We start from the raw sequence: 115343 nt of genomic DNA, 5'->3' as shown, positions 1-115343 counted from the left end.
ATCTATGGGCCTCACCTCAGAGCATACCTTGTCTTTTTCAGTTCTGTAATTTTCTAATAAAATACCGGAGATTAAATCGTTACTTTCTGTTAACCAGGTTTGGCCCAACAGGGTACGATACAATCTCCGGCAGGAGTCTACTCAGTGCTTATTCTTTCCGTCGGAATGTCAGAGTCGTTTACGTCCGGTAAACAGGCTGATCAGGAACAGAATGATACCCACTACGAAGACGATTTTTGCAGCCCAGGCAGCTGTACCAGCCAGACCACCAAAACCCAGTGCCGCCGCGATTAACGCGATGATTAGAAATATAATGCCCCAACGAAACATAAGCTTCTCCTTTACCCTATTTAACTTTTGCCCAATTCACATGGTGTACCCAATATCCCGGGCCTCACTCAGTTTTAAACCTTTCTATTTTGGCTTTTTAAAACCCGATGTGGCCGGATAATAAAAATGCTTACCTTTTAAAGATAGCTGCAAAAATGAAAGTGTCAGAAAAACCGGTCATTTTCTTAAGCCGGAAGGCCCCATGTGTTCTGTTTTATAGTGTGTTGATGCTGACTTCATAAGAGCAGGTTGCCCGCCTCGTGACAGGCAACCTTTACTCACGACGTTGTGACCACTCAACGATGCGTTACTGCGCACCTGAGAGCTTATGGTGCAATTTTCAGGTCGTTTTTGACGCTTTTCACACCATCAACGGTTTTAGCAACGCTCTCTGCGCGGTCAGACTGAGCCTGATCTTTTACAGAACCGGACAGCTGAACTACGCCATCGGTAGTTTCAACTTTCACCATACGTGAAGGGACAATATCGTCAGCCAGCAGTTTCGCTTTCACCGAGGTGGTGGTGGCAGTATCACCGGCATAACCTTTCACAGACTGGTCTTTGCTATCTTTGGTATGCAGTTTATCGCTGACGGATTTCACACCCTCAACTTTAGTCGCCAAAGCCACAGCCTGTTCAGCTTCTGACTGGGAACCCACAAAACCGCTCAGCGTTACAACGCCGTTATCCGTTTTTACCGAGATATCGTTGCTTTTGATCGCTTTATCGTCGACCAGGGCACTTTTCACTTTTGCTGTGATGGCGCTATCGCCCATGTAGTTATCAACTTTCTTCATGGAACTATCGATTTTTGCACCTGCGCTATCAGTTGTGGTTGCAGCGAATGCACTACCGCTCATCAGTGCGGTACCCAGAACAACAGCCATCATGGAATAGGCAAATTTAGAGTTTTTCATCGATTTTTTTCCTTTCAGTTTATAAGCCCTAATTGCGGGCTCTGTACGTCACATTCTTGGTGACGCCTTCTAGCCAAATGTATTGCTGAGCATTTCCGTTCTGCATAGCAGAGTACTTCGTTTTATGCTGACTTTTAATCGCCTTTCGATATAACACTCTGCATCGTGACTTCAAACCAGTGCTTTAAGCCACTATTTGCTGACACACATTCAATATAGTCAAGAATGGGCAAAACAGTAGGAAGATCGTTGTTAACAGGCCCGAATGCAGATAAGTCTTAGGGTTTGGCGGAAAAACAGACGATTTTTTGGGCAGGACGCGGGGAAAATGAACAGCGGAAATGGGCGGAGAAATCAAAACATCCGTCACAATGCATAAAAAAAGACGGCGCAAGGGCCGTCTTCAACGTTAAAAATCGACGATAACGCGCATTAATGCTCGCGGGTTTTACGGAATTTCACTTCAGGATAACGCTCAGACGCCAAATTCAGGTTCACCATCGTCGGCGCGATGTAGGCTAAATTATCGCCGCCATCCAGCGCCAGGTTGGTTTCGTTTTTACGTTTGAATTCTTCGAATTTCTTCACGTCGTCGCACTCAACCCAACGGGCGGTCGTCACGTTGACCGATTCATAAATCGCTTCGACGTTATATTCACTTTTCAGACGCGCCACCACCACTTCAAACTGCAGTACACCGACGGCACCCACGATCAAATCGTTATTGGAGATGGGACGGAATACCTGAACCGCGCCCTCTTCAGAAAGCTGAACCAGCCCTTTAAGCAGCTGTTTCTGTTTCAGTGGGTCACGCAAGCGGATACGACGGAACATTTCCGGGGCGAAGTTCGGAATACCGGTGAACTTCATGTTTTCACCCTGCGTGAAGGTATCGCCAATCTGAATGGTGCCGTGGTTATGCAAACCAATAATGTCGCCTGGGAAAGCTTCTTCTACATGAGAACGATCGCCGGCCATAAAGGTCAGGGCATCAGAAATCACCACGTCTTTACCGGTACGCACCTGACGCAGCTTCATGCCTTTTTCATACCGGCCGGAAACCACACGCATGAACGCCACGCGGTCGCGGTGTTTCGGATCCATATTGGCCTGAATTTTGAAGATGAAACCGGTGAATTTCTCATCGTCGGCTTTGACTTCACGCAGATCGGTTTTACGCGGCATCGGCGCTGGCGCCCACTCCATTAAGCCGTCCAGCATGTGATCCACGCCGAAGTTGCCGAGAGCGGTACCAAAGAAGACCGGGGTTAAGTCGCCGCTGATAAACGCATCGTGATCAAACTCGTGCGAAGCACCCTGCACCAGTTCCAGCTCTTCGCGCAGTTGCTTAGCCAGATCTTCGCCGACGGCGATATCGAGATCGGGGTTACTTAACCCTTTAACAATGCGGACTTCCTGAATAATGCTGCCTTTACCGGTCTGATACAGATACGTTTCATCCTTATAAAGGTGGTAAACGCCTTTGAACAACTTACCGCAACCGATAGGCCAGGTGATTGGCGAGCACGCAATTTTCAGCTCCCGTTCCACTTCATCCATCACTTCCATGGGGTCTCGGATGTCACGGTCGAGTTTGTTCATAAACGTCAGGATCGGCGTATCGCGCAGACGGGTGACTTCCATCAGCTTACGGGTCCGGTCTTCAACGCCTTTCGCGGCGTCGATCACCATCAGACAGCAGTCCACGGCGGTCAATGTGCGGTAAGTATCTTCGGAGAAATCTTCGTGCCCAGGGGTATCGAGCAGATTGACCAGGCACTTTTTATACGGGAATTGCATCACCGAGGTGGTGATAGAAATACCACGTTGTTTTTCCATTTCCATCCAGTCGGATTTGGCGTGATGGCTTGAGCCACGGCCTTTAACCGTCCCGGCGGTCTGAATCGCGTTGCCGAATAACAACACTTTTTCAGTAATGGTGGTTTTACCCGCATCGGGGTGAGAGATAATGGCAAAGGTACGACGCTTAGCCACTTCGAGGGCGAATTCACTTGGAGACATGTTTTTCACGTTTCTTCGGTTGGCCGCCCTGCATCATTGTTCATCACGTCAGAGGACGTCAGGCAAAGCGGTATAAAAGTTATAGCCGGCTATTTTCACTGATTTAGCCGGGATGGGCAATCAATGGTTTTAAGCCGGGCCAGAGGTTTCTTAGCCCAGTATCAGCGCCATCATAATGGCGTCTTCTCGGCCTTGTGCGGAAGGGTAGTAATTGCGGCGGACTGAGACTTCATTGAAGCCGAGGCTTTCATAAAGCGCGATGGCCGTGCTGTTCGAGGCGCGAACTTCGAGCCAAAGCGTCACAACATCGCGTTGTTCGAGTTGCCGGATAACCTCTTCGAGCAGCGTACGCCCCAACCCCTGGCGCTGAAAGGCCGGATCGATGGCGATATTAAACAGTGTCGCTTCGTCGAGAACAATTTGAGTGATGGCGAAACCGGCCATCTCGTCGCTCTGCATCATTTTCAGGTTGAGATAGCGCTCCCCCTGATTGCTGGCGAATGTTTTCTCCGTCCACGGAAAAGCATGGCTGGCGTTTTCAATCTGAAAAGCGCGGGTTAAATCAGCGGGCGTCAGGATAGAAATGCTGTTCATTTTCACAAATCTGCTGCCAGAGCGCGCGTTTGGCCCCGGCGTTTTGATAAAGCTCGGACAGCGCCGGGCTGGATAACTGCGTGCCTTCGACCCTTAACGGTTCGTTGATGCCCAGTCGCCAAGTGTTGCAGTGAGTGCCTTCAGGCAGCATCGCGACCTGTTCGGGCGTCAGGTGGTAAACTTGTTGCGCCGCCAGTGCCAGCGCGCGCAGCACATCGGCGAACAGAGGGTCATCGCCAGCAGGCGGTACGTCGGCGACAATCAGCAGCCTTGTGTCGTCAGGCAGGCTGACGGCCACTTCACCTTGTAAAACAGCCGGTTTGCGCAGCGTCCACTGCGTAATCCCCATCTGTTGTAACAGCCAGTCTCGTCTTGATGCCATGCCCATTCCTGTCTGTTGGCGACCCGTTACTCTGAAGATTTGCGCCCGTTAATTCACGATAATGCCGCGCTATGCTAGCAAACCCATCGAACGTGCGCCAATAAACCTCTATAATGCCGGACTATATTCCTGAGGAGCCACAACCTGATGTCTGCATTAACCCCGGCAAGTGAAGTAATACTGCGCCACAGTGATGAATTTACAGGGCGCCGCGTGCTGTTTGCCGGTGACTTGCAAGATGATTTACCCGCTAATTTCGCTGAAGAGACCGGTGCCGAAGAGGTCCGCGTTCACACCAACCAATATCACCACGGGCAAATGCTCGGTGGCGCACTGCAAGACAACGTGCAGTTCAGCCTGCTGGCTGACGCTGAATTTATCGCGCCAACCGACCTGCTGATCTACTACTGGCCGAAGAGCAAGCAAGAAGCCAAATTCCAACTGTTTAATCTGCTATCGCAATTGCCAGTCGGCATTGATGTTTTTGTGGTCGGTGAAAACCGTTGCGGCGTCCGTAGCGTTGACACCGTGCTGGAAGAGATTTGCGCAGTGAACAAAATCGACAGTGCGCGCCGCTGCGGTTTGTATCACGGCCGTCTGGAAAAACAACCTGAGTTTAACGCCGAAGAGTGGTGGGATACTTACATGGTTGAAGAAGTGACCATCAAAACGCTGCCAGGCGTATTCAGCCGCGAAGGGCTCGACAGCGGCAGTTTGCTGCTGATCAACAGTTTCGACCAGCCGGTAAAAGGTAAAGTACTGGATATCGCCTGCGGTTCCGGCGTTCTGGCCGCCGTGCTTGCCACCTATTCACCAAAAATGAAAATCACGCTGAGCGACGTCAGCGCCGCTGCCATCGAAGCCAGCCGTGCCACGCTTGCTGCGAATGAGCTGCAGGGCGAAGTGATCGCCAGCAACGTCTATTCCGACATCGCCGGGCGGTATGACATGATCATCTCCAACCCGCCGTTCCACGAAGGGTTGCAAACCAGCCTGCACGCCGCAGAACAGCTGATCCGCGGCGCGGCCAAGCACCTGAATGTCGGTGGCCATCTGCGCATTGTGGCTAACTCATTCCTGCCGTATGCCGCCCTGCTGGACGCCACTTTTGGCAGCCACGAAGTGCTGGCGCAGAATGCCCGCTTCAAGGTGTATCAGGCAACGTTAGGCCGCACACCGCGCGACAGTAAAAAGAAAAAACGTTAACAGGGGGCATACCCTTCCCGTGCCGCAGCCTTCATCCGCTGCGGCCATGGATAGAGCAATTCGCACGCGTAATTGAAGCGAATTGCTCTATCCATGGCGAATATGCTGCTTTTTGCGCCAAACGTCCGTAATGGGGGAAATAAGTATTGACGCCCGTGAGGAAATCTCTAGAATTCGGCCCGTAGTTGTATGACTCGCAGAGTAAATTCAAATGAATTCTTTGCTGAGAATGCGATGGTGGCGGAATTGGTAGACGCGCTAGCTTCAGGTGTTAGTGTCCTTTGGATGTGAGGGTTCGAGTCCCTCCCTTCGCACCAATACAACTACGAATAGATTTATATTGCACGGCACGGTGAGCGATGGTGGCGGAATTGGTAGACGCGCTAGCTTCAGGTGTTAGTGTCCTTTGGATGTGAGGGTTCGAGTCCCTCCCTTCGCACCAATCCGGTGATATAAATCAAGCAGTAACGATAAAGAAGAAATCATCTGTGCGATGGTGGCGGAATTGGTAGACGCGCTAGCTTCAGGTGTTAGTGTCCTTTGGATGTGAGGGTTCGAGTCCCTCCCTTCGCACCACATGATTCTCTTCGATTATCTTCCTCAGCAATATTCCTCTGCCTTTCAGGCACACAAATACCCTAAAGCAAAATGTTATCTCATTGGCAGGTAAATCCGCGTATTACAGCACCGTTATAGCAAATTGAAATTGAGTGACAATGCCGCCAGCCCACCGGCCACGGCAACAAAGGACGGCAGCAACACGTAATGCCTCAGCGTTTTGTGCAACAACATCACCAGCGTCGCCAGCATGGCTATCACCACCAGCGTGCGCAGATGTTCGAGGGAAATGTTCGCCAGCGCCAAAAATGGCAGCAGTACGCAAGGCAATAACACACCCCACCCGCTGGTCAGCCTTTTGCCCAGAAACCAGCACACCCCCCACATTCCACATGCCGTTACCATCGCTGCGATCATGATTTTGTGCCAAAATTGATAATGAGAACTAATATCATATAGCAATCTTTCTCATCACGCATCTTTTTAGCTGCCAGCTCCCCATTGAAGTGACACCCAGAGCCAAAAGTGGTAGTTTTACCATCAACTGTTTTTAATTAATTTCAATAAAAATAATCACATAACAGGATTATTAGCAGTCTTTCCATATTATCACCTCTCGCACCTGCTTGAATAAGCGAAGTACGATTGAATTCGGGTACAACATCCTTATCTATTCCGAAGACCACCCGCTAATAGAGTGAATTTTTAATGATATTTCATTCCTATAATGATTTGCTTAAAAGCAAACATCGCCTTTCGATGTTGCTATTCTTTTTTCTAAATAGTGCTTCTGCGCTATTCGCCATATTGAATCCGGCGTTAAAAACGTTGAAAACCACATTCCCTCTGGCCATGATCGGCATCTTTTGTGCACTGGGATTAATATTCACTTACTTCAACAGCAAAAATGGCCCCTTCCGTTTAAATATCTGTTCAATAATTGTGGGTGCCTTGTGGGCCTGGCATATTTCCTTACGCTTTGACCAAATTGGTCATACGGATAACAGTTTTTTGTTAGTCAGCTTACTCAGTGTTTTCTTCATCAGTGCTATCGCTTTATCGGATAATTTTCTGGCATTTTGCCTTCATGCAGCACCATCTTCTATTGCAGTCATTTTTTTAGATGATTTCAATCACACGAGTAAAATCCTGTTTACTATCGCCCTGCCGCTGATTGGTCTGTCCATGCACCATTTTATGCTCAAACGCAGTGACGCCTTTACCCGCCGGATGGTGGCCAATTTATATAGCGAAAGAGAGAAATTCAGCGATCTCAGTATGATCGATCCACTGACCGGGCTTTATAACCGGCGGGGCCTGCAAAATAAGCTGGAGACGCTGTTGAGCCAGCCTGATGACAGCCATTACGTAATGCTGCTGGATATCGACCACTTCAAAGCTTACAACGATAATTATGGTCACAGCATGGGTGATCAGGCGCTGGTCAGGGTTTCAGCTGCGATCCGTGACGCCGTCCGCTCACGGGATATCGTCGTTCGATACGGCGGAGAAGAGTTCCTGGTGGTGATGTCCAACGTTAATCAGGAGCATGCTATGCGCATGGCGGAGCGTATTCAGGACGAAGTATTAGGGTTGAATATCTCTCATCATTTCAATGTACACGTTTCAACCAACGTAACCGTCAGTGCCGGACTCGCTGCATTAATTAACGGGGATTTCGCCGAAGCCCTGAGTGCTGCCGACAAATCACTTTATCTGGCGAAAAACAGTGGGCGTAACAAAATCTTCTATGCCTGGGAACAGGCCGCCGTGAAACAGGAAAAAATCGAGTTGTACAATCCATTGCAGCGTAATAAAAATCAGTAACACAATTTAATATATAAGCCAGCCAGGCTTATTTTTTGCTAATGTATTATATATTATTATTTGACCATTCAAACAGTTGCGCTGCATAAGCATGCAGTCCTCATTTTATTTTCATGGATCAAATGTTATAAATTCAACACCATATTGCACCTGAAATGTTACCGCTGGCGATGATTTATTCCTTATTCCACAGGAGGTGGAATATATTCGAAGTTTTAATGTTTATCCTTTCATATTCCTATTCTGTGAACTTCCTCACCACCACCTTCTGATCAATGCCAATGGCCTATATGCGGTGGCACTCAGTTGAAGGTGACACCCTACCGCTGTTCCTACACTACGCTCGATGACCGTTTTGTGTGCTGTTACCTACACGACACGCCCTCGACGGCCCTCAACGATAACCTATTAAAAATCATTTCTTTTGATTCAAGCGCCCGACTACATAAAGGTTAATTGTATGAGCAGCTCTATCATTCTTGGCATCATCTGGCACTTAGTTGGTGCTGCCAGTGCCGCCTGTTTTTATGCACCACTGAAAAAAGTCAAAAAATGGTCATGGGAAACCATGTGGTCACTGGCCGGTTTGTTCTCGTGGGTCATCTTACCCTGGACGGTGAGCTACATTTTACTGCCTGATTTCTGGGCTTATTACGGCTCATTCAGCCTCTACACGCTAATGCCCGTCTTTCTGTTTGGTGCGATGTGGGGCATAGGCAATATCAACTATGGCCTGACCATGCGCTATCTTGGGATGTCGCTCGGTATCGGGATAGCCATTGGTATCACCCTGATTATTGGCACATTGATGACGCCAGTGCTGCAAGGCAAAGCCGCCCTATTGATCGGTACACCCGGCGGGAGAATGACGTTACTGGGGGTTCTGGTGGCGGTCATCGGCGTTGCCGTGGTCAGCTATGCCGGTTACCTGAAAGAGAAATCGCTGGGGATCAAAGCTGAAGAATTTAACCTGAAAAAAGGCCTGATCCTGGCTGCACTGTGCGGAATTTTCTCCGCAGGCATGTCCTTTGCAATGAGTGCCGCGACACCAATGCACGAAGCCGCCGCGCATTTAGGTCTGAACCCGTTGTACGTAGCCCTGCCAAGTTACGTGGTGATTATGGGAGGCGGTGCGATCGTCAACCTCGGTTTCTGCTTTATTCGTCTGGCCTCACGCCGCGAGATTTCCATCAAAGCGGACTTCTCCGTCGCCAAACCTTTACTGCTCACTAATGCACTGTTCGCCATCCTGGGCGGCGTGATGTGGTATCTACAATTCTTCTTCTACGCATGGGGCCACGCCAGTATTCCCCCAGAATATGACTACATGAGCTGGATGTTGCACATGAGTTTCTACGTCTTGTGTGGTGGCATCGTAGGCTTGCTGCTGAAAGAGTGGCTGGGTGTCGGCAAAAAACCGGTCGCCATTCTGACGTTGGGCTGCCTGATCATCATTCTTGCCGCCAATATCGTCGGCATGGGCATGGCGTCCTGACACCCCGTGGAGCGGCTTTTAAGATTGCGTACCACTGACTGTTGCAGTCATCTAACAGAGGGTTGGAACGGATGTACTTCTATGGAGACTACCGGCGAACCGCTGTCGGTAGTCTCGCGGAGAGACACCGCAGGCACGGTTGAATACCACCGAGAAGTAGTTACTGTCATCAAAACCACATTCGGCGGCCACTTCACCAATCGTCTGGTGGCCGTAACGCAGTAAACTCATGGCGCGACACAGGCGCAACTGACGCAAATAGTGCGTCACACTCATGCCGGTATGCTGCTTAAACAGCGCCCGTAACCCACGTGAACTGACACCGTGCTGTGCGCAAAAACTGTCGAGATGAAAAGGATCGGTGATACTGGCTCGCAGCGCCATCAGCAGTAAATCGAGCTGATGCGCATCCGGCAGCACGCCACTGTTCGGCGGATGACGGTAGCGCAATAACAACAGCGCCAGCTGCATCAGCAAGGCTTCACTCAGTTGCACCGACAGTGATTCAGACTTCATGCACTCCGTCGCCAGTTCATCCACTTTTTCCCGCAGCGCCGTCATTCCCAGAGAACTCAACCGCCAGTAGCGCTGCTCCTGGCTGACACCGTCACCCGGCAACAGTTGCGCCCAGTCGGCGGATAAGCCAAACCGTTCGCGGCAATAAAGAATATTATCCAACGCCAATGCATTCACCGACTCATAACTGTGGCGATCATTGGCATTGATATAAAACAGATCCCCGCAGGTAATAGGGTACGGGACATCATTCCAGATATGCAGACCGTTCCCGCGCCACACCACCACCAGTTCATCGAACTCGTGATCATGGCTCGGAAAATTGGCCTGAGGGTGGCGCTCGGCCACCATTACCGAGTTTTTATTGGTCAGAAAAAAATCATTTTTCATTAGTTTCAGCGGCATAGTGGCTATCCCAAACCCGTTCACACCAGGGGAATATAAGCATGTCAGCCAATTTACGCCCGCACCAAACCTCAAAAAGTAGCGGCAGCTAACGTAATTGATTACGCATCAACTTGGGTGACACCAGGAACTCACGACGAAATTGTGTCGAGAAATGATTGCTATCGCTGAAACCGCAGGCGTAGGCAATATCAGTAATACTTTGGTCATTGTGATGCAAACGGCGGCGTGCTTCAAGCAAACGCAGCCGGTTGAGATAGCGCTGCGGTGTCATACCCGTATGCTGTTTTACCTGGCGATGCAGCGTGCGTAGCGCCAGAGAGAAACGGTCTGCGGCTTCCATCCAGTTCACCTCCTCACTGTAATGCCCCTGCAGCCAGGCTAAAAGCTGGTTAACCTTATTTTCAGAGGCATCCCGCAATTGTGGTTGAAAACAGTCCTGATAAAGCAGGATAAGCAAATGCAGGAACTGACTTTCGGTGGCGGCTATCTGCTCCGCACCAACCCCAGCACTCTGATGCTCCAGCACGGCAACGCATTGCAACGCCTGCTGCATGGTGCCAGGGCTAAGCTGCCAGTGAATTTGCTGCTGGTAATGGTGTTCCTGCGGCAGGAACCGCCCGACGTCATGCAGAAAACGAAAAGCCTGAGGGGATCGAAATAACACGTTGGTCAGGCGCAGGTTGTCCACGCTCTCAAACAGATGGTGATCGCTGGCGCGCACAAAGCAGACTGTGCCGGTCGTCAATGTATAAGGGTTGTCATTAAAGATATGCACGCCAGATCCGCTTTCCACCAGCATGATTTCATGGAAATCGTGGTAATGCTCAGGAAAAGCAGCCTGGGGCGTGCGGCGCTCCACGGTCACGGTTAGCTCAGGAGCAGCAAAGTAATTCTCACCAATCAGTAACGTCATTGATCACCTCCATTGCAAAACGGGGGAAAAAGGCTCAGGAAAATCACCCTATCCTGCAAGGTCAGCGATAACCTTGAAACGAAGGCAGATAAAGCGCATTCCACAGTCATTTTTTAAAGATTCGACGCCTCATGAACGGAACTGCGGCAAAGATCACATCCTCCTGTTCTGCGCTTTCTCTCTCTATTACGTAAAGGGATCCGTCGCCTTCGCCACGTTTTGTGATCTGCCTCGCATCTACCTTTTTCATGCTGCCAGCCCGCCATAACCGGTGGCATTCAACGGAAGGTGGCAGTAAAACGCCTCCCCTACACTGCGGTCATACCTGATAAGGAATGGCCGTTATGACACTCCACCATATTGCCGCAATCGACCTTGGCGCCTCGAGTGGTCGCGTAATGCTCGCGACATTCAATACAGAGCTGGCAGGAACGTCCCCGCGTCTTCATCTAAAAGAAATTCACCGTTTTCCCAACCACCTTAAAACGGTTGACGGGCAGGACACCTGGGATCTTGACGCACTGGAACAGCACATTGTCACCGGGCTGAACCGTCTGGATGCCTCGGGCATCCAGCTTGACAGTATCGGCGTGGATACCTGGGGCGTCGATTTTGTTCTGATCGACAAACAGGGGCAACGCGTCGGCCTGCCCGTCGCTTACCGCGATAAACGCACTGATGGCGTCATGGTCAGCACCAGTCACGCACTGGGCCGCGAATCGATTTACCGCACCACCGGTATTCAGTTCCTGCCTTTCAACACCCTTTATCAGTTGAAAGCGCTCACAACCCAACGGCCCGAGATTATCGATCAAGTCGACCATTTACTGCTGATGCCGGACTACATTCATTACCGCTTAACCGGCGCGCTGAACTGGGAACACACCAACGCCAGCACCACGCAGATGGTCAATCTGCGCACCGGCGACTGGGATGAAAAGCTGCTGAAGTATGCTGGCGTGCCGCGCCGCTGGCTGGGAAAACCCTCACAACCGGGTAAAACCCTGGGCAACTGGGCTACGCCGCGGGGGCACCAGGTACCGGTGGTCAGCGTCGCCACCCATGACACCGCCAGCGCCGTTGTCGCCGCGCCGATGACCGGCAAATATTCGGCCTATCTCAGCTCCGGCACCTGGTCCCTGATGGGCATCGAAAGCCCAACCGCCTTCACCCACGCCAGCGCCCTGCACGCTAACTTCACCAATGAGGGAGGCATTAACGGCAGCGTCCGCGTGCTGAAAAACATCATGGGAATGTGGCTGTTGCAGCGCATGTCTTCAGAACTGAACGTCAACGATTTACCCGCGCTGATCGCCGCCGCCGCCGCCCTGCCGCCGTTTGTCAGCCTGATTAATCCCAACGAAGAACGCTTTATCAATCCATCGTCGATGGTGGACGCCATACGCGAAGCCTGCCGAGAACACGGGGAACCGATACCGGACAGCCCGGCTGAACTGGCGCGCTGCATCTTCGACAGTCTGGCGATGCTCTACCGCCAGACCGCGCAGCAACTGGCCGAATTACAGGGCGCGCCACTGGACGCGATCCATATCGTCGGTGGTGGCAGCCAAAATACTTTTCTTAATCAGCTCTGTGCCGACACCTGCCAGACGCCGGTCACCGCCGGGCCGGTTGAAGCCTCAACCCTCGGCAACATCGGCTGCCAGTTGATGGCGCTGAACCTGGTTAAAGACGTCACGCTTTACCGGCAAATCCTCGCTGCCAATTTTCGACAGCAACGTTATATGCCGCAACCCCAACCCGAACTTGCTATCCACTGGCGTCGTTTTCAGGCGCTGAGCCACATCAATGAGGAGCTAGCAGTATGACTTCATCAACTTCATCTATCGAAAGCGCATGGACACTCGCCAAAGAGCGCTTTTCCCAACTCGGTATCGATGCCGAGGCCGCCATGAAGAAACTCGACACGCTGCCGGTGTCCATTCACTGTTGGCAGGGCGATGACGTGGCCGGTTTTGAAAACCCGGAAGGCTCACTGACCGGCGGCATCCAGGCCACCGGTAACTACCCCGGCAAGGCCAAAAATGCGCAGCAACTCCGTGCCGATCTGGAGCAGGCCATTTCACTGATCCCCGGCCCTAACCGCCTCAACCTGCACGCCATGTATCTGGAATCTGACACGCCAGTGGCGCGCAACGAAATTGAACCTAAACACTTCAGCCAATGGGTTGAATGGGCGAAGAAAAATAAACTGGGGCTGGACTTCAACCCCTCCTGTTTCTCCCATCCCCTGAGCGCCGATGGCTTTACGTTGTCGAGCGCCAACCCTGAGATCCGCCAATTCTGGATCGAACACTGTCAGGCCAGCCGCCGCGTTTCCGCCTCGTTCGGTAAAGCGCTGAACACACCTTCAGTGATGAATATCTGGATCCCCGACGGTATGAAAGACCTCACCGTTGACCGGTTAGCGCCGCGCCAGCGTCTGATGAGTGCGCTCGATGAGGTGATTTCAGAGAAGCTCGACGCCAAACATCATATCGATGCCGTCGAAAGCAAACTGTTTGGCATCGGGTCTGAAAGCTACACCGTCGGTTCTAACGAGTTTTACCTCGGTTATGCCGCCAGCCGCCAGACCGCACTCTGTCTGGATGCAGGGCACTTCCATCCGACGGAAGTGATCTCAGACAAAATCTCCAGCGCCATGCTGTTTGTGCCACGTCTGCTGCTGCACGTCAGCCGTCCGGTGCGCTGGGACAGCGACCACGTCGTACTGCTTGACGACGAAACCCAGGCCATTGCCAACGAAATTGTGCGCCACAACCTGTTTGACCGCGTGCATATCGGCCTCGACTTCTTCGACGCTTCCATCAACCGCATTGCGGCGTGGGTCATCGGTACCCGTAACATGAAAAAAGCCCTGCTGCGCGCCCTGCTTGAACCGACCGACATGCTGAAAACACTGGAGATCGACGGTGACTACACCGCGCGCCTGGCGTTGCTGGAAGAGCAAAAATGCCTGCCATGGCAAGCCGTGTGGGACATCTATTGCCTGCGCCACGATGTCCCAGTCGGTGGCCAGTGGCTGGAAAACGTCCGCCATTACGAAAAAACCGAACTCGCGAAACGCTAAACACTCCTTTTTACAGGTAAGAAACGATGAAAACTTTACTCAATTCCTGGTTTGTACAGGGCATGATCAAAGCCACCACCGATATGTGGCTGAAGGGCTGGGACGAGCGCAACGGCGGCAATGTCAGCCTGCGCCTGCTACCGGAAGATGTCGCGCCCTATCAGACTGATTTTTATAGCGACCCGCGTACCGTTGCGCTCACCCAACCGGCACCGGAACTGGCAAATCAGTATTTTATTGTCACCGGCTCCGGCAAGTTTTTCCGCAATGTGCAACTGGCTCCGGCCGAATCGCTGGTGGTATTGCAGCTGAATAGCCAGGGGACTGCCTACAACATTCTTTGGGGCCTGACCGCCGGTGGCCTGCCAACGTCAGAACTGGCCGCGCATCTGCAATCACACACCGTACGCATCAACGTCACCCAGGGGCGCGACCGGGTGATCATGCACTGTCACGCCACCAACCTGATTGCGCTGACCTATGTGATGGAGCTGGATAACGCAAAATTCACCCGGGAAATCTGGGAATGCAGCACCGAATGTCTGGTGGTCTTCCCTGATGGGATCGGCATTGTGCCGTGGATGGTTCCGGGGACCGACGGCATCGGCGCGGCGACGGCCGACCAGATGCAACACCACAGCCTGGTGCTGTGGGCGTTTCACGGCATCTTTGGCAGCGGCCCCTCTCTGGATGATGCTTTTGGCCTGATCGACACCGCCGAGAAATCCGCCGAAATTCTGGTGAAAGTGATATCGATGGGCGGCAAGAAACAGACTATTTCTACCGAAGAGCTGATCGCCCTGGCGAAACGCTTTGAAGTCACCCCGTTTGCGGCGGCGCTGAAAGCGTAAATTGACCAGACTCAGAGAGGGAATTTTATGAGCTTTATGTTGGCATTACCCAAAATCAGCCTGCACGGAAAAGGCGCGATTGAAGACATGGTGGCCATGTTGGTACCGAAAGCACCCGGCAAAGCGCTGATTATCACGGATGGACAACTGATTGAACTCGGCCTGCTCGACGGACTGTTTGCGGCACTGAAAAGTGCCGCCCTGCCTTACGCGCTCTTCAGCGGCGTAACGCCAAATCCAACCTCGGAAGTGGTGGACGAAGGCTTCCGTTTGTATCAGCAGCATCATTGTGACTATCTGATTGCCTTCGGCGGCGGCAGCCCGATTGATACCGCTAAAGGCGTCAGGATCCTGACCGCCAATCCCGGTCCGGTGACAGCGTACTCCGGCGTCGGCAAGGTAAAAAATCCCGGTGTGTTCTTAGTGGCCATTAACACCACCGCCGGCACTGCCGCTGAGCTGACCAGCAACGCGGTGATCATCGACAGCCAGCGCCACGTAAAAGAAGTGATCATTGACGCCAATCTGATCCCAGATATCGCAGTCGATGATCCGGCAATCATGGTGGCGATCCCCGCCAGCGTGACGGCGGCAACCGGCATGGATGCCCTGACCCACGCCATCGAAGCTTATGTGTCGGTCGGCGCACATCCGCTCACTGACCCGACTGCGCTGGCGGCCATCAGCACCATCACCGAATGGCTGCCGCTGGCGGTGGCAAACGGCAACAACCTTGAAGCACGTGAGAAAATGGCGCAGGGCCAGTATCTGGCCGGCATGGCGTTCAACAGCGCCGGACTGGGTTTGGTTCACGCGCTGGCTCATCAGCCGGGTGCCACGCACAACCTGCCCCATGGCGTCTGCAATGCGATCCTGCTGCCGGTGGTGGAGGAATTTAACCGTTCCGCCTGCCCGCAGCGATTCGCTGATATCGCCCGCGCCATGGGGGTAAAAACTCACGCTATGAACCAAGAACAGGCCAGTCTTGCCGCACTGGATGCGATCCGTGTCTTGTCGGAACAGGTGAGGATCCCGTCCGGTTTCGCCGAGCTGGGTATCAAAAAAGGAGACATCGAAGACTGGCTGGATAAAGCCCTCGCCGATCCTTGTGCCTCCTGCAATCCACGCCCGGCCAGCCGCGAACAGGTGCGCGAGCTGTATCTGAGCGCAATGTGAATCTTTAACGCCCTCCCCTGTGAAGGTGGGGGCGTTAAAACAGGAGAAACCCATGATCCGCAAGGCCTTTGTTATGCAGGTAAACCCCGATGCCCATGCTGAGTACCAGCAACGGCATTCGCCCATCTGGCCTGAGCTGGCCGCAACGTTGAAAGCGCATGGCGCACATCACTACAGTATTTTTCTCGACGAAAAGCGTCATCTGCTGTTTGGCGTGGTGGAGATTGAATCAGAAGCGCGCTGGGATGCGGTAGCGAAGACGGAAATCTGCCAGAAGTGGTGGAAACATATGGCTGACGTGATGCCAGCCAATGTCGATAACAGCCCGGTCAGTGATTCACTTAAACCGGTTTTTTACCTCGAGTGACCGGTTTCTTTTTCGCCGCTGGCTGAGTAACAGCAGGTGTGCCGGTAAAACGGGTGGCCGCCGGGCGGCTGCTGAATTTCGGCCGACCGGAGAGAGTACCCCGCCCGCGATCCATCGCACTCTCGGCCGGGATCAGACAGTCTGCCCGGCTACCAATCAGATGCTTCAGCCCCAGCGTATTTAGCCCTTCGCGGATCACCGGCCAGTTGGCTTCATCATGATAGCGCAGCAGCGCTTTGTGCAGACGGCGCTGACGATCGCCTTTCGGCACCACCACATCTTCGCTTTTATAATCCACTTTATTGAGCGGATTTTTGCCGCTGTAATACATCGTAGTGGCGCTGGCGAGCGGGGATGGATAGAAGTTTTGCACCTGATCCAGCCGGAAGCGGTTCTCCTTGAGCCACAGTGCCAGATTGACCATATCCTCGTCGCGCGTCCCTGGGTGCGCTGAAATAAAGTACGGGATCAGATACTGCTTTTTCCCCGCCAGCTTCGAATAGTGATCAAATAATTTCTTGAAGCGATCATAGCTGCCCATGCCGGGTTTCATCATTTTTGACAGCGGGCCAGCCTCGGTATGCTCCGGGGCGATCTTCAGATATCCGCCGACATGATGCTCAGCCAGCTCTTTGATATACAGAGGATCCTGTACTGCCAGATCGTAACGCACCCCGGAGGCGATCAGGATCTTCTTGATGCCTTTGAGCGCCCGTGTGCGTCGGTACAGTTTGATGGTCGGCGCATGGTTAGTGTCCATGTGGCTACAGATTTCCGGGTAAACACAGGAAGCCCGGCGGCAGGTTTGTTCAGCGCGTGGCGACTGGCAGCGCAGCATATACATGTTGGCCGTCGGTCCGCCGAGATCGGAGATCACCCCGGTAAAGCCTGGCACACGGTCGCGGATCTCTTCAATCTCTTTAACAATCGACGCTTCCGAACGGCTCTGAATAATGCGCCCTTCATGTTCGGTGATAGAACAGAACGAGCAACCGCCGTAACAACCCCGCATGATGTTGACCGAAAAACGGATCATCTCATAGGCCGGAATACGCGCCTTGCCATAAGACGGATGCGGTACGCGCTGAAAAGGCAGGGCGAACACCGAATCCATTTCATCCGTCGCCAGCGGGATCGCCGGCGGGTTGATCCACACATAACGATCGCCATGCTTTTGCATCAGCGCCCGCGCACAGCCAGGATTGGTTTCATGATGCAGAATGCGCGACGCATGGGCGTACATCACTTTGTCGTTTTTGACTTTCTCAAACGACGGCAGCAGCACGTAGGTTTTCTCCCATGGTTTGGGTTTTGGCGCACGAACAGTGATGGGCTGCGGGCCGTCGGGTTCAGGCAAAGCGCCCTCTGAACAGGGTAAATCCTCGCCATAGGGGTTCATGATAGGTTCGATGCGGCCAGGCTTATCGAGACGGGTGGAGTCCACGCCGGTCCAGCCGGTCAGCGCCAGTTTGCGCATGATAGCGGTATTGCGCACATCGACGATCTCAGTGATCTTCTCACCCGCCGCCAGCCGGTGCGTCACTTCCACCAGCGGACGCTCGCCGTTACCGTAAATCAGCATGTCGGCTTTGGAATCCACCAGCACTGAACGACGTACGGTGTCTGACCAGTAATCATAATGTGCGATGCGCCGCAGACTGGCTTCGATGCCGCCCAGCACAACCGGCACGTCGCTGTACGCTTCTTTACAGCGCTGGGAATAGGCCACCGTCGCACGGTCTGGCCGTTTACCTTCTGCGTTGTCTGGCGTGTAGGCATCGTCATGGCGGAGTTTTCTGTCCGCCGTGTAGCGGTTGATCATCGAATCCATATTGCCGGCGGTGACACCAAAGAACAGGTTTGGCTTGCCGAGTTTCATGAAGTCTTTTTTGCTTGTCCAGTCGGGCTGGGCGATGATCCCGACGCGATAGCCCTGCGCCTCCAGCATCCGCCCTACGATCGCCATACCGAAACTCGGATGATCAACATAAGCATCGCCAGTCACCACGATCACATCACAGCTGTCCCAGCCAAGTTGATCCATCTCCTCGCGTGACATTGGCAAAAAAGGTGCCGTGCCAAAGCATTCGGCCCAATAAAGTGGGTAAGCAAACAGGTGACGATCGGGCTGGATCAGGCTGACAGACATGAGATCTCTTCATCGGCGACAAATAGTGGCCGCAAATTATACGGGGCCCCTATGGCGCATGCTGGTGAGAGTGGCCTGAACTTGCTCCAGATCAATTTTTGGTCCAATCCATAAAAAACGGCCTGCCGGGAGACCGGGCAGGCCGTTTGTATTTAACTGAATATCTTATTTGGCTAATGCTTCAAACACTTTTTCAACCGCGACAGCACCGGGATCTTTCACCCCTTTCAGGCTGTTGCTGCTCAAATAAGACGAGCGGCCCGCATTGGCTTTCTTCATGCTGGCCGTGTCTTTAGCGCCTTTTGCGGCAGCTTTAGCCGCCGCTTTCAGATCGCCTTTTTTGCCCAGTGCTTCCAGTGCCGGTTGCAGGGCATCGATCATCGTGCGGTCACCGAGATCAGCACCACCGTAATGCTTCATGCGCTCCAGACCAAACAGCAATGCATCGGCGACGGGTTTGCCCTCCACCACTTTCTGACCAGCAGCGGTGAAGAAAATCGACATCAGCACGCCGCTGGAACCGCCCATCACCGTCGCCAGACGATCGCCGACCACGGTAAATAAGGCAGAAAGATCATTGAGCGGCAGTTTCTTGTCTTTATTTTGCGCCTGAATATCGCGTGCACCGGAGGCAAAGGTCGAACCGGTATCGCCGTCGCCCACTTTGGCATCCAGCTTATTCAGTTCATCTTCCAGCGCCGATAACGTCTGGGTGACGGTATCAATAATTTTACCGACCCCTGCATTGACCGATGCCTTCACTTTCACCTTTTGGGTGATTTTTTTGGCTTTTTGCGTCGGCAATTTTTCCAGTTTAACCAGCGGCTGCCAGCCGGAGGCTTCAACTTGCGCCAGCAGCGCTTTTTCGATGTCATCCGTCAGGGCGATCGCTGACAGCGAGAAACCTTTCATATCCAGCGCGCTGACCAGCGCCGCAGGGCCAATCAGATAACGGATGGATTTCCCTAACGCCGAATGCACCAGTTCTTTGGTCAGTTGATTCATTTCCAGCGGGGAGACGCCGCCAAGATTGTTGATGAGCAATGCCAGCTTGTCGCTTTTCTTAAACTGTTTCTGGAGTTTTTCCACCAGCGTGGTGATCACTTTCTCACTGTTCTGGGTTTTGAGTTTTGACACACCCGGCTCGCCGTGAATACCTAAGCCCAGTTCAACATGCCCGGCCGGAATACGGCTCTCTTCATCGTCCTCACTGCTGTCGCCCGGCAAGCTACAACTGGCCATGGCCACGCCGATACTCGACGTCGCATCAATGGCTTTCTGCGCCGCCGCGGTCACCGCTTTAAGCGATTTACCCTGCTCGGCCGCGTAACCGGCAATTTTATGCACCAGCACCGTTCCGGCAATACCGCGCGGCTGCTTGTTGTCCGGCAGGGAGATGTCGTCCGACACCATCACCAGATCGACGTTAAAGCCGAGGTTTTTGGCTTTTTCTGCTGCAAGGCCGAAGTTCAGGCGGTCGCCGGTGTAATTTTTGACGATCAGCAAGCAACCGGCTTCACCGGTCACCGCCACGATGGCATTGAGCACCGCGTCCACACTTGGCGAGGCAAACACATCACCGCATACGGCGGCAGTCAACATGCCTTTGCCGACGAAACCCACGTGCGCCGGTTCATGGCCTGAGCCGCCACCGGAAATCAGCGCGACCTTTTTCTTATCCCAGTCACTGCGCACCACCACGCGGATAGCGGGATCGACGTCCAGCTTGGCCAGGTTTTTGTAGGGGGAGGTGAGAATTGCGCCTTCAATCACGTCGTTAATCAGATTTTTACGGTCATTCATGAAAAATTTAGACATGCCGATTCGTCCCTTTAACTGTTTTTAGGTGTTGTCGATTGCACATAACATCAGATTCAACATAGCACAGAGACAGCGGAGTTTCGGGTGTAAGAAAGGCGGTTTCCCGCCTTTTAAGAAAGAGATGATGAAAGCAGAATTAATTACACGCGAGAACCTTGATAGCCAATCCTCCGCGTGACGTTTCGCGGTATTTGGCGTTCATATCTTTGCCGGTCTCGTACATAGTTTCGATGACCTTATCGAGACAAACACGTGCTTCGCTGGTGCGGCGCAGCGCCATGCGCGAAGCATTGACGGCTTTCACCGCTGAAATCGCGTTACGTTCGATACACGGGACCTGCACCTGGCCGGCCAGCGGATCGCAGGTCAGACCGAGGTGATGTTCCATGGCAATTTCTGCCGCCATAAAGACCTGGACGGTGCTGCCACCGAGCAGTTCGGTTAAACCTGCCGCGGCCATCGAACAGGCCACACCAACCTCTCCCTGACAACCCACTTCTGCGCCAGAAATAGAGGCATTCATTTTAAACAGTACGCCGACGGCACCCGCTGCCAGGAAGAAACGGCTGTAGGAGTCTGGGCTGACCGGGCGGATAAACTGGTCATAATAGGTCAGCACTGCCGGGATGATGCCGCATGCACCATTGGTCGGTGCCGTGACTACGCGGCCACCGGCGGCGTTTTCTTCATTGACTGCCATGGCGTACATATTGATCCAGTCAACCACACCCATCGGGTCGACGTTATTTTTGTCCTGCGTGACCAAAATCCGGCGCAGTGCGGCGGCGCGGCGGTTGATTTTCATCGGCCCCGGCAGCAAACCTTCGGTGTGAATACCCCGGGTAATGCCTTCGCTCATCACGCTCCAGATCGCCGCAAAGTGCTCGGCAATCTCGGCACGTGAATGCCCGGCCAGCTCATTTTGTAGCATCACACCAGACAGCGACAGACCCGTGTCATTGCAGTGCTGTTGTAAATCTTTGGCTGAATGGAACGGGAACGGCATGGTAATACTGCTCTCTTCTTGCACGCCAAACCGGCTGGCTTCTACGATAAAACCGCCGCCAATAGAGTAATAAGTTTGGCTGTAGAGCAGGTTTTCACCGTTAAATGCGCTCACCGTCATGCCGTTTTCATGCAATGGCAGATTGTCGCTGTGGAAGTTCATCGACCCATTGAGCGGGAAATCCACCTCACGAGCGCCATTGGCCAGCATCAGTCGCCCGCTGCTTTCCACGGCACGGATAAAACCGGGGATGGCGTCAATATCAACGGAGTCCGGTAAATTACCCGCCAGCCCCATGATAATGGCAAGATCGGTATGGTGCCCTTTGCCGGTCAATGACAAAGAGCCGTAAATATCTACAACGACGCGGGTAGTATTATTTATATGGCCGAGGGAGATAAGTTCATCGCTGAATATTTTCCCGGCTTTCATTGGGCCGACAGTATGAGAACTGGAAGGGCCAATACCAATTTTGAAAATATCGAAGATGCTGATCACGATTGACTCCATGACTGTAAGTGTCAATAAAAGGCCGGGCGAAGAAGATGCCGGAGAATAAAAAGATAAGAATAAAGAAAGGAAGTGTAATAATGAGCAGGATTTACCCTGCTCATTAAATAATATTACTTAGTGTTTTAGCCCATCAGCGTATAAACAATCGCTGACATGGCAATCAGACCCATAATAACGATAAAGACATTACTAATATGGCCGCTGTATTTTTTCATCGCCGGTACTTTGCGAATAGCATACATTGGCATCAGGAATAACAGCATCGCAATGATCGGCCCGCCGATATTTTCAATCATACCCAAAATACTTGGATTTAATGTCGCCACCAGCCAGGTCGTTAATAACATGAAAATAGCGGTGTAGCGGTTCAGCGTGGGCAGTGCAATACTTTTTCCTTTGCTGCGCAGTGACTTAATTACCATACCGTTGAAACCTTCACGCGCACCAAGATAATGGCCGAGGAAAGATTTGGTGATAGCAATAAAGGCAATAAATGGCGCGACATAGGCAATCATTGGGTTGGAGAAGTGATTCGCCAGATAAGACAGAATAGAAATGTTCTGGGCTTTGGCTTCCATCAAGTTTTCAGGAGAGAGGCTCAGCACGCAACTGAAGACGAAGAACATCACGGTTAATACCATCATGATGTGGCTGTACGCCAGAATGCGCGAACATTTTTTCTCAGCGTCTTCGCCGTACTCTTTACGCTTGGCAACCGCAAACGAGGAGATAATAGGTGAGTGGTTAAAGGAGAACACCATCACCGGGATCACCAGCCACAGGGTCATCAGCAAGCCGCTACCTACACCGTTACCGGAAAGAGAAACGTTCTGGAACACAGACATATTCCAGTTTGGGATCAGGTATAAGGCCAGCGCCATCAATACCGCCACAAACGGGAAGACCAGAATGCTCATCGCTTTTACGATCAGGTCCTGACCGAAATGCACGATACCCATCAGACCAAGAATCAACACCAGCGACAGTAAAGCGCGCGGCGGAGCGGTCCAGTGCATCTGGTGAGTAATAAAGCTTTCTACCGTGTTGGTAATAGCAACGCTATACACCAGCAGAATAGGATAAATAGCAAAGAAATAAAGCAGGGTGATGAGCTTACCGGCTGAAATACCAAAATGTTCTTCAACGACTTCGGTAATGTCTTCACCGGCATTTTTACCGGATAATACAAAACGCGTCAGTCCACGGTGAGCAAAGAATGTCATTGGGAAAGCCAGAACGGTCATTATAAGCAGTGGAATTAAACCACCGATACCGGCGTTAATAGGCAGGAAAAGTACACCTGCGCCAATTGCTGTACCATACAGACCCAGCATCCACATGGTGTCTGTTTTACGCCAACTGGTTGCTGAACTCCGAACCTGCGTATCAATATGTGTGTTGTCCATAATCCCTCGGTGTAGAAAAATAAACTGCTATTTTAAATCGGTTTTTACGACGCCGTTTTCAGCCAGATGTTATGCCACTCACGCGTTCTTAAAAAACCGATCAAACGAATAAAACATATCATTAATGCCGGGATGATACCTACCGGCAGCATAAAAATCTGCCATTTCGGGTAGGATTGAGATCAAAGTCACGATTAATAATCATTGCTCGATAATTACGCTTTAAAATGCTGCGTTATTAACATTAATGCCCATTAGGAACAGCCATTCGTGATCATTCAGTAACAATTTATATTTGTAGCCATCGACATATTTGCGAGAATTATTTATACCGAGTGTCTGGAAAATGACCGAAGTGTCGATAATTCATACTGACCTTTCCCGAAGGCTATTTTTTCGACACCTGATAGTACCCTTTTGTGATTATTCACCCTGATCTAAATTACCTCCGGGTATCCCCCCGGCCAGGTAGCGCTGTGGCTCACCATTAACCCAAATGAACAGGGCAGAATGCTCTCAAACTGCCCGACGAGTTGCACGTTGCCCACGGCGGTAGCGGATCATCCGCGTGAGTGACTGTTCACTAATCAACCACAAGAGAGTCGGCACTCATTTTTCATTAACCGGAGAAAGGGAAATGTTGCTAAAGTTGTCAGTAATCAGAAAATTCTTATTTTTCGATCTCTTGGCTTTTAGCGCGGTATGAAAAGCACTCCTGTTTCTGTTAAGCAAGTAAGAGCCAGCATATGGGAATAACCCGACACGGTTTCCATCACACAGGCCCTCTCCGCCCTGGCCGCTTCAGGCGAGCATTACGCGCTGTTATGGCCGTGAGTTTTATCGGCCTTATTTTCCCCGCCGCTTTATGGGCACAACCTTCTGCGTTAGCGCTCAATGAGCCGTTGCCGGGACAGCAGCAGCAGGTCGCCAATACTGTGATGGGCATACTCAGTTATTCCCGCTGGCCGGCCACGACCAAACCCGATGCCATCAGATTATGTGTTATCGCGCCCGTGAAATTTGCTAATGGTCTGGTCGCGGGAAATAACAATCTGACGGGGAAGAGGCTGACGGTGCAATATCTCTCGCCCGAAAGCCCGGCCTTATTAACCGACTGCGATGCACTCTATTCCGGCCCAACTTCGGCGGATCAACAACATTCCCTGCATAACCGGCTGGCAGGCCATCCGGTATTAACCATCAGCGAAAAAGATGATGACTGCGCGCTACTGAATGCGTTTTGTCTGGATGTCGGACCCGCTCATGTTGGCTTCAAACTGAATCTGGACACTCTGGCCCGCAGCGGCGTCAGAGTGCATCCCAATGTTTTGCAGCTCGCCAGGGAAAAGGAGTAAATCATGGATCAACGCCCCTCTATTTCTGCCGATGATAATCCCGGCACCCGCCCGTCGCTCAGCCGGGAGCTGAACCGCATTCATATGATGGTGGTCCTGCTCGGGATGGGTCTGGCCGGCTTTCTGCTGACCGTACTGGCGCTGATCGCTCTGCGCTCGCAGGCTAACTTCAATCTGCACCTCACCGCGCGCGCCATCGGTTACACCAGCGAAGCTGCGGTGGTGTTCAATGACAAACCGGCAGCGCGCGACACTCTCGAACTTATCGCCACCAACGAAGACTTTTACCAGGCCAAAATTCTTACTGTCGACGGCAAAGTGCTGGCCGAGTGGCAGCGCCCGCAAACCGGAACCTGGGACAAACTCGGGCAATTAGTCGGTCATCTGGCCTTTCCAATGCCAATCACGCTGCCGATCCTGCATGCTAACCAGCAGATCGGCACGGTGTGGCTGGCGGGTGACGGTGCCAGCCTGATTGGTTTCCTGCTGAAAGTGATTATCGGCCTGCTGGCCAGCCTGCTGCTGACGGCGGTGGTGGCGTTCACACTCTCACGGCGCATGGTGAAGCGGATTGTCGGCTCACTGCAAAACATCACGGACGTGACCCACGCCGTAAGCGCCAACCGCACCTTTAATCTGCGGGCACCTTCCGCGCCGATTGCCGAGTTGCATACCCTGAGTTGTGACTTCAACAGTCTGCTGACTGAGATGGAGACCTGGCAAAATCACCTGAAAATTGAGAATGACTCCCTGGCGCACAAGGCGCAGCACGACAGCCTGACCGGCTTGCGTAACCGCGCATTTTTCATCGATACGCTTAATCAGTGTTACAACCCGCTGCGCCCGCAGACTTCTCTGGCGTTGCTGTTTATTGACGTCGATAACTTCAAAGAGATCAACGACAGCCTTGGCCATGCGGCAGGAGATAAAGTGCTCATTGACATCGGTGTACGTCTGGGAATGCATTTGCAGGAAAATGCCCTGCTGGCCCGGCTCGGGGGCGATGAATTTGCGGTGCTATTGCAGTTGCAAGACGCGGCCTTGCCGGAGAGCAGCGTAGAAGAGAAAGCCATTAGCGTGGCGCAAAACATCGTCAAAGGGATGCAGGAACCGCTCACCTTGCGCGATGGCAAAACACTGCTGGTTTCACTGAGCATCGGCATTGCACTGACCCCTGCCCAGGCGGCGAATCCTAAAGAACTGCTGGAACGTGCCGATGAAGCCATGTACCGCTCGAAAAAATTCACTGGCAGCTGCTGGCATCTCGCCGATCACGCGCCGTTAACCGCCGTAGCGGACCCCCACTGAACATCATGCAAAGAGGCTGATACTTTGAAAATAAACGATTATGTTAAGACGTTGTTCACCCCGTTTTTACTGCTTTTTTGTCTGTTGATGCTGTCCGCCTGCCAGTCAAAACCGCAGGGCTTAACCGCTGAACAAATCGCGGTATTAAAACAGCAGGGTTTTAGCCTGACCAGCGAAGGCTGGGAGCTGGGGCTGAATGCCAAAGTGTTGTTTGGTAACAATCAGGATACGTTATCGCCACAGAGCCAGAAAACGCTGGAAACGCTGTCCCGCGAGCTGATCCGCGTCGGGCTGGTGAAGGTTAATCTCGACGGATATACCGATGATTATGGCGACGACAAGTACAACGAGGATTTATCCCTGCGCCGCGCCAATACCGTCGCCACGGCATTTTCCAACGCCGGTATGCCGCGCGCCAATATTCATACCCGAGGTATGGGTAAACGTAACCCGGTCGCCAGCAACAAAACGCAGGTTGGCCGCGCCGAGAACCGCCGCGTAACCGTGATTATTGTGGTGTAATTCAGCCAGGGCTTTTACAACAACTTCAACAGATGCATCGCCGCTTTGCCGTTGTCATTGCGCCGCCACGCCAGCGCGACCTGGGTGGTGAGCGGCGGGCCGGCGAGCGGCAGGCAGGTGACATTTTCATCATCGATTTTCCCCAATGACGCAGGCACCACCGCGTAACCAAAACCGGTCGCCACCATGCTGATGGCCGACGTCACCTGCGGCGATTGCTGACCGAGCTTCGGCGTAAAACCGGCGTCATTACAGGCCGCGATCACTGAGTCATACAGACTGGGGGCCACGTCTCTCGGGAAAGTGATCAGCGTTTCCTCTTTCAGATCGCCCAGCGCGATATCGTCCTTCTGTGCCAGCGGATGCGTACTCGGCAGCGCCACCACCATCTGCTCAAAATCAATCACCCGGCAGGCAAAATCCTTACTGCGTTCACACGGCAGACGGATAAACGCCACGTCAATAGCCCCATCCGCCAGCGCGGTCATCAGCGCCGACATTTCCTTCTCCTGCGGTAATAACTCCATGCCCGGATAGCTGTCCCGAAAGCGGTGCAGCAGCGCAAATACCTGCGGATTAAAAGCGGTCGAACTGGCAAACCCAATGCGCAACGTTCCACTCACACCCCGCGCCACGCTGCGGGCACGTTCCAGCGCGGCGTCAGTCAGTTTCAGGATATGCACTGCGTCGTCGTACAGCGTTTTTCCCGCCTCGGTCAGTTCAATACTGCGCGTTAAACGCCGCAACAGCGGTGCGCCGATTTCATGCTCCAGCCGCTGTATTTGCTGGCTTAGCGGAGGTTGAGAGATACCCAGTTGTTCGGCGGCGCGGGTGAAGTTCCCGGCGGCGGCCACCGCCACAAAATAACGCAGATGACGAAGTTCCATATCAAAAACGTCTCAAAGTGAACACCCCGTCATATTGGAACTCCCTGCTAAATAGAGTCAACCTTTAGTTAACAACGCTAACCATTTTCTCACGGAGCGACAACATGACTTTCCACAACCTTCACCGCCATGACGCCCACAGCGACTGCTCCTGTGTGGCCGATATCACCCGCAGCGCAATGCAGCTTCAAAACGATCATCCTGAACGCATCATTTACCAGTCATCGATGATGAGCGCCCTGCTGAGCGGCGTGTACGAGGGCAACACCACCATGGCCGACCTGCTCGAACACGGCGACTTTGGCCTCGGTACGTTCAACCATCTCGACGGTGAACTGATCGCTTTCAACAGCAACATCTTCCAGCTGCGTGGCGATGGTACTGCACGCCGCGCCCGGCCCGAACAAAGAACCCCGTTTGCCGTGATGACATTCTTTAACCCAACTAATGAATATCACCTCGATAAACCGCACAGCCGCGATGACATTCATAAAATCATCGATGGCGTGATAGCCAGCAAAAATACCTTCTGCGCCCTGCGCATTGACGGCGTATTCAGTTGCGTGCAGACACGCACGGTACCGGAACAGCACCGCCCGTATAAGCCGATGCTGGAAGCCATTGAAGCGCAGCCGACCTTCCATATTGAACACTGCGAAGGCGTGCTGATTGGTTTTCTGACCCCTGAATATATGCAGGGCATCAACGTCGCCGGGTATCACGAGCACTTTATCAACCGCGAGCGCAGCAGCGGCGGCCACGTGCTGGACTACCGGTTGGAGAGCGGCGTACTGACCTTCGGCACCGTTGACAAACTACTGATTGATTTCCCGACCGACCGCGACTTTAAACAGGCTGATCTCAGCCCCGAGAACCTGGATGACGCCATCCGTTCTGTTGAAAGTTAACCGCCACTGAGCCAACGAAGGAGTGTGAACCATGAAAAATTCAGACAGCAGAAATACGTGGAACTGTGGCGCGGACCTGGTCGTCGCCCAGCTTGAACAACAGGGCGTGAAACACGTCTTTGGCATCCCCGGCGCGAAGATTGACCGGGTATTCGACTCACTGGTCGATTCGTCCATCATCACCATTCCGGTACGCCACGAAGCGAACGCCGCCTTTATGGCCGGTGCGGTGGGCCGCCTGACCGGCAAAGCGGGCGTGGCGCTGGTCACTTCAGGCCCCGGTTGCTCTAACCTGATCACCGGCGTGGCGACTGCCACCTCAGAAGGTGACCCGCTGGTCGCCATCGGCGGTGCGGTAAAACGCGCCGACCACGTTAAGCAGGTGCACCAGACCATGGACACCGTGGCGATGTTCCGCCCGGTCACCAAGTTTGCAGCCGAAGTGACCTCGTCGTCTGCGCTGTCTGAAGTGCTGGCCAACGGTTTTCGCGCCGCTGAGTTTGGCCGCCCCGGCGCGTCATTCATCAGCCTGCCGATGGATATCATCAACGAACCGGCACAGGGCCGTTTACTCAGCTCACAGCCGCCAACACTCGGCAGCGCGCCACAGGACGCCATCCGTCAGGTTGCGGCCTGCCTGCGAAAAGCCAAAAATCCGGTGCTGCTGCTCGGCCTGATGGCCAGCCAGCCACGCAACGCCGCAGCTATCCGTCGGTTACTCAACAAAAGCGATCTGCCAGTGACCAGTACTTATCAGGCGGCAGGCGTTATCGATCAGGCGCACTTCCATCGCTTTGCGGGCCGCGTCGGCCTGTTCAACAATCAGGCTGGTGACCGCCTGCTGCGCAATGCCGACTTAGTGATCACCGTCGGTTACAGCCCGGTGGAGTATGAACCCGCGCAGTGGAGCAACGGCCACGCCGAGCTGGTGCACATCGACGTGGTACCCGCCGAGACCGACAGCGATTACTCGCCTGATGTGGAACTGGTGGGTGACATCGCCGATACGCTGGACCTGCTGACCGAACAGGTACATCAATATTTTGATCTCAGCCCGGCGACGCTTTCGATCCTCGACGATCGCCGCCAGCAGCGCGAACTGCTGGCGCAAAAAGGCCGCAGTCTGAGCCAGTTTGCTATTCACCCGCTGCGCCTGGTGCGCGCCATGCAGGACATCGTCAACAGCGACGTGACGCTGTGCGTGGACATGGGGAGTTTTCACATCTGGATCGCCCGCTATCTTTACAGCTTCCGTGCGCGTCAGGTGCTGATCTCCAACGGCCAACAGACCATGGGCGTCGCACTGCCGTGGGCGATTGGCGCCGCGCTGGTTGAACCCGGCCGCAAAGTGGTGTCCGTCTCCGGCGACGGCGGCTTTATGCAGTCCAGCATGGAGCTGGAAACCGCGGTACGCCTGGGCGTCAACCTGCTGCACATCATCTGGGTGGATGACTGCTACAACATGGTGGCGATTCAGGAACAGAAGAAATACCAGCGCACCTCCGGCGTTAAATTCGGCCCGATAGACTTCAAAGCCTACGCCGAATCCTTCGGTGCCAAAGGCTTCGCCGTCACCTCATCCGAGACCCTCGAAAGCACCCTGCGCGCCGCCATGGACGTACAAGGCCCGGCAGTGGTCGCGGTCCCGGTCGATTACAGCGATAACGTGTTATTGATGGGGCAGTTGAATATGGGGGAGATGTTTTAGGGTTGGGGAATAATTAGATTGTTGGGAGGGCGCGAGGATTGCGCCCTTAATTATTTAGCATCGTTAACGCTTTTTCACGCGCTTCAATGGTATGCAGGCCGGTAACATTCGTGGACCCGCAAAACAAGCACTCCGTCGCATACTTTGGCTTTTGCAATTTTAGCTGGATCATCAGTTTCTGACACCCACTAATCCGTGTCCTCTGCTGCCACCGTGCCTTCACCAATTTATTACATCCCTGACAGATATAAAGGCTCATAAAATTAGATGGTACATCGCTATTAAGAAGCACAATAAAATGGCGAAGTTGATTTTCGATATACGTAAGTTTGTTTGCTTTTGTTAGAAGGGTATTGCCGTAATAGGGATCATCACTTCCCAGCATATCGAGATCATCACAAAGATCGGACCAGATAGTAAATATGCCGTAATCGTAGTTGGTCGAGGGATAGACCTCAGCGAGAAGGTCTATATTCTCTTCAAGCGCCAACTCACCTGCCAACATTTGGTGACATATATACAGCCCATAGTTTTTGATCGCAGAAAAATATTCTGGTTCAATTTCACCTAAATCATGAACTGCACGTTCGAAGTAACCTTCAACCTCATAAAATTCTTGAACTTTATCCAAACCCAGACTGGCTAGGATCAAGACATTCTCCGAGGAATTCCCCGCAATCAGCAGTTGCTCAGCCCAATCTATACAGGCTTGGTGATAAGGTTTGCTGAGGGCTTTCAAGCCCCAGATATGGTCAAGCGTCATGGAAGATCCTTTTCTCTAAAAGTAGTACAACATTTCTACAAAAATGAACCCATAAAATCTACTTGAACCAATAGTCTAAGATCAATAGCTTTAGGGATATCAATCAACGATAGAGAGATCGAGCGATGCGAAGACTTTCAATGAGTAACAAACGGCCGCGAGGAGTTCCTCGCCGCTTGCGATGGTTGTCAGAATGGAGCAAAAACTTTGGCAGCCAATATTTCACAGATATCCCACCAGATGAAAAATATTGGAACTGGAAAATCCCCGTCCTTGCAAACATGGTTCAAGGAAAACATGCCGCCCGCCAGACAAAGGCCCAATGTGCACAATATTTGATTGATGCTTGCCAGCGTCTGATTGAATCAAAACCACAGACAGATAATTTTATTCGCGTAACTTGCGCCATTATACAGCCCGATATGTTTACCAGTGAAATATGTCTTTATCTGGATGAAGACTACTTTAATAGCCACACTCTGGCACACCACAAACATATTCAACACCCGGATATTATCCAAGGGCGCAGCCTTGCTCAGCAATGGGGATTAACGCTACCAGACGGCATGACTGAACGCGGCATTATCACGGATTATCGCGATGAAAAAGAGCCAGAAAATAATTATTACAGTGAGTGTTGGTATTTTGGCGAGCTATAACACCCCTGCTAGGGTGTTTTCTTGCTAGCAGCAATCATGATTTTTAACTCATCAATCGAGAGTGTCCGATCTTTTCTGCGGTGAATGACGCCATGACAATTTGCACATACAGGAACGAGATCAGTCTTAGGATTAACGGCTTTAGATTCGCCAAATTCCGATACTGGAACGACATGATGTATGTGGATGAAGTCTTTGGCGTATTCACCGTAGAACTCCCCAAAGTTAAAGCCGCAGGCAAAACACGTGGTGCCATGAAATGCTTTTGCCTGTTTTTTTAATACAAGGTTACGTTCGTAGACGGTGACAAACTTGGAAGTCTTTTTGCCTTCCTGATAGGAAACCAGAGACTCTTCATCGGCTTCATTTTCAATGAGAGTGTCTGTGGTTTTAATATCGCCGATTATATGACGCGATTCGGTTAGCGCAGCAGCGACTAAAATATCGGCGAAAACGTCTACCGATATAGGACGAACACTTGAGCGCCAATAATTCGATTTCTTACTATCAGGAATTTCTTCATAATAATCATCATCTCTTTTGGCTATGACAGCCTGATCGAACTTTTGGAAATCAGTTAAGGTGGCATAAAGATGACCGGCTTCATCCGGCTCGATATCCCCTATGCGTCCTATCCCAAAGTAATGAGGCGAGTCGGATAATCGCTGAAGAGAGAATTGTTTATTCTTCGGATCGAGCCGCCCTTTATAATAGACGAAACGCATCCCCCGGCTTAGCCATTTTCTATACATCTTAGGAAAATGATATCGCTCACCGGTTTCATCATCCCACTTCGAAACATCATTCTCTGCAAGAACAACGCACATCTCTTCGTCCATCATCTACCGATACCTATTACTTAAATCAATAAGTTGGAAGTATAAGGCGATGAAAAAAGCGTACAACTGCTGGATGCAGTTTTTGGGAAGTTAGATCGTTTAAAAGGTGGGACTGACTTACTTCAGCGCAGAGAAGTGAAACAGTCTGAGCTGGTCATACCTGCAGACCCCAATGCACTTAACAGCACGGGCTGTATGCAAAGTGCCAACCAAAGTCAGCGTATCTACTTTTCATTACTGATAGCCGAATGCCAACGGCTGGAATGGTACGGGTTAGCTGACGAGCTGCAGAGCCTTACAACCCTCTTTTATGAGGAACCCTGGCATCTGGTACAGTTCGCTATCGCCTACTTTTACGGATTGCTTGCGAATGACTCAGAACGTTTGGCCCAGCAGGTACAGCTAAATCATGAGAACCGGCTTCAGTATCCTGAGCAGAAACATCAGCGGCTGTTATTACTGGATACCTATTTCAGGAAAATGCCAAAACTGTACGACCTAGTCGACGAATACGTGTTCTTTGCATTTTACAATATGTGGCCTCATACCCCCTGCTAAGCGATCACTCCCACCAAGCAGCAACTTTCAATAACGCCACGTGCGTAACACTCTTCCTTCAGTAAACACCCAACGGCGTCAGGCCAATGTATTAAGGTACCTTTATGCAATTTAAGAAAATTAAGCGTGCTATTACGGATGACGGCAATTGGGTCAACTACGAATACGTTGAAGTGAGAACCTGCCACCGTTGTCATAGCGGCCTGTACAGTAGGGAAATGGAAGATAGCGATACCCTAAACGTGCCACCAGACTTGACCTATAAGTTAAAACCAGCAACATGATGAAGTAAAAATAATCATCTATTCAAATAAGTAGCCCTATTAAAATTACGTAATGGCTTAAATTAGATTCCGGGCTTGTAAGCAAACTCTTAATAAACAATATGAAAATTCTGAAAATAAAACCAATATTTACATTTTAAAACATTTTGTTTTTATCGCAAACATCCTCCAAACTCGCCTACAGCCTTCTGCAGCAGGGACTTTAAAGAATCACCCGTAGCTTAAACTACGGTAATCATCATTTATTCCGTCTTATACCGTAACCTTCCCTTACAAATAACCTTTCCGTGAAAATGGTCCTTCAAGAATAGGCTCCCTGATTCAGGAATTCCTTTATTAATTTCACATACATTTCACGGATGAATCTTTCACATGACGTCTATTGATGGACTGCTTCAGGACACTTGGTTATTTGTACTGCGCCTTAAAAATGGAGGTGTATTACCCGATGACCGCGAGTTGCACCAGCAAGGTGTTGCTCTGGTGGAATACACCCAGAAGGCGCTCGCAGAACAGGGATTCAATTCGGAAAGTTGTGCTCAGGTAACCTGGGTGCAGTGCGCGCTGCTTGATGAGTCCGTGCTGTATCGCCCTAATAATCCCACACCCAATTCGGTCTGGCGTGCTGACCCTTTGCAGGTCCATTTTTTTCACTCAATGGATGCGGGTGACCAATTCTTTGAGCGCGTGTGGCAACTGCTCCGCCAGCCCGCTCCGGATATTGCTCTCCTAACGTGTTTTCACCGCGCGCTGACGTTCGGCTTTATGGGGAAATACATCAGGGATGCCAATAATCCCGAACGCGAGTCTTTAGTGACTGAACTATCAAATATGCTCCCGCACGACACCACTCCCCTGTCTGCACCTATCACCGCTTCCCAGAATGTCTCGCTACGTCATCCATGGCTGCGCTCTGCCTGGTTCATCGGTGCTTTGGGGCTGCTTGCCGTCGTTGGCCTTTCACTTGGGTTGCATGCCTATCTTCAGTCTTTGTTAAATCAGTGGTTTCCGGGATAAGTACGCGTTTTCTTTGCAGGATAATTGTTCAGGAAGAATAAATTATGAGTATTCAGGATTACGCTATCGCCGGCGAGAAAATGGGCGTTCACAACCACTACCAGCTGAAAGTCTCAGAGCTGGAAAAGCAGCGCCCCGATGTCATGCTTTCAGTGCTCAAATTCTCAGGCCAGGAAGCCATTAGCCAGCCCTGGAAATATACCATTGAGGTGACCAGCCCAACGGCGGATATTCCGGCTGAATTCCTGATCAACACCAGTGCGCTATTTCTCTTCTACCCCGATGGCCAGCCCTGGCAGACCGTAAAACCTCGCGTATTGCGTGGGGTGGTGACGGCTTTTCAGCAGTGCGGCAGCTCAGCCGATGAAACTCGCTACGTGGTGACGCTGGAGCCCCGCCTTGCGCTGTTAAATAACAGCCTGACCTACGCGGTATCCGCACTCCATCGAATAATAAGATTCGACTTGAGGACCGCAGAGGCTACGAACACATCAAGATTTCGACGGAATATGGCGGAAAGTCGCAGATCTCTTTAGGCCAAATTGTCGATGCCAAGCGTAATAAACGCGGCGAAGGTTTTGAAGTTCGTACTGATAGCTTCGGTACCGTCCGTGCCGGTAAAGGGCTATTTCTCAGCGCCGATGCGCAGCAGACCGCAGCAGGTAATGTGTTGGATATGTCCCCTGCCATCAGCCTGATCAAAGGTGCGGTCAGTCAGATGGGAGACTGGCAGACTATCACCCAGTCGCACCATAACCTTCAGCCTGACGTCAGCCCTCTCAAAACGTTTGCAGCCGGTGCCGACCAGCTTAAAAGCCCCGCGATGTTACTCAGTGCACCCAAAGGTATCACCGCCGTCAGCCCGGAAACCATATTGCTGAAAAGTGGCACCAGCCTGCATCTGCAAAGCACCGGTGAAACCCAGTTAGCGAGCGGCCAACGCCTGGCCATCAATGCAAGCCAAGCCATTTCTCTCCTCTCTCAGCAGGAAGGCGTGCGTGTGGTCTCCGGCAAAGGACCGCTGACGGTCGAGTCCCACGGCGACACCATGGGGCTGACTGCGTTGAAAGACGTCACCGTGCAGTCGGTGCAGGGCATGCTGCAACTGACCGCCAAAAACGGCATCACGCTAGCCTGTGGCGGTGCCTATATTCGCCTGTCTCCCGGCGGTGAAATCGAGATCCACGGTCCGAGCAAAATGAGCCTGAAAGGTACCCATGCGTGGGAAGCACCGGCCAGTCAGGATTTCCCGCTGCCGGAGCTGCCACAGTCGGTGTGTAAAGACTGCCTAAAGAAAGCGCAGGAAGAAGCGATGGGCTTTGTACCACGCGGATAAAGGAGAAGTGCGATGAAGGATCAACACGAACAATGGCTTACGCAGGCTGAAAATCTTTGTCTCCGCGCCGGACAAGATCATATCGACGTCTTGGTCGACCAGGCCGGCTGGCCTTCACCTTTGCTCGAGGCTTTACGCCATCTGGATCCACCGGTCAGTTGGCACTCGCTATTTGAAGGGACGCCAGAAGAAGCCCTGGCAGAACAGGCTCCGCTACTGATGCGGCTCCATTGGCCCATCTGGCAGCACAAAGCCTGGCTATCTGAATTGATGCTGCATTTTCAGGGCACGCCGCGTCTGCTGTTGGCGATCACTCCGTTGCCGTTTGAGCAACTTACCCAACATCTGCACACGTTGGCTGACGTCCAGTGGGGCGAGCAGACGGGTATTTTACGTTTTTACGATACCCGCATTTTCCCCCTGCTGTTCTCACATGTTCTGACGCCAGAACAGCAAACGGCATTTTCACATCTGGCATTGCTATGGGGCTGGAAGGATCGCGATCAGAAAATTGTCTGGAAAGCGGGCACCTATGCACCGGGAAATATGCTGCCTGAGAAACCAGAACCGCTATCGGTCGAAGATGCCCAGATTGAATTGCTGGGCTGTATTACCGATGCGCAAAACCTAATGCCACAGTTTGAACGCGGGAGCTTGGCCAGAGAACAGCATTTTAGCCGTTGTTTTGATGTGGCGCTGGATGCAAGCCGGAATGGGTATTTGGGCGAACTGGCAAATTACCCTGCCGTTAAGCGAATTACAGAATATACGGAATTGATTCAATGAAAAAACTGATATTGATCGCCCTTGTCTGTTCCTCTCTGACAGGATGTTTTTCTCTGGGGGAACATATCGATAATAGAGGATGTCCTGAAGATTATTACCAGGGAACTCAAAAAGCGGCGGAGCTGGGCATGTGGGTATATCTCCCGTGGCTTGATGTCCCTTTTTCAGCCGTGATGGATACCGTTTTATTACCTGTCGATGCTATTTGCCATCTCTAAGGAAAGACAAATGAAGAAAGCTATTCGATGTATTCAGGGAATAATGTTGCTGCTGACGTTGGCGGCTTCAGGTTGTACTCAAGCTAGTGATGATGGATTTAATGCGGGGAACTTACGAGGGTACAATCATGTTGCAGACCAAACCGTTAACTCGTTTTCGGTTAACGGTTATGGTGCAACTATGACGGGGAATACCTGCTGCGTAATGATTCCGGAAAAATGGTATCCAGGTTTAAAAGCACATGTGGAATGGGAAGTTGATCCAAATCCAAATGAGAAGATTAAAAGAAAAACAAAAGGATACGGATTCGATGAGGCCGCATTAGCAAAACATGAAGCCAATTATCGTCACTACAGTGCAGACGTTGACATTATTCAATACGATCGTACTTGCGGTTTGACCGTCCATTTTTTAACTTGCCAGAAGGTAAAAATCACAGCCGCTTGCTCAGGCTACGGCACAACAGATTATCCGGTTAAAGAACCTTTAGATATGAAGGAGCCGGCCTCATGTCCGAAGTGAATCTCCGCACTCAACCCTTATTTCGCTTACGTCTGATTATCACTGCTGATTATTCAAAGTCAGCAACGATAACCCGGCTATCAGTGCCGAATTCACGTATCAGGGAGACACAATGAATAAATTCATTAGATATGTTCAGGGAATGATGTTGCTGCTGACGTTAGCCGCTTCGGGATGTACTCAGGCTGGAGAAAATGAATCCAGCGGTGGGAATATGAGGGGATATAATGGCTTCTTCACTCCATTTATCAAGAGACGAAAGCCCGTCATTCAGGCGTAAATGACTGTATTTGAAACCACCTTCCATGTCGCGCTTATCAGCAAATGAGCGATTGCTATACTCAGAGTTATAGCCCGTCAATGTCAGGTTACCCAGCGAATGACGCCATGTTTCCCATAACGGACAAATGGTTCTACAAGCTCATCCAGGACGGCGAATTTCCTAAGCCCATTAAGCTGGGCCGCAGTTCCCGCTGGCTGCAAAGCGAAGTCGAAGCCTGGTTACAGCAACGCATTCAGCAATCCCGCCCGTAATCCTCCCCCATTACGACATATCTCTCAATGACATCAGGCCAATATAGCCTAAAGGTGCATCTATGCAATTTAAGAAAATCGAAGTGGCTATCACCGAGGACGGTACATCGGTAGCCGCAGAAATACAGCCCGTGAGAGCAACGTATCATTGTTGTCTCAATCCTCTGTATCTTCGCACCACTCACACCGAAGGCCGTTATTTTGAGCATGACATCGAACTTAGTGATGTAAAAAAACTGGAAAGTTGTCCCTATTTAATCCCTGCGTCGCAACCTGCCATACCAAAACCACCGACGGCATGGGAGATTGCCGTTCAGGAAGCGTCTCAGAAATGGAGTTCAGACCGGAGCTCTCTCAAGCCGCAGCGTTATCTGTGCGTAATGTGCAATCATGAATACGAGGGGCGGAGAATGTGCCCTCTGTGCGAGCATGATCTTTACAGCACGGAAGTCGCGAACAGGAGTACGGAAACCTTGTCGCTCAGGTTCGCTCAGTAAATCGGAACACCCTGGTCTAAAACTTGTCCAAAGTGTAATAATTACCTTACCCAGTAATAATGGGCACGCGACTAAGTGAGCAAGCTCTCAACCAGAGAGCAACGCCTTCGCCTGTTCTGAGTGCCTTGAAAGGGTCTTCATCTTTTCGCGTAACCAGCCCCCCAGCCCTTTCAGTTGTGGATTCACTTTCAATTGGTGTTAAACAAGTCACTTCTTTTTGCAAGGCTGAGACAATACCTGAACAGGCTTTCCCTATCCTATCTTTAGCCGTTCTGACGCGACCCAAGAAGCATCTGCAACGCATAAATATAGCTCTTCAAAACTGGTATAGCTGCTGGTGCCTTACCTGTTGGTAATAGTGAAAAAGTTTGTCCGCAATGTGAAGACTGGATCGATGCGATTAGTGCGCAGTTCTTACCAAATGAGCTCAGACCTGCAACTTGCAGACCTATATATCAATACCGATTATTTAAATGTGGGAGATTTGAACAATCATGACTAATGCGGTAAAACACTGATTGAGAAAGAAACAAAAAGGAGAGGTCAATGGAAAGGAAGCAACAGTCCAAGGTCTGCGTACATCTTCTTGAAAAAGATAAGCCTTATTACTTTACGCCAGAACAGCAAAAACCCACTACAGACTCCTTTTTTCAGTATGCGTTGAAACTGTCCTGGGATAATCACAATTACATTGCAACCTGCTGCTGTGATCCGGCCCAGGAACTTAAGCTATATGTAAGAAGCAACAAAGGTTCCGGTCCATTTACTCTCTGTCGTAACCCAAACACTGGCCCCAGGCACAAACCGTCTTGCTCTTACCACTCGCGTCTAAATACAGATGGTGGTGCAAAAGCATATTCCTCATCGGCTGTCATGGAAGAGGAGGACGGGACCTTGCGTATCGGACTGGATTTTTCGTTACGCGTATCGGCGGCTGACTCTGGATGCGCAACTCCTGCTGTAATGCATCCTCCAAGGGAAAAAAAACAAGTGAAGCGCCTTGGGAAGATGAAGATGCTAGGTCTACTTCATTTGCTTTGGGAGAACACGGGATTAAATGAATGGGCCCCATGGCTTGAAGGCAAAAGAAGGCTTACAACAGTCATGACCCGGTTGCAAAAAGAAGCCAGTAGCATTAAACAAGGCCGCACAGTTCTGGCAGATGTTCTATTGCTACAAGGGAACGAGCATACCAATAAGAAGGCTGTAAGTTACGCCTGCGCGAACAGTCGTCGTCTGATTGTCATCTCAGAACTTAATGAATGGTCTCCACCTCTGATTGCTAGCAATAATCTCCCTTTTGTTGGGACCACGAAGACCAGTCCCCCTGCCGGGATGCCATATCTAACCATCGATAACTCACGTTGGGAAAGTTCCTTAGCCAGATTTCCACGTGATGTAGCATGGTGGCAGCGCGGAGGTAAAATTATCGCAATTGCCGTTACAGACGTGCCAGAAGAGAGAAAATCTACCAAGTCTAACCGAGTATATTTTTCCGCATGTGTTCGTCAGGTTGTCTTAATGATGGTGAGTGAACGATGGATCCCACTCGATTCATCTTACGAAGGGATTATTGAAGAAAAGGTGGCTAAGGAACGACGCCAGTTTACCAAACCATTGATCTATGATTCAGCGGAAGATCAGTACCATCCCGATTTCCTACTAACGGATGTCAACGGTTCAGACTACGTTCCGCTCGAAGTATGGGGGCGTGATACTGAAGATTATTTACAGCACAGGGCAGTGAAAGAAGAATGGTATCAGCAGGAATTTGACGACGCCTGGTGGTCATGGGACGCTGTAAGGGATCCGAGAAGCGAAGAAATACCGCCCTTCCCACAGCGAAAGGAATACTACGAATCCAGATACCCTATCGAGAAAGTGCCTTAGGGAACTATGCAAGCTGCTGATGTTGTTCTACCCGCTCCATGGATTAACTCAATGCAGTTAGAACGCATCATCTTAGTCAAAGAAAAGCAATTTCACAGTAAAGGAAACTCACGATGGATCTTGTGGATAGTGTCGAAGCAGGCAAGCTTACGATCAGTGAATTGATTGATACCCTGGCGAAAAATAAAAATTACGCAGCTTCCAAGTGGGATCAGCGATATCGCGAATTTACGGCCTTGCTACAGCAGACCTCGACTTTTGCTGGGCCTGATACGGATGATTTGGTCAAACGGCTTTGGTATGAACGTGGCAACGGCATTGCCAGTATTCGTCAGGGTGTTCCGTCTTTAGCGGAATATCAGCAGAGCCTTCCATTGCTTAGAGAACTAACCGAGCGTATTCGTCAGCAACCGGATGAAGCAACCTACCAATACGTAGGCAGTGCTCTGCAGAAGGCCAAAGAAACCGGGCTACTGAAGCGTATGTATTGGAGCTTGAGAAATCGTGTATTTGCCGCATTTTCACCTGAAACCTGCACCAGTACTGTCGATGAGAATGCGTTTACTAAAGCGGCAGATTTTCTGAATAAGAAATTCCACCTCGGTTTGGAACTGACCGGAAATTGGTTACAGAAAAACCATGAATTGAAGCAAGCCATACACGTCCAATCTCCCAATGCAGATCCTTATTACGTGAATATGGCTGTTTGGCATCTCTATGAATTGCTCCGCGAACGCGATAATGAACAAAAACTATCCAGCACCACATCAACGACCAGCAGTGAGCTCCCCGAAATTAAGACCCTCCTACATTCACCAATAAACGTTATTTACTTTGGTCCACCTGGTACTGGCAAGACCTTCACGTTGCAGCAAAAAATGAAAGAGTACACCTCTCATTCTGTACCAGCCGATCGTGATGCCTGGCTGGATTCTCGCCTTGAATCGTTGAACTGGATGCAGGTTATAACGCTGGTGCTGCTCGATCTAGGTAAACGGGCTAAAGTTCGCCAAATGACGGAACACCAGTGGTTCCAACGCAAGGCGCTTTTGAATGGTCGAAGTAGCAACTTTTCGCAAACTACCTGGGCGACGTTGCAATCCTTCACCATACCGGGATCAACTACCGTTGCTTACAAAGGTCGCCGTGAACCTGCGATCTTCGACAAAACTGCCGATAGTGAATGGTTCCTGGTTGAATCCCAGTTAGAGCAAGTGGATGAGCTGCTTTCTCTATATGCTGAGTTAAAACACGGTCCTAAATCTGCCGAAGCCATCCAGCGATTTGCGGTGGTTACTTTCCACCAATCTTACGGCTATGAAGAATTTATTGAAGGTATACGCGCTCGCTCTGACGAAAGTGGCAATATCTCTTACCCTATTGAGCCGGGTATATTTATGCGCCTGTGTCAGCGTGCCAATGCCGATCCAGCACATCGCCACGCCATTTTCATTGATGAGATCAATCGCGGCAACATATCCAAGATCTTTGGTGAACTGATCTCGCTCATCGAAGTAGATAAGCGTGCGGGTATGTCCAATGCAATGAGCCTGCAACTGTCTTATAGCGGTGAACAATTTAGCGTTCCTGCCAATGTGGACATCATCGGAGCCATGAATACCGCGGACCGCTCTTTAGCATTAATGGATACGGCTTTGCGTCGTCGCTTTGACTTTGTCGAGATGATGCCTGATTTATCTTTGCTGAGTGGAATCAAGGTAAAGGGCATAGAACTCGAGTCGTTGTTAGAGAAACTCAATAGCCGCATCGAAGCACTTTACGATCGAGAACATACGCTAGGGCATGCGTTCTTTATGCCGGTAAAAAATGCAATCGATGCCGGTGATGAAGAGGCTGCATTTAAACAACTGAAGATCGCATTCCAGAAAAAGATCATTCCGCTTTTACAGGAATACTTTTTCGATGACTGGAACAAGATCAGGCTGGTGCTGGCTGACAACCAAAAGCAAGATGACAGCCTGCAATTCGTAATTGAGAAAACCGACGATCTGGATACGCTTTTTGGTAACAACCATGGTTTAAGACGTCATGATCAACAATCGACAGCTTACGAGCTCGAAGCATTTGATCAAGAGATCTGGAGTATGCCGCTGGCTTACCGTTCTATTTATCAGCCGCAGCAGACCACTCCTGATGAGCAGGCTGTAAACCATGGGTGAAGTTATCTCAGTTTTTGAATATGACCTGCTGGGGAGTGGAAAAGCGGCTTCAGTTGGCGCAAAGCTGGTGCCTCAACAGGTCTTTAATTATTTGGAAGCACTTAGCCTAGCAAGTATTCAAGGAAGCCAGTTTCTCAAACTCACCTCTCGCTCAGGCTTCAAATTACTTCAGGTGCAAAACTACACGGGGATACTTTCTACACCTCATGGTTTCCAGCTTGAGATACTACCCAAGGTTGGTAAAAACCTCACAGCTGTGAGTGCACGTGAAATATTGCTGACGATGCTAAGCCACCTGCCAGGGTTTCGACATATTCAAACCCAGCAGGCATCTATCCAGGCTCAGCGCATGCCTTTGCTCGAGATTTTTATCAGCCAGTTTTTGCAAAGCGTCAGCCAGTTGCTTAAACAAGGTTTACGATCCGACTATGTAAGCGAGCAAGGTAATCTGCCTTTTATGAAGGGCAAGCTGATACTTTCTGCACAGTTGCGGCATAACGCGGTGAATCGTCATAAGTTTTGTGTCGATTATGATGACTACATGCCTGATTGTGCAGCCAATCGGCTCTTACACTCCGCGCTAGATAAGATTCTTAGTCTAAAGCTGTCATCAGAGAATCAACGCTGGCTTTACGAATTGCACTTTGCCTTTGACAGTATTCCACTTAGTCGGGATATTGAGAGTGATATAAGCAGCTTGCGCCTCGAACGTGGTATGGCTCATTACAACGAGCCAATGGCCTGGGTGCAATTAATCCTGAGAGGAATGAGCCCGAGTGCCTTGCAGGGAAACACCACCGCAATATCACTCTTGTTCCCAATGGAAGCAGTATTTGAATCCTTTGTTGCACAAACCCTCCCCCACGAGCTTCCTTCTCACCTTAAAGTTCAGCCACAGGTTTCCACTTATTCCCTTGTTAAGCATGGACTTCACGATTGCTTTAAGCTTCGCCCAGACTTGTTGATTCAATCACGCCAACCAGTTCAAACCCAGATGGTGATGGATACAAAATGGAAGCTGGTAAATAGCAGCCAGCAAAAAAAATCACTCTATGGGCTGGCACAATCCGACTTCTATCAAATGTTTGCCTACGGCCAAAAATACCTTGGTGGAACAGGCGAGATGTATCTGATTTACCCTGCGCAAGATGACTTTAGCCAGCCGATACAGCAGCACTTTGCTTTCTCGGACGCCTTAAGATTGTGGGTTGTGCCATACCAAATAATGGCAAAGCGTGGGGAGAGGATGATGTGGCCGAGTGACGTGTCCTGTACAATGAGACCCAACCCAGATCGGATGGCTGCTTCAGTATCCTATAGTGGAGGCATGAGATGACCCATGAATACCAGCGACAAAGCCTGGAACAACTAATTACTCAGCAAACAGCAGCCCCCAGAAGCGCTGCCGTTGTATTTAATGAGAACCAAACTCTCTGGCAAACACTTGGCTTTAGCCAGTCTCAAGTTTCGCTATGGCTTGCCTCATTGCCTCAAAGTAATCATCTAAAAGGGTCCACAACGGCAACGTACCAGGTTACACCTGATGTTGCGGCACATTTAGTATCATTGTTACAACAAGCTGGTGGGCGCATGCCCCTGGCACAAGTACTGAAAAAGCTCCCTGCTGGTATTACGACCAGTGAACAGCAGATACGCAAACTGGCGCAGAAACACGCGCAGATAGAGATTAAAGGCCCCTTGCTGGTATTGATAAATTAGCCGGCACTTGTAGTAACCATTGGCTGTATTAAAGGAATTTAGAAAACATCATGGCAAAAGAAGCAAAAGCAAAAAAACAAGACCCGCAACAGCAGCTAGAAGTACTGTTCAATAAACTGGTCAAACAGCATACCGAGTTTACTCAACCATTGGTTGAGCTATCCGAACACGAATTCGCCAAAGCAGGACTCCTTCAAGGCTTGGTCGAGGGCAACTTAACGCCACCTGTAATGATAGTTGCGCTGGAGGAAGGCCATTGGGAATACGCGGCCGATACCGCAAAGTTTGATGATTTAGCCTATCAGTTCTTAAGTGATATTGAAGGTGACTGGCCGGTATTTGCCGTAGTGGACGATGGCATTAACCAACGCATTTTAGCCTTGTTTGGTGCAGATGGCTCCGACGGTACCCATGGTGTCGATACCCTGCCAAGTCTGGAAGAATTGCGTAGTTTTGACCGCATGGAACGCGACCAAACCTTCCGCTGGTCGATGCGTGTCTATACCCGCTTAATGCAGCGTTTTGATGCGTTTCATGAAAATGTTTATCGAGTCACCAAAGACAAGGTAAATGACAAGAACGACATCATTGAAGAAGTGGCCAAACTACTGTTTTTAGAAACTTTCCGCGTGCATCACGATGAAGACCTTACCTTTAAAGACGATGCGGGTAATACCCTGCGTTTTCGTGACGTCTATAATTGGCAATATGTGGCCAAACACGGTGATAAAGCCGTTGAGCAAATCAAAGCCGCCTTTGAGGAATTTAAAAGCCACGAAGACTACGTTGTGATTTCGGATGATGGCTCACGTAATGCCATCTTTGGTAAAGAGACCCACTTGCGTCTGTCGGTAGCAAAAAACTATCTAGACTTGCTAGAAGCCATACAAAACTTGGGGTCGGTCAAAACCAATGATGGCAGAACTGCTAAAGAATACGGCACCCTGGCTGATGTCTCAGGGGATTTACTTGGCAGAGTGTTTGATGTCTTCCTGCGCGCTAACTTTGAATCCAAAGGTGGCCTTGGTGTTTATTTAACACCGAACCCAGTAAAACAGGCCATGCTAGAAATTGCTATGCACGACATCGACGATGACGATGAGATGCGATCGCGTTTAGCCAATGGCGATTTTCGTTTCTGCGACCCAACCTGTGGCTCCTTTGGCTTTGGTTCGGTGGCACTGAGCCAGATTGATAAATGGATCGACTTTAAACTGGTGCTGGCCGACGATAAAAAAAAGGCATTAAAGCAGCAACTGCGTAAAAGTGCTTTTACCGGTGCCGATGCTGCACCACGTATGGTCATGCTGGCTCGCGTTAATATGGCATTGCAAGGCGCCCCCAAAGCACAGATTTTCTATACCGATAACTCGCTCACCACTAACGCTCTGAAACCCAATAGCTTTGACCTCATTTGCACCAACCCGCCGTTCGGTACGCCTAAATTTGATAAAGGCAAAAATGGTCAAAACTCAAAAGCTAATTACGAAGCCAATATGGAGCAAGTGCTCGGTGGTTTTCGCCCAGCTGAAAAAGTCGTCGATAGCTACAACGCTTGGTACGACCACGTAAAAATGAAGTGGCAGGATACCGGTGATTTAGAGCTGGATAACAACGGTGAGCCTAAATGGGCGGGTTATCGTACTGATTTGCGCAAAACTGGCGGTACAGATAAAAAGCCGTTTTACAGCCTGCAGCCAACAACCGGGGGACTGGCGCTGGGCAGTAAACCCGACAGCAAAGGCAATTGGCAACCAGTGGGTGCCACCATCGACCCAGCTGTACTGTTTATCGACCGCTGCCTGCAACTGCTCAAACCCGGTGGCCGACTGATGATCGTGCTGCCTGATGGCATTTTATGTAACTCCGGCGACCGTTACGTCCGCGAGTACATTATGGGTAGAAAAGACGAAAAAACCGGCGAGTTTGTTGGCGGTAAAGCCATAGTCAAAGCGGTGATTTCTCTGCCAAGCGACTGCTTTAAGCTCTCCGGCACAGGCGCCAAAACCTCGATTTTGTATTTACAAAAACGCCATGCTAACCCCAACCAGCCAGAGCAATTTTTGCCCGAACCACAAACCGATGTATTTATGGCGGTGGCGGAAACATTGGGTTATGTGGTGAAAAACAACATAGAAGACTATAACGCCGGTGTTACCAACGATCTGGATAAGATTGTTTCTGCTTATAAGCGGGGTGAGTGATGGTAACTATTTTTAAAAGAACACCCGCACAATTGTCTGAAAGACGGATTGATCCTTGGCACTATCAACCGCAATTTGAAAGACAAATTAATAAGATAAAAGACAACCTAGGTGCTTTAACTCTGGAAGTAGTAATTGATTCAAAGCGCGGGGTGGCTAGTGGCGCAACGCCTTTAGGCGCTAATTATTTAGAAAAAGGCCGTGTTAAGTTCTACCGCACCTCTGAAGTTGAAGAAATGTTCTTGCAAGCTGAAAAGGCTGTTTTTATTACCGATGAGGATGATGAAAAATTAAAGCGTAGCCGATTAGTGGATGGTGACATTTTACTTACGATTACTGGTGCAAAATTTGGTAAGTCGGCTGTTGTGTCAGCTAAGCATCTACCGGCCAACATTAGTCAGCACTCAGTCAGATTCAAGTCTGACCCCAAAAAAGTTGACGCACACTTCTTGGTGGCATACTTAAATAGCAAAACCGGACAAGTTGCAATCTGGCGGGAGGCATATGGTGCAACTCGTCCCGCAATTGACTTTCCAAGTGTCCGTTCGCTAGCGGTTCCTAAAGTTTCACCTCTAGCCCAAAAATACATCGGGGATAAAGTTCGTCAAGCCGAGCAACTGCGCACTTGGGCAAAGCGGCTATACCGCATCCCAGCTTTTATCGATGCATTTATCCAAGGTGCGTTACCTTTGTCGCTAACCGACTCGCTCTTTCCTTTAATAAAAAATAGTAACAATGATGCTATTAAGGAACTAACCAAGTTTTTAGCGTTAAATATTGAAGACGCTCAAATGAAACAGAACTTCCAAGACTTCATTGAGAAGAACAAAATGGGTTCTGTTGATATTGAGCGAGAGTTTTTTCACATTAACACTGTTTCAACCTTAGCTATCGAAGATTTCTTATCTGCGCAGACATACCGACCAGCAATTACAGATGCTTTTGATCAGATTACTTCTAAAAAGTTCTCTACTTTGCAATCAATCAGTTTAGAACCTATCCGACAGGGAGCAACACCTAAGTTCTCAGCTATTGGAAACAAATGTATAAAATCAAAGCAAACAAGAGATTTATTTTTAGATGAAACTGGCTACGAAATAGTTGACCCAAACGATGAGCAAAATAAACGTATCGTTCGGTTAAAAAGAAACGATATTTTGGTCACTAGGCAAGGTGCCGGTACGGTTGGGCGAGCGTCAATCTTTCTGGATGATGAAGAAACCTACATAACTGATTCATTATTCTTGGTTCGCATTGACCCGGCTAAAGCCAACCCAGCATTTGTTGCTGGTTTTTTGAGATCTTATACAGGTCAACGACTCATAGAAAAAGGAGTTTATGGTTCCACTGGCCAGCTGAATCTATCAAGTACAGCGCTACGAAATATACCTATCTTAGACGTCCCATTAGAGTTTCAGAACTTCTTAGGCGAAACTCTATGTACTGCTGACACATTGTTTAAATTATCGACCAGATTAACTCAGTCAGCCAAAACCCTGGTCGAAGCCCTAATCGAAGGCCAACTGACCGAGCAACAATTAATCCAGGCCCAACAAGCCCTGGAAGATGGCGACAACAGCTTAGACCAGGCGATTTTAAGCAAACTAAGTGCTGAGGGTTATGCCATTGAAGGCGCCACACCGCTATTTAGCGATGTGGATGAGTTATACAGCTTGCTGGAAGATGCGGAACAAGCTGAGGCTGAAGAGTAAAGATGGCGGTGAGCAGCATGGACAACAGTACAACCAGACAAAATAACGACATGTTAAAATGCGAAGCGACACTAAACCTCTGCCAGCAGCTTTGGCAACAAGGTGGTTTGATCGCCAACAAAGCAGCGTTGTTATTGGCGGCTGTGCCTGCCCTTAGGCCGCTGTTACAACCAATAATACAGCCGAAAGAGAACGACGCTGAAGCTGATATCCTTAGCGCCTATAGCCTCACCGCGCCATTACTTGATGCTTTTAATGATTTAAGCCAGTCAGGTGAATGGCAATTAGCGTTGTTAGGCTTAAACCCAGACGTTCGCCAACATTGGCTAAATTTAGCTGCCGCCCGCTGCCAGGAAGCAGGCACGATGAATGATACAATGGTATTGGTTAAACTCATTCAGCAACTGGGCAATGCCAGTGAATGGGTCTTAGCCCAGTTGGAAAACTCAGACTCCTCACCACAAATCATTGCAGGCCCATTGGCGCAAACCGAACGCGATTTACTCGGCCATAGCCTAAACGACAACGCTGCCATTCCCGCTTTATGTCGTATTTTGCGCACCTGTCATACCTTATTTACCGTAAGCGAACAAAATGGACCACTTGCGCCTATCCAGGCGGTTGATATCACCGCAACACAACTGGCAAATAACTGGTGTAGCGGGCGTTTGTTAGCATTCCCTAATACCTTACTTAATGAACATGACCTGAAACCCAATGCCGATTGGTTATTGGTGTCCCGCTCAGGTCATGACAAAGTGCCGCTTACCGAGCTCTTCGCCCGGCAGCCCTGGTTATTTTTACTCAGCCTGATTATCTTTGTGCAAGATGCCTGGTCTGCCGAGCAGCGTGGCGGTTTGTTGCTCACCTTACCTGCCGGGCAAAATGCCTTTGCACCCGGTCAAATAAATACAGCGGTACAGGGCATTGAGGGTGATGAAGTTAGCCTGGGCAGTCTGGCGGAGTTTGTAGTGCAGCTCCTGAACGAGCTCAATATCGCCCTCTACCCGGCGCTTGATGTAAACACAGAAAGCATCAACCGCATAAACCGCGTCCTAAGCTCATTCATTGCCGAATTACTGGCAAAAAAAATCTGGCAATTTACCGAAGCCGGTCGTGGTGAATCCGGTCACTACCGAATTAACACAAGCTTCAGCGATGCCTGTTACAGCCTGCCGTTAGCACCGCTATTTGGCTACAAAAGCCAAACTTTACAACGGGCCATTAAGCAACTGGCGCAAAACTGCTATGCCAATAAAAAACGCGCCGCCAATAGAACAAACCTTCAAGGATCTTCGTTATGAGTTTTGAATTAAACGAACAGATGGTTGATAGCCTTGCAAAACAACATCGCTGGGCGGCGACGGGCGTATCAGATTACCCACCTCGCGACCCGTTAGTGGGCCAGAGCCGATTTTTCAAACGCTTTCAAACCTTTTTGCATACGGTGGATCACGACGATGATCGCTTTGCCCATGTGTTTGCCGTCGAGGCCGAATGGGGCCGGGGGAAATCACGTTTGGGCCATGAATTGGTCGCGCAAATTAATGACTGTTCCAGGGGCTGGTTTGTTCGCGATGAACAAGGCCAACTACACGATAAGCAGCTGTTTAATCACGAAGCACAAGATAAATACCTGGCGCTCTATATTCGCTACTCGCAAGTGGCATCAGATTATCAAAACTCGGATAACTGGTTTGCTTTTGGTTTATACCAGGCGCTATTACCACTGGCCACCCAAACCTTTGATGGATCGATTCAAAGTGAAATTGCCAAACAAGCATATGAACGCTTAATGCCATTTGGCTTTAAATCTGAACTGTTAGCAGATGCCTTACAGCTGAACGCCAACCACAGTGAAGAAGCTCTCTATACCGACCAAACTCTGGTAGTAAGTTTGGTGCAAGCTGCCTACCAGGTATTAAAGAGCTTTGGCGTGCAGTATATGTTGGTGGTGCTGGACGAGCTGGAAACCGTGGCAGAAGCCGCCACCTTCGGCCTGGAAGATGAACAAGACAAGCGCCTCGATGGCCAGGCCATTCGCCTGATTGGTAAAGCGATCAAAGAAGAAGACCCGCGCCGTAAACTTCCATGGCTGCGCTATGTGGCACTGTGTTCACCACTGCTTGGCCAGCAATTGCGCGAAATTCAATCGGTCGCACGCCGCTTTGAGTTAGTGGAACTTGAGCACAATGCCTTTGCCGATGTATCAGACTATGTGGCAAGCCTCTTAAAAGACGGCAAGCTGGGTTTTAATTACCCGGCTGGTTTAGTGGAAGCTGCTTACGCCATGAGTGGTGCCAACTTCGGTTGGTTTAACGTGGTCATGGCTAATGTGGATGCGGTGCTGAGTCAATACCAACAAGCAGGCCGCAGTATCAAGGATGTGGGCGATTTATTTGAAGCTGTGCTGGCAGGTTCTGGCCGCGTGGCCAGGCATGTGCTGGATAAAGGCGCGATAGAAGGCATTCAAACCCGCGACCAGGCACTATTGACCGAATGTCGTAGTTTGCTCTACGGCCAATTACCCGTGCGCTTAACTGAAGTGAGCCATGCCACTGAATTGCTGGCGCTGAAAAACGAAGATCTGGAACCCATAGCCGCTCATTACCGCAAACTGAGCATTGATCGCCTACAGTGCCGACAAGCCCTGGAGCAAGCCAAATTCCGCCGCGATAAAGATGAATGGTACTACCCTGCAGTAGATCAAGCGCTGAGCTTAGATACTTTGCTGGATAACCTGCGTACTTTTTCGATTAAAGAACAAGCCGCAAGCGGCGATAAAGGCGCGGTATTACTGCCACTGTCAAAAGGTGAGTTTAAATACTTACTCAGCTTGCTGTATGACCACCCAGCGATTGAATTTGCTGCCGATGCCTTATGGCACAAATTAGTGGGCGAAACTACCGAGCTGGACGCCAGCGAAGCAACCCATATTGGCCCCAGTGTGGCGATGTTACTGCGCCTGGATTTGCGCTATCGCAGTGCCCAGCAAAACTCGCTGATTTTTAAAGATCCTGCCATGGGCGATGGTCATGAACAGGCTATGAGTGAACTTAGCAAACAAAGTAGCCAGAAGCCGCTCATCAAGGCATTAGCCCGTGTAACGGGCTTTGTGAGATTGCTGGATAACAACTGGCGCTATGATGAAAACTTGCTGAGTAATAAAACGGGCAGCGACAATGCGCCCCTGGCCATTTTAACCGAGCCCCGTGGCCGCCAGGGTGGTTTACTTACCCTGGATGGATTTAAGCTTCACCCAGAAGGTAAAGCCTTGTTTGCCTGGGTCAGTAACCTAATTGAGCTGAACAGTCTTCACACCTTTGCGGCAAACCACAGCCACCAAAATGGTCGCACGCCGGTATTAGCATTAACCGCTTCTGCACATCTCATGGAGCAATACAGCCGACTGGATGAAAGAAATGAATTGCGTGATGCGATACTGCTGCATTATGTCAACCCAAGCGAAGCAGACCAGTTAGAGCGTATTGGCTTAAGTTTGGCAGCATGCCAGTTGCACGGTGTGAATTTAACTGCCGACAGCTTTACTGCAAAATTCAAAAACAAGCTGCATGCCCTGACTACCTTTTCCACGGATGCAATTCACAAGTGGCGCCAGCGTTTGCAGCAGCGCGGTTTAATTGCCTGGCCGTTAAAGGTAGATGGTAAGTTATCACCGAATGACCGCGACCTGTTGTTTAAAGGCTGGTATCAGTTGGCCATTGCTCACCCTGAGTTAAACGGCATTCTCGATTTACAGCAGCAACACGGCGTGCCAGTGAATGAGCTGAGCAGCTTGTTGGATAAACTTAAAGTGCCGGGCAGCTATATTGCCAAAGGCTACACGGCCGATGAACATGCCGGGCTATTTACTGAACTTAATAATGTGCAGCGAAGCCAGGCGCAGATCGCATTATTTTTAGCCCGTATTGCTCACCCTAATAAAAAGCACAAGTGGCAATTCGAAGGCTTTAAGCAGCAGTTTTATTTCGCCTATGTGGCTGAAACGAGCATTACCGCCAAAGGCGTGTTTAATGACTGGATGTGGTGGTGTGGAGAGCTGAACCTACTCACTTTAACCAATCCAACAGAAAAACAGGCAATTTGGGAGCACTACCCGCGCTCCCGCTTAGAAAATGCCATTAGCGAATCACAAAACTGGTTCAGCGGTAACGATATGGGCAGCTACGCAGCCAATGTGGAAGTCATGAGCCGCGTGTATGGTTATGCACGCATTAATGAAATGTTCGCGCCACTGGGTACAAATAAGCTGGGTTTTGTCACCGTGGAAGCTAAAGAGCAGCTGGAAAAAGCACAATCACTATTTAACGTGCTCAAACAGCAAGAAGAACAACTGGCTGATATTGCCGAGGCCAACGACACGCAAGTACTGGCAGGGCTTATCCACAAGCGTGCTGAAGTGCTGGAGCTAGTAGCAAAGGTTAAACCGCTTAATAGTTCCAAGCCCATGCTAAAAGATGCCCATATTCTTAGCTTAGAAGACAAAACGACCTCGCTTTATCAACGGATTGAACAGGCCTGTTTATTTGCCGAATTTGTTGAGCGCAGCGCTGAGCGTATCAACAACCGACTCGCTGATTTAATCATAGATGTTGAAACAGAGTGTGCCCCACTAACGAATTTCCCGAAACGTCTGTACACCAACACGCTGCGCACCATAGGTCATATTTTAGACGGCGCGTTAAAAGAAGATACCAGCAGTGCCACTGGCCAAAAAGAGCAGCAAGCAGACAGCGATACCTTACTGCATTACCTGCGTAAACTCGATTTAGGTAAAGCACAAGACAAGCTTTCAGCCTTAGCGCAAGAAGTGGGTTTAAACCTGCACAGTGATCAACAGCTGCCGATAGCGGAGATCCAGGGACATATTTTGTCTAGCTACCGCAACTGCAAAGAACGATTTGGGAAGCTGGTTAATAACCTCGCAGAGCAAAACCAACGCGCCCAACAGTTGCAACAATGGCTTAGTAGCGCCACGGCTGAGTATAAGTACGCTGATGACATTGCAGAGCTACCAAAACTGATAATGAAGTTACAGCTCATTGAAGACGCTATTGCCGATCTCCCCAGCGATGCAGAGAGTAAGCGCCAAAGTATGCAAAACAGTTTGCGCAATGGGCAGTTTTCATCGTTACGGGATTTACCAGAAGAGCTTTTAAAATCGGCACGCGGTCAAATTACACCGATTCAAGGCCAGCTACTTAAAATTGAAGAGCGTCTAAACCAAGTAAGACGCAGCTCCATCGAGCAGGTAAACGGCTGGCTGCCGTTATTAAAACCGCTATTGGCTTCTCAAAAGCAAGCGGAACCAGCAGCGTTGACTCTTGGAGATGTGAGCAATTTGGGTGTCAGTGAACTTCAATTGGTGTGTGAAAGCACCCAGGCCAAATGGCAGAGTCAAGGTGAGCAAATATTAAAAGATACAGGCTTAACACTGGCGGATTGGCAACCGATTTATCAGGCTTTGAGCCAAAACCAAGAACCCGCGTTAACACCTGAGCAACAGAAAGGACTTGTAGACAAAGGCATTGTAAAAATGCGCCTTACCTTTGCTACTGGTTTATAGAGGTGACGCGATGAATCTTTATTTATCTGCGGCACTGGCCAGTAACCGTAAAGGCCGATTTTTGCATACTGTTGCGGATGCGGCACCGTTAACGACGGATTGGATTAGCTCACCTCCAGCCAGCGGTTTGTTATTAGTGCAAGCAGAAGAGTTGACTGACACTGATACTTTACAGTGCCTGTATCACTGGGCTATGCAGGCAGGCTGTGCCGCTTTGGTAATAAACCCGAAAGCTGAACAATTTACCTTATTAGCGCAATTACCCTCTCCGCTGGATTGGCAATTAGTACCAGCGACTTTGAGGATGCAGGAACCGGGGCTAAGCGCTTTGCTAACCAGTGAAACAGATCAGGCTATTGCTGGCTTTACTGGCAGTGCAGATCGCCACCAACACCAGGCCGGCGATGTGGTGCATACCCGCTATATACGAAAACACAGCAACAGTGGGCTATTAGCCTTTACCACTTTACCTTTGTGGTCGCTAAATTTACTCGATCATAGTGAGATCTTGGTGAGCTGGTTGAATTGGTTTATGGACCACGCAGGCATTGCAAAGCAAATCACCGAACCTAAAGCACCATCAACTGATTACACACTCAATAAGCACGATCTGGTTGTATTGCTACTGTTCTACGCCGGAAGTTCCATGAGCTTACAAGCGCTGTCTGAGCATAATGCGGTTAAACTGATGTTTGATGTCAACAGCCTTAATATTGTCAAGCGGGGTGAGATGTTGCGGCAGCATGGTTTTATCGACGAAGCGGGCATAACCGCCACCGGTAAAACATGCCTGCAAGCCTCGCAATATTGGGCTTATGCTCCATTACTTAGCGAGCAGTTACATACAGGAGCGCTATAAGCATGAATGAGAACAAAACGATGAATTTAGCGCAGTCTCTCGCCATCGATAGCCAGCTTCGCTTACCGGGAAGTGCGGGACGCTTGCTTAAACAGGTCCGTGATATTGAGCAAGTGGCACCGCTGTTCCGTGATGCTGGCTTAGTGAAAGCGGTCCCGAAGCCCACGGTCGTTAATTTACGCGTAGCCGGTATTGCGACTAAATCGTGCTTAGACAAAGTATTGGGTGGTTTTATTTATGCCAGTGCAGCAGTGCGTACAGATTTACTCATAGATGATAATAAAGTCAGCACGGTGGGTAGCGACTCGGTATCAGAACTGGACGATATTGATTTTGAAGCACAGCGTAAACGACTTGATTTAATTGAAATTCGCCAAGCGTATCTATTAGCTGAAAAAAAACTGTTAATCCATGAGCCTGGCGATTTGATTTTACTGGATACGCCGTTGTTTTTAGCGCGGGATATGGCACCACTGGAGCGCAATGTCCGCCATAAACAAGAGTACGAAAAAACCAGGCAAGTGATAGAAGCTTTTTGGCAAAACCATCGCTCTAAACTTTTCCCATGGAATCAAAATGGTGTAGTGCTTGCGAGCATTTTGGCTGAGCGCTTTAGTGCAATTGTAAGTATCGCCAAACAAGATTTACGTACCGAACAAGGCCGCAAACAAATTTTAGCATCTGATGGGTTTTCTAAGGAGCTGATGCAAAATCTGGCAGGCCTGGATGAAAGTTTGGTGGGCGTGGGGGATTTGCGATTTATCAATGGCATTTTAGGCAACTATTCGCGCACCATCGCATTTCGTTTGTCTGAACAAGAAAACCGCATTGAACCCAACATTGAAGCTAAGCAAGGGTTAATTGGTTTTCACTTCCGTAGTGCCCGAGTCGGGCAGATAAAAATGGTTCAGTTAGCGGGTGACGAACCAGAATGGAAAAGTGCTGATCTCGATTTAGTTGCATCTCGCCTGATGGTGCTGGATATGCAAAACAAAGGTAATGCAATGCCGCTCCCGCAATTACTTGGCTATCAACAGCTTGGTATTTTACCGAAATTTGCTACGTTTTATCGCCAGGGTTTACACCAGGCACTGAAGAATAATGATATTGAGGCAGGATGGTTGGCAGGCTTGGATGAGGGATTGAATAATGGCTTATAAAGTTTTAGGTAAATTGGTCGGTAACACCGGTGATGCCAGCCAGTTAACTATGGTTGTGCAAGACTCGTTTTCAGTACGCCGTGGTGAGTTTGTACGTATTATGCATCAGGAACGCAAAGATGAGGGGCAAGTCGCCGTACTAGGGCGTGTGACTAAAATCAGCCGTACCAATATGCTGTATAACGCCGGCTTTGGCGATGGTGTGACTGAGCTCGAACTTTTGCCGGGTGCGAATGTAACCGGTGAGAATATGTTTGCTCAGGTCGAGCTGGTTGGTTACCGCGATCCTGTTACTCGTCAAATCAAAATTCCACGTCGCCCACTTAACCCAGGTACCGCTGTTGAAACCGTCGATTTTCAGTTTTTGAGTGATTTTTACGAATTTAATGAACACTCCAGTTTGCACCTGGGTAACTTAGTAGGCTACGACAAAGGCGAGAATACAGTTCCGGTTTTTATTGACGTGAACAAGTTGGTCACTGAGCATTTGGCTGTTCTGGCGATGACGGGTTCAGGTAAGTCTTATACTGTGGGCCGCATTATAGAACGTTTAGTCGCGGTTAATAACGGCACTGTGGTGGTATTTGACCCACATGGTGAATACGGTAAAGCCCTCGCTGGTGGTAATCTGCAATTCTCAAGCTTCTTAGATGCCACTGACGATAAGCGAGATCAAGAAGCACTACCACTGATTAAACAGACCTTTGAAAAGCTTCAAGCTGTCGGTGCGGGTATTCAAGTTTACTCACCGCAACACGAGTCTTTTAAACATAAATACGCCAGCAAGAACACACCATTAGCGCTTCAGTTCGACCATTTTGAAATGGACGATATTGCTGAAATATTACCTGGCTTGACGGAACCGCAGCAACGAGTACTCGATGTTGCAATTCGTTATTGGCGATCTGCTGATAAGACAGAGCCACGAGATATTAACCGCCTGCGCTTCTTATTAGGTGATGGCATTGAAGAGTTAAAAGAGTGGGACGACCTTTCTGAAGCTGAGGCGAAGGCGTTATCGGGCCGTAGTGCCGCCGTCGCCTCGATGAAGCTTTCACGCGTGCTTAATGAAGCCAAAAGTTTTTACAGTGCAACGATGGCTGAGCCAACTGATATTTACAAAATGGTGGGGCGCCCGAGCAATCAACAAGGGCGTTTAGTCGTTGTGGACTTACAAGGTTTGAGTGATACCGCCAAGCAAGTCGTTTGTGCACTGTTATCTAGTGAAATATTAAAAGCAGCATCTAGCAAAACGGACCCGCTGCGCCCATGCTTTATCATTTACGAAGAAGGCCATAATTTTGCCCCGGCCGGTGGTAATGCGGTAAGTCACCGCATTATTAAAAAGATTGCCGGTGAAGGTCGTAAATTTGGTGTTGGATTTGGTATTGTGAGCCAGCGTCCATCGAAATTAGATTCAGATGTGACCTCTCAATGCAATACGCTAATTACGATGCGCTTAAAGAACCCAGACGATCAACGATTTATAGCTAAAGCATCAGATATGGTGAGCAAAGCTGACCTAGAGGAACTTCCAAGTTTATCAACCGGTGAGGCTTTGGTGTGTGGTCGATCAATCCCCGCACCACTGCTTGTTAAAGTTGGTAGTAAGGCATTAATTCACGGTGGTGAATCACCGGAGGTATTGCGTGTTTGGGGCTCTTTCAATGGCTAAGGTGCCTATGCCTGAAGTTGCTTGGGTAAATGAGACGTTTCCACTTTTAGCAAGCGGTAAGCTAGTGGACCAAGATGTATTGGTCCACAGCTTAGGCTGTAGTGTTTGGAATACATTCGGGCATGAACAGTCATTTATGGCGGTGGTGGAATGCCCGGCTCCAGGCACATTTGGCGCTGATATTCGCTCAGACTCGAGCTGGTTTCGTAAATCTTCTGCATCGCCTATGTGTTTAATCGAATTTGAACGCTTTGATGGTTCAGCGAAGGGACAGCAAAAGCTAGAAGAAAAATTAAAAAACTTACTGGAAGCAGCACAGCGCTGGAATCATTCCCCTAAAACCCTAGCCCTCAGTGCCTGGAGCCAAGGCTTAGTAGGTGCACCTGATACCCAAAAACTGAAAGACATTTGCCGCATGGGTTTTACTTCGTCCACTGGTACCCAAGTAAGCGCCGCTCCTGATGTTGAGGTGGTGTTTAGTCGCTTTTTATTTATCAAAAACCTGAGCATGATTGCTTTGGACAGAATTCACTATGAGGTGTTGATGTGAATATAAAATCAGCACATTTTTTGCCAGGGACGAATAAACGCCTTGGTGACAAATACCTGTTACTTGAATGCCTTGGTGATGGCAGTCATGGCTGGGTATGGCGGTCGGAGCGCCTGCAAGATGGAAAAATTGTCGCAGTAAAAATTCCTAAAGATATTACTCGGGAAGACCGCCAGCTTGCCGAAGGTAAAGAACTTTTAGACGTCGAGCCGCACGAGAATATTGTGCAAATTTTTGATATGGGCCGTATAGATAATGAATGGTTCTATATTGAAATGGAGTATTTCCCCAGCCAAACCCTGGCGCAAAAGCTCGATGACAGGCAGCGTAATTTTGGCCAGACCTATGAACGGTTGTTCAAAATATATCGTCAAGTGCTCTGTGCTGTGCATTATTTGGCCAAACTCCCGGTGCCAATATCCCATGGAGATATTAAGCCGCATAACATTTTGGTTGGTGAACGTGATCTGGTGAAGTTAACGGACTTTGGTAGCTCAGCTTTACCAGAAGAAATTTACGTTCGTACCCGAGAAAATGGCGGGACTGTGTTGTACTCAGCCCCAGAGTTCTCCAACGTCGATAGCCGTAGAGGCAGTCTAGAAGAGCTACTGTTGGGCGACATCTATAGTTTAGGTGTATTGCTTTACCAGCTGCTGACAGGAAAGCTTCCCCATGATACGCCAGCACAAGTTCAGCGCCACGCACCTTTCAAGCTTCCGACAGAGATTAATAGCTCTATTCATACCGACCTGGAGCAAGTGGTTCTTACCTGCTTACAAAAACGAGCAGAGGCTCGCTTTTCAACTATTTCCGACTTAATTCATGCATTTGATGCAGCTACCACTAAGCAACTAAAAGTTGGTGCTATTGCTCCCGTTTTTCAGACTAAACCTGATCAAGACTGGTCAAGTGCGGTACTTGAAGCAATGTCCGATCAGTCTTACCAAAAGGCTGCTCAGTTAGCGTCACAGGAGTATAGCCGCAGTAAAGATCTGCAGGCTTTACATCAGCAACTTATTGCCTTGTACCGTGCCAACCGCTTATTCGACTTTGAAAAAGTTGTAGAAGATAATAAAGCGATCTTGCTCGAGGGTAAATTGACTCAACCAGCGGATTTATTCGAGCTGATAGTTAAGACAAATCTACAGTTGCGCAATATCAGTCAAGCAAAATGCTGGTTGTTGCAACGAAAGCAAGCTGAAGTAGAAAACGCGGCGACCATGTATTTAGAATCTTCTATCCTTGGCCTTGAAGCGAAATATCCTGAAGCAAGAGCACTATTGGAGAAAGTAAACCAAACAACTCCAATGAAGTTCCATGTGTTAAGCCAACTCGTTTTAGTTTGCGAGCAAATGCGTGATTACTCTGGTGCTGCGGCTTATTTGAAAGCGGCATTGCGAGTAGCACCGTTGGATACCAACATGAAAGAGAAAAAAGAACTGTATGCAAAGCTTGGGGTTATTTGATGGATAAAATTACCACTGTGCTTACACTGTCATCTGAGTGTTCTGTAGATGAATCAGGCTAAATATAAATAATATACTGAATAGTTCATGTAAGCATGAATACTTTGCAGCAGTCTCCATATGGATTTCAGATTGTATTTACAATCATTAAATGAGGAGAAAGTAACTTTATCGCGAAGATGGTAAACCTATTTTTAATTGATAAAAAATAGAACACCAAATAAAATCTCTCCTCCGCGATTTAAGCGCGGAGGAGAATACCATAGAGTCATAAATTTATATATGTATTATTAATTAAACAGCATCCTTATAATTTCCATCCTGCTGTAAACAAAGAAGATAAGCCTTGAATTTTATCTGGAAGTTTACCATAGCAAATCATCCCAAGATAAGAGGCTGCACGAGTTGCTCCAACATAAAGATAACGATCAAATAAATCATTTTTTTGCTCTGCAAGCTGATCTACACCGACAAAAAACACAGCTTCAAATTCTAGACCTTTGATATGTTGTATATCGAAAACACGAACATCTGCACCTTGACCAAGAGCTTTTCCTTCTTCGCAGGCCACGGCCCTTAAATTAACGGGTTCGAGATATTTAGTTAGACGTTCCGCCATAGACTTAACATTGTAAGTATCCCAGCTTTAGTTCCAGGCACTTTTTGAGATTTCCGGTTTCTCAGCCATCAGCCGGTATTCTTCCGGCGTCAGGTTATTCAGGGATTCATGAGGCCGCTCACTGTTATATTCATTCAGCCAGCGCTCCGTTATTTCCCGTGCTTCATTCAGTGTTCTGAACAGATAAAAATCCAGTATTTCGGTCCGGTACGTTCGGTTAAACCGTTCGATAAATGCGTTTTGCGTCGGTTTGCCTGGCTTGATAAATTCCAGCATCACGCCATGCTCTTCGGCCCATTGCGCCAGAGCNTGTAAGTATCCCAGCTTTAGTTCCAGGCACTTTTTGAGATTTCCGGTTTCTCAGCCATCAGCCGGTATTCTTCCGGCGTCAGGTTATTCAGGGATTCATGAGGCCGCTCACTGTTATATTCATTCAGCCAGCGCTCCGTTATTTCCCGTGCTTCATTCAGTGTTCTGAACAGATAAAAATCCAGTATTTCGGTCCGGTACGTTCGGTTAAACCGTTCGATAAATGCGTTTTGCGTCGGTTTGCCTGGCTTGATAAATTCCAGCATCACGCCATGCTCTTCGGCCCATTGCGCCAGAGCCAGTGATATCAGTTCCGGTCCGTTATCCATCCGCATCTTCAGCGGATATCCACGGTTTGCTACTATTCTGTCCAGCACCCGCACGACCCGCTGCGCCGGGATATTCAGGTCAATTTCGATAGCCAGAGCTTCACGGTTAAAATCATCGACAACATTGAAAGTCCGAAAACGTCGGCCACATGTTAGCGCGTCGTGCATAAAATCAATCGACCAACTTTGGTTCAGTGCTTCCGGCGTTGCCAGCTGTGCCGGATTGCGCACCGGCAGGCGTTGTTTACCCTTACGACGAAAATTGAGTTTTAGCAGACAGTAAATCCGGTGTACACGCTTGTGGTTCCAGACGTGGCCCTGCCTGCGAAGCACCTGAAAAAGCTTCTTAAATCCGTAGCGGGGATAGCGTTCAGCCGCCTCGGTCAGCCTCTGGATCACCGCTTCATCACGCCGTGTATTCGGTTGATAACGAAACACCGTCCTGCTCAGCGATAACGTCCTGCATGCCTGGCGTATGCTCATCGTAAACTGCGTGGTCAGATAACTAACGAGCTCACGCTTTATCGCTGGTTTTAAAGCTTTTTTTCGATGACGTCTTTCAGCGCCCGGCATTCCAGACTCAGATCGGCAAACATCTGCTTCAGACGACGATTCTCGTCTTCAAGATCTTTGATTTTTTTGATATCAGCGGCTTCCATCCCGCCATATTTCGCCTTCCAGTTGTAGTAGCTGGCTTCGGAAATAGCGGCCTCGCGGCACACATCTTTGACGGTCCTGCCAGCTTCGACTGATTTCAGTACGGCGATGATCTGGTGCTCGGTGAAACGGATTTTACGCATAGCGATCTCCTCGGGGACATAATTAGTATGTCGGAAGATCTCTAAAAGTGAATGGGCCGTTTTGGTGGGATACTTACANTCAGATCGGCAAACATCTGCTTCAGACGACGATTCTCGTCTTCAAGATCTTTGATTTTTTTGATATCAGCGGCTTCCATCCCGCCATATTTCGCCTTCCAGTTGTAGTAGCTGGCTTCGGAAATAGCGGCCTCGCGGCACACATCTTTGACGGTCCTGCCAGCTTCGACTGATTTCAGTACGGCGATGATCTGGTGCTCGGTGAAACGGATTTTACGCATAGCGATCTCCTCGGGGACATAATTAGTATGTCGGAAGATCTCTAAAAGTGAATGGGCCGTTTTGGTGGGATACTTACAATGGCTCATCTGCCGTTCTACCGCATCCTTTGACCAAATCCCTGACTCAATCAATGAACTACATGCCATGGTTCTGAAACCATGACCACAGACTTCAACTTTCGTGTCATAGCCCATCACCCGGAGTGCATTGTTCACCGTATTTTCACTCATCGGTTTGCGAGGATCATGATCGCCAACGAAAATTAAATCGCGATTACCATTTAACCGTTTTATTTTCTCAAGGACTGTAAGGGCCTGCCGAGATAAGGGTACCAGATGTGGCGTATGCATCTTTGACCCACGGTGAGAGTGCTTAACGCCTTCTAATGGTTCGCGGTCTGCCGGTATCGTCCACATTGATGTCTCGAAGTCTATCTCTGACCAACGGGCGAAACGCAGTTCACTTGAACGGATAAATACCAGCAACGTCATCTCTATAGCCAAACGAGTGAGCGGTCTGCCGGTGTAGGTGTCGATACGGTGAAGTAGTTCAGGAGTACGGCTAAGTTCTAAGGCGGGCCGATGTTGCCGTTTTGCTGTAGCGACGGCTCCAGCCATTTCCTGCGCAGGATTGTAGTCGGTCAAACCGCTTTGTACGGCATAGCGCATAATTGCTGTCGTACGCTGTTGTAGGCGCGAAGCCACCTCAAGACGTCCAGACTTCTCTACCGCTTTGATAGGTGCCAGCAAATCGCGGGTTTTAAGTTCGGCAATATTGCATTTACCGATAGAGGGGAAGAGGTTGTCCTCGAGGGTTTTCAAAACACGATTGCTGTGATCCTTTGACCACTTCTTATTCGTGGCATGCCATTCAAGCGCAACTTCTTTGAATGTTCGAGTTTCAGCCAGCTCGATCTTATCTGTTTTCTTTTTATCACTAGGATCGATGCCGTTCGCTAACTGCTTACGAGCTTCATCACGTCGCGCCCTGGCATCAGCAAGCGTTACTTCTGGGTATATACCCAACGCCAGCATCTTCTCCTTACCATCAAAGCGATAACGTAAGCGCCAGTACTTTGAACCGTTAGGATGAACCAGCAACACCATGCCGTCGCCATCTGTGAGCTTATACGCTTTAGCTTCAGGCTTGGCTGTACGAACCTTCACATCACTCAGAGCCATGTTGAATATCCTTTCAAAGGTTCTGTGTGGGTACAAACATTATCGAAGCGAGATATACCCACAATTGTACCCACATCAGTAAGTTGACGTAGATTGAATCAGGTTGACTTATGTTGACTGAAAAAGCGAGGGAAGCCTTGCGGGGACTGGATTTTAGGCATAAAAAAAGACCTCAGTTGAGGTCTATTTACATACTGTTGGTGCCGAAGGCCGGAATCGAACCGGCACGCCTTGCGGCGGTTGATTTTGAGTCAACTGCGTCTACCGATTTCGCCACTTCGGCACAGAAAGTAGTATGCGGAAAACGTGGGCATTATACCCAGCCCAGCTGATTTAACACCTTAAATATATCGGCCTTTTTGAACTTGCGAATCGCGTAACTAGAAGATTAAAAAATCATTCTTAAAGACTGATTGTAGGATGATTTTGTAGGAGGAGCTAGTATCGTTTATAAATCTTTCAACTATTTCCCTCAGGATCCCATAAAAAAATATGTGATTAAAAATCAAATAGTTATGTTTTTATTTAAAAATAGCCTATCTAAAGCATTGTAAAGCCTAAGTCCAGAAAATATCGTTTCGCTTATCAATAGCAAGAATTGAGAAATCTGATGACTTTAATAGACAGCAACAATGAGAAGTATCGCGGAAAAAACAAGCTTTCAGAAGAGCTACCAATAGAACTCGACAGACTTTTAGCACACCTAGATGAGACTCATGCAGTTGATATGCTAGTGACTGATGATCTGCATAACCATCCAGTATCAATGGTGCACATTTCATCTGGCGATTCAGAACCGGCGACTACAATAGTGAAGCCATTTTCTGTTCTTGCAGCGAATGCTGAAAAATTAGCACAGACTAGCAATAATGCTGATTTAATAACAAAGCTTCAAAAACTCTTGCAGAAAAAAAAAGAATATTTGTCTCTACGAAATGAAGCGGTTGAACTATCGATTGCACTGAACCTGACTCAACATATTGCACCTCGATTTAGAGCGCTCCCCCCTTCAGTTAAAACTACTTTGGACGATATACCAAACCAGATGAGCATAGATCGACAACTTATCGATTTACACTGGGCTTGGATGATTGGGCACCGTAAGAAAGTGAAGTCTGAAATTTATGATGACTTATTCATGAACGAAGAATTTGATTGGTCGTTAGCGGAGAAATTTGCACTCGAAAAATGGACAGGCGATGTAAAAATCGCTGCATTGTTGCTAAACCGGAACCTGCAATGGGGGCTAGCCCAGTATCAATCCAAATCTCATCGCGATACATGGAAGAAATTGCAGCAAGGAGCATTCAAAGATGGTAAATGCCATGTATTGGGCATAGATCAAGTAACAGAAAGACTTGAATGCTCCGTAACCAAACAAAAACATCTGGCAATGCATATTCCCCACTGGGTTAATGTTTGGCTTGCTTCCCGTATATCCGAACATTCAGACATGGGATTAGCCCAAATAATAAAATTAATGACCGGAGAGATATCTGAAGAGAAACAACTCAAGAAATCCTTATCCTCTGTATTAAGGCGACTAGATTCGTATAAGCGCCGGTAGATTTTGAGAGTAGCCCCCTCCGAATGGCAGTTTGGTGAGCTATTGGGAGGGGTTATTCCCCTGCATTTAACCCCGCTATTTCGCCCTAAAACCCAATTATATAAAGAGCTTAACCATTAATTAGGTAACGCCTAGCTTTGTAGCGTTTTAACTGTCTTAGCTTTAGTATCCGGTCGCGACATCGTCGCGACTGGCTGCTGCCGCAGCCTTCATTAATATATTAACTAATTTCTGAGATACTCGGGAAGAAGATCACTCGAAAATATAAATATACGAGAAAGTCACGGTTATGGGTTCATTCTTTGAAATCACATGAAAGTCAGTTTTTCGTTGAATTGACTGAGAAAAATAGTTTTTTTTGATACGTAACGCCTATGTAACGCAACCGTATTTTACTATTTATACCTGCCCTCCTGAAGGAAAGGAAGTCCTAGGGCAGGCAACAAATCCTTTAGGTATGCTGATCATCAATCCAGCCCTCCGCGTTTTAATCCTTATACCTGCACTACTTCCTGAGTTTGTCCCATCGCACAGCAGTAACAATTCCCCAATTGCCGCTGTGGTTGGGCCTACGCCATCTTGCTGTCTTCATGTTACGTAGGTATTCAAGAGCCTCTGAAAATGTGCCAAAACGCTTCTGAGCGGTTTTTTCTCCCACTCCAAATGAACCATCGCGGGTGCTTGCTAGACCGGGATGAAAGCTTGTGCCATCAGCCGCATAGGGAACCAGTAATTCCGGATCGCTATCTTCAGATAAATTAGACACCAATAATTGCCATGGCTCGACATTCAGAGCGCCAGCCAGCACCTCAATCGCATCCAGAGACGCGTTAGAGCCGCCACGCTCAATGCGGCTCATATAGCTACGCGCAAACCCACACCGATCGGCAAAGGCTTCCTGGCTCATTCCGGTGGCTATGCGCAACTCTTTTACCCGCTCGCCAAACTGTATTCTTAAGGTCTTTTTCATGCACTGAATGTGCAATTTTGATCACTGTAAGGCCACGCTCCAAATTAGACATTTTGAATCTACCATCTCCAATTGTGAGCACATTCACCCTCATAAGAAGCCTGGATAACTACAATTAACAAGATTCAAAATAAACACCAATAGTGACAAATAGAATCAAGAACGTATGATGGTCGTCACTGGTTGTGTGTCTCCAGCACTCACTACAAGAAGTGATGTTGTTTGGCAAATGAGGGAATCATGGCGGGATCAGACTTTTTATTACCTATGGCAACGGGGGCCGCGCTTAGCTGGGCCTGTTACAACATAGTCACTCACGTTGCATCAAAATGGCAGATTAGCAGCCTGCGAGCAATTTCATGGGGTGTTCTGGGAACTCTTTCATTAGTGCTGGGAGTGAGTGCATTTTCCTCTGTTAGCGCAGATCCCCCGTCAGAGATACAAAATGCCTTGTGCTCAATTAGCGACCCAGAATGCTATGCAAAAGCACATCATAACCCCGTTAAAAAGTGCAAGCACGTAATGGATGAGAAAACAACGTTTCGCCATGTATGGCTGGATAGCGAAGCGCAACCGGTTTTCAGCACCTACCTCTGGCATGACGAGAACAAACGAACTATTCAAATGTTCGGACAACAAGCTAAGGCGATTAATAGTCTTGGAATGCAAACACCTCTTCAATATTTTTGCGTTTTCAACGCCAACACCGGAGAAGTCATTGCGGCTTCGTTTGAGTAATTACTCGTAATCAAACTGCTTCATACATATATGAAGCAGCTTTAGTAATCATAATTATCTGACTGAGGATCTGTCACCGACAATATTCCGGATTCAGTGATTCCTTTTTTCATAGCATTATAAATTGTCATGAAACTAGGAATTTTCATTAATTTCTTACCATGAATACGCTGTGAATCACAGTATGCAACAAGTTCCTTCCTACTTGCAGAAAATGGCAATGAATGCATTCTCGGCATAGAGTGATTTGCAAGTTGACGTGATCTTTTTTGGACTGCCTTATAAATTTCGTTAACCAACCATCCATCCATTGATTTCATTTGCTCAACGTTGTTAATGATTGGATAAAAACTCATGATACCTTTGAAATAAATTCTACTACTACGGCCACTCAAATAAGAGCGGATCATTTCTTCGTTAAGATCACCATAGAGATACCTTCGAATTTCACATATAGCACTTAGCAGCGCTTCATCCTTATCATTTCCAGGTATTTTCACTGCTTTAAGAGGACTTGAATTCAATGGTTGAATTAAGTGTTTATAGAGGATGAAAGATATTTGTCTCTTTATCTTTATTAAAGACGCTTGTTTTATAGATACATTATCAACTGAAATAGAATAACCTAAGAATTCAATATGAGACTTTCTGCTTGCTATTTCTGATGGCATTTTTTCATTACATAATAAACTTATACCATCTGACTTATCTTCGTTGATAGCTACACCAGCTTCAATAGAAAAATCCGATACGATATCAAAGGCTTTACTTATCTTAGAATAATCTTTAGACCAAATTATTGTATCATCAGCATAACGCGCGAATTGTAAACCTTCTTTTTCAAGTTGCTTATCTAATTTCCAACATGTTAAGTTTGCTAAGAATAAAGAAATTGAAGTCCCTTGTGGAATGCCCTTATCTCTCCCGCATAAGAAAGCTTTTATTACATTCCTTTCCTCATTACTTATCAAGAAACCATTTTGTTCAAACTGAGCATACAGAAACTCATGAGAAATAGTGTCAAAGAACTTACGAAAATCAAATTCAGCAACAAAAATCCTAGAAGAGTGTAATAATTCAACCGATATATCTTGAATTGCAAAATGGACGTTTCTGTCATTCCTGTAAGCATAGGAAAAAGAACTAAACCTATGTTTATTTTTCTTCAACAGTCTGTGATAAAAAAGTGTAGAAACTGCCGCATCAGGAATTTGATAAATTGAAACCTCTCGACTTCCTCCTGATTTCTTAGGAATGCTTGCTAATTCAGGAGATTGCGGAGCATATGTGCCATCCTTTATTTTCTTGGTAATAGAATGGGCAATACTTTTTGCATGTTTATTTACATAAAAAGGATTGTATTTTTTATCAACTAGCCAGTGATCAGGTCTTTTTACTAGTAATAAATTTGGCGATGTAGTTCTTTCTTTCTTCCGATTGTTTTCAATAGCTATCGAATTATGGTAAGCGTGATGTCGCATTGAGAGTTTGGTTGCTTCATCACGAATACTATTAAGTAAGCTCTTTTCAAGATCCATTTTGATCAAACACCTTCATATGAATGATTCTTTCACGGGCTAACCTATGTAAAAGTGAGTCGCTACATGACCTCATAGATAAGCTTTATCTCTTTGAGTTACAAACATGCCAAGCTTCGGCAAGTATAAGAGGCGCCCGCTCTCCCCCTTGGGGAATAAAGGGATTCCACCCCAACTGACAGTTATTGTCAATAGCCCAGAAGGTTCTTTTACTATAAGTTTAAATTTGTGATCGTAGCCCTTGAAACGCCGTATTCGCGCGCTAAGGCACTGACACTGACCCCACGGTTCCTTTTCTCAATAATCACTCTACGGGATTCTGGCGCGATTTTGGAAGGTCTACCCAGCTTCTTGCCTTCGGCTTTTGCTCGTGACAATCCCGCCTGAGTGCGTTCAATTAGTAGGTCACGCTCCATCTCCGCAACTGCTGCCAGCATCGACAATAGAAGTTTACCCGCAGCAGAGGTGAGATCAGTTGTGCCAAGCTGGTGGACAATCACCTTGATATTACGCCCTGCCAGTGCCCTGACCGTCTGGAGAACGTCAATCGCATCACGCCCAAGGCGATCCAGCTTCGCTACAACCAGTGTTTCGCCTTCGCGGATTTTACCCAACAATTCAGAGAATGCTTTGCGCTGCATCGCCGGAACCTTGCCGCTAATCACATCAGTAAACCAGTAGTCGATCTTCCATCCAGCTTGCCAGAGTTCCAGCCTCTGGTTTTCGGTATCCTGCTGCGTTGTAGAAACACGTCCATAGCCAAAAGTCGCCATCGTTATCTCCTCATCCGGCCCCTGCCAGAAAACGGTGATGAAAATAGGATGGCCTGCCAGAAAAGCCAAGGCTAATTTTCCAACAATGTGAAAACGTGTGATTGGAAGGTGCCGGAAAACGGTCGTTTTTTGGCACGGATTAAGCGTTTGCAGTAACAAAATTTATAAATATCACTGCACCGCTAACTTCATAGTGGTATAGCTATTGAGCACGTCCCCCCTTTCATGCAGATGGAGGCTTTGCATGTCGATACTTCAAGAAATACAAAATTGGTCTACAAGACTGCCAGCTTGGCAACAACATGCTGTAAATCGAATTTATGAGTCTAGGCAATTAGACGAAAAAGATTTAGAAGAAGTATATGCACTTTTAAAATCCCATTACGGCATACCTAACCCTATTAAAATACAAGCACTAACATTTACTGAGGATCAAATCGCCACTATAGAGAATGTTTCATCATTAATTCAGATAAAGTCTATTAGAAATTTAAAAAATATAAATGCCTTAGCAGAGAACGAAGAGCTACCTATATCACCAACCGGATTAACAATAATATATGGGGAAAATGGCGCGGGTAAATCAGGTTATTCTCGCCTCCTTAAGAAGGTATGTAGAGCAAGAGATCAACGCGAACAATTACTCCCAAACGCAAACTTACCGCCTGAAAAAACTGGGCCAGCTGAAGCAGAATTTGAAGTCATAAAAGATGGGAATGAATTATCTCTACACTGGCTAGATGGTGAAATCCCCCCAGTGGAACTATCGAATATATCAACTTTTGATTCATTATGTGCTAAAGCTTATATTGATAACCAAGGAGATTTCGCTTATATACCTTATGGACTAGATATTCTCACTGAACTGGTCAGTGTTTGCGGAAAATTAAGAGCTAAGATAGACAGTGAGATAAAATCTAACACCCCAAATCTTGACGTTTTCAGTGAACTATCCAAAACAAGAACCAAAACTGGTTCTCTGCTATCCAATCTTTCTCACCAAACATCAGCGTTAGAAGTGGAACAACTTGCTTTACTTACAGACCAAGATAATGAAAGACTTAATACGCTAACAAAAACATTGGCAGAGTCAGATCCTAAACAAAAAGCTCAGATTTTTAGACAAAAAGCCTTACGTTATAAAGGATTAATAAAAGTAATTACGGAATCATCATCAATCATATCTTCGGAAAATGAAATAAATTTAAAAACGCTCATTGAAAAATACAAGTCGGCGAAGAGCGTAGCAGATATCGCAGCGAAGGAATTTAAAGAAACTCCCCGCCAGTTAATTGGAACAGGGAACGAAACATGGAAGATACTTTTTGACTCTGCTAGAGAGTTCTCGAAAGAATGCTATCCATCAAAGTCATTTCCAAACTTTGAACCCACAGATAAATGTCCATTGTGCCAAAATGAACTTGGTGAACATGGCGCTGAGCGACTAATTTCATTCGAAAAATTCATACAGCAAGCCGCAGAAAAATTAACTATTGCGACAAGAACCAATGCTACAAATGCATTCAAGATAATAGAAAAAACCGACTTAAAATTAAATATTGATGAAGCTTTAAAGAATGAGTTATCAGACTACTCTCCACTACTATTAGAAGCATGCTCTGCATTTGATAAAGCTCTTAAAAAACGTCAAGAAAATATTATTTCTGCTGCAAGTGGGAAAATGAACTGGGAGGATATCAGTGCACTGCCTGAATCACCAAATACCGTATTAAGTGAGGCAACCGTCAAACTTGAGGCTGACGCTAAGGCTTTAGAAGCAAATTTCAATGCTGACGCTAAGCAGGCGATGATAAATGAACAAAACGAATTATTGGCACGTTCAAAATTAACTACTTTAAAAGACCTAGTCTTGGATTTTATTGCAAAACTAGAACTGTGTAATAAATTAGGCCAATGCTCCTCTAACTGCGTAACAACAGCTATATCAAGAAAATCAACAGATTTAGCTAGAACAATTGCCACGCCAGAAGTTATTACATTACTTAACAGAGAGTTAGCATCATTAAACGTTCATGAACTGCGTGTAACCATGCAAAATTCCTCCCCAGGAGGAAGAAATCAATTTAAACTAATTTTAGAACAATCTAATGGTGCAAGGCCATCGGATATTCTCAGCGAAGGAGAACAAAGAGCAATAGCTATAGCTTCTTTCCTAACAGAAGTAAATTTATCAAACACAATGTCGGGGGTGATTTTTGATGACCCAGTATCATCCTTAGATCATCGCCGCAGATGGCATGTTGCAAAACGACTCGTCGAAGAGTCTAAAAAAAGACAAGTAATTATATTTACGCATGACATTTATTTCTTATGTATTCTTCAACAAGAATCCCAAGAACTTAATGCAGAAAATCTAACACAATGCATCAGAAAAACACCTCAAGGGTTTGGTGTTCACACCGACAGACTGCCTTTCGATGCGTTAAGCACTTCAAAAAGAGTAAAAACTCTTAGGGGAATGCATAATGAAATTTCCCGCTCACATAAAAATGGAGATGAGGAATCAACCAAAAAACTAACACAAGATGCCTATTATCATTTAAGAATGGCATGGGAGAGGAGTGTTGAGGAAATTCTATTTCAGGGCGTAGTTAATAGATTTTCTGAGGGTATATCAACACAGAAATTAAGATATGTTGTTGTTGAAGATGAAGACTTTCATCTCGTAGATTCAAATATGACAAGGTGTTCAAAATTCGCACATGACGGAGCTGCTATAGCTATGGTTCCTATTCCTCATCCCGATGAAGTTATTAAAGATATTGAAATATTAGAAACATGGAGAGTTTCCATAGAAAGCAGAAAAAAAGCTATAGAAACAAGAAGGGCGTAGATATTGTGCCCCTGATTTTAGGGGCATTTACTTCAAGGCATAGATAATCTAGCTATTTCTTTTAATTTTTAGCGCATCACTAACTGCAGCCAATCCATCCAAAATATTAAAATTAGCGATCTCTGGCAATACAAAATCCAGTTTTTCAATGACCGCTACCATATGCACAGGTTTAAGATCTTTGCTATATCGCACCTGCGTTTCCGTCTCGCCACGCACATGCCCCACCAGTTGTGCACGTAGCTCTGGGCTTACTCCTTTCTCTTTAAGTAAAGTGGATACAGAATGACGGAATGAGTGGAACGACTTGGTTCTGTTGCGCTCTAATTTCAATCTACGCGCCAGCAGTGATTCATTGAACCATGCAGAAACAGGCCTACCATATCCTTTTGTTTTATGTGGCTTAAGTTCTGGAAATAACCGGATGTATCCAGCACTTCTCAAAGCTTTAACATATTCGATGAAACCTAAGTCAATTAACTTTGAATGAATAGGGATCTTGCGGCGAGCATTAACGTTCTTCAGTTTCTTGCCGCTTTCATCATCACTGACGAGATTAATATAAAATACATCATCTTCTTCAAGAATATCCAATAGCAGTAGCTGCGATAGCTCGTTAACTCTGGCGCCCGTGAGTAAACCTAACAAGGGTGCCCAATAGTGGAAAGGACGATAATGGTGAAAGCGCCCTTGTGCGTTACGTTCACTCGTGCCAGCGAAAAACCACGGTAAAGAAAAGATAGCCCAAATCTCATGCCCCTCGAAGATATCAGTATGGTCTTGTTCCCTCTGCTCCTTATCATGCCGTGGGAAAAAACTATCGCACGGTGATTTTAATAGCTTGCCATCACCAACAGCCCACTTGATCGCGCCAAATACGCCATTCAGATACTTTCTAACCGCTTCATCTGACATCAACTTATCACCACTCTCTGCAACCTTAATGATGAGTTCATCAAGCGTCTCAATGCCGTGTTTTGTTTTCATCAGATTCCGATTTGCGGGTATCACACGTAACTTACCTTCATAAGATCGGAGAAAATCACGATCAAAGTTTTCTAGCTTAATGTTTCCCATTACCTCAACCATAAGACCGAAATAATAGCTAATATCACCAATAGCAGCTTCAGAGATCTTTCCCTTACGTCGATACTGTAAATATTCCTCACAAAGCCATGACAGCGTTTTTGAGTAATACTTGCGGTTCACATACTCATTAGCGATTGCAGCAATGGGAGTTGTGATAGGGGCTGGAGCTAGGCGATGAATACTTACTGCTGATGGGATGCTCTTAGTCAACAAATCAAGCCGTAGGCTTTCAGCTTGAACTTTGTTAAGCATTAGGTTTTGAGGTGTGATCACCATATCAGGTAGATCAAATAACCAGCCGCTCTTGCGATTATGCCCAGCCACCCTGAATGCTCTTTCTTCCTCAGAAAAACCTTCGCTCATCAGACGTTGCAATGTTTGAAGCGGGGACAATGGCTGTAAATAACCTACTGCGCGGTTTTTTTTACCTAAATCGAACAAACGTTTGAGGGCGAAATCACTGATCACATGCCCTTCTACCATATCACTGACATTCTCAACATAGACACCCATCTGGCCGGACGCTAACCAGAAAACAGGTAAATTACCTTTTATTGCTACCTGAATGAGCTGAATTACCGGTAACTCAGTTACCTCCGCAAACTTGTTAAATGAGATCATACCCTCACCACTTGGTAGCGAAGCGCTTTCGCTCAAAGAGCGATGATCAAATTCTGCATACTCAAGTAAGGTCTGATACCAAGCCGCTAACAAGTGCGCTGACCTTTTCTTTGCTTCGTGAAGCTGATTGGTGCCTGTTGAAGTGTGAATCTCACACTGACCAGCATATCGACGAAAACGTTGAGGAACGGTAATGCGCACGACATAAATGCCGCTGCTTCGACGATAGAGGTTTTTACGCTGGGACATCGCTCGTATACCCTTTTGTAGGAGGGTTACGCGATATTGAAGTTCAAAAACAAAAAAATCCTTACAAAATAAGGATTTAATTGATTTTGGTGCCGAAGGCCGGAATCGAACCGGCACGCCTTGCGGCGGTTGATTTTGAGTCAACTGCGTCTACCGATTTCGCCACTTCGGCACAGAAAGTAGTATGCGGAAAACGTGGGCATTATACCCAGCACAGCGAGTCACGCAATAGTTATCCTTGTATGTCAGGTTCAAGTGCCGAAAAAAACGGCATCACGCTGCAATTTCGACAGTTTTCCTCACATATTTTTCTGCATCAGCACACTTTTTCCCATGCCGTTTTGGAAAGTTCGCATTAGTATAGCCGTCACCCCTGAATACTTTGCCTTGTTGATGGATACCGGTTTGTTGAAAAAATTCTCCCTTTCGCTTCTGGCGATGGCTTTTGCCAGCGCGCCACTGTTGAGCCACGCGCAGAATGCGCGTCTGGCATCGCAAGTCGTTGATGATTACGCCGAGCACATTTTCTATGGCAGCGGTGCTATGGGTATGGCGCTGGTGGTGGTCGATAATCAGCAGCAGGTATTTCGTAGTTTTGGTGAAACCCGACCCGGTTCGGATATCCGCCCGCGTGAAGACTCCGTGATCCGCATCGCTTCGCTGACCAAGCTGATGACCAGTGAAGTGCTGGTGAAACTGTCGCAGCAGGGTACGGTCAGAATCAACGATCCGCTGCGCAAATACTCCGGCGGCAATGTGGTGCCCTCTTACAGCGGCACTTCCCCCGTGACTCTGCTGAATCTGGCAACGCACACCAGCGGCCTGCCGCGTGAACAGCCGGGCGGCGCAGCCAATCGCCCGGTGTTTACCTGGCCGACCAAAAGCGACCGCTGGAGCTGGCTGCGGGTGGCCAAACTGACCACGCCGCCGGGTGCCAAAGCGGCCTATTCAAATCTGGCGTTTGATCTGCTGTCTGATGCGCTCTCTAACGCTGCACGTAAGCCTTATACCCAGTTGCTGAGTGAGCAGATCACCCAACCGCTCGGCATGATTGATACCACGCTGACCCCGAATGCCAGCCAGTGTGCGCGGCTGATGAGCGGATTGCGCCCAAGCCCTTGCCTGAACACCACGGCAGCGGCGGGCAGCGGCGGGATCTACTCCACCCCGGCGGATATGGGCCGTTGGATGCGTCAGTTCCTGCCTTCCGCCCTCGGTAAGCGCAGTGCAACCGCAGAAATGGCGCAGAAGATGTATTACCAGCGCACGGATCTGGTCTCGCTGAAAGGGATGGACGTGCCGGGTATGGCGGATTCTCTCGGGATGGGCTGGGTAACGATGGCGCCTACGCCACTGTTGCCACGCATTATTCAGAAAACCGGTGGTGGCGGTGGTTTTATCACGTATGTGGCGATGGTGCCGCAGCGCGGTATCGGCGTATTCATCGTGGTGACCCGCAGCGAGCTGACCAAGTTCAAGAACATGAGTGACGGCGTGAACGAACTGGTCGCGGAACTGGTGCGTAATAACGAGATTTAGCCTCACAAAAACGGCAATAAAAAAGGGCGCTCAACGGCGCCCTTCCTATTAGGTGTTTGTCTTGTCAGCGTTTTTTCAGCAGCAGGAAGATACTGATCACCAGGAACAGCGCACTCGGTAACAGTGCACCGAGCACCGGCGGTATGCTATACACCAGGCTGAGTGGACCGAAAATCTGGTCCAGGACGTAGAACAGGAAACCAAAGCAGATCCCCGTCACTACGCGCACGCCCATTGGCACGCTGCGCAAAGGCCCGAAAATAAACGACAGGGCCATCAGCATCATCACCGCAACCGACAGTGGCGAGAAGATTTTTCCCCACATGTTCAGTTGGTAACGCTTGGACTCCTGCCCGCTCTGTTTGAGGTATTTCACGTAGCTGCGCAGACCGCTTATCGACAGTGCATCCGGGTCCAGCGCCACGACGCCCAGTTTGTCCGGCGTCAGGTTGGTTTTCCACTCGCCGGTCAACGTCTGAGAACCGGTGATTTGCTTAGGATCGGTCAGGATAGATTCATCCACCTGCGACAATTTCCAGACACCATTGTCGAAAGCTGCCGACGAGGCATAACGCACAGATTGCAGTTTGTTGTCGTCATCGAAATGGTAGATATTGACGCCGGTGATCTCGTTGTCACCTGCCACCCGTTCGATGTAAATAAAATCTTTACCGTCTTTGGCCCACAGGCCGTTCTGCGTGGACAGCAGTGAACCGCCGTACATCTGTTGGGCACGGTAATTTCGCGCCATCTGCTCGCCTTGCGGTGCAACCCACTCACCAATCGCCATGGTCAGTAAAACCAGCGGGATCGCGGTCTTCATAACGGAAGAGGCGATTTGCATACGGGTAAAACCTGACGCCTGCATCACCACCAGCTCGCTGCGGGTAGCCAGCGTTCCGAGACCGAGCAAAGCACCTAACAGGGCCGCCATCGGGAAGAAGATCTCTACATCTTTTGGCACGCTGAGCAGGGTGTAAACCCCGGCCCCTGCGGCTGAATATCCACCCTGGCCGACTTTACGCAACTGGTCGACAAACTTGATGATGCCCGACAGCGACACCAACATGAATAAGGTCATCATGATGGTGTTGAAAATGGTGCGGCCGATATACCGGTCTAATACTCCAAACATCAGGCAGCTCCTCTCAAACGCGCCCGGATTTTACGTACCGGTAGCGTATCCCACATATTGAGTACCATCGCCAGCGCGAAATAGGCCAGGTTGGTGACCCACATCCAAATCAACGGATCCAGTTTCCCTTTCGCACCGTTTGATCGCAGGGAGCTTTGCAGCAGGAAGAAGATTAAGTACAGCAAAATGGCCGGTAACATGCTGAGAACGCGGCCCTGACGCGGGTTAACCACGCTGAGCGGTACGACCAGCAAAGCCATAATAAAGACGGAGGCGACCAAGGTCAGACGCCAGTGGAACTCAGAACGGGCATCCGGTTCATTGGATTTCCACAACTGATGCATCGACATCTGGTCGGAGTCACTTTCATTCACCGCGACGGTCTGATGGCCAATCACCGCCAGATAGTTGGTAAAATCAGTAATACGGAAGTCACGCAACAAGGCGGTGCCTTCGTAGCGGGTGCCCTGGTCGAGAGTCACCATCTGGGAACCATCAGGGCGTTGCTCCATATGACCTTTATCGGCAATCACCACCGAAGGTCGCTGATTGCCGTTTGGCCGCAGCTGCGCCAGGAACACGTTATGGAATTCTTTGCCTTGCACGCTACCCACAAACAGCACCGCATTACCGTTTTGTGCCTGCTGGAACTGGCCTTCAACCATGGCCGCCATGCTTGGGTTGGCCTTGGCTTCCGCCAGCACTTCATCCTGATGTTTTGAAGACCAGGGGCTGACCCAGAATGCATTGATACCGGCAAAAACAGCGGTGATCACCGCCAGACTGAGAGCAGCAAGGATTAGTGAGCGTTTACCGAGTCCACAAGCATGCATGACAGTAATTTCACTGTCGGTGTAAAGCTTGCCTAACGTCATCAGTAAGCCGAGGAACAGACTCAATGGCAGGATGAGCTGCGCCATTTCTGGCACGCCTAAGCCCAGCAGAGAAAGGACTAAATTTGTTGGGATATCGCCATCAACCGCCGCGCCCAGCACCCTGACCAACTTCTGACAAAAGAAGATTAATAGCAGGATAAAGAGAATTGCGATTTGGCTCTTGAAGGTTTCCCTAACCAGATATCTAATGATGATCACGCTTAATACGCCTGTGAAAACTTGTCTTTTTGCAGGAAAATCGATAGTTTCATCGCTAATCCGTCATTTATTCTCATCATATGGCAACCTTCACACTAAAATAGTATTAAAACACCGAGAATTGGGGTGTCCTATAGGAAGATACTTATAGCCGCCAAAATAAAAACTAACGCCGTTCAGGTTAACACAGGTCGTTAACACAATGACGGGAGATGTCACCGGCGATTCATTCTAGCCGCAGCCCCCGCCGTTGTCTTTAAGATTCAGGAGAGTGCATGGAGTTCAGCGTAAAAAGTGGTAGCCCGGAAAAACAGCGCAGTGCCTGTATTGTAGTCGGCGTTTTTGAACCTCGCCGCCTGTCACCGATTGCCGAACAACTCGACAAAATCAGTGATGGTTACATCAGCGCCCTGCTCCGCCGTGGTGAACTTGAAGGCAAAGTGGGCCAAACCCTGTTGCTGCACCACGTTCCGAATATTCTTTCCGAACGCATCCTTCTTATCGGGTGCGGGAAAGAACGTGAACTCGATGAGCGCCAGTACAAACAGGTGATTCAGAAAACCATTAATACCCTGAACGACACCGGTTCAATGGAAGCCGTTTGCTTCCTGACCGAGTTGCACGTTAAAGGGCGTAACACCTACTGGAAAGTACGTCAGGCTGTCGAAACCTCAAAAGAGTCGCTTTATACCTTCGATCAGTTGAAGAGCAATAAAGTCGAACCACGCCGTCCGCTGCGTAAAATGGTGTTCAACGTGCCAACGCGCCGCGAACTGACCAGCGGTGAACGTGCTATTCAGCACGGTCTGGCGGTGTCTGCCGGTATTAAAGCGGCGAAAGATCTTGGCAATATGCCGCCAAACATCTGTAACGCGGCCTATCTGGCCTCGCAGGCCCGTCAACTGGCGGATGCCTACAGCACCAACATCACCACCCGCGTCATCGGCGAACAGCAGATGAAAGAGCTGGGCATGAACGCCTATCTGGCGGTCGGTCAGGGTTCAAAGAACGAATCATTGATGTCAGTGATGGAATATAAAGGTAATCCTAACCCGGACGCTAAGCCTATCGTGCTCGTCGGCAAAGGTTTAACCTTCGATTCCGGCGGTATTTCCATTAAGCCTGCGGCTGATATGGACGAAATGAAGTACGACATGTGCGGTGCAGCCGCAGTGTATGGCGCGATGCGCGTCGTCGCCGAGCTGAACCTGCCGCTCAACGTCATCGGCGTGCTGGCGGGCTGTGAAAACATGCCTGGCGGCCAGGCGTTCCGTCCGGGCGACATTCTGACCACCATGTCCGGCCAGACCGTTGAAGTGCTCAATACCGATGCCGAAGGCCGTCTGGTGCTGTGTGATGCCCTGACCTACGTCGAGCGTTTTGACCCTGAGCTGGTGATTGACGTCGCCACGCTGACCGGTGCCTGCGTGATTGCCCTCGGCCATCACATCACCGGTTTGCTGTCGAACCACAATCCGCTGGCCCACGAACTGATCGGCGCATCCGAGCAGTCCGGTGACCGCGCATGGCGTCTGCCGCTGGCTGATGAATATCAGGAACAGCTGGATTCCAACTTTGCGGATATGGCGAACATCGGTGGCCGTCCGGGTGGTGCTATCACCGCCGGCTGCTTCCTGTCGCGCTTTACCCGCAAATACAGCTGGGCACATCTGGACATCGCTGGTACGGCATGGCGTTCAGGAAAAAACAAAGGCGCAACCGGTCGCCCGGTCGCTCTTCTGGCGCAGTTCCTGCTCAACCGCGCAGGTCTCGACGGCGACGATTAAGCCATTTTACTTGCCATTTTGAGCCAGGGCAGTGCTCGTCACCGTCACGTACTACGGTTCCTGTGCGCTGTCCGTGCCCAAACTGGCTGCGACAATTGGCCTAATCTACAATCTGTAACACTCAGGGCCGGTTAACTCCGGCCTGTTTCATTCTGGATAAATGCACTGGATAACTGATGAAACAAGCCACCTTTTTCCTTATCGATGCGCCCGACCCGGACGGAACCCTGACTTCTCACGAAGCGCTGGCCTGCCAGATTGCCGCCGAGCGTTGTCGTGCAGGGAAACGCGTGTTGCTGGCCTGTGAAGATCAGCAGCAGGCAGAGCGTCTGGACGAAGCCTTGTGGCAGCGTGACCCCAGTCAGTTCGTCCCGCACAATTTAGCAGGCGAAGGGCCGAAGTTCGGCGCGCCGGTTGAGCTGTGCTGGCCTGGCAAACGTGGCAATGCGCCGCGTGATTTGCTGATCAATCTGCTGCCTCAGTTTGCAGATTTTGCTACTGCTTTCCATGAAGTGGTAGACTTCGTCCCTTACGAAGATTCCCTTAAACAGCTGGCGCGCGATCGCTACAAAGCTTATCGCAGCGTCGGTTTTACGTTGACCACGGCCACGCCGCCGTCTGTCACTACATCGACCGACTAAAAAACGAAAGCGAAATGGATAAGACATATAACCCGCAAGACATCGAGCAACCGCTTTACGAGCACTGGGAAGAACAGGGCTACTTCAAGCCCCATGGTGATACCAGTAAAGAAAGCTTTGCCATCATGATCCCGCCGCCGAACGTCACCGGTAGCTTGCATATGGGTCACGCTTTCCAGCAAACCATCATGGACGCCATGATCCGCTATCAGCGCATGCAGGGTAAAAATACCCTGTGGCAGGCGGGGACCGACCACGCCGGTATCGCCACGCAGATGGTGGTTGAGCGCAAAATGGCCGCCGAAGAAGGCAAAACCCGTCACGACTATGGCCGCGACGCGTTTATCGAAAAAATTTGGGAATGGAAAGCAGAATCCGGCGGCACTATCACCCGCCAGATGCGCCGCCTCGGCGACTCTGTGGACTGGGAGCGCGAGCGCTTCACCATGGATGAAGGCCTGTCCAACGCCGTGCGTGAAGTGTTTGTACGCCTGTACAAAGAAGATCTGATTTACCGTGGCAAACGCCTGGTGAACTGGGATCCAAAACTGCGCACCGCGATCTCCGACCTTGAAGTGGAAAATCGCGAGTCCAAAGGATTCATGTGGCACCTGCGTTATCCGCTGGCTGACGGCGCGAAAACCGCCGAAGGCAAAGATTATCTGGTGGTCGCCACCACCCGCCCTGAAACCGTACTCGGTGATACCGGCGTAGCGGTTAACCCGGAAGATCCGCGTTACAAAGATTTGATCGGCAAAGAGATTATCCTGCCGCTGGTTGGCCGCCGCATTCCGATTCTCGGCGACGAACACGCCGACATGGAAAAAGGCACCGGCTGCGTGAAGATCACGCCAGCGCACGACTTTAACGACTATGAAGTCGGTAAACGTCACGGCCTGCCGATGATCAACATTCTGACTTTCGATGGCGATATCCGCCAGACCGCCGAGATTTTCGACACCAACGGCGAAGAGAGCGACACACGCAGCAACGATATTCCTGAGCAGTTCCGTGGGCTTGAGCGCTTTGCGGCGCGTAAAGCCGTGGTGGCCGCTTTCGACGAAATGGGCCTGCTGGAAGAGATCAAACCTCACGACCTGACCGTGCCTTACGGCGACCGTGGCGGCGTGGTTATCGAACCGATGCTGACCGACCAGTGGTACGTGCGCACTGCCCCGCTGGCGAAAGTCGCGGTGGAAGCCGTGGAAACGGGCGAGATTCAGTTCGTCCCGAAACAGTACGAAAACATGTACTTCAGCTGGATGCGCGACATTCAGGACTGGTGTATTTCCCGTCAGCTGTGGTGGGGACATCGCATTCCGGCGTGGTATGACGCCGAAGGCAACGTGTTCGTCGGCCGTGACGAAGCGGAAGTGCGCAGCGAACACAACCTGGGCGCAGACGTGGTGCTGACGCAGGACGAAGACGTGCTCGACACCTGGTTCTCCTCCGGCCTGTGGACCTTCTCCACGCTGGGCTGGCCAGAGCAGACGCCTGATCTCAAAGCCTTCCACCCTTCAAGTGTGGTGGTCAGCGGCTTCGACATCATCTTCTTCTGGATCGCACGCATGATCATGATGACCATGCACTTCGTGAAAGACGAAAACGGTAAACCGCAGGTTCCGTTCAACACCGTTTACATGACCGGTCTTATCCGCGACGACGAAGGGCAGAAGATGTCTAAGTCGAAAGGTAACGTCATCGATCCACTGGATATGATCGACGGTATCTCGCTGGAAGATCTGCTGGAAAAACGTACCGGCAACATGATGCAGCCGCAGCTGGCAGAGAAAATCCGCAAGCGCACCGAGAAGCAATTCCCGAACGGCATCGAACCGCACGGCACCGACGCCCTGCGCTTTACGCTGGCCGCGCTGGCCTCAACCGGTCGCGACATCAACTGGGATATGAAGCGTCTTGAAGGCTACCGCAACTTCTGTAACAAGCTGTGGAACGCCAGCCGCTTCGTACTGATGAACACCGAAGATCAGGATTGTGGCCTGAACGGCGGCGAACTTGAGCTGTCACTGGCTGACCGCTGGATCCTCGCGGAATATAACCGCACAGTGAAAGCTTACCGCGACGCGATGGACACCTACCGCTTCGATCTGGCTGCCAGCATTCTGTATGAATTCACCTGGAACCAGTTCTGCGACTGGTATCTGGAACTGACTAAACCGGTCATGACCGGCGGCAGCGAAGCACAACTGCGCGGCACCCGTCATACGCTGGTAGAAGTGCTGGAAGGTCTGTTGCGTCTTGCGCACCCGATCATCCCGTTCATCACAGAAACCATCTGGCAGCGCGTGAAAACCCTGAAAGGCATTACCGCTGAAACGATCATGCTGCAACCTTTCCCGGAATTTGACGCGGCGAAAGCCGATGAACTGGCACTGGCCGATCTCGAGTGGATTAAGCAGGCGATCATTGCCATCCGTAACGTACGCGCCGAGATGAACCTGTCACCGGGCAAACCGCTGGAACTGCTGCTGCGTGGCGCAAGCGCAGAAGCACAGCGTCGTGTGGAACAGAACCTGAACTTTATCTCCTCGCTGGCCCGTCTGGAGTCCATCACCATTCTGCCTGCGGGCGACAAAGGCCCGGTCTCTGTCACCAAACTGGTGGAAGGTGCTGAGCTGCTGATCCCAATGGCCGGTCTGATTGATAAAGACGCTGAACTGGCGCGTCTGGACAAAGAGATGGCGAAACTGGACGGTGAGATTGCGTCTATCGAAGGCAAGCTGTCTAACGAAGGTTTTGTGGCGCGTGCGCCGCAAGCCGTTGTCGCTAAAGAGCGCGACCGTCTGGCAGCCTGTGGCGAAGCCAAAATCAAGATTGCAGAACAGAAAGCCACCATCGCTGCGCTGTAAGGTTTGGTGAAAAGAAAGTCGTAAAGAAAAGGCCGCGAAAGCGGCCTTTTTTATTGCGCCGCCGCTTCGATATGTTCGATGCGCGACTGCATGGCCGGGTGCGTACTTAACCAGTCAGGCAAACCGCTGCCCTGCTCATCTTTTGACTCCGCCGCTAACAGCCGGAACATCCCGGCCATCTGCGTCAGTGAACGTCCCTGACGTTTCATTTCGATAATCGCCCAGTCATCGGCCTCCTGCTCCATCCCGCGCGAGAACTGCAACTCGTTAGCCAGAGAAGCCGTCTGTAACAACGTATCGCCTACACCGCTGACGTCGCCGGTCATCCACAACAGGCTGAGCGACACCAGCGAGGAGCGCACCAGCATACGCATCGGGTGACGGTAAACGTGATGGGCCATCTCATGCAGCATCACCGCCGCCAGCGCGTCATCGCTGGGGCTGAGTGCCACCAGCTTGTCGCTGAGCACCAGCGTGCCGTCGGTCAGCATAAAAGCGTTGGCGACATCAGGAATGTTCATCAGCCTGAGGGTAACCGGCGTACGGCCCTCACGCAGCAGATCAGGCAATACTTGCTGGAACAAGACGTCGACTTGCTTTTGTCGCGCCACGGGCAGCGCCGTCGGTTTAAAATCGCTGGCCTGTAGTAGCGTCATAGTATGACGCCCCACGCTTTGCTCGACGGAGGTCGGTATGCGCAGCGCAATGGCGTTACTGGCCCACGGCAGCAAACCGTAGACGTAGAACACAATCAGCAGACAGGTCGCCAGCAGGGTGGCCATCACGCCGCGTTTGTGGCTCTCCATGCGGTAAACCAGACCGGGTTTGCGCCGCTGCTGATACCAGTGGCGGAAAGCCGGGTCGTCGGCTGGCACGAAACGGCCGCCGTCGGGAAAAAGGAGAAACAGGGGAATGGTACCGAGCGCATCGGATACCGAGATCTCAGACAAGGTGAACGTCTGCGTGACGTCCTGCGCGGACAGCGTCAGGCGTTGTTCATCGCCTAAAAAGAGACGGGCAGCCTCGCGAGCTGCCCGTCCGGGAGGCTGATAAAAGCCTTCAAGCGTCATGCATTAGATCCCGACACCAAGATCAAACGCCTGCGCCACTTCTTCCGCCACTGCCGTATTGGCGGTGTCATGGTGCGCCTGCACGTTCAGCAGGGAAAGGTCACCCTCAACCGCCGTGCAATTAGCGATATAACGCGCATAACGCACATGCGCCACCGGCGTCGCCAGACCCAGCGAGAAGATCACAATCAGCGTGTTGGTGAACAGCAGACCGAGATACGACAGGGTTTTCATCGATGAATGCAGCTGCACGTGGCCGTCAATTTTAGTCTGGTTAAAGACGTAATTACGGATCGCCACCACCTGATAACTGGCTACCACCAATGCACCCACGAAGATAATGACCATCGACATAAAGAATCTAAAGAAATAACTCATCATAATGGCGTTGGTAGTATCAGTGGAGATATCCCCCATCATAGCAATCTGATAAAGGGTCACGATAAATGAGCCCATCAGCCAGAACGCTGCAATCAGGAAAGGTACAAACAGCAATAGACCGAGCAGACTGAATTTAATAAAGGCTTTTTTCTTTAATGACGCCTGGAATGGCGCATTGCCGAAGAACATATTATTCACGTACAAATCGTGCTGCATGGCGCTGATAATACCTTGCACAGCAGCAACACCTAATATCAGACCCACAACGACAATCAGCGCGGACAGCAACATCGCAGTAATACTGCCGGTCTGCACGACGGCCATAATGATGATGGCAACCGGCAAATAGAGCGCCAGTATCAGCAAAATCGGGCACAGATACATAGTCCAGTAGGCGCGCCCCACTTTGCAGTGATAGTTAAAACGCACGCCACGGTAGCTGGTCATGATGGCGTTATAGCGCCAGCTGCGGATAATGACCCACGGCAACAGTGCCAGAAACGCCAGTACAAAGACCAGTGCCAATTGCGGCATGAGAGCCACCAGAATATAAAACACGATGATTCCGGCCACGACCAGCAAACGCCCTTTCAATATTTGCATTGGCTTCGCGTGATAATCGAAACGATCGCCATTAATCTCAGTATTTCCCAGGAAATAACGACGTCGTCTCACCGTCGCCCATGCGGAGTAAATACCTAATGTGATAATGGTCAGTAAGGCATTGACTAACCAAATCGCGAAATATTCCCCACCCCTGCCATGAAAACGAACCGCATGGTATGACTCGTTAAGTTGTTTATTATCAGACATTTTTATCTTTCGTCCTGAAAGCAATAAGAAACCCTCTCTCTTCAAAAAAAGAGAGGATAAGTACCCAGTGGAACGTTGAAGATTTAATCATGCACGTATACATTCAGGCAATGAATTATTTACAATTCAGATGAAAAAGATTCTCATTACAAGGCTAAAAACGAGGGGATGTGCGGGGAGCGTTGCATCTGCGCGCCTTTAGATGGTATTAAGTCGGACTGAACCTTGTTAAGCCTATAAAAAAACGAGTGAGCAATATGTCTACCGCAACGCCCCTGAGACTGCTGGTGCGCCCTATCCGGGCAGAAGATAATGCCGCCATTGCTAACGTCATCCGCCATGTGTCCGCTGAGTTCGGCCTGACGGCTGATAAAGGCTATACGGTAGCTGACCCGAATCTCGACCATCTCTACGAGACTTACAGCCAGCCACGCTCTGCCTACTGGGTGGTAGAACTCGATGGGCAAATTGCAGGCGGCGGCGGCGTGGCACCCTTAAGCGGCGCAGAAGCGGATTTGTGCGAATTACAGAAGATGTATTTTCTTCCTTCATTACGCGGCCAGGGTTTGGCCAAAAAACTGGCTTTGCAAGCGATGGAGTTCGCCCGCACGCAGGCTTTTTCACGCTGTTATTTAGAAACTACGGCCAGCCTGACGCAGGCGGTCGCTTTGTATGAGCGTTTAGGCTTTGCCCATATTGATAGCGCACTCGGTAGCACCGGTCATACTGATTGCGAAGTCACCATGCTGAAACACCTATAATGATTAACACAGTTAATGAAAGGTTCAGGCATCAGCATGTTCACTTATAAAGAAATTTCGACGCTGAATGAATTAGAGTTGATGGTCTACAACACCATCATTAAAAATACGGATAAGGTCATGTACATGACGATCCGTGAACTCGCTGATGTCGCCGGTGTTTCCACCACGACCGTATTGCGTTTTTGCAAAAAAATGCATTGTGAGGGTTATTCGGAATTCAGAATTCGTTTTAAATTACATCTGGAACATGACGAGAAACCTCCGGTCTCATTTGGCATCAGTGAGATCATCAGCTATTTTAAAAGCATTAATAACAGTGAATTCGATGAACTGTTAGATCTGGCTGCCACGCAAATAGCCGCAACGCGTCGTATTATATTCGTCGGCATTGGCACCTCCGGAGCATTGGGAAAATACAGCGCACGGTTTTTCTCTAATATTGGCAAGTTCAGCACTTATATCGATGACCCTTATTATCCAATTAACAGCGATATGTATCAGGATGCCATTGCCATTATTCTTTCAGTTTCTGGTGAAACCGAAGAAATTATCCGCATTGCCAGCCAGTTTAGCCTGCAAAACTGCAAAATCATCAGTCTGACCAACAGCGAAAACTCGACACTGGCACGCATGGCGGACCTTAACATCTCCTACCACATGCCGCCTATCTTGCTGGAAGGCCACTATAATATTACGACGCAGATCCCCGTTTTGTATATTATCGAAACCATCGGCAAAAAACTTCCAACGCTAATTACATCCGGCATTGTTCCCCGCCCTAAATAAAACAGGGCGTTTTACACATGTGACATCTACCAAATAATGTGTTTTGTTATATCGTGACTTCATTTCTCCTTTTGCTACACTCCCGCCCGAAGCCTAAAAAATATTAATAATAATCTTACCTCTATATAAAAATCATACCCGCGCAATTAAAGCTGCAGCTTCAAACACGAAGGGTATCAGGAGAATTATAATGGCGATTGATTACGCTCAGACTGCTCAGGATATTTTGAAATACATCGGCGGCGATAATAACGTGATTAGCGTCACACATTGTGCAACCCGATTACGTTTTATTTTAAAAGATAATAGTGCTGTCGAAAAAGAAGAGTTAAAACGCGTCAAAGGTGTGATCACGGTGATTGAAGCCGGCGGCCAGATGCAGGTGGTGATAGGGAATCACGTCAGCGATGCTTATAAGCAAGTGCTGAAAATCATTACCCTTGATGAAAACGCGCCGGTCGCCGCACCCAAAGTCGGTATCGTCAGTCGCCTGATGGATATCATCTCCAGCATATTCGCCCCCTTCCTCTATCCGCTGGCCGCCTGCGGGATTTTACAGGGCATCATCTCTTTCCTCGCCGCTATCGGTTGGATGGATGCCGCCAGCGGTACTTACCGTATTCTGAACTTCGTTTCATGGACCGGCTTCACCTTCCTGCCGGTACTGGTCGCGTTCACCGCCGCCAAAAAATTCAACGTTAACCCGTTTTCAGCGGTGATCAGTGCCTGCGCGCTGATAAGCCCTGACTACATGAATATGCTGACGGCCAATAAGATTGCCACCGTCAACTCGGCCGACCCTGCGATGCAGCAATTGATGCACGAAGCACTGAGCAACCCGCAGATCGCGCATATTCTCAATAACATCGCTGGCATTCCGCTTTCGTCGCCGACGCTGGATTTCTTTGGCATTCCAGTGCAATACCTGAGTTATACCGCGTCGGTCATTCCGATCATTTTGATGGTCTGGGCGATGTCCTACATTGAACGCTTCTTCGAACGTATTCTGCCAGGTGTGGTGCGCAATCTGTTCACCCCAATGTTCTGTATCGCCATCATGGTGCCACTCACACTGCTGGTATTCGGCCCGGTCGGTAACCTGATTGGTGGTGCTATCGGCGGCGTTTACAACACCCTCTACAATCTCAGCCCGGTCGTCGCAGGCTTTGTGGTCGGTGCATTCTGGCAACCACTGGTTACGCTCGGCGTGCACTGGGGCATTACGCCGGTTACCGTCGGCAACTACGCCACGCTGGGTTATGACACCTTCACCGGCCTGCAGGCTTCAGCGGTCTTCGCCATGACCGGCACCATGTTCGGCGTTTACCTGAAAACCCGTAACCGCGACATGAAAGGTATCTCGCTGTCTGCGGGCATCACCGGCCTGTTTGGAATAACAGAACCCGCCATTTATGGTGTGGCGCTGCGGTTGAAAAAACCGTTCCTGTGCAGCTGCGCGGCGGGGGGGATTGGCGGTGCCATTGCCGGTTCATTCCATGCTGTCTCCTGGAGCTACTGCCTGCCGGGCATTGCGGTTCTGCCGGTGTTCTTCAAAGAGGGTCATATGACCCAGTTCCTCGGCTTCCTGCTGTCGATAACCGTCGCGTTCGTGCTTGGCGCGGTGTTCACCTATCTGGTGGGCTTCAACGATGAAGTGGAAGCTGCACCGAAAGCCAGCGCAAAAGCCGCCGCCCCATCAACACCCCAGGCACAACTGAACCAGGCTTGATGAATATTTTGTACATTGGGTGGAAGTTTTCCACCCAAAATTAGGGAGATTGAGTGATGAATAATAGTCAGCAGTTACCGAAGGATTTCTTATGGGGCGGCGCGGTCGCTGCACACCAGGTTGAAGGCGGCTGGAATAAAGGCGGCAAAGGCGTGAGCATCGCCGATGTGCTGTCAGGCGGTTCGCACGGCGTGGACCGTGTGATGACCGATGGCGTGCAGGAGGGTTACCGTTATCCGAACCATGAAGCGGTAGATTTCTATTCGCACTACAAGGAAGACATCGCGCTGTTTGCCGAGATGGGTTTCAAATGTTTCCGCACCTCGATCGCCTGGACGCGCATCTTCCCCAAAGGGGATGAATCGCAACCCAACGAAGCCGGTCTGCAATTTTACGACGACATGTTCGACGAACTGCTGAAATACGGCATCGAACCGGTGATCACCCTGTCACACTTCGAGATGCCGTGGCATTTGGTGACAGAGTACGGCGGCTGGAAAAACCGCAAAGTGGTCGATTTCTTTGTGAAGTTCAGCGAAGTGGTGCTCGAACGTTATAAGAGCAAAGTGAAGTACTGGATGACCTTCAACGAGATCAACAACCAGCGCAACTGGAACTATCCGCTGTTCGGTTACTGCTGCTCTGGCGTGGTATTTACCGAGCAGGAAAACCCGGAAGAGACCATGTATCAGGTGTTGCACCACCAGTTTGTGGCCAGCGCCAAAGTCGTCAAACTCGGTCACACCATTAATCCTGACTTCCAGATAGGTTGCATGATCGCCATGGTGCCGCTCTATCCGTTCTCCTGCCACCCGGATGACGTAATGTACTCGGTTGAGTCAATGCGCGAACGCTATCTGTTCGGCGATGTGCATATGCGCGGTTACTACCCGTCGTACATTCTCAAAGAGTGGGAACGCCGCGGTTTCAATATCAAAATGGAAGCGGGCGATCTCAATGCCCTGCGCGAAGGCTGTGCTGACTACATGGGCCTGAGCTACTACATGAGCAATGCGGTCTCTGCCCATAATCCAGGCGACGACAACGGGCTGTCAGGTTTTGCGGGCAGTGTACCGAACCCGCACGTTAAGGCTTCCGATTGGGGCTGGCAGATTGATCCGGTGGGCCTGCGTTATTCACTCAGCGTACTGTACGAGCGTTATCAGAAACCATTATTTATCGTTGAAAACGGCTTCGGCGCCATCGATAAAGCCGGGCCTGATGGCATGATCCACGATGACTATCGCATCGCCTATCTCAAAGCCCACATCGAACAGATGAAGAAAGCGGTGTTTGAAGACGGCGTAGATCTGATGGGTTACACCCCGTGGGGCTGTATTGACTGTGTGTCATTCACCACTGGCGAATACAGCAAACGCTACGGCTTTATTCACGTGGATAAAAATGATGATGGCACCGGCACCATGGCGCGGTCACGTAAGCAGAGTTTTGAGTGGTATAAAAAAGTGATTGGCAGTAACGGGGAAGATATCTAAGTAAATATTGGCTGGGCTATTTTACTTGCCATTTTGCCCCCGGGCAGTGCTCAGAATCCTCACGTACTGACTGTACGCTGCGGTTCCTCCGCGCTGGCCGGGCGCAAACTGGCTGCGACAATAACGCCCTGAAGAACAGTCTAAAAGGCGTTATCCCAAAGATTAATGACGTTTGCCGTCATCATCTGCGTCGATGACATCGCCTTCTTCTTCATCGCCTTCTTCGCCGTCTTCATCTTCGTCGTCACCTTCGAAGTAAGTCCCCCAGCCGTCGTAGTTGACGCCCTGAGCTTCGGCCAGGTTCATCAGTTGCTCAACCTGTACGTCGATTTGTTCGGCATTCAGCGCAATTTCGCTGATCACGTCGCAGCACATCACGGTAGTGCCATCTTCAACTTCCAACTCTTCCGCGTCGGTCACTTCATAACCCAATTTGAAAGCTTCAACCGCCGCTTTCTCCAGAACGTCGAAATTCTCTGAAGATAAGTGGTGCTCGATAGTGTAAAGCGCGTCAGGATCGCTGCCATCTTCCAGCAGTTCTTCGATGATTAAGCGGGTTTCTTCACGTTGTTCTTCCAGCAATTCACGATTTGCCATGCCTCTGTCCTCAATCAATGTGACGTATCTGGGCGCTATTTTCACACAGCGAAGGGCCAGCCTCCACTATAAACGACAAAGTTTTTATTTCGGGGTTGTAATTGCATATTCATACATATAAATTGAATTTATATTCATCATAAAATGTATTCTGAAATGCAAAAACATTGGAGAGAAACACCATGAGTCTTTTGAGTAAACGTCATTTTCTCAGGTTACTGGATTTTACCCCGTCGGACATTTCATCCCTTCTCCAGCTCTCCGCTGAGCTAAAAGCCGCAAAGAAAAACGGCACTGAGAAAGCCCACCTGCAAGGGAAAAACATCGCGCTCATCTTCGAAAAAGACTCTACCCGTACCCGATGCTCTTTCGAAGTTGCCGCTTATGATCAAGGTGCCAGGGTCACTTACCTTGGCCCAAGCGGTAGCCAGATCGGCCATAAAGAATCGATGAAAGACACCGCACGCGTGCTGGGGCGGATGTACGACGCTATTCAATATCGCGGTTTTGGTCAGGACAAGGTCGAGATGCTGGCAGAATTCTCCGGCGTGCCGGTCTGGAACGGCCTGACCAACGAATTCCACCCAACACAGCTGCTGGCCGACCTGCTGACGATGCAAGAGCAGCTACCTGGCCAGCCGCTTGAGGGCATGAAACTCGCCTATCTGGGCGATGCGCGTAACAATATGGGGAATTCGCTGCTGGAGGCTGCGGCGCTGTGCGGCCTGGATTTACGTCTCGTGGCACCGACAGCCTGCTGGCCGGATGCCGAACTGGTTGCCACCTGCCAACATCTGGCTCAGGAGAATGGCGGCAATATCCTGCTGACTGAAGATATTACGACCGGCGTGAAAGAGGCTGACTTCCTCTACACCGACGTCTGGGTGTCGATGGGCGAGCCGAAAGAGACCTGGAAAGAGCGTATCAGCTTACTGCGTGCTTACCAGGTGAACAGTGCGATGCTGGCCCTGACGGGTAATCCACAGGTGAAATTCCTGCACTGCCTGCCCGCTTTCCATGACGACCAGACCACGCTCGGCAAAAAAATGGCCGAAGAGTATGGTCTGCATGGCGGTATGGAAGTGACCGATGAAGTGTTCGAATCCCCGCACAGCGTGGTGTTTGATCAGGCAGAAAACCGCCTGCACACCATTAAAGCCGTGATGGTCGCCACACTTGGCTCTCTCTGATCTCCCCTGACCCGACGCCCTGCTTTAACCGCGCGTCGGGTCATTTTTTTCGGTAATAATCCTCACTCGTTTTACATAACATTGCAGTTTTTCACGTCATATCCCCGCCAAAATGCCACTTTTTCAACTAACCTTTTTAGAAAGCACTTCTTCTTTTGCCGCCTTCAGGCAGAGAAGTAAGAAAAAGGGCCCGCTTATGAAATCAGTGAATTTGGAATACGTTCTAAGGCTGGAAAGTTTATTGAGCCGGATTTATCCCAAGGAACACATTGCTGACCTGCTGAAAAAAATTCTCCACCTGGCAGAGAAATGGAATTACGGTAAACACCGCACCACCGAGTGGGTGGATGGCACCAATATCTATCTCATCACCTACGGCGATAATATTACGCAAGGTGAACAGCCACCACTCAAGACGCTTAATCACTTCGCGGACAAGTACTTACGCGAAGTGATCAGCGACATTCACATTCTGCCGATGTACCCCTACAGCTCAGATGACGGCTTCAGCGTCATCGATTACCGCCGCATTGACGAACACCTGGGCGGCTGGTCCGATATTCATCAACTCTCGTCTCACTTCAATCTGATGTTCGACTGCGTCATCAACCACATCTCGCGCTCCAGCGACTGGATGAAAGGCTATTTGCACGACGAGCCTTACTACAAAGATTACTTTATCGACGCCAACCCGGCGCTGGACTACAGCCGCGTGGTACGTCCGCGTGCCTCACCGCTGCTGACGCCCTTTATCAAAGCCAATGGCACCGAGTTGTATCTGTGGACCACCTTCAGCGAAGACCAGGTGGACATCAACTTCAAGAATCCGCAGGTATTGCTGGAGAGCATCGACCTGCTGTTGCAGTACGCGGCCAGCGGCGGGCAGTCAATTCGCCTCGATGCGATTGGCTATATCTGGAAGGAAGCGGGCACCCGCTGCATCCACCTGCCTCAGGCACACAACATCATCAAAGTGTGGCGCGCCATTCTCGACGAAGTGATCCCCGGCACGCGGTTGATCACCGAAACCAACGTGCCGCATCATGAAAATATCAGCTATTTTGGTGAAGGCGATGAAGCGCATATGGTGTACCAGTTCCCGCTGCCGCCGCTCACGCTACATGCCTTTTTGCGTCAGGACACCACCACGCTGACTCAGTGGGCACAAAGTCTGAACGCCGAAGCGCGTTACCCAAAAACCACCTATTTCAATTTTCTGGCCAGCCATGACGGCATCGGGTTACGCCCGACCGAAACCTTCCTCGACGACGATGAACGCAAATACATGGCGCAGGAAACGCTGCGCAAAGAGGGCCGCGTCTCCTACAAAGACAACGGCGACGGCACGCATTCGCCCTATGAGCTGAATATTAACTACCTCAGCGCACTGACCGAGCAGGAAGATGACGTCGAACTGAAGGCGCGTAAATTCCTCGCCGCGCAGGCGCTGTTGCTGTCATTTGTTGGCGTGCCCGCAATTTATATCCACAGCCTGCTGGGCAGCGAAAACGATCTCGACGGCATGCACCAGTCAGGGATTAACCGCCGCATCAACCGTAAGAAACTGAAGCTGGACGAACTGGAGGCCGAGCTGGAAAAATCCGACAGCTTACGCGCCCGTGTCTTTAGCGGATTGAGTGATTTAGTTAAGCACCGCCGTGCGCACCCGGCGTTTTCTCCACAGGCCGGTCAGCGGGTATTTGATTTAGGGAAATCACTGTTTGCGATGGAGCGTTATGACCCGCAGACCGAAGACCGAGTGACTTGCGTCTTCAATATCAGCGGCCAGTCTCAGGTGGTGAAACTGGCCGTTGAGGGCAAAGATTTGATTGGCGGCGAAGCGTTTACCGGCCAGATGCGTCTGCAACCGTGGCAGGTGATATGGGTTAAACACAAGCTCAAAGCCCCGGAACGCCTCGGCCGCTTACGCCGCTGGCGGATGAAAATCTTTAAGCGTTAACTAACATTTTCACTACCGCTTTGCGCACGTTGGCCGGTTCGCCCACGGCACATAGGGGTTTATGCACTTCGCCGGGATAGAACACCACAAAGTCACCGGCGTGCATGACGATGGTTTTTTCCTGCTCACCGGCGGGTAAAAACGCGATGTCTTTGTCGGCCAGCCAGTCGGTATCCACTTTACCGGCAGGCAGATTACTGAACGTCATGCCTTCGGTGCCATTAAGGACAATCTGAATATCCAAATAACGGGCGTGAAACTCTGCCCGCCGCACGGATTGCGGCTCGGTAGAATCATTGGAGATCAGCACAAAAGCCTCGTTACCACGAATATCGTGTTTGCCGAGCGGCGTTTCAGCCGTGATGTGTTGTTTCACATACTCGATGGCGTCGCGCAGTTCCGCAGGCAGATAAGGCAGCAGATGCAGTTGATGAATATTTCCAGTTAACATGGTTTTCCCTTCGCTGAAGTAAAATGAAATCGCGTTTCAATGTTATCGCATGATAATGCACCCGGAGAAACCATCACTTGATCCAGTTAACAGTTTTTGTCTCAGTGCTGGCCGGAAGCCAATCGATTGCCTGTGTGTGATTTTTCCACTTGATGTCGTCAATCACGGGCGTATAATGCGCGACAATTTGCCGGGAGAACCCATGAACAATCGACAGGTTTGCTGTGTTCAAAAACAGTCACAAAACACTGTGCCAGAAGGCAGTCCGCTGCCGTTGTTCTTCCGTTGCATTGCCGATCTGATGAAAGCCCCTTTTTAAAGGGGCTTTTTTTTGTCCAAAATTTGAGAATCGATAGCCCAAGCAGACAAGTAGAGGAAGTGACAATGGCCAATCCGCTGTACCAAAAACACATTATCTCAATCAACGATCTCAGCCGTGAAGAGCTGGAGCTGGTGCTCGACACCGCCGCCAGTCTGAAAGCCAATCCGCAACCTGAACTGTTGAAACATAAAGTGATCGCCAGCTGTTTCTTTGAGGCCTCTACCCGCACACGCCTGTCGTTTGAAAGCTCGATGCACCGCCTTGGCGCGTCTGTGGTAGGTTTCGCCGATGGTTCGAACACCTCGCTTGGCAAGAAAGGGGAAACACTGGCGGACACCATCTCGGTGATTAGCACTTACGTTGATGCCATTGTCATGCGCCACCCGCAGGAGGGCGCAGCGCGTCTGGCGACTGAGTTCTCTGGTGGCATTCCGGTACTGAACGCCGGTGATGGTGCCAACCAGCACCCGACGCAAACCCTGCTCGACCTGTTCACCATCCGTGAAACCCAGGGCCGCCTCGATAACATCAACATTGCCATGGTCGGTGACCTGAAATATGGCCGCACGGTCCACTCACTGGCGCAGGCACTGGCGAAATTCAAAGGCAACCGTTTCTACTTTATCGCCCCCGACGCACTGGCCATGCCGGGCTATATCCTCTCCCTGCTGGAAGAGAAAGGCATTGAATACAGCCTGCATGAAAGCATCGACGACGTGGTGCCCGAGCTGGATATTCTCTACATGACCCGCGTGCAAAAAGAGCGTCTGGATCCGTCCGAATACGCCAACGTCAAAGCGCAATTTGTTCTGCGCGCCGCCGACCTGGCCGGTGCCCAGCCGCACCTGAAAGTGCTGCATCCGTTGCCGCGTATTGACGAAATCACCACCGACGTCGATAAAACCCCTTATGCCTGGTACTTCCAGCAAGCTGGAAACGGGATTTTTGCCCGTCAGGCCCTGCTGGCACTGGTTTTGAATGCCGATACCGCCCACTAAACTTGAGGAGAAAACAGAATGACTCACGACAATAAACTTCAGGTTGAAGCCATCAAATGCGGCACGGTGATTGACCATATTCCGGCACAAATCGGCTTCAAATTGCTGTCGCTGTTTAAGTTGACCGAAACCGATCAACGCATCACCATCGGCCTGAATCTGCCGTCCAACGAGCTTGGCCGCAAAGATCTGATCAAAATCGAGAACACGTTCCTGACCGAGCAACAGGTGAACCAGCTGGCTGTCTATGCACCAAACGCCACGGTCAACCGCATTGACAATTATGAAGTGGTGAAGAAGTTGATGCCGACGCTGCCTGACCATATCGAAGGCGTATTGCGCTGCCCGAACAGCAATTGCATCAGCCGCTCGGAGCCGGTGGCATCAAGTTTTACGGTGAAAAAGCGTCAGGGGAACGTGCATCTGCAATGCAAATATTGTGAAAAAGAGTTCGAGCACCAGGTGGTGATGAATAACGACTGAGTATCACCGTCATACTTCAAGTTGCAGGTGCGTTAGCGACGCTCTATCACCCGAATTATTTAGGGTATACTGGATGCCAGCTTTAAAATCCATCAACTCAAATCAGGAGACAACATGTCCCGCGAAATCAGTACTGAAAATGCACCAGCAGCCATCGGTCCTTACGTTCAGGGTGTGGATCTTGGCAGCATGATCATCACCTCCGGGCAGATCCCGGTGGATCCAAAAACCGGTACCGTGCCCGACGATATCGCCGCTCAGGCACGTCAGTCGCTGGAAAACGTCAAAGCGATTGTTGAAGCCGCGAATCTGAAAGTGTCCGACATCGTAAAAACCACCGTGTTCGTCAAAGACCTTAACGATTTCGCCACCGTTAACGCCACCTACGAAGCCTTCTTCTCCGAGCACAACGCGCCGTTCCCGGCACGTTCATGCGTTGAAGTCGCTCGTCTGCCAAAAGACGTGAAAATCGAAATCGAAGCCATCGCTGTACGTCGTTAATTCCAACACAGCGCAGTGATCAGGTCAGCCCTCCGGCTGGCCTTTTTTATGCCCTTTCGCCTGTGCTGGTGATTGCTTCATCAGCGACCATACTCAAAAAACACCGTCTCTTTTTGCCCTCAATTCAGGCAGCCCGTGGCTATCGCGCACCGAAATAGCGCGTAAATGCTGATTTTCAGACGCTTTTCTGCGGTTTATGCACGCTGGCACACTTTGTGCGTGTTCCTTTTGTCACATAAAAAAATTCTCTGAAAAAATGCAACGGCCCGACCTGTCATTGAGGTGAATATGATCAACATCGACCTTTCCGATTCACCCTTTTTTGATGAAATGTTAATGGCTGAAGGGCAACATCGCAGCCATTATGAGGCTTACTGGCAGTGGTTACAGAAGGCCGATCAACAAGCCGTTCAGCGCAAGAAAGAAGAAGCGGCGCTGCTGTTTCACCGGGTGGGGATCACCTTTAATGTGTATGGCGAAGATGACGGGGCCGAGCGGCTCATTCCGTTCGACAGCGTGCCGCGTATTATTCCCGCTAACGAGTGGAAAATGCTGGATCTGGGGATCCGTCAGCGCGTACAGGCACTGAATGCTTTTCTGCATGATATTTACCACGATCAAAACATCCTGAAGGCCGGTATTGTGCCCGCCGAACAGGTATTGGCGAATGATCAATATCAGCCGTGTATGCAGGGCATCGACCTGCACCGCGATACCTACGCGCACATTGCCGGAACTGACATGGTGCGCGGTGGCGATGGCGAATACTACGTTCTGGAAGACAACCTGCGCACGCCGTCCGGTGTGTCGTATATGATGGAAAACCGTAAAATGATGATGCGGTTGTACCCTGAATTGTTCGCCGAACAGCGCATTGCGCCGGTTTCCCGCTACCCTTCCCACCTGTTACAAACTCTGCGCGAAAGCACACCGGTCAATGATCCGACCGTCGTCGTACTCACCCCCGGACGCTTTAACAGCGCCTATTTCGAGCACAGTTTCCTCGCCCAGCAAATGGGCGTCGAACTGGTAGAAAGCGTTGATCTGTACGTCAAAGACGGTGCGGTCTTTATGCGCACGACGTCCGGTCCGTGCAAAATCGATGTGATTTATCGCCGGCTTGATGATGCTTTCCTTGATCCGCTGGCGTTTCGCGCAGACTCCATGCTCGGCGTGCCGGGTCTGCTGTCGGTCTACCGTGCTGGCGGCGTGGTGCTGGCCAATGCCATTGGCACCGGCGTGGCCGATGACAAATCCATTTACCCTTACGTGCCAGATATGATCCGTTTTTATCTCTCCGAAGAACCGATCCTCAACAATGTGCCAACCTGGCAATGTCGTGACAAAAAAGCGCTGTCTTTTGTACTGGCGAATCTGGAAAAAATGGTGGTGAAAGAGGTCCACGGCGCGGGCGGCTACGGCATGTTGATTGGCCCGACGGCCAGTCTTGCGGAGATCGCCCGTTTTCGCGATCTGCTCAGGGCGCGCCCTGAAAATTATATCGCTCAGGAGACGCTGGCCCTCTCCACCTGCCCGACGTTCGTCGATAACGGTCTGGCACCGCGCCACATCGATCTACGACCTTTCGCGCTGACCGGCGCAGAGATCCGCCTGGTGCCCGGCGGTTTGACGCGCGTGGCGCTTGAAGAGGGGTCACTGGTGGTTAACTCATCACAAGGCGGTGGAACCAAAGACACCTGGGTGTTAGAGGATGAACCGGCAGAGAAAAACAGTGCGGAGGACGACGTATGCTAAGCAGAACCGCCAGTGAATTGTACTGGATGGCACGTTATCTGGAACGCGCCGAAAATATCGCCCGCCTGCTCGACGTCACGAACAAACTGTCGATGATGTCGATCCGCGATCACGCCCAACGGAATGACGATCAAAATGATTTGATGGTTCCGCTGACGCTGACCGGCACGCAGACGCTGTTCAGCGAGCATTACCCTCAGCTCACCATGAGCAATCTGCTCAACTTTTTTGCCCTGGATAATATCAACCACAGCAGCATTTTCAGTTGCCTGCAGATGGCGTGGAATAATGCCCACGCAGTGCGCGGCAGTTTGTCGTCTGAGGTGTGGGAGAGCATTAACGCCTCGTGGATTGAGATGAAATTGATCCGCCGTCAGGGCGTGGCGTCGTTGGGTGCTGACGCCTTTTTCGACTGGGTGAAAGAGCGTTCACACCTGTTTCGCGGCGCGATGTTTGGCACGTTACTGCGCAGCGACGCGCTGAATTTCATTCGTCTCGGCACCATGCTTGAACGGGCTGACAGCACCGCACGATTGCTCGATGTCACCCACCAGCTGCTCAATGCCGATGAAGACCCGGTGCGCGAATACTACCGGATGGACACTCTGCTGCGGGCAGTCAGTGCGCGCGAGGCGTTCCATACACTGTACAAACAGCAGATTAGCCGCGAGACGATCGCTGAACTGTTGATCCTGCGGGGTGAATTACCGCGCTCCCTGCTGGCCTGCGTAGAGATCATGGCCGAACAGCTCGAACTGATTGGCGGCACTTCCGGCAATTTGCCGCGCCGCCGGGTGCACACACTGCATGCTGAACTGCGCTTCACCACGCTGGATGAAATCATGGCAGAGGGACTGACGGAATGGCTGACACAGTTCCTCGGTAAAACCAGCGCCATTGCAGAGAGCATTCATCAAACTTATCTGGAGGCACAATAATGAAACTGAATGTCAGTCATCAGACGCATTACACCTATGCGCAACAGGTCAAACGCAGCACGCAATATCTGCGCCTGACTCCGCAGGATTCAAGCCATCAGAAAATTTTGTCTTGGGATCTCACCCTGCCCGAATACGCCACCCGCACGCTGGATGCCTACGGAAATGTACTCCATGTCCTGACGTTGGATCAGCCTCATCAGGCGATCACCATCGAAGCCAATGGCGTGGTGGAAATAGAAGACAATGTGGAAGACGATCATTGCGGGCATCTGTCGCCGCTGGTTTTTCTGCGCACCAGCCCGCTGACCCACGCGGACGGCGCGATCCGTGACTTCGCCGGCCGCTATTACCGCCCACAGGCTCAGCATGAGAGTCTGTGTACGTTAATGGGTGAACTGCTGCTAAAAATGCCCTACAGCCCCGGCACCACCACGGTAAAAGATAGCGCGTCGCAGGCCTTTTCCGCGCAACAGGGTGTCTGTCAGGATCACACCCATGTTTTTCTGGCCTGTTGCCGCAGTCTGGGCATTCCGGCCCGCTACGTCAGCGGTTATCTCTACAGCGAAGATTCGGCGCACGTCGCCATGCATGCGTGGGCCGAAGCCTGGCTTGACGACCGCTGGCAGAGCTTTGATGTGACCAACAATACCTGCCAGCCCAATCAGCATTTGAAACTGGCTATCGGTATCGACTATCTTGATGCATGCCCGGTTCGCGGTATCCGCTTAGGCGGAGGGTGTGAAGATATGCACACCGTCGCGGCGGTTCACATGCTCGATATTCCTCAATGAACCTGACTTTCTGAAAAGGTAGAGATTGCTATGACTTACTGTGTGGCCATGCGCTTGTCCTCTGGCCTGGTTTTTGTCTCGGACTCGCGCACCAACGCCGGAGTGGACCACATTTCCACCTTCCGCAAACTGCATGTTTTTCATCAGAGTGATGAACGGATGCTGGTGATTCAGAGTGCCGGAAATCTGGCGACCACACAGAGCATCATCAGTCTGCTGCACCGCCGCTGCCTGGATCCTGAGCGCGAGAATCTCCTGAATGCGACCTCGATGTATGACGCCGCCAGCCTGTTGGGAGAAACGGTACGCGAGGTGATAGCCCGCGACAGCGGCGCCAATCAGGGTGGCATGACTGATTTCAGCTGCAATTTACTGCTCGGCGGTCAGATTCAGGGGGATGGATTGCGGCTGTTCCATATTTATCCGCAGGGGAATTTTATCGAAGCAACGCATGACACCCCCTACTTTCAGATCGGTGAAAGCAAGTACGGCAAACCCATTATTGACCGCGTGCTGAACTACAACACCGCGCTGGAACAGGCGATGCAGTGCGCATTGATTTCAATGGATTCCACCCTGCGCAGCAATCTTTCAGTAGGTTTACCGCTGGATGTGATGATCTACCCGGCAGACAGCTACAGTAGCGCGCAGCAGCACCGTATTACTGAAGGGCACCCCTATTTCGATATGATCAGTAAGGGCTGGGGCGAAGGCCTGCTGAGTATTTTCGGCCAATTACCGCCGCTGAAACTGGATTAGCCATCCGTTGCGATCAGCGTTTTTTCCCCACCGCCGTCTCCACTGCAAAAGGATCAATGCCCTGGCGTTGCAGATGGCGGAAACGCAGGATGTTGTAGCCGTTCATCAGCAGGAAGCTGCCTTCGATCAGCGAACCGCCGATCGATCCGAGCCAGACATTGTGAATGACCCAGCAACAGGTAGAACACCACATGATGCATCGGGTTTTCAGCCCACTGGTACGAAACAGTGCCCAGGTGCTGACTACCGTGCCTGCGACGGGCAACAACTCCATCAGGTGTTTGGCTTTACCGATGCCGAAAATCAGCGTCAGGGCGATAAAAATCACCATCACCCACTGATTGCGTGTTTTCAGGGAAATCAGGGTACGGACAGCGTTGAGCAAGGCGCTCATTCCGGCCGGATTAGCCCCCATTAACAGAAAGTGCACGCCGATAATGGCGCTGTATGCAGAGAGTTGTTGTTTAAAACGGCGGTCATTGCGGTTGAAGAACATGGTAATGCCGACAAAGAATGCCAGCACGCCAACGCCCTGCGCAAACCAGATGTAGTGCGCGTTCCAGAAGTCACTCATGTAAGAAAACAGTCATCATTGACATCTTATCCATAGCCAGCCAGGAGAAAATTCACGGCGCCTCATCCACTGAAACGCCGCTTCATCCTGACGCTAAAAAACCGTCACTACAATGTGACACCGCTTTTGAAAATCGCCAACTCGCGGAAATCATTCAGTTCGTTCTTCGACAGTTTGCCGTCGGCAATGCCAACGATCAGATCGACAAATTCACTGAGCAAGTCATCCATCGGGACACCGTGAATGAGTTTTCCCGCATCGAAGTCAATCCAGTGCGGTTTTTTCGCCGCCAGCTCGCTGTTGGTCGCCAGTTTCACCGTTGGCACAAAACCGCCGTAAGGTGTACCGCGCCCGGTACTAAACAGAACCATATGACAACCGGCACCCGCCAGCGCACTGGTGGCAACGGCGTCATTACCCGGCGCACTCAGCAGATTAAGACCATGACGGGACAGGCGCTCGCCATACTTAAGGACGTCCACCACCGGACTTTGACCGGCCTTCTGGGTACAACCGAGCGATTTTTCTTCCAGCGTGGTGATACCACCCGCTTTGTTACCCGGTGAAGGGTTCTCGTAAATCGGCTGATTATGCTCGATGAAATACTGTTTGAAGTCGTTCACCATGTGGACGGTTTTGTCGAAGGTCGCCTCGTCGCGGCAGCGGCTCATCAGAATACGTTCGGCACCAAACATTTCCGGCACTTCCGTCAGTACCGAGGTACCGCCGTTGGCGATCACGTAGTCGGAAAAACGCCCGAGCAACGGGTTGGCGGTAATGCCGGACAAGCCATCAGACCCGCCGCATTCCAGACCAAATTTCAGCTCGCTGAGTTTACCCGGCACGCGCTGATCATAGCGCATGACAGCATAAAGTTCGCGCAGACGTTCCAGCCCGGCTTCCACTTCATCATCAAATTTTTGCAGGGTCATGAAGCGCACGCGCTCGTCATCCACCTCGCCCAGCGTGTCGCGGAACACATCCACCTGATTGTTTTCACAACCCAGACCAATCACCAGCACCGCGCCGGCGTTGGGATGGCGCACCATATTTTGCAACATGGTACGGGTATTGATGTGGTCATCACCCAGCTGCGAGCAACCAAACGGATGCGTGAACAGATAGACGCCGTCGGTACCGGCGGCCTGATTGGTTTCTTTCAGAAAGCGTTGTTGAATCTGCTTAGCAATCCCGTTGACGCAGCCGACCGTCGGGATCAGCCACAGCTCGTTACGGATACCCACCAGACCGTTTTTACGGCGATACACCTGCACGTCGCGATCGGCCATTTGCGGGGGCAGTTCGACGAACTCTGGTTGATATTGATACTGGTCCAGATCGCTGAGGTTGGTTTTGGCATTCTGCGAATGAATATACTCACCGGCGGCAATATCCATCAACGCATGGCCAATAGGCAGGCCATATTTAATGATGTTCTGCCCGGCAGCGATGGGTTTTATCGCAAACTTATGCCCACGCACCACCGCCTGAAGCAAGGTCACGCCTGCTTCGGTTGGCTCACCGGATTCAAGATCCTGCAAGGCCACGGCGACATTATCAGCGGGGTGAATCTGTATGATGCTATGCATAATCAACCTCTTAACTGTAATCCGCGAGTGCATCACGCATGCCACGGTCCTGAATTGCCTGCAACTGTTCGGTCACTTTTTCATGCAGGCCCGGCACGGTATTCAGATTAAGGCCCCAGCGCTGCTCGTCCGCAAGAACCGTTTCAACCAGTTCACTGAGACGAAGCTCACCACGGCGAACGCCACCCCACAATGAAGAAAACAGGCTCAGCCACTGCTCATCATCCTGGAGTGGGAAGGTTTCACCGTGACGTTCACCACGGTAAAACGCCAGTAACGCGGCCAGCGCAAACGTCAGACGTGGTGGCAACAGGCCATTCTTCTGCTGGCTGGCCAGTAGCTGCGGCAGAATACGGGTACGGAATTTGGTCATGCCGTTAAGGGCAATCGACAGCAACTGATGTTGAATAAACGGGTTGCGGAAACGGCTCAGCACCGCCTGTGCAAACGAGGTCAGCTCGGCCTGTGGCAAGTCCAGTACCGGTGAAATCTCTTCGGCAATCGCCAGTTCGACAAAACGACTGATTTGCGGGTCATTCATCGCTTCGCCAACGGTGTTCAGCCCGGCGAGAAACGCCACCGGCACCAGTGCGGTATGCGCACCGTTAAGAATCGCCACTTTGCGTTCTTTGTAAGGTTTGATGTCATCGACCAGCAAGATATTCAGCGGCAGTTTGTCCAGACGCAACTCCTGCGCCAGGCTTTTCGGCCCCTGGATAACAAACAGGTAGAAGTGTTCGGCGCTGTCGAAGAAACTGTCCTGATAACCCAGTTCGGCCTGCAGGCTGTCGACTTCACTGCGCGGGTAGCCGGTCACAATACGGTCAACCAGGGTTGAACAGAAGGTGTTATGGCCAAGCAACCATTGATTGAAAGCCGCAGGTAAGGCCCATTCGGTGGCGTAGCGCTGCACCAGTTCCAGCAATTTCTCACCGTTATAGTCGATCAACTCACAAGGCAGCAGCACCCAACCTTTGTCCGTTGCACCGGCAAAATGCGTGAAGCGTTCAAACAGCAAACGGGTAAGTTTAGCCGGGAAGCTGGCCGGTGGCGCATCGTCAAAACGGTCGCCCTCCACGTAGCTGATGCCAGCTTCGGTGGTGTTGGAGAAGACAAAACGGATGTCCGGGTTACGCGCCAGCGCCAGATAGTCATCGAACTGATGGTAAATATTGATTTCGCGGTTAACCGAGCGAATAACCCGTGTGTCACGCACACGTTCACCCTGTTCATTCAGGCCGCTAATGATCGTGGTGTAAAGACCGTCCTGCTCATTCAGCGAAGGCGGGAAATCACTGTTGATCGGGCGCACAATCACGATACCGGCATTCAGATCGGTATGTTCGTTCAGCAGATCAATCTGCCAGTCAACAAAGGCACGCAGGAAATTACCTTCACCAAACTGAATAATTTTTTCTGGGAAATGACGCCCAGGGAAATCACGACGGTTTAACCTTTGCATCTCACACTCACCTTAAATTTACGCAAACGCCGGTATTTGAGGGCAGTTAGCGCCCCATCACCGTCGTGTTCAGAAGAAATGATGAATCGGAATAAGAATTTTTAGGCCCCGCCGGGCACGGCATCCCCCACCCGGCGGGTTTTACTCAATTTAATTCAATGGCGAAATACGCTTTCGCATTATCGAAACAGATGTTTTTAACCATATTGCCCAGCAGCACCATGTCGTGTGGTGCTTCGCCATCTTCCACCCAGCGGCCAATCATCTGGCACAGGATTCGACGGAAATATTCATGGCGCGTATAGGACAGGAAACTACGGCTATCGGTCAGCATGCCCACGAAGCGGCTCAGTAAACCCAGATTGGCGAGCTGCGTCATCTGACGCTGCATGCCATCTTTCTGATCGTTGAACCACCAGCCGGAACCAAACTGCATCTTGCCGGGCATCCCTTCACCCTGGAAATTACCGACCATGGTGCCGATCACTTCGTTATCACGTGGATTCAGGCAGTACAGAATCGTTTTCGGTAAGCCACCGGCCAAACCCTGTGCACCCAGTAATTTCGACAACGGTTCTGCCAGCGGCTGATCGTTGATGGAGTCAAAGCCCACATCTGCGCCAATCAGCTGGAACATGCGGGTGTTGTTATTACGCAGCGCGCCAATGTGATACTGCTGTACCCATTCACGACGTTGATATTCTGAAGCCAGATAGAGCAGCACGCCGGTTTTGAACTGGGCGATTTCATCTTTACCTGGCATCGCGCCGCTCAGGCGACGGGCCAAAATACCGTCCAGCGTTGCGTCATCAGCTTCGCCATACACCACGACGTCCAGCGCATGGTCGGACACTTTACAGCCATGCGCCGCGAAGTGATCCAGACGTTTTTTCAGTGCGTCGCGCAGATCGCTGAAGCGGGTGATCGAGACATCGGCGGCAGCTTCCAGTTTCTTCATGTAATCAGGGAAGCTGTCGGCTTCAATGTTGAAGGCTTTATCCGGGCGCCAGCTGGGCAGCACTTTGACGTCAAAACTGGTGTCCTGTGCCACGGCTTTGTGGTGTTCCAGGGAGTCGACCGGGTCGTCGGTAGTGCCGACCAATTTCACGTTCATCTGTTTCATGATGCCGCGCGCACTGAAGCTCCTCTGCGCCAGCAGTTCGTTGCCGCGTTCCCAGATTTCCGACGCCGTGGTCGGTGACAGCAGTTTGCCAGTAATGCCAAACGGACGGCGAAGTTCGAGGTGAGTCCAGATATAGAGCGGGTTGCCGATGGTATGCGGAACGGTAGCAGCCCAGGCGTCAAATTTTTCACGGTCGCTCGCATCGCCGGTACACATGCGTTCAGGCACGCCGTTGGTGCGCATCGCACGCCATTTGTAGTGATCACCTTTCAGCCAGATGTCATACAAGTTCTTAAACTGGTGATCCTGCGCGATTTGTTCCGGCGGCAGGTGACAGTGGTAGTCAAAAATCGGCTGATCTTTCGCGTAGTCGTGGTACAGGCGACGCGCGACTTCGGTGTCGAGCAGGAAATCTTCAGTTAAAAACTGCGCCATCTTAGGTTCCTCACCTTCAATTCAATTCTGAGTTATCTCTCAATGGTGCGAAGTTATCACACCAATTATGGTCATCGTCCAGCACTATTTAATCCCATGAATAGGGTCAATACTGTTACCCGGATCACACTAAAATATTCATCATCTTGAATTTAATGATAATTATAGATTTATTGCGATATCTACTATTATCCACACAATCTAAGTGTGGTTTTGTGATGTCATTCAAATTTTAAATCTGTATGACAAGTTATCTTTAGCTCGCCCGAACAAGAACGTCTGTGAAGACCTGCCACATCACCGACGTTTTTGTCCGGGACATGGGGATAACAAAAACAGGGTAGTCAAATAACGTACTCATCAGCAGCACGAAGAAGAAGCCCCGCCCCGAGCGGCGGCGCTCAATGTGCTGCGGCCGCAAATATGCAGCCAATACCGGATTATTTACTGGGAGAGAGTTAAATGGGTAAGATCAAAGGGTTACGCTGGTACATGATCGGGCTGGTCACAGTCGGTACTGTATTAGGCTATTTAACACGTAACGCCATAGCCGCTGCAGCACCAACGCTGATGAGCCAACTCAACATCAGCACACAGCAATATTCCTACATTATCGCCGCCTATTCCGCCTGCTATACACTTATGCAGCCGGTTGCCGGTTACGTCCTTGACGTGATGGGGACCAAAGTCGGTTACGCCATGTTTGCCATCATGTGGGCCATCTTCTGTATGGCGACCGCGCTGGCAAGCAGCTGGGGTGGCCTTGCCATTGCCCGTGGTGCTGTCGGTATGGCAGAAGCCGCGATGATCCCTGCAGGCCTGAAAGCCACCAGCGAATGGTTCCCGGCAAAGGAACGTTCTATTGCCGTAGGCTACTTTAACGTCGGTTCTTCTATCGGCGGGATGATTGCGCCACCGCTGGTAGTCTGGTGCATCATTATGCACAGCTGGCAACTCGCCTTCATCATTACCGGGGCCCTGAGTATGATCTGGGCTATCTGCTGGTTAGTGTTCTATAAACATCCAAAAGATCAGAAAAAACTTAGCGCACCAGAACGCGAATATATTCTCGGCGGTCAGGAAGCTCAACACCAGACCACCAATGCTAAAAAGATGTCAGCCTGGGAAATCCTGCGTAACCGCCAGTTCTGGGGTATCGCACTGCCACGTTTCCTGGCCGAACCCGCCTGGGGGACGTTCAATGCATGGATCCCGTTGTTTATGTTTAAAGCCTACGGTTTTGACCTTAAACACATTGCCATGTTCGCCTGGATGCCAATGCTGTTCGCTGACTTAGGCTGCATCGTCGGTGGGTATCTGCCGCCGCTGTTCCAGAAATATTTCAAAGTTAACCTGATTGTATCGCGTAAATTGGTCGTCACCATGGGGGCAGTATTGATGATTGGCCCCGGGATGATTGGTCTGTTTGCCAGCCCTTATGCTGCGATTGCTTTGTTGTGCGTCGGCGGATTTGCGCACCAGTCACTTTCCGGCGCGTTGATCACCCTCTCTTCAGATGTATTTGGCCGTAATGAAGTCGCGACGGCCAACGGACTGACGGGGATGGCGGCATGGACGGCCAGTACGATGTTTGCCCTGGTGGTCGGTGCTCTGGCCGATACATTGGGCTTCAGCCCACTGTTTGCTGCACTTTCGGTGTTCGATCTGATCGGGGCTGTGGTCATCTGGACCGTCCTGCAGAATCGGTCAGCGGTGGAACCTGTCGCTCAGCCTCTGCAAGCCGCAAAAGCCTGATAACTCGGTTTTAGCCCGGAAAACAGCCCGGGCTTTTTCGTTTTTATTACCCTCATGCTTATTTCTGGCAAGTGTTCGACGGTGCAACCGTTCTGCGTTCCCCGTATACTGGTATAACAAGTTTTACCCTGGCAGGCGATGTGCCCGGATGATTGACCAACGTCATTCAACGACCCTTTTATCGCTTCCGTATATATTAATGAAGAGTAAAGCCATGGAACCCACTGAAACCAGACGTCTTTATCAGCAACTGGCAGCCACGCTCAAGGAGAGAATTGAGAGCGGCGTTTACCCCGTCGGTGAAAAATTACCGGCCGAACGCTTGATTTCAGAGGAGATGAACGTCAGCCGCACCGTGGTGCGAGAAGCGATCATCATGCTGGAAGTGGAAGGTTATGTTGAAGTGCGCAAAGGTTCCGGCATACATGTGATGTCCAACCAGCAAAAACATCTGGTCGTGACAGACAACGGTTTGGAATTTGGTGCCGCCGGTCCATTCGAGCTGTTACAAGCGCGTCAACTGATTGAAAGTAATATTGCTGAATTTGCCGCCACGCAGGTGACCAAACAGGACATCATGCGTTTGATGGAAATTCAGGAACAAGCTCGTCTGGAAGACCGCTTCCGCGATTCTGAGTGGGATCTGAAATTCCACATTCAGGTAGCGCAATCGACACAAAATAGCGCCATGGCAAGCATCGTCGAAAAGATGTGGAGTCAGCGGCGGCAGAATCCTTACTGGCGTAAATTGCACGAGCATATCGACGCGAAGTCGATCGAAAGCTGGTGCGAAGATCATGACCAGATCCTCAAGGCGTTGATCCGCCGCGATCCGAACGCGGCCAAACTGGCGATGTGGCAACATCTGGAAAATACCAAGCAGATGCTGTTCCGTGCCACCAGCGATGATTTCGAATTCAACGTTGACCGCTATCTCTATTCCGAAAATCCGGTTGTCCACCTTGATGCTCCTGCGCAGCATCTCTCTTCCGCGATGAACAACAAGTAATTCCCCGGTTTGCAGCAGGCTGTTTGCACGGCCTGCTGATCCACGCTAATCATTCCGCCCTTTCTGGATTTAATCCGCCTCCTGCAGTGAACGTTTCTAAATAAAAGTTTTCTGAAATAAATGATTCTGAGGAAAACACTTTCGCGATTCCTGTCAGTCACTGTCGAGTTGTGTCAGTGAGTGTAAAAGCGCGCCCTGCCGGGCGTACCACGCTTATATCATTCGGTTTTAACAGGTATATTTACCTGTCTCAACATGGGTGGTTTTGTTACAATTAAGCGACTTTTCTTACCCTAAGCGCCATGGAAAGGCGTCCTATCGGCCTGGTTATTTCGCGTTGAGCTGCACTGCTCCGCATTGATTCAGGTGGGTTAACTGAAAATTATGGAGTTTCGCTAAAGTACATGGAAATCATTAGTTCGCTCATTGATGCCCTCTGGCAACAAGATTACGAAACACTGGCCAACCCTTCGATGGTCTGGACACTGTACATCGTTCTGTTTCTGATCATTTTTCTGGAAAATGGCCTGCTTCCCGCGGCTTTTCTTCCCGGTGACAGCCTGTTGATTCTGGTGGGCGTGCTGATCGCAAAAGATGCGATGAACTTCCCGCTGACCATTTTCCTGCTGACCACCGCCGCCAGCCTCGGCTGCTGGTTAAGTTACATTCAGGGAAAATGGCTGGGAAATACCCGAATAGTACAGGGCTGGCTGGCCCATCTCCCGGTGCAATATCACGAACGTGCGCACAATCTCTTCCACAAGCATGGTCTGTCTGCGCTGCTGGTAGGCCGTTTTCTGGCGTTTGTTCGCACCTTGCTGCCGACCATCGCGGGTTTGTCCGGGCTGAACAATGCCCGTTTCCAGTTCTTCAACTGGATAAGCGGTTTGTTGTGGGTGCTGATTCTGACGACACTCGGCTACTTCATCGGTAAGACGCCGCTGTTCCTGAAATACGAAGATCAGTTGATGAACTGCCTGATGCTGTTACCGCTGGTGCTGCTGGTCGGCGGTTTAGGGGGCTCGTTGCTGTTGCTCTGGCGTAAGAAGCAAGCTGACCGTCTGAAGAAAGGCAATAAAGCGCCATGAAAAATCTGCGATTTAAACGCCCGATACTGTGGCCAGTGACGTTAATCACGCTGCTGCTGATTGCCGCTGCCATGGGGTTTGCCTTCTCGCGGATGCCACAAAATACCAATGCGCTGCAGATTCGCCCGGCCCGTGCGGGTCTAACCCTGCCGGACGGCTTCTTCGTTTACCAAAGCCTCAATGAGCGCGGTATCCGCATCAAAAGTATTACTCCCGTGGACGACGGGCTGATTGTGCAACTGGACTCTGGCGAGCAGCGTATGCTTGCTGAGCGGGCCTTGCAGGATATCCTGCCGATGGGTTTTTCAATCAAACTTTGCGAGCCGACCCAATCCCCATCATGGGTGAAAAAACTCAGCGGCAATCCGCTCAAAGTGGGCTAACCACGCCACGCTTTCAGATTCCTCCTTTGAGCACATCTATTTTTAGCTGTTATAATTTCTTCTGAAATATTCAACAATTATATGCGTCACGCAAGGCGCTTTATGGAAGAAACGCCCCTCGCGTTTCACATTGACTAAGGAAGACACCCTCATGACATTGCGTTTATCCACACTTATCGCGTTACCCGTTCTCATATTATCCAGCGCCGCATTGGCTGCCCCACAACCAGAAAGTTGTGTGACCAAACAGCAGGAAATCCAAACTCAGCTTGATTATGCTCATCAGCATAATAATAAAAGTCAGATCAACGGATTACAGAAAGCCCTTAGCGAAAGCAAAGCGCATTGTACTGATGCAGGCCTGAAAGCTGAGAATGCACGCCACGTCACCGAAAAACAGCAGAAAGTGAAGGAACGTGAGCATGAGCTGAAAGAAGCTCAGGCAACGGGTGATAATAAGAAGATCGCCAACAAACAGAAAAAACTGGATGAAGCCCAGTCTGAATTACGAGAAGCACAGGGCAAGTAAACCCTCTGTGTCAGGACAGATTTTTACCGGTACATAGCGGATTTTTGTCGGGTTTTTTACCCCTTACTGAGTCGTTATCCACGTGATCGTAGTTGCGCTCAGCCAGATATCCGCTATGTTAAAAGTTCGCATCAGTTAACGTATGGAGTGACTTACACATGGCTAATAACACCACATCAGAACATCTGCGCGCAGAACTTAAATCCCTGGCAGATACGCTGGAAGAAGTACTTCAGACTTCTACTGACAAACCAAAAGCTGAACTCGAGAAGCTGCGCAGCAAAGCAGAAAGCCTGCTGAAGGATACCCGTTCACGCCTGAGTGATACCGGCGACAAACTCGCCCATCATTCGAAAGAGATCGCGGGCCGGGCTGACGACTATGTTCACGATAAACCCTGGACTGGCGTTGGTATTGGTGCCGCCGTCGGCGTAGTGATTGGCGTTCTGTTAGCTCGCCGATAATCATGGCTGAACATTTAAAAACGCCGCCACAAGGACCGGGCAAAGGGATCCTCGACACCGCTCAACGCATCGTCACCGTTCTGGTGGGGATTGTTGAAACGCGTGTCAGGTTGGCAGTCATTGAGCTGGAAGAGGAAAAGGCCAATATTTTCCAACTCCTGCTCATGGCTGGCATCACCCTTATTTTCACTGCGTTCGGTTTGATGAGTTTGTTGGTTGTGCTGTTCTGGGCAATCGACCCGGCTTACCGACTGATGGCAATGGGAACCGCCACCGGAGTGCTGTTATTTCTGGCAGTGGTTCTGGGGGTGTGGACGCTGTCTAAGGCGAAACGTTCAACCTTATTGAGCATGACGCGCAAACAGCTGGATATTGATCGCACATTGCTGGAAAAGGATGACGAATGAGTACACCTGACCGCGTTATCGAAAAGGTAAAACTGCTGCATAAGATCGACCGTCAACGCGCCGAACTGGCCGGGGGGCGTCTTGAGTGGCTTGAAGCCACAGCAAAAGTGGATCGCGGCTGGGTGAAGTTTATTGATCTGCGCAAGTATCTGGTGCTGGGTTCCAGCGTGCTGGCGATTTACGGCATTCGTCATCCGAGCAGCGTTGTTCGTTGGTCACGTCGTGCGCTTGGTATCTGGGGTACGGCACAGCTGTTTCGCCGTAATTTTATGAAGCCATAACACCCACAAGCCACTGAATACAAAGCCAGAAAATCGCGTTCTCCCGTTGTGAAAGCGTCGATAAAAAGGGGCCAGATTGATACCTTCAGTCTGGCCCCTCTCTTTTTTACACGCTCAGGTTTCGATGCGTTACACGCTACCCATTCAATTTATTTGATGTTAATAGACAGTTTTACTTGCTAACAACATCACAACTTTCGACTTACTATCTCGCCATCAACCTGACGCGGTCACGTAAGGAAATAATACCCGAACGTACCGTTAATATTTTCGCCCATTTGGGCGACACTTTCCCGGAGTCGAAGATGAACAAGGTAAATAACACCGTCCTGCTGATCGCACGTATTTTAATGCCAATTCTTTTTATCGTTGCAGGCTGGGGCAAAATTAATGGCTACACCGCCACTGCCGGTTATATGACATCAATGGGCGTGCCTAGCTTCTTCCTGCCACTGACCATCTTGCTGGAATTCGGCGGCGGTCTGGCCATTCTGTTCGGCTTCCTGACTCGTACTACTGCGATCATCACTGCCGTGTTCACTATCCTGACTGCGCTTATCTTCCATACTGATTTCGCCGTGGCTATAAACCAGATGATGTTCATGAAAAACCTGTCTATCGCAGGGGGTTTCCTGGCCTTGTTCGTGGCTGGTCCGGGCGCATTCAGCATCGACCGTTTGATCAAGAAAAACTGGTAATCTCCCACACCAGGGATGTACCGCTATACTGAATAAGATTGTGGGCGATGTGATTATTCACTTCGCCCTTTTTTATTTCTTAAAGAACAGCCTATTTAAGGGTAAAGAGTATGGGACAACTTGTTGAGGGTATTTGGCAGGACATCTGGTACGACACCAAGTCTACCGGCGGGCACTTTAAACGCTCAGAGTCACAGTTTCGCAACTGGGTGACACCCGATGGCAAACCCGGTCCGCATGGCAAGGGGGGATTCGCCGCAGAGAAAGACCGTTATCATCTGTATGTTTCGCTGGCCTGCCCGTGGGCGCACCGTACGCTGGTCATGCGCGCACTAAAAGGGCTGGAGAAAATGATCCCCGTGTCGGTCGTTCATCCACTGATGTTGGAAAACGGTTGGACCTTTGGCACCGATTTCCCTGCTGCCACGGGTGACGATTTGTATCATCTGAACTATGCCTATGAGATTTATCTGCGGGCACAGCACGATTATACAGGCCGCGTGACAGTGCCTATTTTGTGGGACAAACAGCAGCAGACCATTGTCAGCAATGAGTCAGCCGACATCATCCGCATGTTCAACAGCGCGTTTGATGCCCAGGGCGCACTCGCCGGCGATTATTACCCGCAGCCACAGCGCGCAGTGATTGATGAAATCAACGAGTGGGTCTATCCGCAAATTAACAATGGCGTCTACAAAGCCGGTTTTGCCACCAGCCAGGAAGCCTATGATGAAGCGGTGAATGGCGTGTTTTCCGCACTGGATAAGGCCGAGGACATTCTGGCGAAACAGCGTTATTTGACAGGTACCAGACTTACCGAAGCCGACTTGCGCTTGTGGACTACGCTGGTGAGATTTGACCCGGTGTATGTCACGCATTTCAAGTGTGACCGCCACCGTATCAGCGATTACCCGAACCTGTATGGTTTCCTGCGTGATATTTACCAGATGCCAGGCATTGCTGAAACCGTGGATTTCGCGCATATCCGCAACCACTACTATCGCAGCCACGCGACCATTAACCCCTATGGGATTATCTCAGCCGGACCGGTACAGGATTTAGATTCCCCACACAACCGCGAAACAAGGTTTTGATTCTCACCTTCCCCTTTCACAAGGGGAAGGCCGGGACAGGGGATAGTTTTTAAGGATCACTTCACTTCACGCGTGGCCAGTAATTTAACGATTTCGCGCAGGAACCAGGCTTTCGCTTCGCCCATGCTGTCGCGACGCCACGCCATGATAATGTCTGATTCATGATTGTACTCCGCACTCACCACGCGCAGACGGCCTTCGGCAATATCCTGCTCTACCATCGGATACGGCATGGTCGCGACGCCTAATCCTGCCAGCAGCGCTTTACGTTTTTCTTCAAGCGTGCTGACGGTGAGACGTTGTTGCTTGTCGAGAAGCTGTACAGTAAGCACTGGGCGTTCGCGGGCAGTATCCGCCACGGCGATGCCCCGATATTTTACCCGGCTGACGTCAGATAACGGTTCGGCTTCCAGATGAATGGGGTGATCTGGTGCGGCGACGTATACGCTGACCAGCTTATAGAGCTTACGGCTGTTTATTTCAGACGATGAGCGGAAGTGCATATCCGGCGCGATGACGATATCCGCACGGCCCTGTTCCAGACGTTCCCATGCGCCCGCCAGCACTTCGGTGATCAGCGACACCTGCGTATTGGCTTTCAACGCCAGTTTTTCGATCAGCGGAAATAGCTGCGTGGCCGGTGCCAGCGCTTCACAGACGATGGTGATCTGGGTTTCCCAACCACGCGCCAGCGCTTCGGCATCCACGGTAAGTTTGTCAGCGGCTTCGAGCAGCACACGGCCGCGCTCCAGCAACATACGCCCGACGTTGGTGAATTTTGTCCGATGACCTGAGCGGTCAAACAGCACCACGTCCAGTTCTTCCTCCAGCTTCTGCATGGTGTAGCTCAAGGCAGAAGGCACGCGGCCCAGCTCATCTGCCGCTGCGGCAAAACTGCCACGACGGTCAATGGCATCCATAACCCGTAATGCTTCAAGCGTTAGTGCGCGATCCTTAGCCATGCGGTTCTCTGTCAGGAAATTTGAATATGCCGACCAGATTAACTGGCTAACAATCGTGCGTCCAGACGCTTACCATTTATCTATCGATTTTTTCACTGAGCCAGACCGCCATGATTAAGAGCAGAACAGCAGAAGAGTGCGGCACAGCTGACTTTGGTTGGCTGAAGGCGCGCTATACTTTTTCATTCGGACACTACTTTGATCCGAAACTTATGGGCTACGCCTCACTGCGCGTACTCAATCAGGAAGTACTGGCGCCCGGTGCCAGCTTTCAACCGCGCACCTACCCGCGCGTCGACATTTTGAATTTGGTGTTGCAGGGTGAAGCCGAATATCGCGACAGCGAAGGCAACAGCGTTCGCGTAGCGGCCGGTGAGGCGGCGCTGCTCTCTACACAAGCCAGTGTCAGCTACAGTGAACTGAACCTCAGCGCGACGCTGCCGCTGACCCGTATGCAGCTGTGGCTCGACGCCTGTCCGCAACATGAGAACCCCTTGATCCAGCAAATCAAGGTTGGCAGCGTGCGACATCTCTTGCTGGCATCGCCGGACGGAGAAAGTGGCAGCCTGCAATTACGTCAGCAGGTATGGATCCACCATCTGGATTTACCGGCTGGTGAACAAATCACCCTGCCGATCCGCGGGCCACGGGCTTATTTGCAATCTATTCATGGCCAGGTGAGCGCCCTCGGGGCGGAAAGTCAGGAGATGCAGAGACTGGTGTGCGGAGACGGGGCTTTCATCCACCTTGAACCCCAGGTGACCATTACGGCCAGTACACCACTGCGGGCATTGCTGATTGATTTGCCGGTCTGAAAATAGCCGGTACAGAAAAGACAAAAACCCGCGCAGATTGCTCTGCGCGGGTTTTCTTTTATAGAGGGAGTTGACCGTTAAGCCGGGTTCTGTCGTGGACAATCATTCCTCTAGGCCAGCAATCGCTCACTGGCTCAAGCAGCCTACCCGGGTTCAGTACGGGCCGTACCATGTGAACCCCTATTTGGCCTTGCTCCGGGTGGAGTTTACCATGCCACGAACTGTTGCCAGCCGCGCGGTGCGCTCTTACCGCACCCTTTCACCCTTACCTGATCCCACTTACGTGGGCCATCGGCGGTTTGCTCTCTGTTGCACTTGTCGTAAGCTCGCGCTTCCCAGGCGTTACCTGGCACCCTGCCCTATGGAGCCCGGACTTTCCTCCCCTCCATCTGTCTCCCCCGAAAGGGACGGCAACGAAGCGGCGATTGCCTGGTCAACTCCGCGGCGGATAATAGGGCATTACACCCTACTTGTCACCCTCTTGCTGGTCGAGTGCGTATTTATACAACGCATTCTTCTTCACATTATGGATTTCCGCGGCCAGTGCGGCGGCTTTTTTCAGCGGTAACTCTTTTTGCAGCATGGCTAATGTACGCAGCGCTTCGGCAGGCAGTGCTTCGGTGTCGACTTTAT

The 115343-nt window shown here is 50.2% G+C and carries 99 protein-coding genes, 5 tRNA genes, 1 other RNA gene and 6 pseudogenes (1 of these 111 cut by a window edge); 70 read left to right on the top strand and 41 right to left on the bottom strand.

Translation table 11 applies throughout. The features are described 5' to 3' along the window. Nucleotides 1-168 precede the first annotated feature (168 nt). The 5 genes from EAH77_RS11165 to EAH77_RS11145 form a co-directional block, all read right to left on the bottom strand. Nucleotides 169-330 carry a DUF1328 domain-containing protein gene (locus EAH77_RS11165; RefSeq protein WP_101075078.1) on the bottom strand — a complete coding sequence of 54 codons (162 nt, stop codon included), beginning with the start codon at nt 328-330 and terminating at the stop codon, nt 169-171. Nucleotides 331-656: 326 nt separating this feature from the next. Next, complete coding sequence (osmY, locus tag EAH77_RS11160; protein ID WP_140472612.1) at nt 657-1247, bottom strand: molecular chaperone OsmY; 591 nt, start codon at nt 1245-1247, stop codon at nt 657-659. Nucleotides 1248-1679: 432 nt separating this feature from the next. Continuing rightward, nucleotides 1680-3269 (bottom strand): peptide chain release factor 3, encoded by a 1590-nt coding sequence (gene prfC / locus EAH77_RS11155; protein WP_140472610.1) that lies wholly within the window; start codon nt 3267-3269, stop codon nt 1680-1682. 150 nt (nt 3270-3419) lie between these two features. After that, the gene (gene rimI, locus EAH77_RS11150; RefSeq protein ID WP_140472608.1) at nt 3420-3863 is read right to left on the bottom strand and encodes a ribosomal protein S18-alanine N-acetyltransferase; all 444 of its coding nucleotides are present in this window, start codon (nt 3861-3863) and stop codon (nt 3420-3422) included. Beyond that, the gene (locus EAH77_RS11145; protein WP_140472606.1) at nt 3832-4245 is read right to left on the bottom strand and encodes a DNA polymerase III subunit psi; all 414 of its coding nucleotides are present in this window, start codon (nt 4243-4245) and stop codon (nt 3832-3834) included. The genes rimI and EAH77_RS11145 overlap by 32 nt, the downstream gene beginning before the upstream one ends. 147 nt (nt 4246-4392) lie before the next feature. On the opposite strand from EAH77_RS11145, the gene rsmC reads away from it, so the two are divergent. The 4 genes from rsmC (at nt 4393) to EAH77_RS11125 (ending at nt 6027) form a co-directional block, all read left to right on the top strand. Next, entirely contained in the window at nt 4393-5451 is a 1059-nt protein-coding gene (gene rsmC, locus EAH77_RS11140) for a 16S rRNA (guanine(1207)-N(2))-methyltransferase RsmC (protein ID WP_140472604.1), read from the top strand. Nucleotides 5452-5682: 231 nt separating this feature from the next. Further along, nucleotides 5683-5768 (top strand) — tRNA-Leu (locus EAH77_RS11135). A 39-nt stretch (nt 5769-5807) separates the two neighbouring features. Then, nucleotides 5808-5893, top strand: a tRNA-Leu gene (locus EAH77_RS11130). Nucleotides 5894-5941: 48 nt separating this feature from the next. Beyond that, nucleotides 5942-6027 (top strand) — tRNA-Leu (locus EAH77_RS11125). A gap of 114 nt (nt 6028-6141) precedes the next feature. Here the strand turns inward: EAH77_RS11125 and EAH77_RS11120 are convergent. After that, nucleotides 6142-6426 (bottom strand): DUF1435 domain-containing protein, encoded by a 285-nt coding sequence (locus EAH77_RS11120; protein ID WP_140472602.1) that lies wholly within the window; start codon nt 6424-6426, stop codon nt 6142-6144. A 291-nt stretch (nt 6427-6717) separates the two neighbouring features. Here EAH77_RS11120 and EAH77_RS11115 point away from each other — a divergent pair, with 291 nt between their 5' ends. After that, a complete protein-coding gene (locus tag EAH77_RS11115; RefSeq protein WP_140472600.1) occupies nt 6718-7836 on the top strand; it encodes a GGDEF domain-containing protein in 1119 nt (372 codons plus the stop codon). Nucleotides 7837-8296: 460 nt separating this feature from the next. Then, nucleotides 8297-9331, top strand: coding sequence for an L-rhamnose/proton symporter RhaT (rhaT, locus tag EAH77_RS11110; protein WP_140472598.1), 1035 nt, complete (start codon nt 8297-8299; stop codon nt 9329-9331). A 51-nt stretch (nt 9332-9382) separates the two neighbouring features. On the opposite strand, the gene rhaR is transcribed toward rhaT, so the two are convergent. Together rhaR and rhaS are read right to left on the bottom strand one after the other, a co-directional pair. Beyond that, on the bottom strand, nt 9383-10252 hold the full coding sequence (gene rhaR, locus EAH77_RS11105; protein WP_140472596.1) for an HTH-type transcriptional activator RhaR: 870 nt from the start codon (nt 10250-10252) through the stop codon (nt 9383-9385). Between the two features lie 88 nt (nt 10253-10340). Beyond that, the gene (gene rhaS, locus EAH77_RS11100; protein WP_140472594.1) at nt 10341-11168 is read right to left on the bottom strand and encodes an HTH-type transcriptional activator RhaS; all 828 of its coding nucleotides are present in this window, start codon (nt 11166-11168) and stop codon (nt 10341-10343) included. Nucleotides 11169-11512: 344 nt separating this feature from the next. On the opposite strand from rhaS, the gene rhaB reads away from it, so the two are divergent. The 5 genes from rhaB to rhaM are packed head-to-tail and all read left to right on the top strand — an operon-like array spanning nt 11513 to nt 16653. Next, the gene (gene rhaB, locus EAH77_RS11095) at nt 11513-12997 is read left to right on the top strand and encodes a rhamnulokinase (protein WP_140472592.1); all 1485 of its coding nucleotides are present in this window, start codon (nt 11513-11515) and stop codon (nt 12995-12997) included. Further along, entirely contained in the window at nt 12994-14259 is a 1266-nt protein-coding gene (locus tag EAH77_RS11090) for an L-rhamnose isomerase (RefSeq protein ID WP_140472590.1), read from the top strand. The genes rhaB and EAH77_RS11090 overlap by 4 nt, the downstream gene beginning before the upstream one ends. Nucleotides 14260-14285: 26 nt before the next feature. Beyond that, complete coding sequence (rhaD, locus tag EAH77_RS11085; RefSeq protein ID WP_140472588.1) at nt 14286-15110, top strand: rhamnulose-1-phosphate aldolase; 825 nt, start codon at nt 14286-14288, stop codon at nt 15108-15110. 27 nt (nt 15111-15137) lie between these two features. Continuing rightward, nucleotides 15138-16286 carry a lactaldehyde reductase gene (gene fucO / locus EAH77_RS11080; protein ID WP_140472587.1) on the top strand — a complete coding sequence of 383 codons (1149 nt, stop codon included), beginning with the start codon at nt 15138-15140 and terminating at the stop codon, nt 16284-16286. A gap of 52 nt (nt 16287-16338) precedes the next feature. Further along, on the top strand, nt 16339-16653 hold the full coding sequence (rhaM, locus tag EAH77_RS11075) for an L-rhamnose mutarotase (RefSeq protein WP_140472585.1): 315 nt from the start codon (nt 16339-16341) through the stop codon (nt 16651-16653). Here rhaM and EAH77_RS11070 read toward each other — a convergent pair. From EAH77_RS11070 to EAH77_RS11055, 4 genes are all read right to left on the bottom strand, one after another. Further along, nucleotides 16628-18802: a YgiQ family radical SAM protein gene (locus EAH77_RS11070; protein ID WP_140472583.1), complete on the bottom strand. Its 2175-nt coding sequence runs from the start codon at nt 18800-18802 to the stop codon at nt 16628-16630. The two genes, rhaM and EAH77_RS11070, sit on opposite strands and share 26 nt — an antisense overlap. Before the next feature lie 165 nt (nt 18803-18967). Next, the gene (locus tag EAH77_RS11065) at nt 18968-20620 is read right to left on the bottom strand and encodes a glycerone kinase (protein ID WP_140472582.1); all 1653 of its coding nucleotides are present in this window, start codon (nt 20618-20620) and stop codon (nt 18968-18970) included. A gap of 139 nt (nt 20621-20759) precedes the next feature. Further along, nucleotides 20760-22127: an L-serine ammonia-lyase gene (locus EAH77_RS11060; RefSeq protein WP_140472580.1), complete on the bottom strand. Its 1368-nt coding sequence runs from the start codon at nt 22125-22127 to the stop codon at nt 20760-20762. Nucleotides 22128-22264: 137 nt separating this feature from the next. Further along, complete coding sequence (locus tag EAH77_RS11055; RefSeq protein WP_140472578.1) at nt 22265-23548, bottom strand: HAAAP family serine/threonine permease; 1284 nt, start codon at nt 23546-23548, stop codon at nt 22265-22267. 824 nt (nt 23549-24372) lie between these two features. Here EAH77_RS11055 and EAH77_RS11050 point away from each other — a divergent pair. From EAH77_RS11050 to EAH77_RS11040, 3 genes are read left to right on the top strand one after another with little or no spacing between them, the layout of a single operon-like run. Beyond that, nucleotides 24373-24903 (top strand): YfiR family protein, encoded by a 531-nt coding sequence (locus EAH77_RS11050; protein ID WP_241673442.1) that lies wholly within the window; start codon nt 24373-24375, stop codon nt 24901-24903. Nucleotides 24904-24906: 3 nt separating this feature from the next. Beyond that, nucleotides 24907-26211 (top strand): diguanylate cyclase domain-containing protein, encoded by a 1305-nt coding sequence (locus EAH77_RS11045; RefSeq protein WP_140472574.1) that lies wholly within the window; start codon nt 24907-24909, stop codon nt 26209-26211. A 30-nt stretch (nt 26212-26241) separates the two neighbouring features. Continuing rightward, nucleotides 26242-26733, top strand: a complete 492-nt coding sequence (locus EAH77_RS11040) for an OmpA family protein (protein WP_277752561.1) — start codon at nt 26242-26244, stop codon at nt 26731-26733. A gap of 14 nt (nt 26734-26747) precedes the next feature. Here the strand turns inward: EAH77_RS11040 and EAH77_RS11035 are convergent, their stop codons facing one another. Continuing rightward, entirely contained in the window at nt 26748-27620 is an 873-nt protein-coding gene (locus EAH77_RS11035; RefSeq protein ID WP_140472572.1) for a LysR family transcriptional regulator, read from the bottom strand. 104 nt (nt 27621-27724) lie between these two features. On the opposite strand from EAH77_RS11035, the gene budA reads away from it, so the two are divergent. Then, nucleotides 27725-28528 (top strand): acetolactate decarboxylase, encoded by an 804-nt coding sequence (gene budA, locus EAH77_RS11030; protein WP_140472570.1) that lies wholly within the window; start codon nt 27725-27727, stop codon nt 28526-28528. Between the two features lie 31 nt (nt 28529-28559). Beyond that, nucleotides 28560-30236 carry an acetolactate synthase AlsS gene (alsS, locus tag EAH77_RS11025; RefSeq protein ID WP_140472568.1) on the top strand — a complete coding sequence of 559 codons (1677 nt, stop codon included), beginning with the start codon at nt 28560-28562 and terminating at the stop codon, nt 30234-30236. Between the two features lie 46 nt (nt 30237-30282). Here the strand turns inward: alsS and EAH77_RS11020 are convergent, their stop codons facing one another. Next, nucleotides 30283-30999, bottom strand: a complete 717-nt coding sequence (locus EAH77_RS11020) for a hypothetical protein (RefSeq protein ID WP_140472566.1) — start codon at nt 30997-30999, stop codon at nt 30283-30285. A 140-nt stretch (nt 31000-31139) separates the two neighbouring features. On the opposite strand from EAH77_RS11020, the gene EAH77_RS11015 reads away from it, so the two are divergent. Next, nucleotides 31140-31658 carry a DUF3916 domain-containing protein gene (locus EAH77_RS11015; RefSeq protein WP_206664889.1) on the top strand — a complete coding sequence of 173 codons (519 nt, stop codon included), beginning with the start codon at nt 31140-31142 and terminating at the stop codon, nt 31656-31658. Nucleotides 31659-31666: 8 nt separating this feature from the next. On the opposite strand, the gene EAH77_RS11010 is transcribed toward EAH77_RS11015, so the two are convergent. Continuing rightward, nucleotides 31667-32500, bottom strand: a complete 834-nt coding sequence (locus EAH77_RS11010; RefSeq protein ID WP_206664888.1) for an HNH endonuclease — start codon at nt 32498-32500, stop codon at nt 31667-31669. 1211 nt (nt 32501-33711) lie between these two features. Between EAH77_RS11010 and tssL the strand changes: the two genes are divergently transcribed. The 7 genes and pseudogenes from tssL (at nt 33712) to EAH77_RS25140 (ending at nt 37499) form a co-directional block, all read left to right on the top strand. Then, complete coding sequence (tssL, locus tag EAH77_RS11000; protein WP_140472561.1) at nt 33712-34356, top strand: type VI secretion system protein TssL, short form; 645 nt, start codon at nt 33712-33714, stop codon at nt 34354-34356. Between the two features lie 44 nt (nt 34357-34400). Next, on the top strand, nt 34401-34892 hold the full coding sequence (locus EAH77_RS25805) for a contractile injection system protein, VgrG/Pvc8 family (RefSeq protein WP_140472559.1): 492 nt from the start codon (nt 34401-34403) through the stop codon (nt 34890-34892). After that, nucleotides 34790-35692, top strand: a pseudogene (locus tag EAH77_RS10990) (DUF2345 domain-containing protein); the annotation flags it as partial. The gene EAH77_RS25805 and the pseudogene EAH77_RS10990, both read left to right, overlap by 103 nt. Nucleotides 35693-35704: 12 nt before the next feature. After that, nucleotides 35705-36478 carry a DUF4123 domain-containing protein gene (locus EAH77_RS10985; protein WP_140472555.1) on the top strand — a complete coding sequence of 258 codons (774 nt, stop codon included), beginning with the start codon at nt 35705-35707 and terminating at the stop codon, nt 36476-36478. After that, nucleotides 36475-36696, top strand: a complete 222-nt coding sequence (locus tag EAH77_RS10980; RefSeq protein ID WP_140472553.1) for a YceK/YidQ family lipoprotein — start codon at nt 36475-36477, stop codon at nt 36694-36696. The genes EAH77_RS10985 and EAH77_RS10980 overlap by 4 nt, the downstream gene beginning before the upstream one ends. Before the next feature lie 10 nt (nt 36697-36706). Beyond that, entirely contained in the window at nt 36707-37219 is a 513-nt protein-coding gene (locus EAH77_RS10975) for a DUF3304 domain-containing protein (protein WP_140472551.1), read from the top strand. A gap of 112 nt (nt 37220-37331) precedes the next feature. After that, nucleotides 37332-37499: a hypothetical protein gene (locus tag EAH77_RS25140; protein ID WP_161985791.1), complete on the top strand. Its 168-nt coding sequence runs from the start codon at nt 37332-37334 to the stop codon at nt 37497-37499. Here EAH77_RS25140 and EAH77_RS10970 read toward each other — a convergent pair. Further along, a pseudogene (locus EAH77_RS10970) lies at nt 37446-37601 on the bottom strand (HNH endonuclease family protein); the annotation flags it as partial. The gene EAH77_RS25140 and the pseudogene EAH77_RS10970 overlap by 54 nt on opposite strands. On the opposite strand from EAH77_RS10970, the gene EAH77_RS10965 reads away from it, so the two are divergent. Together EAH77_RS10965 and EAH77_RS25800 are read left to right on the top strand one after the other, a co-directional pair. Beyond that, a complete protein-coding gene (locus tag EAH77_RS10965) occupies nt 37580-37753 on the top strand; it encodes a helix-turn-helix transcriptional regulator (protein ID WP_241673441.1) in 174 nt (57 codons plus the stop codon). The pseudogene EAH77_RS10970 and the gene EAH77_RS10965 overlap by 22 nt on opposite strands. A gap of 62 nt (nt 37754-37815) precedes the next feature. Next, entirely contained in the window at nt 37816-38250 is a 435-nt protein-coding gene (locus EAH77_RS25800; RefSeq protein WP_140472547.1) for a putative zinc ribbon protein, read from the top strand. A 102-nt stretch (nt 38251-38352) separates the two neighbouring features. On the opposite strand, the pseudogene EAH77_RS25525 reads toward EAH77_RS25800, so the two are convergent. Next, a pseudogene (locus EAH77_RS25525) lies at nt 38353-38445 on the bottom strand (hypothetical protein); the annotation flags it as partial. Between the two features lie 351 nt (nt 38446-38796). Between EAH77_RS25525 and EAH77_RS10955 the strand changes: the two are divergent. From EAH77_RS10955 to EAH77_RS10895, 13 genes are all read left to right on the top strand, one after another. Then, on the top strand, nt 38797-40140 hold the full coding sequence (locus EAH77_RS10955; RefSeq protein WP_140472545.1) for a DUF1173 family protein: 1344 nt from the start codon (nt 38797-38799) through the stop codon (nt 40138-40140). Between the two features lie 113 nt (nt 40141-40253). After that, nucleotides 40254-42320 carry an McrB family protein gene (locus tag EAH77_RS10950; RefSeq protein ID WP_140472543.1) on the top strand — a complete coding sequence of 689 codons (2067 nt, stop codon included), beginning with the start codon at nt 40254-40256 and terminating at the stop codon, nt 42318-42320. Continuing rightward, entirely contained in the window at nt 42313-43656 is a 1344-nt protein-coding gene (locus tag EAH77_RS10945) for an McrC family protein (protein WP_140472541.1), read from the top strand. Before EAH77_RS10950 ends, EAH77_RS10945 begins: the two co-directional genes overlap by 8 nt. Beyond that, the gene (locus EAH77_RS10940) at nt 43653-44039 is read left to right on the top strand and encodes a hypothetical protein (protein ID WP_140472539.1); all 387 of its coding nucleotides are present in this window, start codon (nt 43653-43655) and stop codon (nt 44037-44039) included. The genes EAH77_RS10945 and EAH77_RS10940 overlap by 4 nt, the downstream gene beginning before the upstream one ends. 50 nt (nt 44040-44089) lie before the next feature. Then, nucleotides 44090-46243 carry an HsdM family class I SAM-dependent methyltransferase gene (locus EAH77_RS10935; protein WP_140472538.1) on the top strand — a complete coding sequence of 718 codons (2154 nt, stop codon included), beginning with the start codon at nt 44090-44092 and terminating at the stop codon, nt 46241-46243. Then, the gene (locus tag EAH77_RS10930; RefSeq protein ID WP_140472536.1) at nt 46243-47955 is read left to right on the top strand and encodes a restriction endonuclease subunit S; all 1713 of its coding nucleotides are present in this window, start codon (nt 46243-46245) and stop codon (nt 47953-47955) included. Before EAH77_RS10935 ends, EAH77_RS10930 begins: the two co-directional genes overlap by 1 nt. A gap of 17 nt (nt 47956-47972) precedes the next feature. Beyond that, the gene (locus tag EAH77_RS10925; protein WP_140472534.1) at nt 47973-49259 is read left to right on the top strand and encodes a hypothetical protein; all 1287 of its coding nucleotides are present in this window, start codon (nt 47973-47975) and stop codon (nt 49257-49259) included. After that, nucleotides 49256-53542 (top strand): hypothetical protein, encoded by a 4287-nt coding sequence (locus EAH77_RS10920; protein ID WP_140472532.1) that lies wholly within the window; start codon nt 49256-49258, stop codon nt 53540-53542. The genes EAH77_RS10925 and EAH77_RS10920 overlap by 4 nt, the downstream gene beginning before the upstream one ends. A gap of 10 nt (nt 53543-53552) precedes the next feature. Then, nucleotides 53553-54401: a hypothetical protein gene (locus tag EAH77_RS10915; protein WP_140472530.1), complete on the top strand. Its 849-nt coding sequence runs from the start codon at nt 53553-53555 to the stop codon at nt 54399-54401. A gap of 2 nt (nt 54402-54403) precedes the next feature. Continuing rightward, on the top strand, nt 54404-55561 hold the full coding sequence (locus EAH77_RS10910; RefSeq protein WP_140472528.1) for a hypothetical protein: 1158 nt from the start codon (nt 54404-54406) through the stop codon (nt 55559-55561). Next, nucleotides 55551-57236 (top strand): helicase HerA domain-containing protein, encoded by a 1686-nt coding sequence (locus tag EAH77_RS10905; RefSeq protein WP_140472526.1) that lies wholly within the window; start codon nt 55551-55553, stop codon nt 57234-57236. The genes EAH77_RS10910 and EAH77_RS10905 overlap by 11 nt, the downstream gene beginning before the upstream one ends. Nucleotides 57237-57243: 7 nt before the next feature. After that, nucleotides 57244-57786 (top strand): hypothetical protein, encoded by a 543-nt coding sequence (locus tag EAH77_RS10900; protein WP_241673440.1) that lies wholly within the window; start codon nt 57244-57246, stop codon nt 57784-57786. Beyond that, the gene (locus tag EAH77_RS10895; protein ID WP_140472524.1) at nt 57783-59252 is read left to right on the top strand and encodes a serine/threonine-protein kinase; all 1470 of its coding nucleotides are present in this window, start codon (nt 57783-57785) and stop codon (nt 59250-59252) included. The genes EAH77_RS10900 and EAH77_RS10895 overlap by 4 nt, the downstream gene beginning before the upstream one ends. A gap of 307 nt (nt 59253-59559) precedes the next feature. Here the strand turns inward: EAH77_RS10895 and EAH77_RS10890 are convergent, their stop codons facing one another. The 6 genes and pseudogenes from EAH77_RS10890 to EAH77_RS10865 all read right to left on the bottom strand — a co-directional run bounded on the left by EAH77_RS10890 (nt 59560) and on the right by EAH77_RS10865 (nt 63073). Next, nucleotides 59560-59871: an ATP-binding domain-containing protein gene (locus tag EAH77_RS10890; protein WP_140472522.1), complete on the bottom strand. Its 312-nt coding sequence runs from the start codon at nt 59869-59871 to the stop codon at nt 59560-59562. A gap of 27 nt (nt 59872-59898) precedes the next feature. Further along, nucleotides 59899-60180 (bottom strand): annotated as a pseudogene (locus tag EAH77_RS10885) (integrase core domain-containing protein); the annotation flags it as partial. Nucleotides 60181-60197: 17 nt separating this feature from the next. Then, nucleotides 60198-61309 (bottom strand): IS3 family transposase gene (locus EAH77_RS10880; protein ID WP_140472520.1). Its coding sequence is split into 2 segments (ribosomal slippage): nt 60198-61048 and nt 61048-61309, totalling 1113 coding nucleotides; the frame shifts between segments, so codons are not numbered across the junction. A gap of 74 nt (nt 61310-61383) precedes the next feature. Continuing rightward, nucleotides 61384-61608, bottom strand: a pseudogene (locus EAH77_RS10875) (transposase); the annotation flags it as partial. Between the two features lie 78 nt (nt 61609-61686). Continuing rightward, nucleotides 61687-62790, bottom strand: a pseudogene (locus EAH77_RS10870) (tyrosine-type recombinase/integrase); the annotation flags it as partial. Nucleotides 62791-62988: 198 nt separating this feature from the next. After that, a tRNA-Leu gene (locus EAH77_RS10865) sits at nt 62989-63073 on the bottom strand. A gap of 327 nt (nt 63074-63400) precedes the next feature. Here EAH77_RS10865 and EAH77_RS10860 point away from each other — a divergent pair. Continuing rightward, the gene (locus EAH77_RS10860) at nt 63401-64357 is read left to right on the top strand and encodes a hypothetical protein (protein ID WP_050136488.1); all 957 of its coding nucleotides are present in this window, start codon (nt 63401-63403) and stop codon (nt 64355-64357) included. Between the two features lie 505 nt (nt 64358-64862). On the opposite strand, the gene EAH77_RS10855 is transcribed toward EAH77_RS10860, so the two are convergent. Continuing rightward, nucleotides 64863-65327, bottom strand: a complete 465-nt coding sequence (locus EAH77_RS10855; RefSeq protein WP_050136485.1) for a helix-turn-helix domain-containing protein — start codon at nt 65325-65327, stop codon at nt 64863-64865. Nucleotides 65328-65567: 240 nt separating this feature from the next. On the opposite strand from EAH77_RS10855, the gene EAH77_RS10850 reads away from it, so the two are divergent. Continuing rightward, nucleotides 65568-66065 carry a hypothetical protein gene (locus EAH77_RS10850; RefSeq protein WP_140472518.1) on the top strand — a complete coding sequence of 166 codons (498 nt, stop codon included), beginning with the start codon at nt 65568-65570 and terminating at the stop codon, nt 66063-66065. 41 nt (nt 66066-66106) lie between these two features. Here the strand turns inward: EAH77_RS10850 and EAH77_RS10845 are convergent, their stop codons facing one another. Further along, on the bottom strand, nt 66107-67603 hold the full coding sequence (locus tag EAH77_RS10845; protein ID WP_050136483.1) for a reverse transcriptase domain-containing protein: 1497 nt from the start codon (nt 67601-67603) through the stop codon (nt 66107-66109). A 212-nt stretch (nt 67604-67815) separates the two neighbouring features. Further along, nucleotides 67816-68376 (bottom strand): recombinase family protein, encoded by a 561-nt coding sequence (locus EAH77_RS10840; protein WP_050136480.1) that lies wholly within the window; start codon nt 68374-68376, stop codon nt 67816-67818. Between the two features lie 244 nt (nt 68377-68620). On the opposite strand from EAH77_RS10840, the gene EAH77_RS10835 reads away from it, so the two are divergent. Beyond that, entirely contained in the window at nt 68621-71230 is a 2610-nt protein-coding gene (locus tag EAH77_RS10835) for an AAA family ATPase (protein ID WP_140472516.1), read from the top strand. Between the two features lie 48 nt (nt 71231-71278). Here EAH77_RS10835 and EAH77_RS10830 read toward each other — a convergent pair whose 3' ends face one another. Next, entirely contained in the window at nt 71279-73189 is a 1911-nt protein-coding gene (locus EAH77_RS10830) for a site-specific integrase (RefSeq protein ID WP_140472514.1), read from the bottom strand. Nucleotides 73190-73276: 87 nt separating this feature from the next. Further along, nucleotides 73277-73361: transfer RNA gene (locus tag EAH77_RS10825), tRNA-Leu, on the bottom strand. Nucleotides 73362-73582: 221 nt separating this feature from the next. Here EAH77_RS10825 and ampH point away from each other — a divergent pair. Then, nucleotides 73583-74728 carry a D-alanyl-D-alanine-carboxypeptidase/endopeptidase AmpH gene (ampH, locus tag EAH77_RS10820; protein ID WP_140473052.1) on the top strand — a complete coding sequence of 382 codons (1146 nt, stop codon included), beginning with the start codon at nt 73583-73585 and terminating at the stop codon, nt 74726-74728. Nucleotides 74729-74792: 64 nt separating this feature from the next. Here the strand turns inward: ampH and lptG are convergent, their stop codons facing one another. Next, nucleotides 74793-75863 carry an LPS export ABC transporter permease LptG gene (gene lptG, locus EAH77_RS10815; RefSeq protein ID WP_140472512.1) on the bottom strand — a complete coding sequence of 357 codons (1071 nt, stop codon included), beginning with the start codon at nt 75861-75863 and terminating at the stop codon, nt 74793-74795. After that, complete coding sequence (lptF, locus tag EAH77_RS10810; protein WP_140472511.1) at nt 75863-76957, bottom strand: LPS export ABC transporter permease LptF; 1095 nt, start codon at nt 76955-76957, stop codon at nt 75863-75865. Before lptF ends, lptG begins: the two co-directional genes overlap by 1 nt. 275 nt (nt 76958-77232) lie before the next feature. Here lptF and pepA point away from each other — a divergent pair, with 275 nt between their 5' ends. From pepA to EAH77_RS10795, 3 genes are all read left to right on the top strand, one after another. Beyond that, complete coding sequence (gene pepA, locus EAH77_RS10805; RefSeq protein ID WP_140472509.1) at nt 77233-78744, top strand: leucyl aminopeptidase; 1512 nt, start codon at nt 77233-77235, stop codon at nt 78742-78744. Between the two features lie 176 nt (nt 78745-78920). Beyond that, on the top strand, nt 78921-79385 hold the full coding sequence (locus EAH77_RS10800; RefSeq protein ID WP_140472507.1) for a DNA polymerase III subunit chi: 465 nt from the start codon (nt 78921-78923) through the stop codon (nt 79383-79385). Nucleotides 79386-79399: 14 nt separating this feature from the next. Then, the gene (locus tag EAH77_RS10795; RefSeq protein WP_140472505.1) at nt 79400-82255 is read left to right on the top strand and encodes a valine--tRNA ligase; all 2856 of its coding nucleotides are present in this window, start codon (nt 79400-79402) and stop codon (nt 82253-82255) included. A gap of 50 nt (nt 82256-82305) precedes the next feature. Here the strand turns inward: EAH77_RS10795 and EAH77_RS10790 are convergent, their stop codons facing one another. Continuing rightward, nucleotides 82306-83325: a M48 family metallopeptidase gene (locus tag EAH77_RS10790; protein WP_140472504.1), complete on the bottom strand. Its 1020-nt coding sequence runs from the start codon at nt 83323-83325 to the stop codon at nt 82306-82308. Nucleotides 83326-83328: 3 nt separating this feature from the next. Further along, the gene (locus EAH77_RS10785) at nt 83329-84519 is read right to left on the bottom strand and encodes a YjgN family protein (RefSeq protein ID WP_140472502.1); all 1191 of its coding nucleotides are present in this window, start codon (nt 84517-84519) and stop codon (nt 83329-83331) included. 257 nt (nt 84520-84776) lie between these two features. On the opposite strand from EAH77_RS10785, the gene EAH77_RS10780 reads away from it, so the two are divergent. The 4 genes from EAH77_RS10780 to EAH77_RS10765 all read left to right on the top strand — a co-directional run bounded on the left by EAH77_RS10780 (nt 84777) and on the right by EAH77_RS10765 (nt 89294). Beyond that, a complete protein-coding gene (locus EAH77_RS10780; RefSeq protein ID WP_140472500.1) occupies nt 84777-85280 on the top strand; it encodes a GNAT family N-acetyltransferase in 504 nt (167 codons plus the stop codon). Between the two features lie 36 nt (nt 85281-85316). Continuing rightward, complete coding sequence (locus EAH77_RS10775) at nt 85317-86069, top strand: MurR/RpiR family transcriptional regulator (RefSeq protein WP_140472498.1); 753 nt, start codon at nt 85317-85319, stop codon at nt 86067-86069. Nucleotides 86070-86259: 190 nt separating this feature from the next. Next, nucleotides 86260-87798 (top strand): PTS transporter subunit EIIC, encoded by a 1539-nt coding sequence (locus EAH77_RS10770; protein ID WP_140472496.1) that lies wholly within the window; start codon nt 86260-86262, stop codon nt 87796-87798. A gap of 56 nt (nt 87799-87854) precedes the next feature. Then, nucleotides 87855-89294: a 6-phospho-beta-glucosidase gene (locus tag EAH77_RS10765; protein ID WP_140472495.1), complete on the top strand. Its 1440-nt coding sequence runs from the start codon at nt 87855-87857 to the stop codon at nt 89292-89294. Nucleotides 89295-89456: 162 nt separating this feature from the next. Here the strand turns inward: EAH77_RS10765 and rraB are convergent, their stop codons facing one another. Next, nucleotides 89457-89891, bottom strand: coding sequence for a ribonuclease E inhibitor RraB (gene rraB / locus EAH77_RS10760; protein ID WP_140472493.1), 435 nt, complete (start codon nt 89889-89891; stop codon nt 89457-89459). 182 nt (nt 89892-90073) lie between these two features. Between rraB and argF the strand changes: the two genes are divergently transcribed. After that, a complete protein-coding gene (gene argF, locus EAH77_RS10755) occupies nt 90074-91081 on the top strand; it encodes an ornithine carbamoyltransferase (protein ID WP_140472492.1) in 1008 nt (335 codons plus the stop codon). Nucleotides 91082-91277: 196 nt separating this feature from the next. Further along, nucleotides 91278-93041, top strand: coding sequence for an alpha-amylase family glycosyl hydrolase (locus EAH77_RS10750; RefSeq protein ID WP_140472490.1), 1764 nt, complete (start codon nt 91278-91280; stop codon nt 93039-93041). On the opposite strand, the gene EAH77_RS10745 is transcribed toward EAH77_RS10750, so the two are convergent. Beyond that, nucleotides 93031-93492, bottom strand: a complete 462-nt coding sequence (locus EAH77_RS10745; RefSeq protein ID WP_140472489.1) for a YhcH/YjgK/YiaL family protein — start codon at nt 93490-93492, stop codon at nt 93031-93033. The genes EAH77_RS10750 and EAH77_RS10745 overlap by 11 nt on opposite strands. A gap of 384 nt (nt 93493-93876) precedes the next feature. Between EAH77_RS10745 and pyrB the strand changes: the two genes are divergently transcribed. The 7 genes from pyrB to EAH77_RS10710 all read left to right on the top strand — a co-directional run bounded on the left by pyrB (nt 93877) and on the right by EAH77_RS10710 (nt 100042). Further along, the gene (gene pyrB, locus EAH77_RS10740; protein ID WP_140472487.1) at nt 93877-94812 is read left to right on the top strand and encodes an aspartate carbamoyltransferase; all 936 of its coding nucleotides are present in this window, start codon (nt 93877-93879) and stop codon (nt 94810-94812) included. An 18-nt stretch (nt 94813-94830) separates the two neighbouring features. Then, nucleotides 94831-95295, top strand: coding sequence for an aspartate carbamoyltransferase regulatory subunit (gene pyrI, locus EAH77_RS10735; RefSeq protein ID WP_140472485.1), 465 nt, complete (start codon nt 94831-94833; stop codon nt 95293-95295). A 114-nt stretch (nt 95296-95409) separates the two neighbouring features. Further along, nucleotides 95410-95796: a 2-iminobutanoate/2-iminopropanoate deaminase gene (gene ridA / locus EAH77_RS10730; RefSeq protein WP_140472483.1), complete on the top strand. Its 387-nt coding sequence runs from the start codon at nt 95410-95412 to the stop codon at nt 95794-95796. 288 nt (nt 95797-96084) lie between these two features. Next, nucleotides 96085-97551, top strand: coding sequence for a circularly permuted type 2 ATP-grasp protein (locus EAH77_RS10725; RefSeq protein WP_140472481.1), 1467 nt, complete (start codon nt 96085-96087; stop codon nt 97549-97551). Beyond that, nucleotides 97545-98489: an alpha-E domain-containing protein gene (locus tag EAH77_RS10720; protein WP_140472480.1), complete on the top strand. Its 945-nt coding sequence runs from the start codon at nt 97545-97547 to the stop codon at nt 98487-98489. Before EAH77_RS10725 ends, EAH77_RS10720 begins: the two co-directional genes overlap by 7 nt. Continuing rightward, nucleotides 98489-99283: a transglutaminase family protein gene (locus EAH77_RS10715; RefSeq protein ID WP_140472478.1), complete on the top strand. Its 795-nt coding sequence runs from the start codon at nt 98489-98491 to the stop codon at nt 99281-99283. The genes EAH77_RS10720 and EAH77_RS10715 overlap by 1 nt, the downstream gene beginning before the upstream one ends. A gap of 30 nt (nt 99284-99313) precedes the next feature. Further along, the gene (locus EAH77_RS10710) at nt 99314-100042 is read left to right on the top strand and encodes a proteasome-type protease (protein ID WP_140472476.1); all 729 of its coding nucleotides are present in this window, start codon (nt 99314-99316) and stop codon (nt 100040-100042) included. A 13-nt stretch (nt 100043-100055) separates the two neighbouring features. Here EAH77_RS10710 and EAH77_RS10705 read toward each other — a convergent pair whose 3' ends face one another. From EAH77_RS10705 to uxaC, 4 genes are all read right to left on the bottom strand, one after another. Beyond that, complete coding sequence (locus tag EAH77_RS10705; RefSeq protein ID WP_140472475.1) at nt 100056-100616, bottom strand: YgjV family protein; 561 nt, start codon at nt 100614-100616, stop codon at nt 100056-100058. Nucleotides 100617-100723: 107 nt separating this feature from the next. Further along, entirely contained in the window at nt 100724-102205 is a 1482-nt protein-coding gene (locus EAH77_RS10700) for a UxaA family hydrolase (RefSeq protein ID WP_140472473.1), read from the bottom strand. A 10-nt stretch (nt 102206-102215) separates the two neighbouring features. Next, a complete protein-coding gene (locus EAH77_RS10695) occupies nt 102216-103667 on the bottom strand; it encodes a tagaturonate reductase (RefSeq protein ID WP_140472471.1) in 1452 nt (483 codons plus the stop codon). 145 nt (nt 103668-103812) lie between these two features. Next, nucleotides 103813-105225, bottom strand: a complete 1413-nt coding sequence (gene uxaC / locus EAH77_RS10690; RefSeq protein ID WP_140472469.1) for a glucuronate isomerase — start codon at nt 105223-105225, stop codon at nt 103813-103815. A gap of 462 nt (nt 105226-105687) precedes the next feature. On the opposite strand from uxaC, the gene EAH77_RS10685 reads away from it, so the two are divergent. From EAH77_RS10685 to EAH77_RS10640, 10 genes are all read left to right on the top strand, one after another. Further along, the gene (locus EAH77_RS10685; protein ID WP_140472467.1) at nt 105688-106980 is read left to right on the top strand and encodes an MFS transporter; all 1293 of its coding nucleotides are present in this window, start codon (nt 105688-105690) and stop codon (nt 106978-106980) included. A gap of 214 nt (nt 106981-107194) precedes the next feature. Beyond that, nucleotides 107195-107989 carry a transcriptional regulator ExuR gene (gene exuR, locus EAH77_RS10680; RefSeq protein ID WP_140472465.1) on the top strand — a complete coding sequence of 265 codons (795 nt, stop codon included), beginning with the start codon at nt 107195-107197 and terminating at the stop codon, nt 107987-107989. Nucleotides 107990-108393: 404 nt separating this feature from the next. Next, nucleotides 108394-109077: a DedA family protein gene (locus EAH77_RS10675; protein ID WP_140472463.1), complete on the top strand. Its 684-nt coding sequence runs from the start codon at nt 108394-108396 to the stop codon at nt 109075-109077. Continuing rightward, complete coding sequence (mzrA, locus tag EAH77_RS10670) at nt 109074-109460, top strand: EnvZ/OmpR regulon moderator MzrA (RefSeq protein WP_140472461.1); 387 nt, start codon at nt 109074-109076, stop codon at nt 109458-109460. The genes EAH77_RS10675 and mzrA overlap by 4 nt, the downstream gene beginning before the upstream one ends. Nucleotides 109461-109653: 193 nt before the next feature. Further along, nucleotides 109654-109989: a DUF1090 domain-containing protein gene (locus EAH77_RS10665; protein ID WP_431306762.1), complete on the top strand. Its 336-nt coding sequence runs from the start codon at nt 109654-109656 to the stop codon at nt 109987-109989. Nucleotides 109990-110147: 158 nt separating this feature from the next. Beyond that, entirely contained in the window at nt 110148-110453 is a 306-nt protein-coding gene (locus EAH77_RS10660; RefSeq protein WP_140472457.1) for a DUF883 family protein, read from the top strand. A 2-nt stretch (nt 110454-110455) separates the two neighbouring features. Continuing rightward, entirely contained in the window at nt 110456-110860 is a 405-nt protein-coding gene (locus tag EAH77_RS10655) for a phage holin family protein (protein ID WP_140472455.1), read from the top strand. Further along, on the top strand, nt 110857-111141 hold the full coding sequence (locus EAH77_RS10650; RefSeq protein ID WP_140472453.1) for a YqjK-like family protein: 285 nt from the start codon (nt 110857-110859) through the stop codon (nt 111139-111141). Before EAH77_RS10655 ends, EAH77_RS10650 begins: the two co-directional genes overlap by 4 nt. 305 nt (nt 111142-111446) lie before the next feature. Next, a complete protein-coding gene (locus tag EAH77_RS10645; protein WP_140472451.1) occupies nt 111447-111839 on the top strand; it encodes a DoxX family protein in 393 nt (130 codons plus the stop codon). Nucleotides 111840-111949: 110 nt separating this feature from the next. Continuing rightward, the gene (locus tag EAH77_RS10640) at nt 111950-112933 is read left to right on the top strand and encodes a glutathione S-transferase family protein (protein WP_140472449.1); all 984 of its coding nucleotides are present in this window, start codon (nt 111950-111952) and stop codon (nt 112931-112933) included. A gap of 56 nt (nt 112934-112989) precedes the next feature. On the opposite strand, the gene EAH77_RS10635 is transcribed toward EAH77_RS10640, so the two are convergent. Further along, complete coding sequence (locus EAH77_RS10635) at nt 112990-113895, bottom strand: LysR family transcriptional regulator (RefSeq protein WP_140472447.1); 906 nt, start codon at nt 113893-113895, stop codon at nt 112990-112992. A gap of 110 nt (nt 113896-114005) precedes the next feature. Here EAH77_RS10635 and EAH77_RS10630 point away from each other — a divergent pair, with 110 nt between their 5' ends. Further along, nucleotides 114006-114710 (top strand): pirin family protein, encoded by a 705-nt coding sequence (locus EAH77_RS10630; protein WP_140472445.1) that lies wholly within the window; start codon nt 114006-114008, stop codon nt 114708-114710. Nucleotides 114711-114772: 62 nt separating this feature from the next. Here EAH77_RS10630 and rnpB read toward each other — a convergent pair. Further along, an RNA gene (rnpB, locus tag EAH77_RS10625) (RNase P RNA component class A) lies at nt 114773-115151 on the bottom strand. 25 nt (nt 115152-115176) lie between these two features. Beyond that, on the bottom strand, nt 115177-115343 hold the 3' portion of the coding sequence (gene rsmI, locus EAH77_RS10620) for a 16S rRNA (cytidine(1402)-2'-O)-methyltransferase (protein WP_140472443.1). Its footprint extends 703 nt past the window's final position; the window shows 167 of its 870 coding nt (coding positions 704-870); its start codon lies off the right edge, out of view — the gene reads right to left on this strand; its stop codon occupies nt 115177-115179.

Origin of the sequence: Ewingella americana (assembly GCF_006438725.1) — a bacterium.
GTDB classification, from domain to species: Bacteria; Pseudomonadota; Gammaproteobacteria; order Enterobacterales; family Enterobacteriaceae; genus Ewingella; species Ewingella americana_A.
This window is presented reverse-complemented; position numbering and strand designations above follow the sequence as displayed.

Coding starts and splice junctions, on each gene's coding strand:
- EAH77_RS11020 (WP_140472566.1), bottom strand. CDS start 30,999: ATGACGCTTGACCATATCTGGGGCTTGAAAGCCCTCAGCAAACCTTAT.
- EAH77_RS25805 (WP_140472559.1), top strand. CDS start 34,401: ATGAGTATTCAGGATTACGCTATCGCCGGCGAGAAAATGGGCGTTCAC.
- EAH77_RS10950 (WP_140472543.1), top strand. CDS start 40,254: ATGGATCTTGTGGATAGTGTCGAAGCAGGCAAGCTTACGATCAGTGAA.
- rhaR (WP_140472596.1), bottom strand. CDS start 10,252: ATGCCGCTGAAACTAATGAAAAATGATTTTTTTCTGACCAATAAAAAC.
- alsS (WP_140472568.1), top strand. CDS start 28,560: ATGAAAAATTCAGACAGCAGAAATACGTGGAACTGTGGCGCGGACCTG.
- EAH77_RS10765 (WP_140472495.1), top strand. CDS start 87,855: ATGAATAATAGTCAGCAGTTACCGAAGGATTTCTTATGGGGCGGCGCG.
- EAH77_RS11050 (WP_241673442.1), top strand. CDS start 24,373: ATGGCCGTGAGTTTTATCGGCCTTATTTTCCCCGCCGCTTTATGGGCA.
- pyrI (WP_140472485.1), top strand. CDS start 94,831: ATGACTCACGACAATAAACTTCAGGTTGAAGCCATCAAATGCGGCACG.
- EAH77_RS10640 (WP_140472449.1), top strand. CDS start 111,950: ATGGGACAACTTGTTGAGGGTATTTGGCAGGACATCTGGTACGACACC.
- EAH77_RS25140 (WP_161985791.1), top strand. CDS start 37,332: ATGAATAAATTCATTAGATATGTTCAGGGAATGATGTTGCTGCTGACG.
- EAH77_RS10785 (WP_140472502.1), bottom strand. CDS start 84,519: ATGTCTGATAATAAACAACTTAACGAGTCATACCATGCGGTTCGTTTT.
- EAH77_RS10675 (WP_140472463.1), top strand. CDS start 108,394: ATGGAAATCATTAGTTCGCTCATTGATGCCCTCTGGCAACAAGATTAC.
- EAH77_RS10850 (WP_140472518.1), top strand. CDS start 65,568: ATGGCGGGATCAGACTTTTTATTACCTATGGCAACGGGGGCCGCGCTT.
- EAH77_RS10830 (WP_140472514.1), bottom strand. CDS start 73,189: ATGTCCCAGCGTAAAAACCTCTATCGTCGAAGCAGCGGCATTTATGTC.
- rhaD (WP_140472588.1), top strand. CDS start 14,286: ATGAAAACTTTACTCAATTCCTGGTTTGTACAGGGCATGATCAAAGCC.
- EAH77_RS10705 (WP_140472475.1), bottom strand. CDS start 100,616: ATGAGTGACTTCTGGAACGCGCACTACATCTGGTTTGCGCAGGGCGTT.
- EAH77_RS11090 (WP_140472590.1), top strand. CDS start 12,994: ATGACTTCATCAACTTCATCTATCGAAAGCGCATGGACACTCGCCAAA.
- EAH77_RS10935 (WP_140472538.1), top strand. CDS start 44,090: ATGGCAAAAGAAGCAAAAGCAAAAAAACAAGACCCGCAACAGCAGCTA.
- EAH77_RS10635 (WP_140472447.1), bottom strand. CDS start 113,895: ATGGCTAAGGATCGCGCACTAACGCTTGAAGCATTACGGGTTATGGAT.
- osmY (WP_140472612.1), bottom strand. CDS start 1,247: ATGAAAAACTCTAAATTTGCCTATTCCATGATGGCTGTTGTTCTGGGT.
- EAH77_RS10710 (WP_140472476.1), top strand. CDS start 99,314: ATGACTTACTGTGTGGCCATGCGCTTGTCCTCTGGCCTGGTTTTTGTC.
- EAH77_RS11015 (WP_206664889.1), top strand. CDS start 31,140: ATGAGTAACAAACGGCCGCGAGGAGTTCCTCGCCGCTTGCGATGGTTG.
- EAH77_RS11165 (WP_101075078.1), bottom strand. CDS start 330: ATGTTTCGTTGGGGCATTATATTTCTAATCATCGCGTTAATCGCGGCG.
- EAH77_RS10985 (WP_140472555.1), top strand. CDS start 35,705: ATGAAGGATCAACACGAACAATGGCTTACGCAGGCTGAAAATCTTTGT.
- EAH77_RS10835 (WP_140472516.1), top strand. CDS start 68,621: ATGTCGATACTTCAAGAAATACAAAATTGGTCTACAAGACTGCCAGCT.
- rhaS (WP_140472594.1), bottom strand. CDS start 11,168: ATGACGTTACTGATTGGTGAGAATTACTTTGCTGCTCCTGAGCTAACC.
- EAH77_RS10645 (WP_140472451.1), top strand. CDS start 111,447: ATGAACAAGGTAAATAACACCGTCCTGCTGATCGCACGTATTTTAATG.
- EAH77_RS11145 (WP_140472606.1), bottom strand. CDS start 4,245: ATGGCATCAAGACGAGACTGGCTGTTACAACAGATGGGGATTACGCAG.
- rimI (WP_140472608.1), bottom strand. CDS start 3,863: ATGAACAGCATTTCTATCCTGACGCCCGCTGATTTAACCCGCGCTTTT.
- EAH77_RS10725 (WP_140472481.1), top strand. CDS start 96,085: ATGATCAACATCGACCTTTCCGATTCACCCTTTTTTGATGAAATGTTA.
- rhaM (WP_140472585.1), top strand. CDS start 16,339: ATGATCCGCAAGGCCTTTGTTATGCAGGTAAACCCCGATGCCCATGCT.
- EAH77_RS10920 (WP_140472532.1), top strand. CDS start 49,256: ATGAGTTTTGAATTAAACGAACAGATGGTTGATAGCCTTGCAAAACAA.
- EAH77_RS10800 (WP_140472507.1), top strand. CDS start 78,921: ATGAAACAAGCCACCTTTTTCCTTATCGATGCGCCCGACCCGGACGGA.
- EAH77_RS10965 (WP_241673441.1), top strand. CDS start 37,580: ATGTCAGGTTACCCAGCGAATGACGCCATGTTTCCCATAACGGACAAA.
- EAH77_RS10905 (WP_140472526.1), top strand. CDS start 55,551: ATGGCTTATAAAGTTTTAGGTAAATTGGTCGGTAACACCGGTGATGCC.
- budA (WP_140472570.1), top strand. CDS start 27,725: ATGACTTTCCACAACCTTCACCGCCATGACGCCCACAGCGACTGCTCC.
- rhaB (WP_140472592.1), top strand. CDS start 11,513: ATGACACTCCACCATATTGCCGCAATCGACCTTGGCGCCTCGAGTGGT.
- EAH77_RS11065 (WP_140472582.1), bottom strand. CDS start 20,620: ATGTCTAAATTTTTCATGAATGACCGTAAAAATCTGATTAACGACGTG.
- EAH77_RS11045 (WP_140472574.1), top strand. CDS start 24,907: ATGGATCAACGCCCCTCTATTTCTGCCGATGATAATCCCGGCACCCGC.
- EAH77_RS10975 (WP_140472551.1), top strand. CDS start 36,707: ATGAAGAAAGCTATTCGATGTATTCAGGGAATAATGTTGCTGCTGACG.
- EAH77_RS10980 (WP_140472553.1), top strand. CDS start 36,475: ATGAAAAAACTGATATTGATCGCCCTTGTCTGTTCCTCTCTGACAGGA.
- exuR (WP_140472465.1), top strand. CDS start 107,195: ATGGAACCCACTGAAACCAGACGTCTTTATCAGCAACTGGCAGCCACG.
- EAH77_RS10715 (WP_140472478.1), top strand. CDS start 98,489: ATGAAACTGAATGTCAGTCATCAGACGCATTACACCTATGCGCAACAG.
- pyrB (WP_140472487.1), top strand. CDS start 93,877: ATGGCCAATCCGCTGTACCAAAAACACATTATCTCAATCAACGATCTC.
- EAH77_RS11120 (WP_140472602.1), bottom strand. CDS start 6,426: ATGATCGCAGCGATGGTAACGGCATGTGGAATGTGGGGGGTGTGCTGG.
- EAH77_RS10750 (WP_140472490.1), top strand. CDS start 91,278: ATGAAATCAGTGAATTTGGAATACGTTCTAAGGCTGGAAAGTTTATTG.
- EAH77_RS10845 (WP_050136483.1), bottom strand. CDS start 67,603: ATGGATCTTGAAAAGAGCTTACTTAATAGTATTCGTGATGAAGCAACC.
- EAH77_RS10700 (WP_140472473.1), bottom strand. CDS start 102,205: ATGCATAGCATCATACAGATTCACCCCGCTGATAATGTCGCCGTGGCC.
- EAH77_RS10940 (WP_140472539.1), top strand. CDS start 43,653: ATGACCCATGAATACCAGCGACAAAGCCTGGAACAACTAATTACTCAG.
- EAH77_RS10660 (WP_140472457.1), top strand. CDS start 110,148: ATGGCTAATAACACCACATCAGAACATCTGCGCGCAGAACTTAAATCC.
- EAH77_RS10790 (WP_140472504.1), bottom strand. CDS start 83,325: ATGACGCTTGAAGGCTTTTATCAGCCTCCCGGACGGGCAGCTCGCGAG.
- EAH77_RS10840 (WP_050136480.1), bottom strand. CDS start 68,376: ATGGCGACTTTTGGCTATGGACGTGTTTCTACAACGCAGCAGGATACC.
- argF (WP_140472492.1), top strand. CDS start 90,074: ATGAGTCTTTTGAGTAAACGTCATTTTCTCAGGTTACTGGATTTTACC.
- EAH77_RS11035 (WP_140472572.1), bottom strand. CDS start 27,620: ATGGAACTTCGTCATCTGCGTTATTTTGTGGCGGTGGCCGCCGCCGGG.
- EAH77_RS10650 (WP_140472453.1), top strand. CDS start 110,857: ATGAGTACACCTGACCGCGTTATCGAAAAGGTAAAACTGCTGCATAAG.
- EAH77_RS10745 (WP_140472489.1), bottom strand. CDS start 93,492: ATGTTAACTGGAAATATTCATCAACTGCATCTGCTGCCTTATCTGCCT.
- EAH77_RS10685 (WP_140472467.1), top strand. CDS start 105,688: ATGGGTAAGATCAAAGGGTTACGCTGGTACATGATCGGGCTGGTCACA.
- EAH77_RS10915 (WP_140472530.1), top strand. CDS start 53,553: ATGAATCTTTATTTATCTGCGGCACTGGCCAGTAACCGTAAAGGCCGA.
- EAH77_RS10860 (WP_050136488.1), top strand. CDS start 63,401: ATGACTTTAATAGACAGCAACAATGAGAAGTATCGCGGAAAAAACAAG.
- EAH77_RS10900 (WP_241673440.1), top strand. CDS start 57,244: ATGCCTGAAGTTGCTTGGGTAAATGAGACGTTTCCACTTTTAGCAAGC.
- ampH (WP_140473052.1), top strand. CDS start 73,583: ATGGATACCGGTTTGTTGAAAAAATTCTCCCTTTCGCTTCTGGCGATG.
- EAH77_RS11010 (WP_206664888.1), bottom strand. CDS start 32,500: ATGATGGACGAAGAGATGTGCGTTGTTCTTGCAGAGAATGATGTTTCG.
- EAH77_RS10655 (WP_140472455.1), top strand. CDS start 110,456: ATGGCTGAACATTTAAAAACGCCGCCACAAGGACCGGGCAAAGGGATC.
- EAH77_RS10945 (WP_140472541.1), top strand. CDS start 42,313: ATGGGTGAAGTTATCTCAGTTTTTGAATATGACCTGCTGGGGAGTGGA.
- EAH77_RS10955 (WP_140472545.1), top strand. CDS start 38,797: ATGGAAAGGAAGCAACAGTCCAAGGTCTGCGTACATCTTCTTGAAAAA.
- EAH77_RS10795 (WP_140472505.1), top strand. CDS start 79,400: ATGGATAAGACATATAACCCGCAAGACATCGAGCAACCGCTTTACGAG.
- EAH77_RS11070 (WP_140472583.1), bottom strand. CDS start 18,802: ATGTCTGTCAGCCTGATCCAGCCCGATCGTCACCTGTTTGCTTACCCA.
- EAH77_RS10695 (WP_140472471.1), bottom strand. CDS start 103,667: ATGCAAAGGTTAAACCGTCGTGATTTCCCTGGGCGTCATTTCCCAGAA.
- rhaT (WP_140472598.1), top strand. CDS start 8,297: ATGAGCAGCTCTATCATTCTTGGCATCATCTGGCACTTAGTTGGTGCT.
- EAH77_RS10775 (WP_140472498.1), top strand. CDS start 85,317: ATGTTCACTTATAAAGAAATTTCGACGCTGAATGAATTAGAGTTGATG.
- EAH77_RS10720 (WP_140472480.1), top strand. CDS start 97,545: ATGCTAAGCAGAACCGCCAGTGAATTGTACTGGATGGCACGTTATCTG.
- EAH77_RS10770 (WP_140472496.1), top strand. CDS start 86,260: ATGGCGATTGATTACGCTCAGACTGCTCAGGATATTTTGAAATACATC.
- EAH77_RS10855 (WP_050136485.1), bottom strand. CDS start 65,327: ATGAAAAAGACCTTAAGAATACAGTTTGGCGAGCGGGTAAAAGAGTTG.
- rsmC (WP_140472604.1), top strand. CDS start 4,393: ATGTCTGCATTAACCCCGGCAAGTGAAGTAATACTGCGCCACAGTGAT.
- pepA (WP_140472509.1), top strand. CDS start 77,233: ATGGAGTTCAGCGTAAAAAGTGGTAGCCCGGAAAAACAGCGCAGTGCC.
- EAH77_RS10780 (WP_140472500.1), top strand. CDS start 84,777: ATGTCTACCGCAACGCCCCTGAGACTGCTGGTGCGCCCTATCCGGGCA.
- EAH77_RS25800 (WP_140472547.1), top strand. CDS start 37,816: ATGCAATTTAAGAAAATCGAAGTGGCTATCACCGAGGACGGTACATCG.
- ridA (WP_140472483.1), top strand. CDS start 95,410: ATGTCCCGCGAAATCAGTACTGAAAATGCACCAGCAGCCATCGGTCCT.
- lptG (WP_140472512.1), bottom strand. CDS start 75,863: ATGTTTGGAGTATTAGACCGGTATATCGGCCGCACCATTTTCAACACC.
- EAH77_RS10630 (WP_140472445.1), top strand. CDS start 114,006: ATGATTAAGAGCAGAACAGCAGAAGAGTGCGGCACAGCTGACTTTGGT.
- tssL (WP_140472561.1), top strand. CDS start 33,712: ATGACGTCTATTGATGGACTGCTTCAGGACACTTGGTTATTTGTACTG.
- EAH77_RS10930 (WP_140472536.1), top strand. CDS start 46,243: ATGGTAACTATTTTTAAAAGAACACCCGCACAATTGTCTGAAAGACGG.
- uxaC (WP_140472469.1), bottom strand. CDS start 105,225: ATGGCGCAGTTTTTAACTGAAGATTTCCTGCTCGACACCGAAGTCGCG.
- fucO (WP_140472587.1), top strand. CDS start 15,138: ATGAGCTTTATGTTGGCATTACCCAAAATCAGCCTGCACGGAAAAGGC.
- EAH77_RS11115 (WP_140472600.1), top strand. CDS start 6,718: ATGATATTTCATTCCTATAATGATTTGCTTAAAAGCAAACATCGCCTT.
- EAH77_RS10925 (WP_140472534.1), top strand. CDS start 47,973: ATGGACAACAGTACAACCAGACAAAATAACGACATGTTAAAATGCGAA.
- rraB (WP_140472493.1), bottom strand. CDS start 89,891: ATGGCAAATCGTGAATTGCTGGAAGAACAACGTGAAGAAACCCGCTTA.
- EAH77_RS10910 (WP_140472528.1), top strand. CDS start 54,404: ATGAATGAGAACAAAACGATGAATTTAGCGCAGTCTCTCGCCATCGAT.
- EAH77_RS10890 (WP_140472522.1), bottom strand. CDS start 59,871: ATGGCGGAACGTCTAACTAAATATCTCGAACCCGTTAATTTAAGGGCC.
- EAH77_RS11055 (WP_140472578.1), bottom strand. CDS start 23,548: ATGGACAACACACATATTGATACGCAGGTTCGGAGTTCAGCAACCAGT.
- prfC (WP_140472610.1), bottom strand. CDS start 3,269: ATGTCTCCAAGTGAATTCGCCCTCGAAGTGGCTAAGCGTCGTACCTTT.
- mzrA (WP_140472461.1), top strand. CDS start 109,074: ATGAAAAATCTGCGATTTAAACGCCCGATACTGTGGCCAGTGACGTTA.